The 112,252-nt window shown below is 66.7% G+C and carries 103 protein-coding genes, 1 tRNA gene, 2 rRNA genes and 10 pseudogenes (2 of these 116 only partly in view); 35 read left to right on the top strand and 81 right to left on the bottom strand.

Translation table 11 applies throughout. From position 1 onward, the window contains the following. From RSP45_RS14990 to RSP45_RS14950, 9 genes are all read right to left on the bottom strand, one after another. Positions 1–147: the 5' portion of a hypothetical protein gene (locus RSP45_RS14990; protein ID WP_303729859.1), read on the bottom strand. 309 nt of this gene lie to the left of the window's left edge; the window shows 147 of its 456 coding nt (coding positions 1–147); its start codon is at positions 145–147; its stop codon lies off the left edge, out of view. Between the two features lie 61 nt (positions 148–208). Then, entirely contained in the window at positions 209–1,957 is a 1,749-nt protein-coding gene (locus tag RSP45_RS14985; protein WP_415392537.1) for an alkaline phosphatase, read from the bottom strand. 332 nt (positions 1,958–2,289) lie between these two features. After that, positions 2,290–2,982 (bottom strand): phosphate regulon transcriptional regulator PhoB, encoded by a 693-nt coding sequence (gene phoB, locus RSP45_RS14980; RefSeq protein ID WP_415392536.1) that lies wholly within the window; start codon positions 2,980–2,982, stop codon positions 2,290–2,292. After that, a complete protein-coding gene (gene phoU / locus RSP45_RS14975) occupies positions 2,967–3,707 on the bottom strand; it encodes a phosphate signaling complex protein PhoU (RefSeq protein WP_415394086.1) in 741 nt (246 codons plus the stop codon). The genes phoB and phoU overlap by 16 nt, the downstream gene beginning before the upstream one ends. An 11-nt stretch (positions 3,708–3,718) precedes the next feature. Then, positions 3,719–4,516, bottom strand: a complete 798-nt coding sequence (gene pstB, locus RSP45_RS14970) for a phosphate ABC transporter ATP-binding protein PstB (RefSeq protein WP_415394085.1) — start codon at positions 4,514–4,516, stop codon at positions 3,719–3,721. Positions 4,517–4,527: 11 nt separating this feature from the next. Beyond that, positions 4,528–5,862 (bottom strand): phosphate ABC transporter permease PstA, encoded by a 1,335-nt coding sequence (gene pstA / locus RSP45_RS14965; RefSeq protein WP_415392535.1) that lies wholly within the window; start codon positions 5,860–5,862, stop codon positions 4,528–4,530. After that, entirely contained in the window at positions 5,859–7,043 is a 1,185-nt protein-coding gene (gene pstC, locus RSP45_RS14960; RefSeq protein ID WP_073063937.1) for a phosphate ABC transporter permease subunit PstC, read from the bottom strand. Before pstC ends, pstA begins: the two co-directional genes overlap by 4 nt. A gap of 70 nt (positions 7,044–7,113) precedes the next feature. Continuing rightward, entirely contained in the window at positions 7,114–8,136 is a 1,023-nt protein-coding gene (locus RSP45_RS14955) for a substrate-binding domain-containing protein (RefSeq protein ID WP_073063934.1), read from the bottom strand. A 134-nt stretch (positions 8,137–8,270) separates the two neighbouring features. Then, positions 8,271–9,296, bottom strand: a complete 1,026-nt coding sequence (locus tag RSP45_RS14950; protein WP_415392534.1) for a sensor histidine kinase — start codon at positions 9,294–9,296, stop codon at positions 8,271–8,273. A gap of 326 nt (positions 9,297–9,622) precedes the next feature. On the opposite strand from RSP45_RS14950, the gene RSP45_RS14945 reads away from it, so the two are divergent. From RSP45_RS14945 to RSP45_RS14935, 3 genes are read left to right on the top strand one after another with little or no spacing between them, the layout of a single operon-like run. Next, complete coding sequence (locus RSP45_RS14945; protein ID WP_073063925.1) at positions 9,623–9,823, top strand: DUF2892 domain-containing protein; 201 nt, start codon at positions 9,623–9,625, stop codon at positions 9,821–9,823. A 27-nt stretch (positions 9,824–9,850) separates the two neighbouring features. After that, positions 9,851–10,816, top strand: a complete 966-nt coding sequence (locus RSP45_RS14940) for an efflux RND transporter periplasmic adaptor subunit (RefSeq protein WP_415392533.1) — start codon at positions 9,851–9,853, stop codon at positions 10,814–10,816. Between the two features lies 1 nt (position 10,817). Then, positions 10,818–14,069, top strand: a complete 3,252-nt coding sequence (locus RSP45_RS14935) for an efflux RND transporter permease subunit (protein ID WP_415392532.1) — start codon at positions 10,818–10,820, stop codon at positions 14,067–14,069. 104 nt (positions 14,070–14,173) lie between these two features. Here the strand turns inward: RSP45_RS14935 and RSP45_RS14930 are convergent, their stop codons facing one another. The 32 genes from RSP45_RS14930 to RSP45_RS14775 all read right to left on the bottom strand — a co-directional run bounded on the left by RSP45_RS14930 (position 14,174) and on the right by RSP45_RS14775 (position 47,761). Then, positions 14,174–15,640, bottom strand: a complete 1,467-nt coding sequence (locus RSP45_RS14930; RefSeq protein WP_415392531.1) for a PLP-dependent aminotransferase family protein — start codon at positions 15,638–15,640, stop codon at positions 14,174–14,176. 62 nt (positions 15,641–15,702) lie between these two features. After that, the gene (tpa, locus tag RSP45_RS14925; RefSeq protein ID WP_415392530.1) at positions 15,703–17,082 is read right to left on the bottom strand and encodes a hypotaurine--pyruvate aminotransferase Tpa; all 1,380 of its coding nucleotides are present in this window, start codon (positions 17,080–17,082) and stop codon (positions 15,703–15,705) included. Positions 17,083–17,257: 175 nt separating this feature from the next. Then, positions 17,258–18,256: an AraD1 family protein gene (gene araD1 / locus RSP45_RS14920; protein WP_415392529.1), complete on the bottom strand. Its 999-nt coding sequence runs from the start codon at positions 18,254–18,256 to the stop codon at positions 17,258–17,260. Positions 18,257–18,286: 30 nt separating this feature from the next. After that, the gene (locus tag RSP45_RS14915) at positions 18,287–19,270 is read right to left on the bottom strand and encodes an NAD(P)H-quinone oxidoreductase (RefSeq protein WP_415392528.1); all 984 of its coding nucleotides are present in this window, start codon (positions 19,268–19,270) and stop codon (positions 18,287–18,289) included. Further along, positions 19,267–20,211, bottom strand: a complete 945-nt coding sequence (locus RSP45_RS14910; protein ID WP_415392527.1) for an MBL fold metallo-hydrolase — start codon at positions 20,209–20,211, stop codon at positions 19,267–19,269. Before RSP45_RS14910 ends, RSP45_RS14915 begins: the two co-directional genes overlap by 4 nt. Continuing rightward, positions 20,208–21,755, bottom strand: a complete 1,548-nt coding sequence (locus tag RSP45_RS14905) for a class I adenylate-forming enzyme family protein (protein WP_415392526.1) — start codon at positions 21,753–21,755, stop codon at positions 20,208–20,210. The genes RSP45_RS14910 and RSP45_RS14905 overlap by 4 nt, the downstream gene beginning before the upstream one ends. Beyond that, complete coding sequence (locus RSP45_RS14900; protein WP_415392525.1) at positions 21,755–22,945, bottom strand: NADH:flavin oxidoreductase/NADH oxidase; 1,191 nt, start codon at positions 22,943–22,945, stop codon at positions 21,755–21,757. The genes RSP45_RS14905 and RSP45_RS14900 overlap by 1 nt, the downstream gene beginning before the upstream one ends. Before the next feature lie 2 nt (positions 22,946–22,947). Further along, positions 22,948–24,318, bottom strand: a complete 1,371-nt coding sequence (locus RSP45_RS14895; protein WP_415392524.1) for an MmgE/PrpD family protein — start codon at positions 24,316–24,318, stop codon at positions 22,948–22,950. A gap of 27 nt (positions 24,319–24,345) precedes the next feature. Continuing rightward, positions 24,346–25,107: an aspartate/glutamate racemase family protein gene (locus RSP45_RS14890; RefSeq protein ID WP_415392523.1), complete on the bottom strand. Its 762-nt coding sequence runs from the start codon at positions 25,105–25,107 to the stop codon at positions 24,346–24,348. Between the two features lies 1 nt (position 25,108). Further along, positions 25,109–26,299, bottom strand: coding sequence for an NADH:flavin oxidoreductase/NADH oxidase (locus RSP45_RS14885; RefSeq protein WP_415392522.1), 1,191 nt, complete (start codon positions 26,297–26,299; stop codon positions 25,109–25,111). Between the two features lie 150 nt (positions 26,300–26,449). Further along, positions 26,450–27,481 (bottom strand): LacI family DNA-binding transcriptional regulator, encoded by a 1,032-nt coding sequence (locus RSP45_RS14880; protein ID WP_415392521.1) that lies wholly within the window; start codon positions 27,479–27,481, stop codon positions 26,450–26,452. 17 nt (positions 27,482–27,498) lie between these two features. Continuing rightward, positions 27,499–28,389, bottom strand: a complete 891-nt coding sequence (locus RSP45_RS14875) for an MBL fold metallo-hydrolase (protein ID WP_415392520.1) — start codon at positions 28,387–28,389, stop codon at positions 27,499–27,501. A 62-nt stretch (positions 28,390–28,451) separates the two neighbouring features. After that, on the bottom strand, positions 28,452–29,807 hold the full coding sequence (locus RSP45_RS14870; protein WP_415392519.1) for an MmgE/PrpD family protein: 1,356 nt from the start codon (positions 29,805–29,807) through the stop codon (positions 28,452–28,454). Positions 29,808–29,814: 7 nt separating this feature from the next. Beyond that, positions 29,815–30,993 (bottom strand): acyl-CoA dehydrogenase family protein, encoded by a 1,179-nt coding sequence (locus RSP45_RS14865; protein ID WP_415392518.1) that lies wholly within the window; start codon positions 30,991–30,993, stop codon positions 29,815–29,817. A 13-nt stretch (positions 30,994–31,006) separates the two neighbouring features. Next, entirely contained in the window at positions 31,007–31,930 is a 924-nt protein-coding gene (locus tag RSP45_RS14860; RefSeq protein WP_415392517.1) for a hydroxymethylglutaryl-CoA lyase, read from the bottom strand. 1 nt (position 31,931) lies between these two features. Beyond that, on the bottom strand, positions 31,932–32,726 hold the full coding sequence (locus RSP45_RS14855; protein ID WP_415392516.1) for an enoyl-CoA hydratase-related protein: 795 nt from the start codon (positions 32,724–32,726) through the stop codon (positions 31,932–31,934). Then, on the bottom strand, positions 32,723–33,859 hold the full coding sequence (locus tag RSP45_RS14850) for a CaiB/BaiF CoA transferase family protein (RefSeq protein ID WP_415392515.1): 1,137 nt from the start codon (positions 33,857–33,859) through the stop codon (positions 32,723–32,725). Before RSP45_RS14850 ends, RSP45_RS14855 begins: the two co-directional genes overlap by 4 nt. A gap of 31 nt (positions 33,860–33,890) precedes the next feature. Next, positions 33,891–34,583, bottom strand: coding sequence for an ABC transporter ATP-binding protein (locus RSP45_RS14845; protein WP_415392514.1), 693 nt, complete (start codon positions 34,581–34,583; stop codon positions 33,891–33,893). Continuing rightward, entirely contained in the window at positions 34,570–35,334 is a 765-nt protein-coding gene (locus RSP45_RS14840) for an ABC transporter ATP-binding protein (RefSeq protein WP_415392513.1), read from the bottom strand. The genes RSP45_RS14845 and RSP45_RS14840 overlap by 14 nt, the downstream gene beginning before the upstream one ends. Further along, positions 35,331–36,377, bottom strand: a complete 1,047-nt coding sequence (locus tag RSP45_RS14835; RefSeq protein ID WP_415392512.1) for a branched-chain amino acid ABC transporter permease — start codon at positions 36,375–36,377, stop codon at positions 35,331–35,333. Before RSP45_RS14835 ends, RSP45_RS14840 begins: the two co-directional genes overlap by 4 nt. Next, a complete protein-coding gene (locus tag RSP45_RS14830; RefSeq protein ID WP_415392511.1) occupies positions 36,374–37,240 on the bottom strand; it encodes a branched-chain amino acid ABC transporter permease in 867 nt (288 codons plus the stop codon). Before RSP45_RS14830 ends, RSP45_RS14835 begins: the two co-directional genes overlap by 4 nt. Before the next feature lie 17 nt (positions 37,241–37,257). Next, positions 37,258–38,433, bottom strand: coding sequence for an ABC transporter substrate-binding protein (locus tag RSP45_RS14825; protein ID WP_415392510.1), 1,176 nt, complete (start codon positions 38,431–38,433; stop codon positions 37,258–37,260). 576 nt (positions 38,434–39,009) lie between these two features. Continuing rightward, positions 39,010–39,234 carry a hypothetical protein gene (locus tag RSP45_RS14820; RefSeq protein ID WP_415394084.1) on the bottom strand — a complete coding sequence of 75 codons (225 nt, stop codon included), beginning with the start codon at positions 39,232–39,234 and terminating at the stop codon, positions 39,010–39,012. Between the two features lie 189 nt (positions 39,235–39,423). Then, complete coding sequence (locus RSP45_RS14815; RefSeq protein WP_415392509.1) at positions 39,424–40,416, bottom strand: ABC transporter substrate-binding protein; 993 nt, start codon at positions 40,414–40,416, stop codon at positions 39,424–39,426. A gap of 374 nt (positions 40,417–40,790) precedes the next feature. Beyond that, positions 40,791–41,099 carry a hypothetical protein gene (locus RSP45_RS14810; protein ID WP_415392508.1) on the bottom strand — a complete coding sequence of 103 codons (309 nt, stop codon included), beginning with the start codon at positions 41,097–41,099 and terminating at the stop codon, positions 40,791–40,793. Next, positions 41,096–42,613 carry an aldehyde dehydrogenase family protein gene (locus RSP45_RS14805; RefSeq protein ID WP_415392507.1) on the bottom strand — a complete coding sequence of 506 codons (1,518 nt, stop codon included), beginning with the start codon at positions 42,611–42,613 and terminating at the stop codon, positions 41,096–41,098. Before RSP45_RS14805 ends, RSP45_RS14810 begins: the two co-directional genes overlap by 4 nt. Before the next feature lie 258 nt (positions 42,614–42,871). Further along, positions 42,872–43,612: an aspartate/glutamate racemase family protein gene (locus tag RSP45_RS14800; RefSeq protein ID WP_415392506.1), complete on the bottom strand. Its 741-nt coding sequence runs from the start codon at positions 43,610–43,612 to the stop codon at positions 42,872–42,874. Next, positions 43,612–44,277 carry an amino acid ABC transporter permease gene (locus RSP45_RS14795; RefSeq protein ID WP_415392505.1) on the bottom strand — a complete coding sequence of 222 codons (666 nt, stop codon included), beginning with the start codon at positions 44,275–44,277 and terminating at the stop codon, positions 43,612–43,614. Before RSP45_RS14795 ends, RSP45_RS14800 begins: the two co-directional genes overlap by 1 nt. Before the next feature lie 12 nt (positions 44,278–44,289). Then, a complete protein-coding gene (locus RSP45_RS14790; protein WP_073063849.1) occupies positions 44,290–44,958 on the bottom strand; it encodes an amino acid ABC transporter permease in 669 nt (222 codons plus the stop codon). 9 nt (positions 44,959–44,967) lie between these two features. Then, complete coding sequence (locus tag RSP45_RS14785) at positions 44,968–45,738, bottom strand: amino acid ABC transporter ATP-binding protein (protein ID WP_415392504.1); 771 nt, start codon at positions 45,736–45,738, stop codon at positions 44,968–44,970. Positions 45,739–45,827: 89 nt separating this feature from the next. Further along, a complete protein-coding gene (locus tag RSP45_RS14780; protein WP_415392503.1) occupies positions 45,828–46,646 on the bottom strand; it encodes a substrate-binding periplasmic protein in 819 nt (272 codons plus the stop codon). Between the two features lie 188 nt (positions 46,647–46,834). Next, positions 46,835–47,761, bottom strand: a complete 927-nt coding sequence (locus RSP45_RS14775) for a LysR substrate-binding domain-containing protein (RefSeq protein ID WP_415392502.1) — start codon at positions 47,759–47,761, stop codon at positions 46,835–46,837. Between the two features lie 100 nt (positions 47,762–47,861). On the opposite strand from RSP45_RS14775, the gene RSP45_RS14770 reads away from it, so the two are divergent. From RSP45_RS14770 to RSP45_RS14750, 5 genes are all read left to right on the top strand, one after another. Then, complete coding sequence (locus RSP45_RS14770) at positions 47,862–49,190, top strand: NAD(P)/FAD-dependent oxidoreductase (RefSeq protein ID WP_415392501.1); 1,329 nt, start codon at positions 47,862–47,864, stop codon at positions 49,188–49,190. Then, entirely contained in the window at positions 49,187–50,368 is a 1,182-nt protein-coding gene (locus tag RSP45_RS14765; protein ID WP_415392500.1) for a pyridoxal phosphate-dependent aminotransferase, read from the top strand. The genes RSP45_RS14770 and RSP45_RS14765 overlap by 4 nt, the downstream gene beginning before the upstream one ends. A gap of 32 nt (positions 50,369–50,400) precedes the next feature. After that, positions 50,401–52,614 carry a thiamine pyrophosphate-dependent enzyme gene (locus tag RSP45_RS14760; protein ID WP_415392499.1) on the top strand — a complete coding sequence of 738 codons (2,214 nt, stop codon included), beginning with the start codon at positions 50,401–50,403 and terminating at the stop codon, positions 52,612–52,614. Further along, positions 52,611–53,639: an ACP S-malonyltransferase gene (locus RSP45_RS14755; protein WP_415392498.1), complete on the top strand. Its 1,029-nt coding sequence runs from the start codon at positions 52,611–52,613 to the stop codon at positions 53,637–53,639. Before RSP45_RS14760 ends, RSP45_RS14755 begins: the two co-directional genes overlap by 4 nt. Before the next feature lie 305 nt (positions 53,640–53,944). Next, entirely contained in the window at positions 53,945–54,385 is a 441-nt protein-coding gene (locus RSP45_RS14750) for a hypothetical protein (protein ID WP_415392497.1), read from the top strand. A gap of 528 nt (positions 54,386–54,913) precedes the next feature. Here RSP45_RS14750 and RSP45_RS14745 read toward each other — a convergent pair. Together RSP45_RS14745 and RSP45_RS14740 are read right to left on the bottom strand one after the other, a co-directional pair. Beyond that, a complete protein-coding gene (locus RSP45_RS14745; protein ID WP_415392496.1) occupies positions 54,914–55,714 on the bottom strand; it encodes an ABC transporter permease in 801 nt (266 codons plus the stop codon). Then, positions 55,711–56,337, bottom strand: coding sequence for an ATP-binding cassette domain-containing protein (locus RSP45_RS14740; protein ID WP_415392495.1), 627 nt, complete (start codon positions 56,335–56,337; stop codon positions 55,711–55,713). The genes RSP45_RS14745 and RSP45_RS14740 overlap by 4 nt, the downstream gene beginning before the upstream one ends. 94 nt (positions 56,338–56,431) lie before the next feature. Here RSP45_RS14740 and RSP45_RS14735 point away from each other — a divergent pair, with 94 nt between their 5' ends. Further along, the gene (locus RSP45_RS14735; protein ID WP_415392494.1) at positions 56,432–57,358 is read left to right on the top strand and encodes a MurR/RpiR family transcriptional regulator; all 927 of its coding nucleotides are present in this window, start codon (positions 56,432–56,434) and stop codon (positions 57,356–57,358) included. Between the two features lie 151 nt (positions 57,359–57,509). On the opposite strand, the gene RSP45_RS14730 is transcribed toward RSP45_RS14735, so the two are convergent. The 7 genes and pseudogenes from RSP45_RS14730 to RSP45_RS14700 form a co-directional block, all read right to left on the bottom strand. After that, the gene (locus RSP45_RS14730) at positions 57,510–57,905 is read right to left on the bottom strand and encodes a KUP/HAK/KT family potassium transporter (RefSeq protein WP_415394083.1); all 396 of its coding nucleotides are present in this window, start codon (positions 57,903–57,905) and stop codon (positions 57,510–57,512) included. Positions 57,906–58,052: 147 nt separating this feature from the next. Next, a pseudogene (locus RSP45_RS14725) lies at positions 58,053–59,458 on the bottom strand (KUP/HAK/KT family potassium transporter); the annotation flags it as partial. 196 nt (positions 59,459–59,654) lie between these two features. Then, positions 59,655–60,003 (bottom strand): annotated as a pseudogene (locus tag RSP45_RS14720) (head decoration protein). Positions 60,004–60,039: 36 nt separating this feature from the next. Further along, positions 60,040–61,345: pseudogene (locus RSP45_RS14715) on the bottom strand (S49 family peptidase). Next, a pseudogene (locus RSP45_RS14710) lies at positions 61,345–61,731 on the bottom strand (phage portal protein); the annotation flags it as partial. The pseudogenes RSP45_RS14710 and RSP45_RS14715, both read right to left, overlap by 1 nt. Further along, positions 61,692–62,063: pseudogene (locus RSP45_RS14705) on the bottom strand (phage terminase large subunit family protein); the annotation flags it as partial. The pseudogenes RSP45_RS14705 and RSP45_RS14710, both read right to left, overlap by 40 nt. Beyond that, a pseudogene (locus RSP45_RS14700) lies at positions 62,014–62,547 on the bottom strand (hypothetical protein); the annotation flags it as partial. The pseudogenes RSP45_RS14705 and RSP45_RS14700, both read right to left, overlap by 50 nt. 118 nt (positions 62,548–62,665) lie before the next feature. Here RSP45_RS14700 and RSP45_RS14695 point away from each other — a divergent pair. Both RSP45_RS14695 and RSP45_RS14690 read left to right on the top strand, forming a co-directional pair. Then, on the top strand, positions 62,666–62,899 hold the full coding sequence (locus RSP45_RS14695) for a hypothetical protein (RefSeq protein ID WP_415392493.1): 234 nt from the start codon (positions 62,666–62,668) through the stop codon (positions 62,897–62,899). Continuing rightward, the gene (locus RSP45_RS14690; protein WP_415392492.1) at positions 62,896–63,408 is read left to right on the top strand and encodes a DUF3489 domain-containing protein; all 513 of its coding nucleotides are present in this window, start codon (positions 62,896–62,898) and stop codon (positions 63,406–63,408) included. The genes RSP45_RS14695 and RSP45_RS14690 overlap by 4 nt, the downstream gene beginning before the upstream one ends. 381 nt (positions 63,409–63,789) lie before the next feature. Here RSP45_RS14690 and RSP45_RS14685 read toward each other — a convergent pair whose 3' ends face one another. After that, positions 63,790–64,689: an FRG domain-containing protein gene (locus tag RSP45_RS14685; RefSeq protein ID WP_415392491.1), complete on the bottom strand. Its 900-nt coding sequence runs from the start codon at positions 64,687–64,689 to the stop codon at positions 63,790–63,792. Between the two features lie 355 nt (positions 64,690–65,044). Here RSP45_RS14685 and RSP45_RS14680 point away from each other — a divergent pair, with 355 nt between their 5' ends. The 3 genes from RSP45_RS14680 (at position 65,045) to RSP45_RS14670 (ending at position 66,961) form a co-directional block, all read left to right on the top strand. After that, entirely contained in the window at positions 65,045–66,004 is a 960-nt protein-coding gene (locus tag RSP45_RS14680; protein ID WP_415392490.1) for a major capsid protein, read from the top strand. A gap of 18 nt (positions 66,005–66,022) precedes the next feature. Further along, complete coding sequence (locus RSP45_RS14675; protein WP_415392050.1) at positions 66,023–66,226, top strand: hypothetical protein; 204 nt, start codon at positions 66,023–66,025, stop codon at positions 66,224–66,226. Between the two features lie 108 nt (positions 66,227–66,334). Further along, complete coding sequence (locus RSP45_RS14670) at positions 66,335–66,961, top strand: DUF6441 family protein (RefSeq protein WP_415392489.1); 627 nt, start codon at positions 66,335–66,337, stop codon at positions 66,959–66,961. Positions 66,962–66,976: 15 nt separating this feature from the next. Here the strand turns inward: RSP45_RS14670 and RSP45_RS14665 are convergent, their stop codons facing one another. Both RSP45_RS14665 and RSP45_RS14660 read right to left on the bottom strand, forming a co-directional pair. Next, the gene (locus RSP45_RS14665; RefSeq protein ID WP_415392488.1) at positions 66,977–67,267 is read right to left on the bottom strand and encodes a type II toxin-antitoxin system RelE/ParE family toxin; all 291 of its coding nucleotides are present in this window, start codon (positions 67,265–67,267) and stop codon (positions 66,977–66,979) included. Next, positions 67,255–67,515 carry a CopG family ribbon-helix-helix protein gene (locus RSP45_RS14660; protein WP_415392487.1) on the bottom strand — a complete coding sequence of 87 codons (261 nt, stop codon included), beginning with the start codon at positions 67,513–67,515 and terminating at the stop codon, positions 67,255–67,257. Before RSP45_RS14660 ends, RSP45_RS14665 begins: the two co-directional genes overlap by 13 nt. Before the next feature lie 113 nt (positions 67,516–67,628). Between RSP45_RS14660 and RSP45_RS14655 the strand changes: the two are divergent. The 4 genes and pseudogenes from RSP45_RS14655 to RSP45_RS14640 all read left to right on the top strand — a co-directional run bounded on the left by RSP45_RS14655 (position 67,629) and on the right by RSP45_RS14640 (position 72,974). Next, positions 67,629–68,043, top strand: a pseudogene (locus tag RSP45_RS14655) (acyl-CoA transferase). Positions 68,044–68,069: 26 nt separating this feature from the next. Further along, positions 68,070–68,309, top strand: a pseudogene (locus RSP45_RS14650) (phage tail tube protein); the annotation flags it as partial. A gap of 42 nt (positions 68,310–68,351) precedes the next feature. Then, positions 68,352–72,217: pseudogene (locus RSP45_RS14645) on the top strand (baseplate multidomain protein megatron). Positions 72,218–72,230: 13 nt separating this feature from the next. Further along, positions 72,231–72,974 carry a DUF2793 domain-containing protein gene (locus RSP45_RS14640; protein ID WP_415392486.1) on the top strand — a complete coding sequence of 248 codons (744 nt, stop codon included), beginning with the start codon at positions 72,231–72,233 and terminating at the stop codon, positions 72,972–72,974. Here RSP45_RS14640 and RSP45_RS14635 read toward each other — a convergent pair. Further along, positions 72,947–73,171 carry a hypothetical protein gene (locus tag RSP45_RS14635; RefSeq protein ID WP_415392485.1) on the bottom strand — a complete coding sequence of 75 codons (225 nt, stop codon included), beginning with the start codon at positions 73,169–73,171 and terminating at the stop codon, positions 72,947–72,949. The two genes, RSP45_RS14640 and RSP45_RS14635, sit on opposite strands and share 28 nt — an antisense overlap. A 106-nt stretch (positions 73,172–73,277) precedes the next feature. Here RSP45_RS14635 and RSP45_RS14630 point away from each other — a divergent pair, with 106 nt between their 5' ends. The 4 genes from RSP45_RS14630 (at position 73,278) to RSP45_RS14615 (ending at position 75,341) form a co-directional block, all read left to right on the top strand. Next, positions 73,278–73,946 (top strand): YcbK family protein, encoded by a 669-nt coding sequence (locus tag RSP45_RS14630; protein WP_415392484.1) that lies wholly within the window; start codon positions 73,278–73,280, stop codon positions 73,944–73,946. Next, entirely contained in the window at positions 73,943–74,194 is a 252-nt protein-coding gene (locus RSP45_RS14625; protein ID WP_415392483.1) for a hypothetical protein, read from the top strand. Before RSP45_RS14630 ends, RSP45_RS14625 begins: the two co-directional genes overlap by 4 nt. A 19-nt stretch (positions 74,195–74,213) precedes the next feature. Continuing rightward, the gene (locus RSP45_RS14620; protein WP_415392482.1) at positions 74,214–74,345 is read left to right on the top strand and encodes a hypothetical protein; all 132 of its coding nucleotides are present in this window, start codon (positions 74,214–74,216) and stop codon (positions 74,343–74,345) included. Between the two features lie 435 nt (positions 74,346–74,780). Then, complete coding sequence (locus RSP45_RS14615; protein WP_415392481.1) at positions 74,781–75,341, top strand: metallophosphoesterase; 561 nt, start codon at positions 74,781–74,783, stop codon at positions 75,339–75,341. Between the two features lie 193 nt (positions 75,342–75,534). Here the strand turns inward: RSP45_RS14615 and RSP45_RS14610 are convergent, their stop codons facing one another. The 9 genes from RSP45_RS14610 to RSP45_RS14570 form a co-directional block, all read right to left on the bottom strand. After that, positions 75,535–75,936 carry a hypothetical protein gene (locus RSP45_RS14610; RefSeq protein ID WP_415392480.1) on the bottom strand — a complete coding sequence of 134 codons (402 nt, stop codon included), beginning with the start codon at positions 75,934–75,936 and terminating at the stop codon, positions 75,535–75,537. Continuing rightward, positions 75,890–76,153 (bottom strand): hypothetical protein, encoded by a 264-nt coding sequence (locus RSP45_RS14605; protein ID WP_415392479.1) that lies wholly within the window; start codon positions 76,151–76,153, stop codon positions 75,890–75,892. Before RSP45_RS14605 ends, RSP45_RS14610 begins: the two co-directional genes overlap by 47 nt. Positions 76,154–76,163: 10 nt before the next feature. Next, a complete protein-coding gene (locus RSP45_RS14600) occupies positions 76,164–76,940 on the bottom strand; it encodes a PD-(D/E)XK nuclease family protein (protein WP_415392478.1) in 777 nt (258 codons plus the stop codon). After that, positions 76,930–77,883, bottom strand: coding sequence for a helix-turn-helix transcriptional regulator (locus RSP45_RS14595; protein ID WP_415392477.1), 954 nt, complete (start codon positions 77,881–77,883; stop codon positions 76,930–76,932). Before RSP45_RS14595 ends, RSP45_RS14600 begins: the two co-directional genes overlap by 11 nt. A 52-nt stretch (positions 77,884–77,935) precedes the next feature. Next, on the bottom strand, positions 77,936–78,142 hold the full coding sequence (locus RSP45_RS14590; RefSeq protein WP_415392476.1) for a hypothetical protein: 207 nt from the start codon (positions 78,140–78,142) through the stop codon (positions 77,936–77,938). A 70-nt stretch (positions 78,143–78,212) separates the two neighbouring features. Continuing rightward, complete coding sequence (locus RSP45_RS14585; RefSeq protein WP_415392475.1) at positions 78,213–78,995, bottom strand: ATP-binding protein; 783 nt, start codon at positions 78,993–78,995, stop codon at positions 78,213–78,215. Further along, positions 78,922–79,947, bottom strand: a complete 1,026-nt coding sequence (locus tag RSP45_RS14580) for an AAA family ATPase (protein WP_415392474.1) — start codon at positions 79,945–79,947, stop codon at positions 78,922–78,924. Before RSP45_RS14580 ends, RSP45_RS14585 begins: the two co-directional genes overlap by 74 nt. Positions 79,948–80,029: 82 nt before the next feature. Continuing rightward, positions 80,030–80,347 (bottom strand): type II toxin-antitoxin system RelE/ParE family toxin, encoded by a 318-nt coding sequence (locus RSP45_RS14575; protein ID WP_415392473.1) that lies wholly within the window; start codon positions 80,345–80,347, stop codon positions 80,030–80,032. Next, positions 80,344–80,613 carry a hypothetical protein gene (locus RSP45_RS14570; protein WP_415392472.1) on the bottom strand — a complete coding sequence of 90 codons (270 nt, stop codon included), beginning with the start codon at positions 80,611–80,613 and terminating at the stop codon, positions 80,344–80,346. Before RSP45_RS14570 ends, RSP45_RS14575 begins: the two co-directional genes overlap by 4 nt. An 803-nt stretch (positions 80,614–81,416) precedes the next feature. On the opposite strand from RSP45_RS14570, the gene RSP45_RS14565 reads away from it, so the two are divergent. The 7 genes from RSP45_RS14565 (at position 81,417) to RSP45_RS14535 (ending at position 88,047) form a co-directional block, all read left to right on the top strand. Further along, complete coding sequence (locus tag RSP45_RS14565) at positions 81,417–81,977, top strand: TetR/AcrR family transcriptional regulator (RefSeq protein WP_243700319.1); 561 nt, start codon at positions 81,417–81,419, stop codon at positions 81,975–81,977. A gap of 3 nt (positions 81,978–81,980) precedes the next feature. Next, positions 81,981–83,126 (top strand): efflux RND transporter periplasmic adaptor subunit, encoded by a 1,146-nt coding sequence (locus tag RSP45_RS14560; RefSeq protein WP_072464028.1) that lies wholly within the window; start codon positions 81,981–81,983, stop codon positions 83,124–83,126. Next, positions 83,123–84,256, top strand: a complete 1,134-nt coding sequence (locus RSP45_RS14555) for an ABC transporter permease (protein ID WP_415392471.1) — start codon at positions 83,123–83,125, stop codon at positions 84,254–84,256. Before RSP45_RS14560 ends, RSP45_RS14555 begins: the two co-directional genes overlap by 4 nt. Positions 84,257–84,261: 5 nt before the next feature. Continuing rightward, positions 84,262–84,954: an ABC transporter ATP-binding protein gene (locus tag RSP45_RS14550; RefSeq protein ID WP_036760158.1), complete on the top strand. Its 693-nt coding sequence runs from the start codon at positions 84,262–84,264 to the stop codon at positions 84,952–84,954. A 131-nt stretch (positions 84,955–85,085) separates the two neighbouring features. Further along, positions 85,086–85,568: a cytochrome b gene (locus RSP45_RS14545; protein ID WP_036760157.1), complete on the top strand. Its 483-nt coding sequence runs from the start codon at positions 85,086–85,088 to the stop codon at positions 85,566–85,568. Positions 85,569–85,664: 96 nt separating this feature from the next. Continuing rightward, entirely contained in the window at positions 85,665–86,027 is a 363-nt protein-coding gene (locus tag RSP45_RS14540; RefSeq protein ID WP_415392470.1) for a hypothetical protein, read from the top strand. Positions 86,028–86,106: 79 nt separating this feature from the next. Beyond that, entirely contained in the window at positions 86,107–88,047 is a 1,941-nt protein-coding gene (locus tag RSP45_RS14535) for a heavy metal translocating P-type ATPase (RefSeq protein ID WP_036760170.1), read from the top strand. Between the two features lie 15 nt (positions 88,048–88,062). Here the strand turns inward: RSP45_RS14535 and RSP45_RS14530 are convergent, their stop codons facing one another. The 3 genes from RSP45_RS14530 to RSP45_RS14520 all read right to left on the bottom strand — a co-directional run bounded on the left by RSP45_RS14530 (position 88,063) and on the right by RSP45_RS14520 (position 90,984). Further along, positions 88,063–88,713 carry a DUF924 family protein gene (locus RSP45_RS14530; protein WP_208999482.1) on the bottom strand — a complete coding sequence of 217 codons (651 nt, stop codon included), beginning with the start codon at positions 88,711–88,713 and terminating at the stop codon, positions 88,063–88,065. A 68-nt stretch (positions 88,714–88,781) separates the two neighbouring features. Then, entirely contained in the window at positions 88,782–90,701 is a 1,920-nt protein-coding gene (locus tag RSP45_RS14525; RefSeq protein ID WP_415392469.1) for a heavy metal translocating P-type ATPase, read from the bottom strand. A gap of 64 nt (positions 90,702–90,765) precedes the next feature. Then, positions 90,766–90,984, bottom strand: coding sequence for a heavy-metal-associated domain-containing protein (locus tag RSP45_RS14520; RefSeq protein WP_028714023.1), 219 nt, complete (start codon positions 90,982–90,984; stop codon positions 90,766–90,768). A gap of 108 nt (positions 90,985–91,092) precedes the next feature. Between RSP45_RS14520 and RSP45_RS14515 the strand changes: the two genes are divergently transcribed. Next, complete coding sequence (locus tag RSP45_RS14515) at positions 91,093–91,998, top strand: LysR family transcriptional regulator (protein ID WP_036760152.1); 906 nt, start codon at positions 91,093–91,095, stop codon at positions 91,996–91,998. Between the two features lie 33 nt (positions 91,999–92,031). Here RSP45_RS14515 and RSP45_RS14510 read toward each other — a convergent pair whose 3' ends face one another. The 11 genes and pseudogenes from RSP45_RS14510 to RSP45_RS14460 all read right to left on the bottom strand — a co-directional run bounded on the left by RSP45_RS14510 (position 92,032) and on the right by RSP45_RS14460 (position 102,127). Further along, complete coding sequence (locus RSP45_RS14510; RefSeq protein WP_258551833.1) at positions 92,032–92,550, bottom strand: hypothetical protein; 519 nt, start codon at positions 92,548–92,550, stop codon at positions 92,032–92,034. Between the two features lie 97 nt (positions 92,551–92,647). Continuing rightward, positions 92,648–93,640: an FAD:protein FMN transferase gene (locus tag RSP45_RS14505; RefSeq protein ID WP_036760150.1), complete on the bottom strand. Its 993-nt coding sequence runs from the start codon at positions 93,638–93,640 to the stop codon at positions 92,648–92,650. Then, positions 93,621–95,129, bottom strand: a pseudogene (locus RSP45_RS14500) (flavodoxin domain-containing protein); the annotation flags it as partial. The pseudogene RSP45_RS14500 and the gene RSP45_RS14505, both read right to left, overlap by 20 nt. A 627-nt stretch (positions 95,130–95,756) precedes the next feature. Beyond that, complete coding sequence (locus RSP45_RS14495) at positions 95,757–96,131, bottom strand: hypothetical protein (RefSeq protein ID WP_415392468.1); 375 nt, start codon at positions 96,129–96,131, stop codon at positions 95,757–95,759. Between the two features lie 360 nt (positions 96,132–96,491). After that, on the bottom strand, positions 96,492–96,902 hold the full coding sequence (locus RSP45_RS14490) for a single-stranded DNA-binding protein (RefSeq protein ID WP_415392467.1): 411 nt from the start codon (positions 96,900–96,902) through the stop codon (positions 96,492–96,494). Between the two features lie 747 nt (positions 96,903–97,649). Further along, entirely contained in the window at positions 97,650–98,111 is a 462-nt protein-coding gene (locus tag RSP45_RS14485) for an acetyltransferase (protein WP_415392466.1), read from the bottom strand. Between the two features lie 295 nt (positions 98,112–98,406). Further along, the gene (locus RSP45_RS14480; RefSeq protein ID WP_415392465.1) at positions 98,407–98,697 is read right to left on the bottom strand and encodes a hypothetical protein; all 291 of its coding nucleotides are present in this window, start codon (positions 98,695–98,697) and stop codon (positions 98,407–98,409) included. A gap of 75 nt (positions 98,698–98,772) precedes the next feature. Further along, positions 98,773–99,450, bottom strand: a complete 678-nt coding sequence (locus tag RSP45_RS14475; RefSeq protein ID WP_415392464.1) for a DNA methyltransferase — start codon at positions 99,448–99,450, stop codon at positions 98,773–98,775. A 435-nt stretch (positions 99,451–99,885) separates the two neighbouring features. Continuing rightward, positions 99,886–100,302, bottom strand: coding sequence for a hypothetical protein (locus tag RSP45_RS14470; protein ID WP_415392463.1), 417 nt, complete (start codon positions 100,300–100,302; stop codon positions 99,886–99,888). Between the two features lie 369 nt (positions 100,303–100,671). Further along, positions 100,672–101,658 carry a serine hydrolase domain-containing protein gene (locus tag RSP45_RS14465; protein WP_415392462.1) on the bottom strand — a complete coding sequence of 329 codons (987 nt, stop codon included), beginning with the start codon at positions 101,656–101,658 and terminating at the stop codon, positions 100,672–100,674. A 73-nt stretch (positions 101,659–101,731) separates the two neighbouring features. Further along, on the bottom strand, positions 101,732–102,127 hold the full coding sequence (locus RSP45_RS14460) for a cupin domain-containing protein (protein ID WP_415392461.1): 396 nt from the start codon (positions 102,125–102,127) through the stop codon (positions 101,732–101,734). A gap of 165 nt (positions 102,128–102,292) precedes the next feature. On the opposite strand from RSP45_RS14460, the gene RSP45_RS14455 reads away from it, so the two are divergent. Continuing rightward, on the top strand, positions 102,293–103,300 hold the full coding sequence (locus RSP45_RS14455) for an AAA family ATPase (protein ID WP_415392460.1): 1,008 nt from the start codon (positions 102,293–102,295) through the stop codon (positions 103,298–103,300). Between the two features lie 3 nt (positions 103,301–103,303). Then, positions 103,304–105,853: a S8 family peptidase gene (locus RSP45_RS14450; RefSeq protein WP_415392459.1), complete on the top strand. Its 2,550-nt coding sequence runs from the start codon at positions 103,304–103,306 to the stop codon at positions 105,851–105,853. Between the two features lie 336 nt (positions 105,854–106,189). On the opposite strand, the gene RSP45_RS14445 is transcribed toward RSP45_RS14450, so the two are convergent. Beyond that, on the bottom strand, positions 106,190–106,945 hold the full coding sequence (locus RSP45_RS14445) for a hypothetical protein (protein ID WP_415392458.1): 756 nt from the start codon (positions 106,943–106,945) through the stop codon (positions 106,190–106,192). A gap of 174 nt (positions 106,946–107,119) precedes the next feature. Between RSP45_RS14445 and RSP45_RS14440 the strand changes: the two genes are divergently transcribed. The 3 genes from RSP45_RS14440 to RSP45_RS14430 all read left to right on the top strand — a co-directional run bounded on the left by RSP45_RS14440 (position 107,120) and on the right by RSP45_RS14430 (position 109,808). Next, on the top strand, positions 107,120–107,764 hold the full coding sequence (locus tag RSP45_RS14440; RefSeq protein WP_415392457.1) for a ceramidase domain-containing protein: 645 nt from the start codon (positions 107,120–107,122) through the stop codon (positions 107,762–107,764). A 120-nt stretch (positions 107,765–107,884) separates the two neighbouring features. After that, on the top strand, positions 107,885–108,130 hold the full coding sequence (locus tag RSP45_RS14435) for a hypothetical protein (protein ID WP_415392456.1): 246 nt from the start codon (positions 107,885–107,887) through the stop codon (positions 108,128–108,130). Between the two features lie 19 nt (positions 108,131–108,149). Next, the gene (locus RSP45_RS14430; protein WP_415394082.1) at positions 108,150–109,808 is read left to right on the top strand and encodes a recombinase family protein; all 1,659 of its coding nucleotides are present in this window, start codon (positions 108,150–108,152) and stop codon (positions 109,806–109,808) included. On the opposite strand, the gene RSP45_RS14425 is transcribed toward RSP45_RS14430, so the two are convergent. The 3 genes from RSP45_RS14425 to RSP45_RS14415 form a co-directional block, all read right to left on the bottom strand. After that, a tRNA-Met gene (locus tag RSP45_RS14425) sits at positions 109,765–109,841 on the bottom strand. The genes RSP45_RS14430 and RSP45_RS14425 overlap by 44 nt on opposite strands. Before the next feature lie 89 nt (positions 109,842–109,930). Then, positions 109,931–110,045, bottom strand: a 5S ribosomal RNA gene (gene rrf / locus RSP45_RS14420). A gap of 87 nt (positions 110,046–110,132) precedes the next feature. Next, positions 110,133–112,252 (bottom strand): 23S ribosomal RNA (locus RSP45_RS14415) (it continues 710 nt past the right edge of the window).

The following is a 112,252-nucleotide window of genomic DNA, read 5'->3' as shown; positions in this document are numbered from 1 at the left end:
GAACTCGAGCCCCAGCGCGCTGAACGAGCTGTAAAGCTCGGCAAAGGACAGATCGGGCGAGGCCGCGGCGGCGGGGCGCAGCGCGGGCAGCGACAGCGCGGCGGCCAGCAGCGGCAGGCAGGAACGGCGGGTCAGGTTCTGGGTCATCACGGGTATCGCTTTTCAGGTTGCGGCCGCCCGGACGCCCCGGGCAGCCGCGGTCAGGGGGTCATTTCTGGTCGGTGCCCAGGGCAAGCACGTCGGCCAGCACCTTGTAGACGTCGGACTGTTCCATGTAGCCCTTGAACGCCTCGGCCCCGGGGCCCGAGGCCTGCAGCACCACATCGTCCACCGCGTGCACGGCGGTGTCGTTGTCGCGCGGCAGGTTGCCGGTGCGCAGCACCGCGCCGGGCACGTCCTTGTAGGCCTCGTTCGCGACATAGCGACCGTCGCCGTCCTGGATCGCCGGGACGAAGGGACCGTCGAGCTTGGCGCCCCAGGTCTCGTAGTAATCCGGGAAGTTCGACGAGAAGATCGCCAGCGGCCGCTTGACCTCAAGGCTGTCGGGATAGCCGTCGCCATCGGCATCGACGTAATCGGGGAAGCCCGCGTCGTCGTAGACGGCAAGTTTTTCGCGCATGTCGTCGCCGGGCTTTTCGGTGTCGATGGTGCCGATCAGCGACAGCCCGTGGGTGTGGTCGCCGGTCAGCACGACCAGCGTGTCGGGGTTCCGGGCGGCGAAGTCGCGGGCCAAGGCGACGGTGTGGTCCAGCTCGATCGTGTCCAGCACCGCGCGTTCCCAGTCCATCGGGTGGGACATCTTGTCGACCGAGGCGGCCTCGACCATCAGGAAGAACCCGTCCTCGTTGCGCGACAGCTGGTCCAGCGCGGCGGCGGTCATCTCGACCAGCCCGGGCTGGTCGGGGAACTTGTCGACCGTGCCCTTGCCCAGCTGGTTGCGGTCCAGCCAGGTGTCCATGTTGCCGGTGTGGAACAGCCCCAGCAGCCGCCCGGCGTTGGTGCCCGCGGCCAGTTCCTCGCGCGTGGTGGCGATGGCATAGCCCGCATCGCGGAACAGCTGGATATAGTCCTTGTCGTCCTTGCGCTTGGAGCCGGGCACATCGGCGTTCAGGAAATAGGCCGAGCCGCCGCCCAGCATCACCTCGGGCAGCACCTCGTGGAACATGCCGGTGATCTCGGCCTTGTCGCCGCGCCGGCGGGTGTGGGCCACCACCGCCGCCGGGGTGGCGTCCTGCAGTTCCGAGTTCGAGACGATGCCGATCGCCTTGTTGGTGGTGCGGCGCAGCGCCTCGGCGATGGTCTCGACGCGGGGGTCGTCCAGGCTGTCGGGGGTGCGGTCGGCATAGACGCCCAGCGCGTTCACCCGGCTTTTGTGCCCGGTCATGTAGGCCGAGGCGGTGTTGGCGGAATCGGTGGCGATGGAATGCGTCGAGGAGGTGCCGATGAAGGCCATGTGGTCCAGATCGTCCATCGCCAGCCGGCCGTCGGCCTTGCCGCCGGTCATCCCCCGCGACATGATCCGGGCCGAGGTGCGATGCGCCACCGACAGCCCGTCGCCGATGATGAAGATGACGTTGCGGACGCGCGGCGCCTCGGCGGTGGCATAGACCTCCCACGTCGCGGATTTCGTCTCGTCCCCGGCCCTGACCTCGACGGTGTAGCGGCCCGGCTCGGCCAGCGACAGGTCGCGCAGGATCAGCGCCGATCCCAGGGCGGCGCCGTCGGCGTCCGTTTCCTCGGCAACGAACTCGGCCGGCTGGCCGAACACCTCGGCGTAGGGCTTGCCGTTCACCGTGACCGCAATGTCGGCTTCGCCATGGGCGGCGTCGAGCTCGACCTTGAAGTCGAACGGCGATTTCGCAAGGATCGTCGCCCGGTCCAGCGGATAGATCTCGGCCGCGCCGGCGGCGCCCGCCAGGATGGTGCTGGCCGCAAGGGCGGAAACGATAGTGCGCATATGGTCCTCATCGGAGTTTCGTGCAGGGCGGCTGGCCCTGCGGCACCGTCTAGCGGGGTTGTGTGACAGCGGCGGCACGGGGGCGTGACAGTTCGGTGAAATCGGCGCTTCCCGGGTGGCAGGGGCGGTCGGAGGGCGGCCAGCAGTTCGGGGAGCCACGGCTGATGGCGGCGGCGCCGATCCCTCGGCCCCGGGCGATGCTGACGCTGCTTTTGCGGCAGCGTGAGAGCTGGTGACAATTCGTCCCCGCCGCGCGCCGCAGAAACGAAACCGGGCGGCACCGGCGCTGGGACCGATGCCGCCCGGCAAGGGGGCGGTCAGGGGGTGCCGGTTCAGCCCAGCGCGTAGCCCGCGCCGCGGACGGTGCGCAGCAGGTCGTCGCCGCCGTGCTGGCACAGCGCCTTGCGCAGCCGGCCGACATGCACGTCGACGGTGCGCGATTCGACGTGGATGTCGCGGCCCCACACCCGGTCCAGCAGCCGTTCGCGGCTGAGCACCTGCCCCGGCTTTTCCATCAGCGTGGCCAGCAGGCGGAACTCGGTCGGGCTCAGCTCGACCTCGTGGCCGGCGCGGGTGACGCGGTGGGCCTCGGCGTCCAGCCGCAGGTCCCGGAACTCGAGCACGGCACCGGCCGCGGCCGGGTGCACCCGCCGCAGGTTGGCGCGGATGCGGGCCATCAGCTCGGCCAGGGAATAGGGCTTGCCGACGTAATCGTCGGCGCCGGTTTCCAGCCCGCGCACCCGGTCGGGCACGTCCAGCCGCGCCGACAGCATGATCACCGGGATCGCGCGGGTGTCGGGGTTGGACTTGAGCCGGCGGCAGACCTCGATCCCCGACAGGTTCGGCATCATCCAGTCCAGGATCACCAGGTCGGGCGGGTTTTCCGCGACCAGCAGCATCGCCTCTTCGCCGTCGCCGGCCTCGGCCACCTGATAGCCCTCGGCCGCGAGATTATAGGCGATCACGTCGCGCTGCGCCGGCTCGTCCTCGACCAGCAGGATCAGCGGCTTCACGGCGACTGCCATGCGCCCTCCTGCTTGTGGGCGTGGGCGGCCAGGGCGGTGTGGTCGGCCTTGGGGCGTTCGTCGTCGGGCAGGTTGCCGGTCACCAGATAGATCACCTGCTCGGCGATCGAGGTCGCATGGTCCCCCATCCGCTCGATGTTCTTGGCGATGAAATGCAGGTGCATGCAGGCGGTGATGTTGCGCGGGTCCTCCATCATGTGGGTCAGGAACTCGCGAAACAGGGTGTTGTACATCTGGTCGACGTCATGGTCGCCCAGCCGCACCCGCTCGGCCAGCGCCTCGTCGCGCTGGATGAAGGCGTCGAGCGCGTTCTTCATCTGCAACCGCACCGCGTCGCCCATGCGCCGGATCGACCCCGAGGCGCCGTCGATCGCCGGCATCTGCGCCAGCACGGTGGAACGCCGCGCCAGGTTCTTGGCATAGTCGCCGCAGCGTTCCAGCGCCGCCGCGATCTTCATCGTGGCCAGCACATAGCGCAGGTCCGACGCCGTGGGCGCGCGCAGCGCGATCAGCCGCGCGGTCTCGACGTCGATCTGCTCTTCCAGCGCGTCGATGGCCTTGTCGCCGCGGCGCACCGCCTCGGCCAGATCCTCGTCGCGGGTTTCCAGCGCGCGGATCGCGTCCACCACCGCGGCCTCGACCAGCCCGCCCATGCGCGCCAGCAGCGCCTCGATGGTTTCCAGGTCACGGTCGAAGGCCGTGACGATATGCTGTCGCCTGTCCATCATGCCCTCCGTCACCCGATCCGTCCGGTAATATAGTTCTCCGTGCGCGGATCGACAGGGTTGGTAAAGACCGTCTCGGTGTCGCCGTATTCCACCAGTTCGCCAAGGTGAAAGAAAGCCGTGTGCTGGCTGACCCGCGAGGCCTGCTGCATCGAGTGGGTGACGATCACCACCGAGAACTGGTCGGCAAGCTCATGGATCAGCTCCTCGATCTGCGCCGTTGCGATGGGGTCCAGCGCGGAACAGGGCTCGTCCATCAGCAGCAATTCGGGCGAGGTGGCGATGGCGCGGGCGATGCACAGCCGCTGCTGCTGCCCGCCCGACAGCCCGGTGCCCGACTCGTGCAGCCGGTCCTTGACGTCGTTCCACAGCGCCGCCCGGCGCAGGGATCTTTCCACCACCACGTCCAGATCGGCGCGCGAGGGCGCCAGCCCGTGGATGCGGGGGCCGTAGGCTACGTTGTCGTAAATGGATTTCGGGAACGGGTTCGGCTTCTGGAACACCATCCCCACCCGCGCCCGCAGCTGCACCGGATCGACGCGCGCGTCGTGGATATCCTCGCCGTCCAGCCGGATATCTCCCAGCACCCGGCAGCCGGGGATGGTGTCGTTCATCCGATTCAGGCAACGCAGAAAGGTGGACTTGCCGCAGCCCGACGGGCCGATGAAGGCCGTCACCGCCCGGTCGGCAATGTCGATATCGACGTCGCGCAGCGCGTGGGTGGTGCCGTAATAGACCTGCACCCCCCGCGCGCTGACCTTGCCGGCCGCCTCGGCCGCCACGGATTGCGCCATCCCCATGTCGTACATCAGAGTCTCCATCACCAGCGGCGCTCGAAGCGCCGGCGCAGCAGGATCGCCGCTGCATTCATCACCAGCAGGAACCCCAGCAGCACGATGATCGCGCCCCAGGCCCGCTCGACGAAGGCCGGGTCCGCGCGCTGGGTCCAGTTGTAGATCTGCGCCGGCAGCGCCGGGGCGGGGTCGAAGAAGCCTTCGGGCGGGGCGGCGGGAAACTCGCGCACGAATGCGACCATCCCGATCAGCAGTAAGGGCGCGGTCTCGCCCAGCGCCTGCGCCAGCCCGATGATGGCGCCGGTCAGGATGCCGGGGGCGGCCAGCGGCAGCACATGGTGGAACACCGCCTGCATCCGCGACGCCCCCAACCCCAGCGCCGCATCGCGGATCGAGGGCGGCACCGCCTTCAGCGCCGCGCGGGTGGCGATGATGATGGTGGGCAGGGTCATCAGCGTCAGCACCAGCCCGCCGACGATGGGGGCCGACTGCGGCAGCCCGGCAAAGTTGATGAAGATGGCCAGCCCCAGCACCCCGAACACGATCGAGGGCACCGCCGCCAGATTGGCGATGTTCACCTCGATCAGGTCGGTCCAGCGGTTCTTCGGCGCGAACTCTTCCAGATAGATCGAGGAGGCGACGCCCAGCGGAAGCGCCAGCCCCAGCACGATCAGCATCATATAGGCCGAGCCGAGGATCGCGACGCCCAGCCCCGCCGCCTCGGGGCGCAGGTCCGAGGCATCGGGGGCGGTCAGGAAACCGGGGTTGAAGTCGCGCGACATCATCCCCCGCGCCACCATCCGGTCCGCCAGCAAAAGCTGCTGCGGGGTGACGTTGCGGTCCAGCTGCGCGCTGTCCATGGTCACGCGGCCCTTCAGGTAGCCGTCGATGCGCCCATTCGCCAGCAGCGAGACCTCGACCGTGCTGCCCACCAGTTCGGGATCGGCCAGCACCTTGTTGCGCAGCTGCGCCGGAGCTTCTTTCGAGACCATCGCGGCGATTTCCGCATCGGTCAGTTCAACCGTGATGCCGGCTTCCGCAATCGCTTGCTTCAGCGCGGCGTCGATCACCTTGCCATAGCCGATGGTGGTGACCTTGCGCATCGCCGCCGGGTCGCGGGTCCCCGAGGGGTCCAGCGCGGACTCGGCCAGCATGACGGGGATGTGGATCTGGGTCTGCCAGAACGCCCCCAGCCCCGAGGACAGCACCGAGGACAGCAGCAGCAGCAGCGCCGCCACCCCCACCAGCACCGCGCCCATGCCATAGGCGCGGAACCGCGCCTCGGCCGCGCGGCGCCGCGCGGTGCGGGGGTCGCGGGCGAACAGCGATCCCGCCCCTGCGGTTACGGGGGTCATGCTCATTCGTATTGCTCCCGATAGCGGCGCACGATGGCCAGGGCCGCCACGTTCAGCCCCAGCGTGACAAGGAACAGCGTCAGCCCCAACGCGAATGCGACCAGCGTTTCCGGGGCGGCAAAGTCGTTGTCGCCGGTCAGCTGGCTGACGATCTTGACGGTGATGGTGGTCATCGCCTCGAACGGATTGAGGCTGAGCCGCGCGGCCGCCCCTGCCCCCAGCACCACGATCATGGTCTCGCCGATGGCGCGGCTTGCTGCCAGCAGCACCGCGCCGACGATGCCGGGCAGCGCCGCGGGCAGGATCACCTGCCGGATGGTTTCCGAACGCGTGGCCCCCAGCGCGAATGCCCCGTCGCGCAGCGACTGCGGCACCTGGCTGATGATGTCGTCCGACAGCGACGACACGAAGGGGATCAGCATGATCCCCATCACCAGCCCCGCCGTCATCACCGAGGACGCGCTGTTGCCCAGCCCCAGGGGCTGCGCCAGCCAGTCGCGCAGCAGCGGCCCGACGGTTATCAGCGCGAACAGCCCGTAGACGATGGTCGGGATCCCGGCGAGGATTTCCAGCGCCGGCTTGACCACCGCCCGCATCCGCCGCCCGGCGTATTCCGACATGTAGATCGCCGCGAACAGCCCCACCGGCACGGCGAATGCCAGCGCGATCAGGCTGATATACAGCGTCCCCCACAGCAGCGGCAGGATGCCCAGCTGCGAGCGTCCCTGGAACTGCGGCGCCCAGGTGGCCGAGAAGAAGAACTCGCGCCAGTCGTAAAGGGAAAAGAAATGCCGCGTCTCGAACAGCATCGACAGCACGATGCCCGCGGTGGTGGCGATGGCGATGGTCGAGGCGAGGATCAGCACCGCCATCATCCCGCGCTCGACCGCGTTGCGGGCGCGGAAATCGGGGGTGTTGCGGCGCAGCGCCCAGACCAGCGCCGCCAGCGCCAGGGCCAGCGCCGCGGCGGCGGCGAGCGGCCCGGCCTGCCCGGCCAGCAACAGCAGCAGATACAGCAGCAGCGCCGGGCCCAGCGTCAGCTGCACCGCCGCCCAGCCGTAATGCGCCGGCAGCGAATGCAGGGCGCGGTGGTCGCCCGCGGCCGCGGACAGCACCCGCGCGCGGCCAAGGACATAGGCAGCGCCGGCCAGCGCCAGCACCGCGGTGACAAGCCAGAATGGGGACACGGGGACCTCCGGTCGGCAGGGCTCGGCGATCCGGCATGACGCCGGATCGCCCTGGTTTCGGCCTTGGGGATCAGTCCAGCGTGGTCTCGTCCGCGACCACGGCCTGCGCTTTCGCCAGCTCGGGGTCGGGCACCAGCCCGTATTCGGCCAGCGGGCCGCCGGCACCGGCGATCTCGTCCGAGACGAACAGCTCGGCGTAGTCCTTCAGCCCGGGGATCACGCCGATATGGGCCTTCTTGACGTAGAAGAACAGCGGCCGCGACACCGGGTATTCGCCCGAGGCGATGGTCTCGGTCGAGGGCGTGACCCCGTTCATCGTGGCGACCTGCAGCTTGGAGGCGTTGTTTTCGTAGAAGGACAGGCCAAAGACGCCGATGCCTTCCTTGTTGCTGTCGATGCGCGACAGGGTCTCGGTATAGTCGCCGTCGATCTCGACCGCGCGGCCGTCGGTGCGCAGGGTGGTGCAGGTCTTGGCGGCGTCGTCGCCGACCAGCGCGGCCAGCGCCTCTTCGGCGCCGCTGTCCTTGCAGCCGCGCTCGATCACGTTCAGGTCGAAGACCTCGCGGGTGCCGTGCTTGGTGCCGGGGATGAAGGCCATGATCGGCTGCGCCGGCAGTTCCGGGTTCACCTGGTCCCAGCTGGTGGCGGGGTTCGCGACCAGCTTGCCGTCCACGATCACCTGCGCGGCCAGCGCCTTGTACCAGTCGGCCGGGGTAAAGGCGAAAGCGTTGCCGCCGATATCCGAGGCAAAGACGATGCCGTCATAGCCGAACTGCACCTCGATGATGTCGGTAACGCCGGCGGCCGCGCAGGCCTCGATCTCGCTGTCCTTGATGCGGCGCGAGGCGTTGGCAATGTCGACGGTGTTTTCGCCCACGCCTTCGCAGAACTTCTTGAGCCCCGCCGAGGAGCCGCCGGATTCGACGACCGGGGTCGGAAAGCCGGCGCTTTCGCCGAAGATCTCGGCGACGATGGTGGCATAGGGCAGCACGGTGGACGACCCCGCCACCTGCACCTGGTCGCGGGCGGCGGCAGCGCCGGCCGACACGGCCAGAATGGCAAGGATCGAGGCAGTCTGTCTGATGCAGGACATACGGTTTTCCTGTTCGTATCACGCACGACCGTCGGGGTGACGGTCGATGCGGGCAGGTCTACCGCCGGGGCGCAACGGTTTGACGACGGTTCTGTAACGGTTTGATGAAGATTGCAGCCGCAGCAAAAGCCGCGTCAGGCGGTCGGCAGGAACACCGAAACCGTGGTGCCGCGGCCGCGTTCGCTGGCGATGGCCAGCCGGCCGCGGTGGCGGTTGACGATATGCTTGACGATGGCCAGCCCCAGCCCGGTGCCGCCCTGCCCGCGCGAGCGCGAGCGGTCCACGCGATAGAACCGCTCGGTCAGCCGCGGCAGGTGCTGGGGCTCGATCCCCTCGCCCTGGTCGACCACGTCGATGCGCAGCATCTCCTCGGCCTGCTCGGGGTGGACCCTGACGGTGACCTGCCGGCCCAGCGTGTCGTATTTGACCGCATTCTCGATCAGGTTCTGCAGCACCTGCGTCAGCTGGTCGGCATCGGCGGGAATCGGGGGAAGGCCCGGGGTCGCCGCCAGTTCCAGCGCCACCCCGGCCGCCTCGGCCTGCGGGCGCAGGGTGTCGGTGACGGCGCGGGCCAGCTCGGCCACGTCCACTTGGGTGGTGGGGCGGCGGCGTTCCTCGGCCTCGGTCCGCGACAGCGACAGCAGGTCGCGCACCAGCCGCGCCATGCGCTGCGCCTCGTGCTGCATGGCGGTCAGGAAGCGTTCGCGCGCCGCCGGGTCGTCGCGGGCCGCGCCCTTGAGCGTGTCGATGATGCTGACCAGCGTGGTCAGCGGACTGCGCAGCTCGTGGCTGACATTGGCCACGAAATCGCGGCGGAAGGCGCCGATAAGTTCCTGTTCGGTCACGTCCTGAAAGGCGCAGAGCGCCTCGGGGCGGCCGGCGTTCGACAGCGGGGTGACGGTGACCAGCCAGGTGACGGTGGCCGAGGGGCCGATGACCTCGTAGGGCGCCTGCCCGGGGACGCCCTCGCGCAGCGCCGCGCCGATGGCGGCCAGCAGCGCGGGCTGGCGCAGGCCGATGGCGTAGTGCCGGCCGATCTGCCCCTCGCCCAGCAGCGCCCGGCCTGCGGCGTTGGCGGTGGTGATCTGTTCCCGCGCCCCGATCAGCACCATCGGCAGCGGCACGGCGGCGAGGATGTCGTCAAGCTGTCGTCCGTCCACCCTTGCCCCCTGCGGCCGCACCGCCCGAGCCTGCCCGCCCCGGCACCGTCGAGGGGATATCTATCCGCTGGACGCCGCCTTCGCCACCGGCGTCGTGGTTCGCGACGCTTGCGCGGCAGAGAGGGGCCGGGGCGGAGGCCTATCATTTCCACCCGAACCACCTGTCCAACCCGGACGACGCGCCGCACCGCCGGCAGGTCGAACCCGCCTGCCCCTTGCCCGCCGCGCGACCTGCACCCTGCGACATTGCGGGCAGATGATTGTTCCTTGTTTATACCTTCAAATATGCGCACATTGAAAAGTACCCTCAAGCAGGAGAATCGCTCATGACCCTTGAAAACGCCGTTCGCGCCTTTGCCGGCATCATGGTCCTGGTTTCGGTCGCGCTGACCGTCTGGGTGTCGCCGCATTTCGTCTGGCTGACGCTGTTCGTCGGCGCCAACCTGCTGCAATCGGCCTTTACCGGCATCTGTCCCGCGGCCAACATGCTGCGCAAGCTCGGCTTTCGGCCCGGGCACGCCGCCTGAACCACAGCCGAACGGAGGCCCGAAACCATGCGTTCGCTGCTGATCGCGGTCCTGGTCACCGCTGCCTCGGCCGTCAGTGCGGCCGAGACCCTGCTGCTTGCGCCACAAGACATCCCGCAGTGGAAGGCCGTCTATGGCCGGGTCGAGGCCCGCGACCTGGTGCCGGCGCGGGCGCGGATCGGCGGCACGGTGGTCGAGCTTTCGGTCAGCGAGGGCGACAGCGTGGCGGCGGGCACGCAGATCGCGCTGGTGCGCGACGACAAGATCAGCTTCCAGATCGCGGCGATCGACGCGCAGCTGCGCGCGCTTGGGGCGCAGCTGGACCGTGCGCAGGCGGAGCTGACCCGCGGGCGTTCGCTAGTCGAGCGCGGGGTGTCCACCGCGCAGCGGCTCGAGCAGCTGGAAACCGACGTCAGCGTGACGCAGAACCAGATCGCCGCGGCAAAGGCGCAGCGCGACGTCGCCCTGCAGCAGGCGGAAGAGGGCGAGGTGCTGGCCCCGGTCGACGGGCGGGTGCTGACCGTGCCCGTCACCCGCGACGCGGTGATCATGGGCGGCGAGCCGGTGGCGACCATCGCGGGCGGCGGCTTCTTCCTGCGCCTGGCCATTCCCGAACGCCACGCCCCCGACCTGCGCGAGGGAGCGGAATTGCAGATCACCTCGAACGGTGCGGTGATGCCGGGCCGGCTGGCCAAGCTTTACCCGCAGATCGAGAACGGGCGCGTCATCGCCGATGTCGAGGTCGAGGGGCTGGACGCCAGCTTCGTCGACGCCCGCGTGCTGGTGCGGGTGCCGGTGGGGGTGCGTCAGGCGCTGCTGGTGCCGCAGGCGGCGCTGAGCTCGCATTCCGGGCTGGATTTCGTGCGCATCCGCCAGGGCGATGCCGAGGTCGAGCGCGCGGTGGTGCCGGGCGAGGTGCTGGAGCTGGACGGCGCCGCCCTTGTCGAGATCCTGACCGGCCTGCACGCCGGCGATACCGTGCTGCTGCCCTGAGATGACTGCCAACGCCCCCCGCGACCGCGGCCCGCACGACGATGGACCCCGCGACGACGCCCCTCGCCTTGGCCTGGCGGGGCTGCTGACCCGCGCCTTCATCGCCTCGCCGCTGACGCCGCTGCTGCTGATCGCCTCGCTGGCCTTCGGGCTGATCGCGCTGATGGCGCTGCCGCGAGAGGAAGAGCCGCAGATCTCGGTGCCGATGATCGACATCCAGGTGCAGGCGCCGGGGCTCAAGGCCCCCGATGCGGTCAAGCTGATCACCGAGCCGCTGGAGCAGATCGTCAAGGGCATCGACGGGGTCGAGCACGTCTATTCCCAGACCCGGGACGACGGGGTGCTGGTCACCGCGCGCTTCCTGACCGGGACCTCGGCCGACACCGCGGTGCTGCGCGTCCACGACAAGCTGCGCGCCAACATGGACCGGATCCCGCTGGGCATCCCCGAACCGCTGATCGTCGGGCGCGGCATCGACGACGTGGCGATCGTGTCGCTGACCCTGGCCCCCGCGCCCGGCTCCGCCGGGCAGGTCACCGCCAACGACCTGACCCGCATCGCCCGGCAGTTGCAGACCGAGCTCACCAAGATCGAGGATGTCGGCCTGACCTATCTGGTCGGCGCCGTGGACGAGGCGATCCGCATCGCCCCCGACCCGGCGCGGCTGGCGCTGTACGGGCTGACCCTGCAGCAGCTGGCCGGCAAGGTTCAGGGCGCCAACCGCGCCTTTCCCACCGGCCATATCCGCGACGCCGGCCAGCAGATCATGCTTGTGGCCGGCGAAACCCTGGCCACGCCCGAGGCGATCGGGAACCTGCTGCTGACCACCCGCGACGGCCGCCCGGTTTACTTGCGCGACGTCGCCGACGTGACGCTGGCCACCGACACCGCCGACTCGATGGTGGCGACCGTCACCAACGGCGCGGACGGCCAGCCCCTGCGCGCGCCCGCGGTGACGCTGGCCGTCGCCAAGCGCGCCGGCTCGAACGCGGTGACGGTGGCGGAAACCATCCTGCACCGGGTCGATGAATTGCAGGGCCGGCTGATCCCCGCCGATATCACCGTCGAGGTCACCCGCGACTATGGCGAGACCGCCAACGAAAAAGCCAACGAGCTGCTGTTCCATCTGGCGCTTGCCACGGTGTCGATCATCGCGCTGGTCTGGCTGACCATCGGCTGGCACGAGGCGCTGGTGGTCGCGGTGGTGATCCCGGTCACCATCCTGCTGACGCTGTTTGCGTCCTGGATCATGGGCTACACGCTGAACCGGGTGTCGCTGTTCGCGCTGATCTTTTCCATCGGCATCCTGGTCGACGACGCCATCGTGGTGATCGAGAACATCGCCCGCCACTGGGCGATGAACGACGGCCGCCCCCGCGCAAGGGCCGCGATCGAGGCGGTGGCCGAGGTCGGCAACCCCACCATCGTCGCCACGCTGACCGTGGTGGCGGCGCTGCTGCCGATGCTGTTCGTGTCGGGGATGATGGGCCCCTATATGAGCCCGATCCCGGCCAATGCCTCGGCGGCGATGATCTTTTCGTTCTTCGTCGCGGTGATGGTCACGCCCTGGCTGATGATGAAGATCGCCGGGCGCGCGCCGATGACCGGCCACGCCGGCGCCGCACATGGCGGGGGCGCGCTGGGGCGCGCCTATGCCATGGTGGCGCGGCCGCTGCTGGCCAGCAAGGCGCGGGGCTGGCTGTTCCTGGCGCTGGTGCTGGCGCTGACCGCGGGGTCGCTGTCGCTGTTCTACACCCGCGACGTGACGGTCAAGCTGCTGCCCTTCGACAACAAGTCCGAACTGGCGGTGATGATCGACCTGCCCGAGGGCGCCTCGGTCGAGGATACCGACGCGGTGGCGCAAGAGGTCGCGGGCATCCTGCTGGGGATGGAGGAGGTGGTCTCGGTGCAGACCCATGCCGGCACCGCCGCGCCCTTCGATTTCAACGGGCTGGTGCGCCACAGCTTCCACCGCAGCCAGCCGCAGCTGGGCGACGTGGCGGTGAACCTGCGCCCCAAGGCCGAGCGTGACCGCGCCAGCCACGACATCGCGCTGGAGATCCGCGAGCGGCTGCGCGCCGCCACCATGCCCGCCGGCACCGTGCTGAAGGTGGTCGAGCCGCCGCCCGGCCCGCCGGTCATGGCGACCCTGCTGGCCGAGATCTACGGCCCCGACGCCGCCACGCGCCGCGACGTGGCAGCGCGGGTCGAGGATGCGTTCCGATCCGTCCCCTTCATCGTCGACATCGACAACTCCTACGGCACCGCGCCGCGCAAGCTGCGGGCGGTGATCTCGACCGACGAGCTGGAGTTCTTCCGCGTCGAGGAACGCGACGTGCTGGACACAATCGGGCTGCTGAACTCGGGCGCCTTGGTCGGCTATTCTCATCGCGGCGAGGGCCGCCCGCCGATCCCGATCCGCATCGAGCGCCCCCGCGCGCAGCGGGTGATGGACGAGGATTTCCTGACCACCCCCATCCCCGCCAACGTGCTGCCGGGCGACCGCGGCGTGGTCGAGCTGGGCGACGTGGTCGAGGTGGTCGAGGAACGCGCCTCGCTGCCGATCTTCCGCCGCAACGGCCGCGCGGCGGAAATGGTGACGGCAGAGCTCGCCGGCGATTTCGAGGCCCCGCTTTATGGGATGCTGGCCGTGCAGGACGCGCTGGAAGCGCAGGACTGGACCGACCTGCCCCGCCCCGTCATCAGCCTGCACGGCCAGCCCGCCGACGAATCCGCGCCGACGCTGCTGTGGGACGGCGAATGGGAGGTCACCTGGGTTACTTTCCGCGACATGGGCGCGGCCTTCATGGTGGCGCTGCTGGGCATCTATATCCTGGTGGTGGCGCAGTTCCGGTCGTTCAAGCTGCCGCTGGTGGTGCTGACTCCGGTGCCGCTGACCTTCATCGGGATCATGCTGGGGCACTGGCTGTTCGGGGCGCCGTTCTCGGCCACCTCGATGATCGGTTTCATTGCGCTGGCAGGGATCATCGTCAGGAACTCGATCCTGCTGGTGGATTTCATCCGCCACACCCAACGCGATGGCCGCCCGCTGACCGAGGTGCTGATCGAGGCCGGGGCCATCCGCTTCAAGCCGATCCTGCTGACCGGCATCGCGGCGATGATCGGCGCGGCGGTGATCCTGGCGGACCCGATCTTCCAGGGGCTGGCGATCTCGCTGCTGTTCGGGGTGGCCAGCTCGACGCTGCTGACGGTGCTGGTGATCCCGGTGATCTACCGGGTTCTGCGGGGGTAGCGGAGGGGCGCGGCCGCGTCTGGCAATGACGGACTCTGCCGGACGAACCGCAACCTTGAGCGGGGTCAGTACACCGCGCCCCGGGCCGGTCCCTCCGGCCCCGCTCAGCCGCCCAGGTCTCGCAGCGTTGCGCCGATGCGGCGGATGCCCTCGGGAATATGCTCCGAGGGGATCGACGAATAGGCGAGGCGGAAGAAGCCCTGCCCCGCGGCCGGCTGGTGGAAGAACGGCGCGCCGGGCTCGATCAGCACCTCGCGCTGCTTGAGCCGCGCGGCGAGTTCCGCGGAATCCACGCCCCCCGGCGCCGCCAGCCAGAAGCTGGACCCGCCCGTCGCCTCGGGCGAGGCCAGCCGCAGCCCCTCGGCCGCCATGGCGGCCAGCATCACCTCGCGCCGCCTGGCATAGGCGCGGCGCATCCGGTTCGCCTGCGCGTCGTAGTGCCCAAGCGACAGGAAATGCGCCAGCGTCCGCTGCATGTGGCCGGGCGGGTGGCGCAGCATCATGCCGCGCAGCGCCCGCGCCTCGGCGATGACGCGCGGGTCGGCCACCAGATAGCCCAGCCGCAGCCCCGGAAACACCGATTTCGAGAACGAGCCGACATAGATCACCGCCCCTGCCCGGTCGATGGCCTTGAGCGCGGGCGACGGCGCGCCGGCAAAGGACATCTCGAATTCGTAGTCGTCCTCGACCACGGCAAAGCCCTGCGCCTGCGCACGCGCCAGCAGCTGCTTGCGGCGCGCCAGCGGCATGGTGGAATTGGTCGGGCACTGGTGGCTGGCGGTGGTGAACACGACCGCGACCCCGGTCGGGATGGCGTCGGGCGGCAGGCCGCTGCCGTCGACGGGCACCGGCAGCACCCTTGCCCCCCGCGCCGCAAGGATCTCGCGCAGGCCGGGATAGCACGGGTCCTCGATGGCGCAGGCGGTACCGGCGCGCAGCAGCACCTGCGCCACCAGCCACAGCGCGTTCTGCGCGCCCATGGTCAGCAGGATCTCGTCGCGCCCGGCACTGATGCCGCGCCGGGGCAGGATCTGGCGGGCGATGTGGTCGACCAGCTCGGGGTCGTCGGCGTCGTAGAGATCGCCGGTGACGGCATCGAACTCTCTCCGTCCCAGCGTGCGCATGGCGCAGTCGCGCCAGGCGGCGTGGTCGACCAGCGTCGGGTCCGCCTGGCCGTAGACGAAGGGATAGGCAAAGCGACGCCAGTCGTGGTCGCGATCCCGGCGTTGCGCCCGCAGGAAGCGGCCGTCGATCCGCTGCCCCCAGTCGAAACCCGCCGCCGCCGGGGCCGGCGGTTCGGCCTCGAGCCGCCGCTCGACGGTGTCCGAGATGTAATGCCCCGAACGGTCCCGGCTGCTGAGGTAATCGGTCGAGACGAGCTCGGCGAACGCCTGCGCCACCGTCACCCGCGCCACCCCCAGATGCCTGGCCAGCGCGCGGGTCGAGGGCAGTTTTTCCCCCGGGCGGAACCGGCCGGCCGCCACCGCGGCGATGATCTGGCGCCGCAGCTGCACCTGCAGGGGCAGGCCGTCGGCGTGGTCCAGAAAGAAGGCGTCGGTGGGGATGGGCATCAGGGCGATCCGCGGCGGTGTCGGGGTCCATCAGTCCCCGGAATACCGCCGCGGATCAAGCGTCAGGCCGGCAGCCGCCCCAGCGCCGCGTCGATGGCGTCGGTGATGCGGTCGATGTCGTCGGGGGTGGCGATCAGCGCGGGCGACAGGCACAGCGTGTTGTTCAGCCCCGGCAGCGAGCGGTTGGTCGCCCCGATGATCACGCCCTGCGCCAGGCAGTCGGCCACCACCGCCTGCACGCGCTTTTCGTCCAGCGGCTCTTTCGTGGTGCGGTCGGCGACCAGCTCGGCCCCCAGGAACAGCCCCTTGCCGCGCACGTCGCCGATCACCTTGTGCTTGTCCATCAGCGCCTGGAGGTTGGCCAGGCAACGCTCGCCCATCGCCTCGGTATTGGCCAGCAGCCCCTCGTCCTCGATGATGCGCATGTTTTCCAGTGCCGCAGCCGGACCCGAGGTGCAGCCGCCAAAGGTCGAGATGTCGCGGAAATAGCTCATCGGGTCGGCGGGGTCGTCCTTGAACATCTCGAACACCCGCTCGGTGGTCACGGTGCAGGAAATCGCCGCGTAGCCCGAGGCCACCCCCTTGGCCAGGGTAACGAAATCCGGCTCGATCCCGTATTGCTGATAGCCGAACCAGCTGCCGGTGCGGCCCAGCCCGCAGACCACCTCGTCGATATGCAGCAGGATGTCGTATTTGCGGCAGATCTCCTGCACGCGCTGCCAGTAGCCCTCGGGCGGCACGATCACGCCGCCGCCGGCGGTGACCGGCTCCAGCACGATGGCGCCGACGGTATCGGGGCCTTCGCGCAGGATCACCTCTTCGATGGCATCCGCGGCGCGCTGGCCGTAATTCTCGACATCCCATTGCTTGCGGTATTCAAGGCAGTGCGGAACCATCACGAACCCGTCGGGATAGGGGCCGTATTGCTCGGCCCGCTGCGGCTGCCCCGAGGTGGCGAGCGTGCCGATGGTGGTGCCGTGATAGTCCCGCTCGCGGTAGAGGATCTTCCACTTCTTGCCGTTGTAGTGGCGATGCGCGATCTGGCGCACCATCTTGTAGGCTTTCTCGTTCGCCTCGGAGCCCGAGTTGGAATAATAGACCCGGGTCAGCCCCGGCATCCGTTCCACCAGCTTTTCGGCGAACAGCGCCGCGGGCACGTTGCCGGCGGCCCCGGCGTAATAGTTCAGCCGCAGCAGCTGGTCGCGCACCGCGTTGGCGATGCTTTCGCGGCCGTAGCCCACGTTCACCGTCCAGACGCCGCCCGAGACGGCATCGAGGTATTCCCTGCCCTTCGTATCCCAGAGCCGCATCCCCTTCCCCTCGACAAACACCCGCGGGTCCAAGGTTTCATAGGGTTTGTGCTGGCTGAGATGGTGCCAGACATGGGCGCGGTCGGCCTCGACCACATGCGACAGGTCGTTCTGGGAAAGGTCAAGGGACATGGCTGCGGTTCCGACGAATGAAAGGGGGGCCACCCTTGATTGCGCCGAAACCGGCCGGGAAGATAGAGCCAGATTGCCGGATGATATGGGGCCAGAATTGGGGCCGGCTTTCGGCATGACCGCGCCGGCGGGGCGCGGCCGCAAGCGTGGCCTCATTTCCGGCGCAAGGCCCGTGTCACAGCGCCCGCGGCGCGATCTCGGCTGCGTCCCGCGCCGGGGCGGTGGTGACGCTGTTGCGCAGGGCGACGCCGAAGCCGGGGGCCGAGATTTCGAAGACATCGCCCGGCAGCACCCTGACCCCATCGGCAAACGACAGCGTTGCCGTGCCGAAGAAATGCACATGCACGTCGCCGGGCTGGCGGAACAGCTCGTATTTGAAATGATGATGTTCCAGATTGGAAAGGCTGTGGGACATGTTGGCCTCTCCGGTCAGGAAGGGCTTTTCCCAGATCGGCCGGTCGTCGCGCAGGATCCGGCTGGTGCCGCGCACATCCGGCGGGCAGTCGCCCAGCCGGATTTCCGGGCCGAAACTGGCCGGGCGCAGCTTGGAATGGGCCAGCCACAGGTAGTTGCCGCGTTCGGTGACGTGATCCGAGAACTCGTTGGCCAGCGCGAACCCCAGCCGCCACGGCCGGCGGTCCGGGCCGACCACGTAGATGCCGGCCAGTTCCGGTTCTTCGCCCAGATCCTCGCCGAAGGCCGGCGACACCAGCGCCGCACCCGGCGCCGCCAGATTATGGCCGTTGCCCTTGTAGAACCATTCCGGCTGCACCCCCACCTCTCCGCCGGCGGGCTTGCCACCCTCGAGCCCCATGCGGAACATGCGCATCGAATCCGTCATGTCGGTTTCCTGCTGCAGCTTGCCATGCATCTCGGCCCGTGTGGCGGCCGAGCCCAGATGGGTCAGCCCGGTGCCGCTCAGATGCAGATGCGTCGGATCGGGATGGGTCAGCGGCGGCAGGTAGCGGTTGTCGCGGGCCAGCTCCTCGGGGTCGTGGGCGGCGCCTTGCGCAAGACCCTCGATCAGCGCGGCCAGCGGGATGTCCCGGGCGATCGCCTGCATCGCCAGCGCATAAAGGCTTTCGGCCTCGGGCAGTTCCCGGGCGGGTCCGCCGTCCTCGCGCAGCAGGACCCTGATCGTCCCCTCGGGGGTTCTCATTTGCGACAGCAACATGGTCGGTGGCCTTTCATATCCGTGCCGGGATCACATCCGCAGGACGATCTTGCCGAAATTATCGGCGGTTTCGAGAATGCGATGCGCCTCTGCCGCATCGCGGAAGGGCAGGACCGCGTGGATTTCCGGCGCGATGCGGCCGGCGACCAGTTCCGGCAGCCAGCGCTGGCGGAACCGCGCCACCACCGCAGCCTTTTCCGCCGCCGAATGCGGCCGCAGGGTAAAGCCGCGCAGCTGGATCATCCGGGTCAGCACCCGGGCAATATCCAGTTCCGCCGCGCCCTGGCTGAGCAGCCCGACAAAGGCCAGCCGCCCGCGCCAGCGCAGCAGGTCGATATGGCGCGCCAGATAGGCGGGGCCGACGAAATCCTCGATCACGTCGACGCCCTCGGGCCAGATTTCCCGCAGGGCCGTCGCAAAGTCGCCTTCGCGATAGTTCAGCACATGCGGCACGCCCATCGCCCGCAGCCGTGCCGCCTTGTCCTCGCGGCCGGTGGTGGTGGCGATCTCGGCCCCGACCGCCTGCGCCATGCGGATCGCGGTGCTGCCGACGGCCGAGCCGCCGGCGTGGATCAGCACCCGCTCGCCCGGGGCCAGGCGCGACAGTTCGAACAGGGTTTCATGGGCGGTGCAGAAGGTCTCGATGACCGCGGCCGCGCGGATATCGTCCCAGTCCGGCGGCACCGGGACGACGTGGCGATAATCGGCGCGGGCGAACTCGGCATAGCCGCCGCCCTCCAGCAGGGCCGCGACCCGCATGCCCACGGCGATGCCGCGGACCTCGGGGCCGGTCGCGACCACCTCGCCGCCGACCTCAACCCCCAGGACCGGGTTGACGCCGGGCGGCAGCGGATAGTTTCCCGCCCGCTGCATCGCGTCCAGCCGGTTCACGCCCACCGCGCCGACCCGGATCAGCACCTGAGCGGGGCCGGGCTGCGGGCGCGGCGCGGTCAGAAAGCGCAGCGCTTCCGGGCCCCCCGGCTGCGGGGAATGGCAGATCCACATCGTGTTCATCCTTGCTCCTTCGCGCAGGGCGGCTGCCAGACCGCGGGGTCGTGGCCGTGGTTGGGCGCGTGGAACCATTGTTCCTGAACGAAACGGAACGCGCCCTCGTGGCCCCTGCGGATCCGGGCAAAGCCGGGGAAATGGATATGCATCCCCGCGACCAGCAGATCCTGATCGACGCAAAGCTGCAGGATGCGCCGCCGGGACAGCGCCGCGGCGGCCGAGTCGCTGTCGAAGATCATCCCCACGCCGGGATCGCCCAGCTGGACCTCGGGGATATGGACGGTATCGCCCCAGACGATCATCGCCTCGCCGCGCGAGCGCAGGACATAGCAGCTGTGCCCCGGCGTGTGGCCGGTCGAGGGCAAGGCGGTGATTCCGGGCAGCACCTCGTGCCGCTCGGTGAAGGGGCGGGCCGAGCCATCGGCAAGCCAGGGGCCAAGCTGGATGCGGGCCGCGTCGAAATAGACCCGCTTCTGCCGCTCGGTGGCGCGGGCGCGGGCCGCGTCGTCGTACCAGTGGTCGATCTCGGCCCGGTGCAGGTGCAGGCGCGCATTCGGAAATAGTTTCCGCCCGCTTGCGGGATCGGTCAGCCCGCAGGAGTGGTCGGGGTGGACATGGGTCAGCAGGATATCCGTGACCGCCCCGGGTGCCACGCCCAGATGCGCCATGAGCTCGGGCAGCCGCCCGCAGGTCGGCCCCATGATCTCGCCCGAGCCGCAATCGACCAGGATCACCCGCGCCCCGTCGCGGATCAGGAAGCTGTTGATCGAGACCACCGGCGGGCAGACGCGGGTCTCGGCCTCAAGGAAGCGGCGCAGCTTGGCGTGGTCGGCGTCGCGCATGATTTCCAGCGTGTCATAGGCCATGTAGCCGTCGCAGATCGTGGTCACGAGGCAGTCCCCGACCAGGCGGTGATAGACGGCGGGAACCTGCTCGAACCCGGTCATTGCTCGGCTCCGGCATGGCGGGGACGCAGTTGCGGCCGCGGCTGTTCCACAAGCTGGTAATGCGCGCCGATCCAGCGGCGCAGCTGGGCGCGGGCGATCTTGCCGATGCTGTTGCGGGGCAGCTCGTCGATGGTGACGAACAGCCGGGGCCGCTTGTAGCCGGTCAGCTGCTTCAGCGCCGGTTCCAGGCGGTCCAGCCAGTCCGGGGGCGGGCTGGCGGCCACCAGCGTGACGATCTCGCCCCAGTAGTCCGACGGATAGCCCAGCACGATCAGCTCGGTTTCCGGCAGATACGGGGCCAGCACGCGTTCGACCTCGTCGGGCGAGACCTTGTAGCCGCCGGTCTTCATCATGTCCGACTGGCGCGAGACCAGAAACAGCCGCCCGCGCGCGTCGATGCGGCCAAGATCGCCGGTGTCGTGGTATTCGCCGGGCGCCAACATGCGCGCACCGTCCAGCGTCATGTAGCCCTGCGACAGATGCGGGCTGAGCAGGTGGATGCGGCCGGTCTCGCCCGGCGGCAGCGCGCCGCCCGCCTCGTCGCGGATGGCGATACGCACCCCGCTGGCCGGCCAGCCGACGCAAAGCCCCTCGCCCGCAGCCTCGCCCTCGGCATAGACCTCGGCCGTCTCGGCGGGATCGAGGACGGTGATCGGGTTGAAGATTTCGCTCTTGCCATAGGTGACTCGGATGATCGGGCCGAAGCAATCGACCGCGCGCCGGTAGATCAACGGCGTCAGCGGCGCGGTGCCGGTCAGGATCATGCGCAAGGGCCAGCGCCGGCCGGCATGTTCCGGCGCGGCTGCGGCGGCGGTCAGCTTTGCCAGCACGGTGGGCGGCGCAAAAACCTCGGTGATCGACCCCGAGGCCAGCAGCGGCAGCACCGTTTCGGGATCGACGCCGCTCAACAGATGCACGCTGGCCCCCTCGGCCAGAAAGGCAAAGGTCAGCAGCGAGCTGCCATGCGAAAACGGCGTCATCAGCAGGATGCGGTTCGCGCCGTCCGGCAGCAGCGGCAGCGCCGCGCGCAGCATCAGCGTGCCCGTCCAGCGCCCACGATGGCTGTGGATCGCCCCCTTGGCCGGGCCGGTGGTGCCGCTGGTGAAGACGATCCGCGACGGCGCGTCCGGTGCGACATCGGGCCAGCCCTGCGCGGTCAGGGCCCGCGGCGCGATGGCGCGTACGTCCAGCAGCCGCGCCGGGATGGCGGGCAAGGGGTCCGCCCCGTCGACCAGCGCAAGGCGGGCGGTGCTGCAGGCCATGACATGGGCCAGCTCGGCCTCGCTCAGCGCGGGGTTGGCCGGGACCTCGGTGGCCCCGGCCAATGCGACGGCATAGCTGGCCGCGGCGGCAAGGGCGGAATTATGAAACACCGTGGCGACGAAATCCCCCGGCCCGAACCCGAGGCGCCGCAACTCGTCCGCGATGCCTGCGGCCCGGTCGAGCACGTCGCCGATGCGGTGCTGGCCGTCCGCATCCACGATGCCGATCCGCGCGCCATAGCGTTCCCGCATGGGCGCGAGTTCCTCGCCCCAGTTCATCATCACGGCTCCTCCGGCGGGAAATGCTCGGGCCCGAGGGGGTCTTCCCCGGCCGCGGCCAGCGCCCGCGCCCATTTGTCCAGCCACCAGCCATAGGGTTCCGGCCAGTCGGCAAAGCCCGGATCGACCCCCATCTGCCAGGCGGCGTGGCGCGCCCAGAACGGATTGAACAGCATCTGGCGGCCGATGCAGATCAGGTCGGCCTTGCCCTCTTGCAGCAACCGCTCGGCATAGGCGGGGCTGCGGATCATTCCGACCGCCGCCGTCGGCATCCCGGTCTCGCACCGCAGCCGGTCGGACAGCGCGACCTGATAGCCCGGCCCGCGCGCAAGGTTGGAATTGGTGGCCCCCGCCCGCATGTTACCGCCCGAGGAACAGTCGATCAGATCGACCCCGGCCGCCCGCAACTCGCGCGCCAGCACGATGCTGTCGTCCTCGGTCCAGCCGCCGTCGATCCAGTCCGTCACCGACAGCCGGGCGAACAGCGGCATCGAATCCGGCATGATCCCGCGCAGCGCCCGCACCACCGTCAGCGGCAGGCGCATCCGGTTTTCCAGGCTGCCGCCCCAGCGGTCCTGGCGCTGGTTGGCCAGCGGCGACAGGAAGCTTTGCAACAGATAGCCATGCGCCAGATGCAGCTCGAGCAGGTCGAAGCCGGCCAGGATGGCACGGCGCGCCCCGGCGACAAAGGCGTCGATCACCCCCTCGATCTGCGCCTCGCTCATCGCGGCCGGGGTCAGCCAGCCCTCGGCCAGCGGCAGCGCCGAGGGGCCGATCGGGAACAGCCGCTCGTTTCCGGCGGCGAGATCGCGCTCGCCGATCGGGCCGTTCCCTTCGTGCGCACGCTGCTGGCCGCCCTTACGGCCGCCGTGGCTGATCTGGATGGCGGTTTTCGCGCCGTAGCGCTTCATCTCGCTGACCAGCCGGGCCATCGGCTCGATATGGCTGTCGGCCCAGAGCCCCGGATCGCCGTTCGAGACCCGCCCGGCCCGGGTGACGAAGGTCTGCTCCATGATGACCAGCCCGGCGCCGCCCATCGCCATGCGCTGGTAATGCGCGAACTGGAACGGGGTCAGCCGGCCGTCCTCGGCGCTGTAGGTGCCCATGGGCGACACCACGATGCGGTTCTTCAGGGTCACGCTGCGCACCGTCCAGGGGCGGAACAGCAGCGGGGTTTCGGCTCTGGCGATCATGTTCATGCCCAGAGCCCCCGGATCGCGGCCAGCGCCGCGCTGGCCGAAAGATCCCCGCCGCCCTCGGCAAACAACGTCTCGCCAAGCGCCCGGCCCGCCCCCGGGGCGGCGCCTGCCGCCGCCAGCCGCGCGTCAAAGACCGACAGCGCGCGGTCCCGGGTCAGGAAGATCAGCTCGCGCGGGACATCCGCGGTCACCGCCTCGCGGCGGCTGCCGTCCTTCATCACCAGCACCACCCGCGCATCCAGCGGGCCGATCGGGTCGTCCGGGATCACCGTGGTGCGCGCGACGAGGTTCAGGACCGCCGGATCGGCGCGCAGGCTGTTGCCCATCTCATAGGTGATGTCGCCCTGGGTCAGCATGGTCGCGACCGCAAAGGCGGTGCTGGCCTGGCATTGCACCAGCCGCTCGAACGGGCCCTTGTAGTTGGTGCCGGGATATTCGGTGAAGGGCTTCCACAGCGTGACCTCGATCGCCTCGATAGCACCGGGGTCGACGCCATCCCGGAAATGCTTCTGCGCCGCCATGGCCGCCGGCATATTGTCGCCCAGCGTGGCATAGGGCTTGCACAGGATTTCCAGCATGATCGCGGGGTCGGGCGGGCTTTCCCAGACATCGGGGCGGGCGTCCATCCCGGCCAGCGTGGCCAGAAAGCCCTTGGGCCCGTCCAGCGCCTCGGGGGCGCCCTGCACGCCGGCCTGCGCCAGCAGCGCCGCGATCAGCCCGCCTTGGGCGGCCCGGCCGTTCTGGACGCGCCATTCGTCGGCCCCGGCCCGCACCGGCTCAAGCGTGCCGCCGGTGGTCGAGGCGGCGATGGAAACAGCTGAGGCCGCCTGCGCCGGATCAAGCCCCAGCACCACCGCCGCCCCGGCAGCCGCGGCGATGGTGCCGAAACTGGGGCTGGTGCGAAAGCCGCGCGCGATCAGCCGGCGCGCCACCACCTCGTCGCGGCCCAGCCAGTTGATGACGCTGTAGCCGGCGATCAACCCGCGCAAGGCGGTTTCCAAGCTGGCGCCTTCGCGCTCGGCCAGTGCCAGTACCGCGGGCGGCACCAGCGAGCCGGGATGGGTCCAGGACGGCATGTCGGTATCGTCCTGGAAATGGGCGTGCGCCGCGACGCCATTGGCGAAGGCCGCCTCGGACGGCGACAGCCGCGCGCCCGAAATCCAGGCCCCGGCAGTATCGGGGCTGCCCTCGGGCAGCGGCCGGGACAGGGCCAGCGCCGCCCGCCCGGTCGGTTCGTCCCGGGCCGACACCGCAAGGCCGAGCGTATCGAGCAGGCACATCAGCGCCTTGTCGCGGACCGGCGGCGCGATCTCGCGCCCGGCGAAATCCCCCAGATACGCGCCAATCATGTTTCCGGCAGATGCCATGTTCGGGTTCCTCCTCCCCGCTTCGTTTCAGTTGCCGCCCCGGCTGTAGGCCCAGGCGCGGCTGACGGTGACCGACAGCCCGCGCCGCAGCCGCACAAGCCCCAGCGCCTGCACCCAGGCGGCGGCGAACACATCCAGCACGACCGCATCGTCGATCCTCGTCAGGCCGTGGGCGGCCAGGATTTCGGCCATGACCCCCTCGGCCGGCACGATCACCTCGGCGCCCTCGGCGATCAGTTCCCGGGCGCTGCGGATAAAGGCCGCAATCAGCGCCGAGGGCTCGTCGCGGGCGGCGATCAGCGCGTATTCGTCCATGCCCGGCACCAGCGAGGTGACAGCGCTGACTCGCGCCTCGAGATGATGCTTGGCCACCGACAGCCGGGTCATGTAGGCCACATTGGGCGCGTTCGAGATCAGCCCGATCCTTGTGCCCAGCGCGCAGCCGGTCAGCAGCGCCGCCTCGGTCAGCGACACCACGGGGATATCGACCGCCGTGCGCATCTCGCGCAGATAGGGTTCGCTGAACGAGCCCATGACGAAGGCGTCGTAGCCCTGGCGCTCGGCCTCGACCGCCTGCTCGACGATCGGGCCCAGGACGCGGTGGTAAAGATAGGCGTTGCCCAGCGCGTCGCTGGGGCTGAGCTTGCCATAGGTGCCCTCGGCTAGGCCGTGGACGTGTACCTCGGCATCCTTGCCCAGAAAGCGGGCGGCATGGTCTTCGATGCCGCGCTTGTAGGCCGCGATGCGGGTCAGTTCGTTGACGGACTGGTGCCAGATCCTGATGGTCATGTCAGGCCTCCGCGTTGGCGGCCCGAGGGAAGACCTCGGGACCCATGGGCGATTCACCATTGGCGGCCAGCGCCTTGGCCCATTTCTCCAGCCACCAGCCATATTGCGGCGTCCAGTCGGCAAAGCCCTGATTGACCCCCAGCGTTTCGGCCGCGTGATGCGCCCAGAACGGATCGAACAGCGCCTGCCGGGCGATGCAGATCAGATCCGCCTGCCCGGCCTGCAGGATGCGCTCGGCGAACTCCGGGGTGCGGATCATGCCGACCGCCGCGGTGGCCACGCCCGCCTCGGCGCGGATGCGGTCGGCAAAGGGCACCTGATAACCCGGGCCGCGGCCCAGGCTGGAATTGGTTGCACCGGTGCGCAGGTTGCCGCCCGACGAGCAGTCGATCAGGTCGATCCCGGCCTCTTGCAGCGCCCGCGCCAGCACGATGCTGTCGTCGATGGTCCAGCCGCCCTCGATCCAGTCGGTGGCCGAGATGCGGGCGAACAGCGGCATGGACGCGGGCACGACCTCGCGCACGGCGCGGACCACCTCCAGCGGAAAGCGCATCCGGTTTTCCAGGCTGCCGCCGTAGCCGTCCTGGCGCTGGTTCGCCAGCGGCGACAGGAAGTTCTGCAGCAGATAGCCATGCGCCATGTGGATCTCGATCAGGTCGAAGCCGGCAAGAACCGCCCGCCGCGCCGCCGCGACCCAGGCGTCGCGCAACCCGTCGAGCTGCCCGGCGGTGATTTCCTCGGGCATCTGCCAGCCCTCGCCCAGCGGCAGGGCCGAGGGCGCCAGCGGGGTCCAGATCTCTTCGCCGGCGGCCAGGTCGCGCTCGGTCAGCGGGCCGTTGCCGCGGAACGCCCGCTGCATCGCGCTTTTGCGGCCCCCGTGGTTCAGCTGGATGCCGATCCGGGCGCCGTAGGCTTTCACATGGCTGGCAAGGGCGCGCATCCCCTCGATCTGCCCGTCCTCCCACATGCCCAGATCGCCATTGGTGATCCGGCCGCGCCGGGTGATCGAGGTCTGCTCGACCATGACCAGCCCGGCGCCGCCCATGGCAAAACCGGGATAATGAGTGTGATGGAACGGCTGAAGCCGGCCGTTCTCGGCGCAATAGGTGCCCATGGGCGAGATGACGACACGATTTTTCAGCGTCACGCCGCGCAGGGTGAAAGGGGTGAAAAGTCTGATTTCGCTGGCCATTGCAACCTCTCCATTCAGCGCTGCGTCACCGCGAACGCAGATATCCGTTCCGGGCGACGCAGAGGCCGCCCGGTTCCGCCCGCCCCGCAGGGCGCCCGGCATGTGCAGATCTTGGCGTTACGCCGGGCTCAGCGGCCGCGGCGCTGCCCCTCAGTCCCGGCCTTCCGCCTGGCGCGGCGGCATGCAGGACCCCTGGGGGTCGAAACTCGTGGGTATGATGACACGGCGCGGCTCCTCCCTCTTGCCGTGGGTGATCAGGTCGAGCAGCAGCGACGCCGCCGTTGCCCCCACCTCGTTCTGGTCCCAGCCGATGACCCCGATCGGGGGCTGGTGCAGGTCGCTCAGGTCGTTGCGCCCCGATCCGACCACGGAAATATCGTCGGGAATCGTCAGGCCGCGGGTCCGGATGGCGCGCAGCACGCCCGACAGCATGTCGATGCCGCCGGCGATGATCGCGGTGGGCGGTTTCGACAGCCCCAGCAGCGAGGATGTGGCGCGATAGGCATGGTCGCGCAGAAAGCTTTCCGCCACGATCAGCGCGGGGTCCGCCTCGATGCCCATGTCGGCATGGGCCTGCAGGAACCCCCGCACGCGGGCGGCACCGGGGTGCAGCTGGCGCGGGCCGGTCAGGATGGCGATGCGGCGATGGCCCAGGCGCAGCAGGTGGCTGGTGGCCTTGCGGGTTCCGCCCTCGTGGTCGGCATAGACCGCCTCGCACCACGCCGGCTGGTCGCGGTCGATCATCACCAGCGGCACCGGCAGGTCGCGCAGGATCTCTTCGAACTCGCCCTCGATGGGGGTGTAGGGGCCCATCAGCACCCCGTCGACCTGGCCCGAGGAAAAACTGCGCAAAAGCTCGATCTCGCGCTGGCGGCGCCCTTCGGAATTGGCGATCAGCAGGGCGTAGCCCGCCTCCATGAACGCGTTCTGCGCCGTCGAGACGAAGCCGCCCAGCTGGGCGATGTTGATCTCGCGCAGGATGCACCCCACCGTGCGGCTGCGCCCCATCCGCATGGATTTCGCGGCAGCATTGGGCACGTAGCCCAGTTCCTCGATCGCGCTTTCGACGGCCTTGCGGATATGCGGGGTCACGTCCGTCGCCTCGTTGATCACCCGCGACACCGTGCCGATCGACACTTTCGCCAGTTTCGCGACCTCGCGGATGGTGGGGGTTCTTGCCATGTCCTGCTCTTTTCCGCTCAGATCTCGAAGGCCCATTGCTCGGTCGCGATGCGCCAGCCGTCGCCGTCGCGCATAAGCCATCCGAAGCCGGGAAAATGGATATGCATCCCGGCGACCAGCATGTCCTCGTCATGGATGCGCTGCAAAAGCGCGATCCGGTTGCGCGCCGCCAGGTCGGGATCGTGATCGAAGCTCATCGAGACGCCGGGCCGCGCCACCTGCACCTCGGGAACATGGGCGAGATCGCCCCAGACGATCATCTGCTGCCCCTGCGAACGGATCGCCCAAGTGGAATGGCCGGGCGTGTGGCCGGCGCATTCCACCAGGGTGACGCCCGGCAGCACCTCGTCGCCGTCCCCGGCCTCGTCCAGCAGCCCGGCGTCGCGATAGGGGCCGACCTGCGCGCGCGTCCAGTCGAAATAGCGCAGCCGCTTGCGTTCATCCGCCCGGTCGCGTTCCTCGTCGGAAAACCAATGCGCGATCTCCTTGCGGTTCACGATCAGCCGGGCATTGGGGAACAGGCGACGCCCGTCCCGCGTATCGGTCAGCCCGGCGGAATGGTCCGGGTGGCAATGGGTCAGCAGCACATGCTCGATGCTGGCCGGGTCGACCCCCGCGGCGGCAAGGTTTTCAAACAGCTTGCCGGCGGTGGGGCCGAAATTGTCCTGCGAGCCGGTGTCGATCAGCACCCGCCCCATCGGGCCACGCAGAAGAAAGCAATTGACCGAGATGCGCGGCGGCGAGATCCGGTGGTCGCGCGCCATCATCCGGTCCACCTCGTCGCGCGAGAATTCGCGGAAGATGTCGTAGCCCATCTCGACGAAGCCGTCGGACAAGGCGGTCACCAGCACCTCGCCGAAGCGACGATGGTAGACGCCGGGGATTTGTCGTGTCGGCAGGTCGTTCATCTTGGCCTTCGCATCTTGACTGCAGAGGGGTGCCCCGCCGTCCGAACGGCGGGGACGCGAAATCATATCAGTGCTATCTCACGCAAATCGCGGATATCTTCCAGCGTCCAGAGCCTGTCGAACAGCTGCCCCGCACGCGCCTGCGGCAGCTTGCGGCTGGCGCAATCCAGGAACTTGTCGCGGATCTCCGCGCGCTCCAGCGGCAACTGCCAGCTGCCGCGCGCGTGTGCGACCGGCTCGTAGCGCAGGACCCGGCCGTCGGTGGTATCGACCCAGACCAGATCGAAGGGCGCATTCGGCAGGTCGGCGCCGGCCTTGTCCTCGCTGGCGGTGACCTCGACCCGTTCCAGCAGCGCCTGGACATCGGGGCGCTGCACGAAGCGGTCGGTCAGCTCGTCCAGCCCCAGCCGGCGCTGCACGATGGCCCCCGCCATGGCGAACTCCATCGAGAACTTGGCCTCCAGCCCGGTCTGCGGGCGACTGTTGCGCAGCATCAACTTTTGCGTAGCGCCGGTGTGGACGTGGATCGTTTCAACCGTATCGGGTGCAAGATCGTGCTGCCGGACCAGGTCCAGCATCGCGTCAAGCGCGCGGTGGGTGGCGTAGCAGGTCGGATAGCGCTTGAGATTGACCCCGTATCTTTCGGCCAGAGAGACCTCTCCGATCCGAAACCCGGCCGGGTCCAGCTGCGGCGTCCCCGAGGGCGAAAAGGCGCGCAGGAACCCGGTGCGATGCTCGAACACATCGGCGCTGCCGGTATAGCCGGCGCTGGCCAGCCGCGCGGCATGGATGCCCGATTGCGCGGTGCGCCCGGCGTGCAGCGATTTCGTCATCGAGCCGAAGTTCGCCACCAGCCCCGCGGCCAGCGAGGCCGCGATCGCCAAGGCGTGGCGGGTCTGCCCGACATCCAGCCCCAGCAGCCTTGCCGCCGCCGCGGCGCAGGCCAGCGTCCCCATCACCGCGGTCGGGTGAAAGCCGCGGTCGTGCAGATGGCCGGGCTCGATCTCGTCCAGATGCGCCCAAAGCTCATAACCGGCCAGCCAGGCGGCCAGCGCCTCGGCGCCGGTCGAGTGCTGCTCGTGGCCCAGCGCCAGGATCGTCGGCACCAGCACGGTGCTGGGATGGCCGGCCAGCGCCACATCATCGAAATCCAGCACATGCCCGGCCACGCCGTTGATCAGCGCCGCGTCGCCGGCGCCGTAGAACCTGCCGTTGACGGCCGGGGCGGCCTCGTTGCTGCCCGGCATGGGCGTGGCGATCACCGCCGCCAGATCGACGGCGGGTTCGGCCGCGCCGGCCAGCATACAGCCGATGCAATCGACAAAGCCGATCCGCGCCGCGTGCCGGGCGGCCTCGGGCGCCGTGCCGGCATCGAAGCCGGTGACGAATTGCGCAGCCTTCAGGGTGATGCTGTCCATGGCCGCCTCAATAGGACCGCGGCAGGCCGAGGACGTGCTGCCCCACGTAAGCCAGCACCAGGTTGGTCGAGATCGGCGCGGTCTGGTAGATCCGGCATTCGCGCCATTTGCGCTCGATCCCGTATTCGCTGGCGTAGCCGAAGCCGCCAAAGGTCTGCAGCGCGGTATCGGCGGCCTTCCAGGTCGCCTCGGCGGCCAGATGCTTGGCCATGTTCGCCTCGGCCCCGCAGGGCTGGTGGGCGTCGAACAGGGCCGCCGCCTTGCGGGCCATCAGGTCGGCGGCCTCAAGCTCGACATGGGCGCGGGCGATGGGGAACTGCACCCCCTGGTTCGCGCCGATGGGCCGGCCGAACACCACCCGCTCGCCGGCGTATTCCACCGCGCGCTTGACCATGTAGCGCCCGTCGCCCACGCATTCCGAGGCGACCAGGATCCGCTCGGCGTTCATGCCGTCGAGGATGTAGCGAAAGCCCCTGCCCTCTTCACCCACCAGCGCCGAGGCGGGGACCCGCAGGTTCTCGATGAAGACCTCGGTGGTGTTGTGGTTCATCAGCGCCCGGATCGGGCGGATCTCGACGCCATTGCCCCGCGCCTCGCGCAGGTCGATCAGGAAAACCGAGATGCCGTCGGTCTTTTTCGCCACCTGGTCCAGCGGCGTGGTACGCGCCAGCAGCAGCATCAGGTCGGAATGGAGCGCGCGCGAGGTGAAGACCTTCTGGCCGTCGATCACGTAATGCTCGCCCTCGCGCACCGCGCGGGTCTTGAGTTGGGTGGTGTCGGAACCCGTAGTCGGTTCGGTCACGCCGAAGGCTTGCAGCCGCAGCGTGCCCGCGGCGATTTCCGGCAGGTATTTGCGCTTCTGTTCCTCGGTTCCGTGGCGCAGCAGCGTGCCCATGATATACATCTGCGCATGGGCGGGGCTGGCTTGACAGCCGCTGGCGTTGATCTCCTCAAGGACCACGGCCGCCGCCCGCAGGGGCAGGCCGGCGCCGCCATATTCCTCGGGGATCAGCGCCGCAAGGAACCCGCCTTCGGTCAGTTCCGCCACGAACTCGGTCGGATAGCCCGATTCTTCATCCAGCCGGGCCCAGTAGTCCAGCGGATAGCGGGCGCAGATGCGGCGGATCGAGTCGCGAAGTTCGGGATAGTCTTCGCCAAGGTCGAGGCTGACGGGGTCCTGGTTCATTCCTGCGGGTCTTTCATGCAACGGGCTGATAGGTCTTGGGCAATCCGGCGCGGGCGATGGCGCCGCTATAGCGCTCGTCGCCCAGCCAGCTTTCGACGTCGCGGCGCAGTTCCAGCAGGGCGCCGATGTCGATCCCGGTGGCAAAGCCCATGCTTTCCAGCATGAAGGCGGTGTCTTCGGTGTTGATGTTGCCGGTGGCGCCGGGGGCGAAGGGACAGCCCCCCAGACCGGCAAGCGAGCTGTCGAACGCCCGCACCCCGGTTTCCAGCGCGGCCGCGACATTGGCGAGACCAAGGCCCCGCGTGTCGTGGAAATGGCAGATCACCCGGCGGCCGGCGGCGATGTCGATGATCGGCGGCAGCATGTCGCGCACCTGCGCCGGATTGCCGTAGCCGACCGTATCCGCGACGATCAGCTCATCCGCGCCGCCCGCGACCACGATCCGGGCCACGTCAAGGACGCGCCCGGGATCGACCGCCCCCTGCAGCGTGCAGCCGAAGCTGGTCGCAAGCCCCACCCCCAGCACCATGCCGCGCCCGGCCGGCGTGTCCTTCAGCGCGGCGATGCGGTGGAACTCGGCGATGGCCTCGTCGGTGGTGCGCCGCACATTGGCAAGGCTGTGCGCCTCGGAAATCGACAGCACGAAATTGAGATGCCTTATCCCCCCCGCAAGGGCGTTTTCCGCGCCCTTCAGGTTCGGAACCAGCGCCGAGGCGACCACCCCGTGCAGTTCCGGGACGATCCGGGCCAGCTCTGCCGCATCGGCGAATTGCGGCACCACCCGGGGCGGCACGAAAGAGGTCAGCTCGATCTCGCGCAGCCCGGCATCGCGCAACCGGAACGCCCATTCGCGCTTGCGTTCGGTGGGAAGGAAGCTGGCCGCCATCTGGATGCCGTCGCGCAGGCCGACCTCGCGCAAAGTAACCCGCTCTGCCATCTCAGACCCCCCGGAACTGCGGCTTGCGCTTTTCGTTGAAGGCGCGGATGCCCTCCAGCCGGTCCTCGGTGCTGACCATGCGGTTGTAGCACTCGATCTCGAAGGCGAGCCCGTCGGCCAGCGACATCTGCATCCCGCGGCTGATCGACTGCTTGGCCTGCCGCACCGAGATCGGCGCATTGCCGGCGATGCGGCGCGCAATGGCCAGCGCCGCCTCCAGCAGTTCCGCCTGCGGCAGGACGCGGTTGACCAGCCCCCAGTCGCAGGCTTCGGCGGCCGTGAACGGCAGCCCGGTCAGGATCACCTCCTTGGCGCGCCGCTCGCCCATGGCGCGGGGCAGGTTCTGGGTACCCCCGGCGCCCGGCATGATCCCCAGCGTGACCTCGGTCAGCGCAAAGCGGGCGTTGTCCGCGGCATAGGCGAAATCCAGCGCCGCCGCGATCTCGCAGCCGCCGCCATAGGCCGCGCCGTTGATCGCGCCGATCACCGGGATCGGGCAGGCGATGATGGCGCGCAGCATACGCTCGAACATGGCGTGCTGGCGCAGCCATTGCGCATCGCTCATGCCGTTGCGCTCTTTCAGGTCGCCGCCGGCGCAGAATGTCTTGTCGCCGGCCCCAGTCACCACGATGGCGCGCACCCCGTCGCTGTCCAGCTGAAAGCGCTCGAACAGGTCCATCAGCTCTTCGCCCATGCGGGTGTTCATCGCATTGGCAGCCGCGGGCCGGTTCAGCGTCAACAGCAGAACATGGTCGTCGACGCGTTCGACCAGAAGGGTTTCATATGCGTGTGTCATTGCAATTCCTGCCGGATTGTCTGGTCCTGCGCGCCAAGCCGCGGCGCCACCCCGCCCGAGGACGGGCGATGGTCGTCGATGGAAAAGGGCAGCCCCACCCAACGGTGACCGCCCGCCGGGGTCAGGATGCCGACCGCCTCGGTCTGGGGATGGGTCCAGACCTGATCGACGCGCAGAAGCGGGCAGTTCGGCACCTGCGCGGCGTCAAGCAGCGCCGCGACCTCGGCCACGCGCAGCCGCCCGATCGCCGCCTCGATCTGCGGGATCAGCTCGTCGCGCAGCATCACCCGGCCGCGGTTCTGCCGGAAACGCTCATCCGCGCCCAGCCCGGCAAGGCCGGGGATCGCTTCGCACAGGCGGGCGAACAGCCGGTCGTTGCCGGCGGCGATCATCACCTGGCCATCGGCGGCCTCGAACGCCTGATAGGGCACGATCTCGGCCAGCCCCGAGCCATGCGGCTTGCGCACCTCGCCCGAGACGGCATGGGCGGCCAGCGGGATGGTCATCCAGGCCAGCCCCGTCTCGAAAAGCGAGGTCGCGACATGCGCCCCCTGCCCGGTCTTCTGCCGCTCGACCAGCGCGGCGAGCAGGCCGATTACCGTCCACATCCCCGAGCCCATGTCGACCAGCGACACCCCGACCCGCACCGGCGGCCGGTCCGCCTCGCCGGTCACCGACATGATCCCGGACGAGGCCTGCGCCAGCGGATCGTAGCCCGGCTTGGCCGCCAGCGGCCCCGACTTGCCGAACGCGCCGATGTCGCACCAGATCAGCTCGGGGTGCTCTGCCCGCACTTCCGCCACGTCGATGCCGAACTTGCCCAGCAGTCCGGGGCGCAGGTTCTGGATCACCGCATCCGCCCGGGCGATCAGCCGGCGCAGCAGCCCAAGCTGCTCGGGGTCCGAGAAATCCAGCGTGACGCTTTCCTTGCCGCGGTTGAGGGCGTGGAAGGCGGTGGCGTCGTCGTCCAGGAAGGGCGGGCCCCAGCCGCGGGCGTAATCGCCCGTCTCCGGGTTCTCGACCTTGATCACCCTGGCCCCCAGCTCGGCCAGGATCAGCCCGGCATAGGGGCCGGCCACCGAGTGTCCCAGTTCCAGAATGGTCAGACCGGCGAGCGGTGCGGTATTTGTCAAAACATCGTCTCCTTTGCGGGGCGGGCGGGGATCAGAGGTATTCCTCTGCCAGCGCCGCCCCCCTGATCTCTGACGTCAGCCCCGAGCGGCGGATCTGCCCCGAGCGCATGACATGTCCGTAATGGGCGATCTTCAGCGCCGGCCGGGCCATCTGCTCGGTCATCAGCACCGCGATCCCCTCGTCCTGCATCTGCCGCACGGCGGCCGAGATCTGCTGGATCCAGACCGGCGCCAGCCCCAGGAACGGCTCGTCGAGCAGCAGAAGCCGGGGCACGCCGCCCATGGCGCGGGCGATGGCGACCAGCTGCTGCTGGCCCCCGCTCAGCTCTCCGGCCGGCTGCGACTGGCGTTCGCCCAGAAAGCGGAAGCTGGCGACCATCCGGTCCCAGCGGGCCGCCTGTTCGCGCGCCGACAGCCGCGCGGCCCCGGCCAGCACATTGTCCTTGACCGACATCGAGGCGAAGACCCGCCGGCCCTCGGGGGAATAGCCGATTCCCGCCCTGGCCCGGGCATCGCTGGACATGGCGGAGACGTCGCGCCCGTCAAAGCGGATGCGACCGCGGGAATGGCGCACCAGCCCGATTACCGAATTGATCAGGCTGGACTTGCCGGCCCCGTTCGCGCCGATCAGCAGCACGGTCTGGCCCGCCTCGACCTGCAGCGTCACCCCGTCGACCGCCCGGGTGCCGCCATAGGCGACATGAAGATCCTCAATGCTCAGCATCGCCGTCCTCCTCGTCGCCGCCGCCCAGATAGGCGTCGATCACGTCCTTGCGGTTCAGCACCTCGTCCGGAGGGCCGGTGGCGATCAACCTGCCGCCGTCCAGCACGATGACCTCGGGGCACAGGCGGCGGATCAGCTCCATGTCGTGTTCGACCAGCAGCACGCCGCAGCCGAACTCGCGCTGCGCGAAACCGACATAGGCGTCGATGTTGCTGCGCTCGGATTTCTCGAGCCCCGCCGCCGGCTCGTCCAGCAGCAGGATCCGGGGCTGCGTCGCCAGCGCCATGGTCAGCCCCAGCATCTTTTGCAGCCCGTAGGGCAGCACCTCGGCGTGGCGGTCCCAGTTCTCGACCAGGCCGAACTGCTCCAGCAGCGGCGCCAGCCGCTCCAGCACTGACAGATCCCTGCGGGCAAAGCGCACGGCCGAGCGCAGGTTGTCGCTGACGCTATGGCCGCTGAAGGTGGCGGTCTGCTGAAAGCTGCGCACCAGACCGCGGCCGGCATTGTCATAGACCGGGCGGCCGTCGATCCGGGTCTCGCCCAGCCGCACCTGCCCCGAGCTGGCGGCCAGCCGGCCCGAGATGATGTTGATCATCGTGGTCTTGCCGGCGCCGTTGGGCCCGATCACCCCCAGAAGCCCGCCGGGCTGCAGGGTGAAGCTGACATCGTGAAAGACCTTCAGCCCGCCGAAGGACTTGGACATCCGCTCGGCGTAAAGCGCCTCGGCCGGAAGCTGGGGAACCGCGGTCATCGGATATCCCCCTTCGGCGCCTTGCGGGCGGGGCCATTCCCCACCCAGCGGCTTCCCCTGGCGCGCAGCGACCCGATCAGCGTCGTCACGGTGCCGATCACGCCGCCGCGGGCCAGCAGGGTCACGACGATGATCAGCAGCCCGAACAGCCCCGGCGACAGCTCGCCGCGCAGCGCGAAGTAGTCGGTGGCCGAGACCAGCAGGATCGCCCCGACCAGCGTGCCCAGGATCGAGCCCTTGCCGCCCACGATCGTGTAGGTGATGTAGTTGACCGAGGACATGGGCGCGAAAGAGGTCGGATGCGCCGTCATCAGCATGTTGACCAGCGCAAACCCCGCAAGCCCGGACACCCCCGCCGCGACCGCGAACGCCATGGCCTTGTATTTCCAGCAGGCCAGCCCCAGGCTTTCGGCCAGGACGTCGTTCTTTTCGATGGCCGCGAATTCGTAGCGGAACCGCCGCGTGAAGATGGCGGTGACGAGAAAGCCGGCAAAGGCCAGCCCGGTCGTGGTCAGCAGCACATGCGAATTGTCCCACAGCTCGAAGCCGAAGAAGCGGACCGCAGGCATCCCCACCAGACCGTTCGAGCCGCCGGTCAGCGGCGCCGCCTCGAACAGCAGCAGCTGCACGATCTCGGTGAGGACAAAGGTGACCAGCACGAAATAGACGCCCTTGAGCCGCAGGATCAGCCAGCCCAGCGGAACCGCGCAAAGCGCCGGCACCAGAAAGGCCGCCAGCCCCAGCACGACCACATCCGTCACCCCCAGCCGCAGCGACAGGACCGCCACCGTATAGCCGCCGATCGCCATGAACGAGGGGACGGCAAAGCTCATCAGGTCCAGCCGCAGCATGATGTAGACCCCCAGCGCGGCCGTGGCGGCGATCAGGATCAGATTGGCCTGGGACAGGGCCTGCGGGTTGGTGGTCAGCGCCGGGATGGCAAAGGCCAGCAGAACCAGCCCCAGCGTGATCCATTCATGGCTGCCGAAGAACGGCGCCTTCTGTTTCAGATAGCCCGAAATCGTTGCTGCGGCGGTGGTCATGCGCGACGGACCTCCTTGCCCAGCAGGCCCTGCGGCCGGATCACCAGGATGATCAGCACCAGGACGAACAGCGTCAGCGCCCCCTTGGAGCCGCCCAGATAGACGGCGGCATAGGCTTCCACGAGGCCGACGATAAAGGCGGCGACGGTGGCCCCGGTCACGCTGCCAAGGCCGCCCAGGATCACCGTCAGGAACGAGAACGCCAGCACCGGGTCGCCGACATGCGGCGCCAGCGCCAGGATCGGGGTCACCAGCGCCCCGGTCAGCCCGGCAAGCCCGGTCGCCAGCGCGAAGGCAAAGGGGAACAGCACTTTCGTCCGCATCCCCAGCGCGCTGGCCACCGCGCGATCCTCGGCCATGGCGCGCATGGCGCGGCCGAGATTGGTGCGGTAGACCAGCCAGTAGACCAAGACGATTGCAGCAAGGCAGACCCCCAGCACGACCATGTTCGCGTAAGGGAAATAGACGCCGCCCGCCCGCCAGACCCCCGCGATGGGGAAAGAGAACTCGGGTGATTCAGCCCCGAAGATCATCAGGATCGCGGTGGCCATGACAAGGTAGAACCCCATCGTGACCATCAGCGTGGCCTGGTGATCCTCGATCACGCGCTCGAGGATCAGCGTCTCGAACAGCCATCCCAGCGCCGCGGTGCTGCCCACCGCGATCAGCAGCGCCACCGGGTAGGACAGGCCTAGCATGGCGGTGCAGTAATAGGCGACATAGCCGCCCATCACGTAAAAGCCGCCATGCGCGAAGTTCACCACCCCGAGGATGCCGAAGATCAGCGTGAACCCAAGCGCGAGCAGGGTGTATTGAGACCCCAGGCTGATGCCGATCAGCCCCGTTGCAATGAAGCCTTCCATGGTTCCTCCCGGATCCGTCAGCCTTCGCTGACAGCTTCAGCGCGGATGAAATCCTTTTGCTCGCCGCCCTGGATCACGCCGATGGCAAAGGGATAGGACAGCTCCTGGTTGATCCCGAAGAAGCTCTCGCCGATCCAGTGACCGGCGCCGATATGCTCGTCATCAACCGGCAGCGCGCGCATCGCCTCGGCGATCTTTTCGGAATCGTCCACGGTCTGCGCCGCCTGCACCGCCTTGATCATCATCCGCGCCGCATAGACCCAGCGGAAGAAGTCGCTGTTTTCCGGGCGCGGCCCGCCCATCAGCTCGACATGCTTCTGTTCCAGCGCGCGCAGGTTGTCGTCCATGGCGACCGGCTCGAACCACAGGAAGTCCTGCAGCACGTTCAGCCCGCCGGCCACGCGGCCGATTTCCTCGGTCCCCGGCCCGCCCAGCCGGAAGATCGGCCCGGTGAACCCGGCCTGGCGCAATTGCTTGACGATGATGCCCGCGTCCCCCGCCGGCGACGAGGCCAGATCGACCGCGCCGGGATCGGCCGCCAGCAGGCGGGTGACGATCGGCGCGAAATTGGTGGTTCCCCGCTGGTAATATTCCTCGACCGCGGTGACGCCCTTTTCCGTGAAGATCTGCGCATTCACGCTGGCGATATCGGTGCCGCCCTGATCGTTCGGCGCGACGATGGCCACCTTGTCGAAGTCGTAGAGCTCAAGCCCCTTGTCGATGATCGGCGCCGCCCAGCCCGACGGACCGGGCCCGATGTGGAACACGTTGGGCCATTGCGGGCCGATGGCGTCCTTGGCGAAGCTGTTGACCATCGCCACCATGCGGTTGCGGTTGGCCACCGGCTTCATCCCGGTCACCTCGGGCGATCCGACGGCACCGACCACCACCTTGATGCCTTCGGCCGCCAGCGCGTTCATGGCCGAGGCCGCGCCCTCGGCGGTATATTTGGAATCGATGACCACCGGGGTGACGGTGCAGGGCGTGCCGTCGATGACCAGCCGCTCCTCCGCCATCGTTTCCTTGGCAACGAACTCGAGCGCGCCGCGCAGGGCCAGGCCCCACTGGGCAGCCGGCCCCGACAGAACCGCCGGAGAGCCGATCTTCAGTTCGCAGGCGAAAGCCGTTCCCCCGAACACCAGCGATGCAAGCAGAGTGCCGCCCAAAAGGCGACCAAATCCCGAAGCCATCATCCATCCTCCCCAGTTGGTGGCTTGGCGGCCCGCAACCGCGATCCTTGGGGCACCCCTCCTCCGAAGCGCCCATGACTGCCGCCACGCCGGAGCTTATGGCGGGCAAAACCGGCTTGTCAATAAAACGTTTCATTGAAGGTTGGGATGGGTGACAGTGATGGCAGACCGTTGGAGACTGGAAAGAATATTAATTATATTCAATGTATTATAAGGTATATCTAGATGAGATCCCCAACGGGATCCCTTTCCGCGGCCTGAACTACAAGCGTTTCCTATGCGCGAGAGCCATCATTTATGAACCGTTATTCCGACATCAAGCGTAGCCGTCCTACCAGCTACATCCTGGGTGATTCCCCTGCCCCGCCCCCGCGCCAGAGACGAAAAAGGCGCTTCCGGTCGTGAAGCTCGACTGCATCCCGACACGCCCGGCAAGCGCGACAGCACCTCCGCGTGCAGCGTTCACAGTCATCCAGATCACCGCTCTCGATGCACGCCCGCCCATCCGCACCGCCTCATGCCAAGCACCCACGCCCGGCGCAGCATCCCGGCGTCGGCCCTGCCCCGAAGGGCCGCATTTCACCGCCGCTCGCTCCGCTTGAGCACCTCGACCACGCGGTCGGCCATGCGGGCGCAGCAGGCGCCCTCGAAGGGGAAGACCGTGTCGAAGCCGCCGCGCCGGCGGGTTTCCGGGGTGGCGCGCAGGTGGCGGCGGGCGCGGTACAGGCGGGTGCGCACGGTGATCGGGTTCAGCCCCGGATCGCGGGCGACGGCAGGCACGGGCAGCCCCTCGGCCTCGCGCATCAGGAACACCAGGCGCAGCTCGGCCGGCAGGCCGGCCGGCGTCTCTTCCAGCAGCTCGCGGACCTCGTGGCGGCCGGCGCCGGTCTCGGCTTGTCCGACGCCCCCGGCCGTGGCCCGGCTCAGGCGCGACTGCGGCCGTTGGAACGCAAAACGCGGCGGGAAAGGACCCGCCGCGTGGTGGGGCAGCGCCTATTGCGCCTGCGCAAAGGCCGCCGCGGCGGCTTCGGCGCTGGCGGTCATCCCGTCGATGCCGCCGGTCATCAGATACCAGACCTTGCTGTCCAGATGGATCACCCGACCTTCCTGCCACGCGCTGGTCGCCGTCACCCGTTCGTCCGCGGCCAGGCGGTCGGCCAGCGGCGCGACCTCGGTATTGCCCACGGCGGCGTTGCGGTCGATGGTGAAGATCCAGTCGGGGTCGGCGGCCAGCGCGGCCTCGAGCGCTTCCTGCTGGCGCTGCCGGGCGGCCGCGGCCTCGGGGGTGCCGGGCTCGGGGCGGGGGCCGGGGGCGGCCTCGGACGGGCCGATCGCGGGCTCGATCCCGGTCAGGTCGTAGACCCCGCCGAAGCGAGAGCCCGGGGGCTGCGCGCTGAACCCCTCTCCGGCGCCGAACAGCAGCAGGCCGGTCCCGGCCTTGCCGCCCAGCTCGTGGGTCCGGGCGATGGTTTCCCTGAAGGCGGCGATGCGGGCGGCCGCCGCATCCTCGGCGCCAAGCAGCCTGCCGAGGTTTTCGGTGCTGGCGATCACGTTCGACACCATGTCGCCGTTGCCGGCGCTGAGGTCGATCGTGGGCGCGATCGCGGCCATCTGCTCGAACTGGGCGGCAGAGCGCCCGCCGACGACGATCAGGTCGGGGGCCAGGGCTTTCAGCGCCGCGGCATCGGGTTCGAAGAGGGTCCCGGCCGGGGCATGGCGGTCCTCGGCAAAGCCCATCAGATGCGCGGGGAAGTTCGCCGGCCCGTCGGCAGATTTCGGCACCGCGACCACCAGATCGGATTTGCCAAGCGCGTTGACGATATCCAGCGTCGGCAGGTCGAAGACCGCGATCTTCTGCGGCGCGGCCGGCAGCACCGTTTCCCCTTGGGCATGGGGAATGCGGACTTCCTGCGCCAGTGCAGGGGCGCCCCCGAGGGTGAGGGCAAGGGCGACCGCCAGCGGCAGGCCAGGGATGATTTTCTTCACGGACAGTCCTCCGAGGTCCCGGCAGGGGGCTCCGGCCCCGTCCGAGGCGCAGGAAACCTGCCAAGCGATTGTTTTTCCCGATGGGTGGCGGAGAGGGATCCCGGCTGCCTGCTGCCGGCTTAGGCCATAAGCCCATGTCGGACAAGGGAACATTCCCGCAAGGGGGTAGCGAGAGCTGTGCGGCTTGTCACCGAGGGCACCGGAGGGCAGCGCGGGACGTCGCGCGAGAGCGTCGCCGGCCGAAAGTTGCGCCGGTGCAGTCCACATGAGCCCGACGAGCGCGTCTCCACCGAGAAGAGCCTGCGACGCACGAAGGCGACGGCGTCGCAGCCGGTGATGCCCAGCGACCGGCTTGCCCTTGAGGTTGTACGCCGTCAGCAGCGGCGTGCCGGGATCAGGTTCAGCAAATAGAGGTCGAGCCCGTCGAGCCCGAGTGTGGCGCAGAGCCGCACGTCGTCGGCCACGTCCTGCGGGGTCTGCCCGGGCAGGCCGTAGATCAGGTCGATGACGATCGCGCCGCGGTCGAGCGCGACCAGGTCGCGCAGGAAGCGATCCACCCCGGCCCGTGTCGCGTCGCGCCCGAGCGGCTTGCGGATCGCGTCGGAAAGGCTCTGCGCCCCGAGCCAGCGAGGCCCGCACAAGCGCCAAGGCGCGGGCGGCAAAGGCCGCCCGCAGCCGGTCATTCGATGTCGAACACGACGCCCTGCGCCAGCGGCAGCTGGGTGGAATAGTTGATCGTGTTGGTCTGGCGGCGCATGTAGCCCTTCCACGCGTCCGAGCCGCTTTCGCGCCCGCCGCCGGTCTCTTTCTCGCCCCCGAACGCCCCGCCGATCTCGGCGCCCGAGGTGCCGATATTGACATTGGCGATACCGCAATCCGAGCCGGCCGCCGAGACGAAGGTTTCCGCCTCGCGCAGGTCCAGCGTGAAGATCGACGAGGAAAGCCCCGCGCCGACCGCGTTATGCAGGCGGATCGCCTCGGCCAGATCGCTGTATTTCATCACATAGAGTATCGGGGCGAAGGTTTCCTCCAGCACCGGGCCGGTCTGCTCGGGCATCTCGACCAAGGCGGGACGGGCGTAGAAGGCGGTATCCGGCCCGACCGAAACGCGCTCGCCGCCATGGACGGTGCCGCCGGCCGCCTTTGCAGCCTGCAGCGCGTCCTGCATCGCCTGAAAGGCCTGGCCGTCCACCAGCGGGCCGACCAGCGCGCCGCTGTCCAGCGGATTGCCGATGCTGACCGAGCCGTAGGCCCTGATCAGCCGCGGCACCAGCGCATCATAGACGGAGTCGTGGACGAACAGGCGGCGCAGCGTCGTGCAGCGCTGGCCTGCCGTGCCCATGGCGCCAAAGGCGATCGCGCGCAGGGCCATGTCGAGATCGGCCGAGGGGCAGACGATGCCGGCATTGTTGCCGCCCAGCTCCAGGATCGAGCGACCGAAGCGCTCGGCCACCTTGGGCCCGACGATCCGGCCCATGCGGGTCGAACCGGTCGCCGAGATCAGCGGCACGTCGTGGCTGGCGACCAGCGCCTCGCCGATGTCGGGGCCGCCGATCAGCACCTGGCTGAGGCCCTTAGGCGCGTCGCCGAAACGGGCCAGCGCGCGGTCGAAGATGGCCTGGGTGGCCAGCGCCGTCAGCGGCGTCTTTTCCGAGGGCTTCCAGACGACCGCATTACCGCAGACCAGCGCCAGCGCGGCGTTCCACGACCAGACCGCGACCGGGAAGTTGAAGGCCGAGATCACGCCCACGACGCCCAGCGGGTGCCACGTCTCCATCATCCGGTGGCCGGGGCGTTCCGAGGCGATGGTCAGGCCGTAAAGCTGTCGCGACAGGCCGACGGCGAAATCGCAGATGTCGATCATCTCCTGCACCTCGCCCAGCCCCTCGGACGGGATCTTGCCCGCCTCGATGGACACGAGCCGGCCCAGATCGTCCTTGGCGGCGCGCAGCTCCTCGCCCAGCAGGCGGACCAGCTCGCCCCGGCGCGGGGCGGGGACGGTGCGCCACGCCTCAAAGGCGGCGCGGGCGCTGGCGATGGCCTGCCGCGTATCCTCGGCGCTGTGGGGCTTCAGCCGGGCAACCTCCTCGCCGGTGACCGGCGAAAAGCTGGCCAGGGTGCCGCCGGTATAGGCATCGCTTTCAACGCCAAGGCGGGTCAGCAAGTCGGTCGTGCGGGCGGCGATGGATTGCGACATGGGTTCTTCCTCTTCTGTCATCCGTATTTCACCACGCCGGGCCCGGCGGGTGCGATCTGTGCAAGCAGGCTGCGCAAGCGGCGCTGCGGCGCCCCGGCCCCGACCGGGGATGATGTCGGCGCTCATGCTCGCGCGGCTCCTTCGTGTGTATGACACCGTGGATAGCATGGGCGATCCGGGGCGGCCTGCGATGATTGGGGCTGACCTCATGCCAGCCGGGAATGACGGCGCCCGGGGCGAGCACCCGGAAAACCGGCGCTACATCGCACCCTGATAGCGGCGGGTGACGCAGGCGCGTTCGACATGATGGATCATGCTGTTGAAATCGAAGACCGGCCGGCCGGTGACGGCCTGGACCGCCTGTGCATAGGGCGGCAGGTCCGAGCATTCCAACAGGACCGCCCCGATCTCGGGATGGCGCGCGACCAGATCGGCGGCGACGGCGCTGACCTCGGCTTCGATCCGCGTGCTGTCGAGCGTGCCCTTTTCCTCGAGGATGGCGCTGCGGAACTCTGGCTGCTCTTCCATCCCGGCGACATGCAGCGGGATGCCGGGGCCGACACCGCAGGCGGCAAAATGCGCCGGCGTCAGGCGCGAGGCGTTGGCGGTGATGACGCCGACCGGGCGGCCGGTGATCCGGGCGATGAACGGAATCTGCAGCAGGGGCGACAGAAAGACCGGGACCTCGACCGCCGCCGCAACCTCGCGCTGAAACAGCGCCATGAAACCGCAGGCGCCGGTGATCGCCTTGACGCCTTCGGCCTGCAGTTTCCGCGCGCCCTCGACGAAGGGCGTCACCAGCGCCGGGTCGGCCTGATTGAGCAGCCGGTCGATCGACGCGCCCTCGACCCGGTGATAGCGCACCGGAAAGGGATAGGTGGTGGCGTTGCCGACATTGCCGGGAACCCAGGGATAGGCGGCGTCCAGGATTAGGATCCCGATGCTTTCGCCATACCATGACTGGGATTTGCGACCGATCTGGAACATCATCGAGCCCATCAGATGGCAAAGCGTTTCAGGATGCGCTTTTCAAGCCATGTCACCAGCCGGGTCATCGGGAAGGCGACGACGAAATAGATCAGCGCGACGGCGGTGAAGACCTCGACCGGGCGGCCGGTGCGGTTCGAGATGGTGGTGCCGATGAACATCAGCTCCATCATGCCGATGGCCGACACCAGCGAGCTTTCCTTGAAGATGCCGATGCCGTTCGACAGCAGCACCGGGACCGAGCGCAGCGTGGCCTGCGGCAGCACGATCCGGGTGGCGCGCGTCCACGGGGACAGGCCAAGCGCATGACAGGCGTCGTATTGCTCGCGCCCGATGGATTTCATGCCGGCCCGGAACGTCTCGGACATGATCGCGCCGCCGTAAAGCGTCAGGCACAGCACGGCGGCGGTAAAGTTCGACAGGTCGGTGCCCAGAAAGATCGGCATGCAGTAGAAGATCCAGAAGATCTGGATCAGCACCGGCGTGCCGCGAAAGAACTCGACATAGACGGCGGCGATCCAGCGCACCGGCGCGATGGATGAATTGCGCAGCAGCGCCAGCACAAAGCCCCAAACGATGCCAAGGGCAAAGGCGATCAGCGTCAGGCGCAGGGTCATGCCCAGCCCCATCAGCAGGGCATCCTGATAGCGGGCCAGGAACGAGAAATCGATGGTCATGGCAAGGCTTCCTCAGGCCCGTGCGGCGTCAAGCCGCTGTTCGACCCACGCAGCGACCCGCGACACCGGGAAGGAAATGGCGAAATAGATCAGCGCGACGGCGGTATAGGTCTCGATCGGGCGATAGCTCTGGGTGGCGACCTGCCGGCCCATGTACATCAGGTCGCTGAGCGCCACGATCGCCACCAACGCGGATTGCTGGAACAACGTGATGCCGTTGGTGATCAAGACCGGCAGCGCGGCGCGGAAGGCATGGGGAAACACCACATAGCGGACCCGCTGCAGCGGTGAAAACCCCAACGCCACACCCGCATCCAGCTGTTCGCGCGGCACCGCCTGGATGGCGGCGCGGTAAGCCTCGGCGTTGAAACAGGCAAGGTTGATGCCCAGCGCCAGAATGCCCATCGGCAGCGGCGCCAGATAGATCCCGAACAGGATCGGCACGCAGTAGAAGAACCACAGGATCTGGACCAGAACCGGGGTGCAGCGGAACAGCTCGATCATCAGGGCAAAGGGCGCCCGCAGCAGCCAGTATTTCGAAAGCACCAGCAGCGCGATCACGAAGCCCAGCGTCAGCGCGATGATATTCGCGATCACGGTCAGCTGCACCGTGACCTTCAGCCCCTCCATCAGGACCGGCCAGGCCTGGAGGATGTAATGAAACTGGAACTCATACTCCATCGCCGCGCCTCATGTCTTGATATGGAAGACGCGCTCGATGAATTCGCGCGTGCGCGGGTTCACCGGATCGCCCAGCACCTGCTCGGGCGGGCCATCCTCGACCACGACGCCGCCGGCGCAGAAGATGACGCGGCTGGCGATGTTCTTTGCAAACCACATGTCATGGGTGACCAGCATCATCGGCATCTGCTGTTCGGCCAGTTCCAGCATCACCGCCTCGACCTCGGCCACCAGCTCGGGGTCCAGCGCCGATGTCACCTCGTCGAACAGCATCAGCCGCGGGTCCAGCATCAGCGCCCGCGCGATGGCCACCCGCTGCTTCTGGCCGCCGGAAAGCTGGCTGGGATAGCTTTGCGCCTTGCTTTCCAGCCCCAGCCTCGTGAGAAGCTGCATCCCCTTGTCCAGCGCCGCCGGTTTCGACATGCCGCGCGTCTTGATCGCGGCCAGCGTCAGGTTGCTGATGATCGTCAGATGCGGGAACAGCGTGTAGTGCTGGAACACCATCCCCACCTGCTTGCGCAGGGTGCTGTCGATCCGGGTCTTGCCCGATTGCTCGTGCCCGGTGATGTAGCGCTTGCCCAGAAGGTCGATTTCTCCGCGGCGGATATCCTCCAGCCCCATCATGATGCGCAGAAGGGTCGATTTCCCGCCGCCCGAGGGGCCGATCACGACCAGCCGGTCGCCGGGTCGCATCTCAAGGTCGATGCCCGACAGGACCTGAAGCGTCCCGTAATTCTTGTGAACGCCGCGCATCTCGACGAGGGGCTGAATCTCGGTCATTCATCGCTCCGGTAAAGCCGGGCCATCGTCCCGCAGGCAAAAAGCCGCGGAACGACAAGGCCCTGATCATGTTGCAGGAAACCAGGCGGTTACTGGTTCTCGTCGATGATCTGCTGGACGGCGGCTTGCAGCATTGCGTCGATCCGGCCGGTTGCGCGCAGCTCTTCCAGGAAGAAGTTCAGCGACTGCAGATCCTGGTAGGACATCGAGCGATTGACGCCCATGGCCATCCCCTGCCGGGACAGGGCGGGCTCGGGGATGATATGCGTGGCCCAGTCCTCGTTCGAGGCGACATAGACGGTGTTGGAATCCACCGGATCGGCCAGCACATCGCCGCGCCCCGACATCAGCGCCAGCCGCGCCTCGTCCCCCGACGGCAGGCGCAGGATCTCGGCATTCTTGGCCGCGTCCGTCACCGCGCGGTCCATGTAGGTGCCCGAGGTCACGATGACCGTCACCCCGTCCACGTCGAAATCGGCAAAGCTGGCCGGGGTGGCCGGGATCTTGTTGTTGCCCTGGCGATAGGCCAGCGAGATCTGGTCGGGGATCGCGGCATCCGAGAACCCCACCGCCAGCGCGCGCTGCGGCGTCTGGTTCAGTGCCAGTGCCAGATCCCAGCGGTTGGCCTGAAGCCCGGCGACGATATTGTCCCAGGTGGTGTCCACGAAATCGGCCCGCACGCCCAGCACGTCTTCGGCATACATCCGGCACAGATCGGCAAACAGGCCCGAATATTCGCCCGTCAGCGGATCGAAGCTGACGAAGGGCGGATAGACGGCGGCCCCGCAGCGCAGCACGCCCGATTGCTGGACATTGGCCCAGCTGGCGGCTCCGTCCTGGGCAACTGCGGGCGTGGCAAGACTTGCGGCAAGCAGCAGCCCGCCAATCAGGTTCGTGGTTTTCGACATAGTCCTCTCCCTCGTCGCAATACGACGCCCCGTGGAAATCCGGGGCTTTTTGTTTACCGTCCTCCAGCGCCCCGGCTGGCGGGGCTACGGTCTGTCGTTGAAAGCGAGAGTGAGGCAGAACCAGCCCTGCTGAAAATCAAGGAATCGGTCTGAACTCATGTCGGAATGGAATGATTGCCCGTGGCGCTTCAGGGGCGTTCCGCGGCCATTTCTTCCGTCAGCCAGTCGCGGAACAGGACCAGCGGATGATGCGTGCCGCGATCCTCGGGCCAGCACAGGTGATAGGCATCGACGCTTTCCAGGGCCAGGGGCAGCGCCTCGACGATGCGGCCCTCGCGCAGCTCGTCCCCGAACATGAACCGGGGCAGCAGGGCGACGCCCAGTCCCGCCGCCGCCGCCTCGAACAGCGTGGTGAACTGGTCGAACAGCATTCCGTGAACGGCCTGGTCATCCACCCCGTAATGGCGCAGCCAGCGTTCCCATGCATCCGGTCTTGTGGTCAGATGCAGCAGCGGCGCCTGTCGGATGTCGGCGGGCTCGCGGAACCGGAAACGCTCTATCAGTTGCGGCGCGCAGACCGGCAGGATGATCTCGTTGCGCAGCGCCACCATCTGGACGCCGGTCCATTGCGGGGGGCCGAAATAGATGGCGGCGTCGATGATATCCTGATTGAAGTCGAACTTTGCCGGCCGGCTGAGGACGTTCAGCATCACCTCGGGGTGGCGCGCGACGAACCGGGGCAGCCGCGGCGTCAACCAGCGCGCCCCGAATGTGGGCGGCACGCCCAGCGTCAAAGAGCCGCCGGACGGATTGGCCCGCAGGTTCAGCGACGCGTTCGAGATCTTGGTCAGCGCCTCGCGGATTTCGCGCGCATACACCATGCCGCCCAGCGTCAGGCGGATCTTCTGCTTTTCACGCACGAACAGCTCGACACCCAGCTGCCCTTCCAGCGCCTTGATCTGTCGCGAAACCGCCGACTGCGTCAGCGACAATTCATCGGCCGCGCGGGTGATCGAGCCGGTTCTGGCGGCAGCCTCGAACGCCGCCAGCAGCGGTAATGACGGAAGGAACCTTCGGGCAGAGAAGATGGCTATGACTCCACGGTATGATGTCATGCAAAACGCTTGCTAGCGTAAGCCCCTCCGGGCCCTGAATAAAGATGCAAAACACCGGGCCGGCACGCACCGCCCGGCCATTCAGGACAAAACGGGAGGGATGATGCTCAACGATCCGCGCTCGCACGGTCTGTGGGGAAAAACCGCACCGGCCCCGCCGCCGACCCGCGCGCTTGAAGGCGAGGTGATGACCGATGTGGCGATCATCGGCGGCGGCTATACCGGCCTTTCCACCGCGCTGCATCTGGGCGAACGCGGCATCGGCTGCATCGTCGTCGAGGCCGAGCAGATCGGCTTTGGCGGCTCGGGCCGCAATGTCGGGCTGGTCAATGCCGGCATGTGGGTGATGCCAGAGGAATTGATCGCCACGCTGGGGGCGGATCATGGCAGCCGGCTGCTGGACCTGCTGGGCAACGGGCCGGCGCAGGTCTGGGACATCACCCGCCGCTACGACATTGATTGCGAGGCTACGCCGGTCGGAACGCTGCATGCCGGTGTCGGACGCAAGGGGTTTGGCGAACTGGCCGAACGCGCCCGGCAATGGCAGAAACGCGGCGCCCCGGTCGAGCTTCTGGGCAAGGCCGAGGCCGCCAGGATGCTGGGCACCCATGCGTTCGAGGGCGCGCTTCTGGACCGCCGGGCGGGCACCATCCAGCCTCTGGCCTATGCGCGCGGGCTGGCGCAGGCCGCCATCGGCAAGGGCGCGGCAGTCCATACCGACACGCCGGCCCTTGCGCTGGAACGCAGCGGCAACGGCTGGCTGGTGCGCACCCCGAAAGGCGCCATCCGGGCGGGCCGGGTGGTGGTGGCAACCGACATGTACACCCGCTTCGTGATGGCGGAAATCGCCCGCCAGCAGGTCGTCCTGCCCTATTTCAACATGGCGACGACGCCCCTGCCCGAGGATGTGGCGAAAACCATCGTGCCAGGCCGCCAGGGCGTCTGGGACACCAAGGAGGTGTTGCTGTCCTATCGCTTCGACCGGATGAACCGGCTGATCTTCGGCTCGGTCGGGGCGCTGAAGAACGGCGGCGCGGCCGTGCATCGGGCCTGGGCAAGGACCGCGCTGCGCCGGCTTTATCCGCAGATCGGCCCGGTCGATTTCGAACAGGAATGGTTCGGCAACATCGGCATGACCTCGGACAACCTGCCGCGCTTTCATCGGCTGGATGACGGGGTTTTCGCCTTTTGCGGCTATAACGGGCGCGGCATCGCGCCGGGCACGGTCTTTGGCCAGTGCATGGCCGCCCTGCTGGCCGGCGAGATCGCCGAATCCGATCTGCCCTTGCCCGTCACCCGCCCGGCCCCGGCCGCCTGGCGCGGGTTGCAGCAGCTCTTTTACGAAACCGGCGCGCAGGCGGTCCATCTGGCCGAGGCCGGCCGCAATACCTTCCTGAAATCCGCTTCGTTCCCCAAAGGTGCCCCATGACCGGCTTTATCCGCGCGCCCCGGATCGCCAATCTCGAAATCTCGGAAATCGTCCAGCTGACCGAGAAGGCGGCGGTGCTGAAGGCGCAGGGCCATGACATCGTTGCCCTGTCGACCGGAGAACCGGATTTCCCGACGCCCCCGCATGTGATCGACGCCGCACACCGGGCGGCGCTGGCGGGCAAGACCCGCTATCCGGCCACCTTGGGAACGGCCGAACTGCGCGCCGCCATCGCCGCCGCCAACGGCGTTTCCCCGGCCGAGGTGATCGTCTCGACCGGTGCCAAGCAGGTGCTGGCGAATGCGATGCTGGCCAGCCTTGCCGATGGCGACGAGGTGATCATCCCGGCCCCCTACTGGACCAGCTATTCCGACATCGTAGCGCTGGCAGGGGGCAGGCCGGTGGTGCTGCCCTGCCCGATGGCGCGGGGGTTCAAGCTGACGCCCGAGGCGCTGGAGGCCGCGATCACTCCCCGCACCCGCTGGCTGATGCTGAACTCGCCCTCGAACCCCTCGGGCGCGATCTATTCGGCGGCCGAGATCCGCGCATTGGCCGAGGTGCTGGCGCGACATGAGCAGGTCTGGGTGCTGTCGGACGAGATCTATGAGCACCTGAGCTATGTCCCTTTCACGCGCTTCCGCGACGCCGCGCCGGAACTGGCCGACCGCACGCTGGTGGTGAACGGGGTGTCCAAGGCCTATTCGATGACCGGCTGGCGGATCGGCTGGGGCGTCGGGCCGGCGGCGCTGATCAAGGCGATGGGCGCGGTGCAGGGGCAGATCACCTCGGGCGCCTCGTCGGTTTCGCAGGCGGCGGCGCTGGCAGCGCTGACCGGCGATCAGGCGCTGCTGGATACGCGACGGGACGCGATGCGGGCGCGGCGCGATCGCGTGGTGTCGGGGCTGAATGCGATACCGGGCGTCGCCTGCCCCGAACCCGAGGGCGCATTCTACGCCTTTCCCGACCTGTCGGAGGCCATCGCGCAAGGCGGTTTCGGGTCGGACGCGGCGCTCTGCGCCTGGCTTCTGGATCAGGCCGGCGTCGCCATCGTGCCGGGCCGCGCCTTCGGCCTGCCGGGGCACGCGCGCCTGTCCTTTGCCTATGCCGAGCGGGATCTCGAAGAGGGTCTGGGCCGCATTCACGCGGCGCTGGACGTGCGACTGGGCGTCACGGCCTGAAGCCGGCACATCAGGGAAGAAAAGGAAACGGGATGGGCCGTTCGGTCATCGTGCATGAAAACTTCCTGCGGCGGGTCGCCGCCGGCGATCTGCCGGCGGGGCGCGCGCCTTCGGGACCGCTGCCCCCGGCTTTAGCGGTGTCGCTGTATCGGTCCGGCTGCCTGACGCGGCATCTCGACCGCACCAGCCGGGCAATGCAGGCGGCGGGCACGGGGTTCTATACCATCGGCTCGTCGGGGCATGAGGGGCTGGCGGCGGTGGCAGCGGCGCTGCGGCCGACCGACATGGCCTTCCTGCATTATCGCGACGCCGCATTTCAGATCCAGCGTGCCGAACAGGTGCCGGGCCAGACCATCGCCTGGGACATGCTGCTGTCCTTTGCCTCGTCCTCGGACGATCCGATCTCGGGCGGGCGGCACAAGGTGCTGGGATCAAGGGCGCTATTCATCCCGCCGCAGACGTCGACCATTGCCAGCCATCTGCCCAAGGCGGTGGGCGCGGCCTATGCCATCGGCGCGGCGAAACGCCACCGGCCGGAACATGCGATCCTGCCTGACGACGCCATCGTCTATTGCAGCTTCGGTGACGCCTCGGCCAACCATTCGACCGCACAGGGCGCCTTCAATGCCGCGCAATGGACTGCGTTCCAGTCGATCCCGATGCCGCTGCTGTTCTGCTGCGAGGACAACGGTATCGGCATCTCGACCAAGACCCCGCGGGGCTGGATCGCCGCCACCTTCGCGAACCGTGAGGGGCTGAAATATTTCGCCTGCGACGGGCGGGACATCTACGAAACCTATGCCACGGCGCTGGCCGCGGCCGATTATGTCCGCCGGCGCCGCAAGCCCGCCTTCCTGCATGTCCGCACCATCCGCCTGTACGGCCATGCCGGCGCCGACATGCCGACGACCTATCTGCCCAAGGCCGAGGTCGAGGCCGAAGAGGCGCAGGATCCGCTGCTGCATTCGGTGCGGCTGTTGTCGCAGGCGGGCGCGCTGACCCCACCCGCGGCGCTGGAAATCTATCGGGACACCGCCGACCGCGTGACGCGGGTGGCCGCCGCCGCCGTCAAGCGCCCGCGCCTGCGCGATGCGGCGGGGGTGATGGCCAGCATCGTCCCGCCCGCACGCGCCTGCCGCCCGACCAACGGCCCCACCACGGCGGCCCGCGCGGCCGCCTTTGGCGGCGACCTGAGGGCGATGGAGGAACCGCAGATCATGTCGCGCCTGATCAACTGGGCGCTGACCGACCTGATGCTGACCCACCCGGAGATCGTGATGATGGGCGAGGATGTCGGCCGCAAGGGCGGGGTCTATGGCGTGACCCAGAAGCTGATCCAGCGCTTTGGCCCCGACCGGATGATCGACACGCTGCTGGACGAACAGTCCATCCTGGGCCTTGCCATCGGCATGGCGCAGAACGGTTTCATGCCGATGCCGGAAATCCAGTTCCTCGCCTATCTGCACAATGCCGAGGACCAGATCCGGGGCGAGGCGGCGACGCTGTCCTTCTTTTCCAACGGCCAATACACCAACCCGATGGTGCTGCGCATCGCCGGGCTGGGTTACCAGAAGGGGTTCGGCGGGCATTTCCACAACGACAACTCGGTGGCGGTGCTGCGCGACATTCCCGGCGTGATCCTGGCAGTGCCGTCGGACGGCGCCGATGCGGCGCGGATGCTGCGCGAATGTGTGCGGCTGGCCCGCGAAGAGCAGCGCGTGGTGGTGTTTCTGGAACCCATCGCGCTTTACCCGATGCGCGACCTGCACGAGGACAAGGACGGGCTGTGGATGCGCCGCTATCCCGACCCGTCCGAGGTCATCGCGCTTGGCGAGGTCGGCGTGACCGGCACCGGCGAGGATCTGGCGATCGTGACCTTCGGCAACGGCGTCTATCTGGCGAACCGCGCCCTCTCGCGGATCGCGGCTGCCGGGATCAGGGCGCGGATCGTCGATCTGCGCTGGCTGTCGCCCCTGCCCAAGGAGGGGCTGACCCGCGCCGTCGCCGGCTGCCGCAATATCCTGATCGTGGACGAAACCCGACATTCCGGCGGCGTGTCCGAGGCGCTGATGGCGCATTTCCACGAAGCCTCGCAGGCGCAGCTGGCGCGCATCACCGCCGAGGACAGTTTCATCGCGACTGGCCCGGCCTATGCCGCAACCATGCCTTCGGCCGAGGGCATCGCCGAGGCGGCGATCTCGCTGGCGGGCAAGGTCGCCAAGAACCGGGCAAGAGGAAAAGCATGAAAACCGCAGTGGTGATCTGCCCCGGCCGGGGCACCTACAATACGGCCGAGCTGGGCTATCTGCGGCGGCATTTTCCCGACCCGCGCCTGCTTTCCGCCTTTGACGACGAGCGTGCGGCGCGGGGGCAGGAAACGCTGACCGCATTGGATAGCGCCCGGAAATTCGTCATGTCGCACCATACGAAAGGCGACAATGCCTCGGGGCTGATCTTCGCCGCCTCGCTGGGCGATTTCATGGCAATCAGCCGCGAGAAGGTCGAGGTCGTCGCCGTCACCGGCAACTCGATGGGCTGGTACAGCGCGCTCGCCTGCGCCGGTGCGACCACGCCCGAGGACGGGTTTCGCATCGCCAATACCATGGGCACGCTGATGCAGCAGGCGATGATCGGCGGCCAGTTGATCCACCCCTGGGTGGACGAGGACTGGCGCCCCGACCCCGCCCGCCGGGCCGAGCTGCTGGCGCTGATCGCCACCATCGCCGGCCGCCCCGATCACCGGCTGTTCCTGTCGATCGATCTGGGCGGAATGCTGGTCATCGCGGGCAATGCCGCCGGGCTGAAGGCATTCGAGGCCGCCGTGACGCCGGTTCAGGGCCGCTTCCCGATGCGGCTGGGTAATCACGCCGCCTTCCATACGCCGCTGCAAGAGCCGGTGGCCGAGCAGGGCCGCGCCGCCCTGCCCGTCTCGCTGTTTTGCCAGCCGGCGTTGCCGCTGATCGACGGGCGCGGCGCGATCTGGTGGCCCGGCGCCACCGACCCCGAGTCGCTGCGCGCCTATACGCTGGGCCATCAGGTCGTCGAGCCCTACGACTTCACCCACGCCGTCGCCGTGGCGGCGCGCGAATTCGCGCCCGACCTGTTCATCGTCACCGGCCCCGGCACGACACTTGGCGGCGCGGTGGCGCAAAGCCTGATCCTGGCAGATTGGGCGGACCTGCCCGACAAGGCGAGCTTCCAATCCCGCCAGAAGGCCGCCCCCCTGCTCATCTCGATGGGTATGCCGGATCAGCGCCCGCTGATCATGTGAGGAGGAGCTGTGCATGGCAACGGGGCAGCAGGGAACGGCGGGCCCTTGTGCAGTTCTGCGAAGAACTTAGCGGCCTCGGCTGATGCCGGGGATGACGCGGGTCGCCGCTCCCCCTCGAACCGGGCGCGCGATCATCGTTCTGGCGCCTCTGCAGTTTTCGCGCCCCTGAGCTTCCGTCTCGCAGTCCCATTGCCGGCCGGGTAGCATCCGGATTGTCGCGGCGGCGGCCTCCGGCTATCGGTTCCCCTACCGGCTTCCAGCAAGCGGCCGCCCCCGGTCAGCAATTACCCAGCGGACTGAAACGAATGAGGCTCACGGCGCTTTCCCTTGTCATTTCGGCACTGGCCCTGACGGCGTGCAGATCCGAGCCGGTGGACCTTGGCCTGATGTGCGGCGACGATGCCGAAGCGACGGTTCGCGAGGCCAGTGCCATCGTCTATGGGGCCGAGATCCCGGCCCCGCAGGTCCGGGACGCGCATCCTCTGGCCGAGGCCGATCTGCTGGGGCTCGACATCGGCGATGCCGATCGGCTGGGGCTTCTGGCCTCGGATGCGGGCGGCGGGCTGTATCATCGGCGCTGCTCGAATGAGCTGCTCTGTACCGCTGACGATGCGCGCAAGACGCTGGCCGCCTGTGCCGACAAGGCGGGCTGCAAGATCGTCGGGGCGGTCAGGCTTGGCAGCTTCCATCCGCTCTATCTGGCGGACACCGAGGGCGGGCATGTCTGTGCCCCGAGGTGGCAGTAAGACCCGGATATTCAGGTTTCCGCTGCGTGACAAATGATGACTGCACCGACGAGGCCAGCGTCCGCCGTGCAGTGAGCGGCGGAAATGTCAGGGCCCGGAGGGCTGCGCCGCGGGCTCGGGCGGGCCGCACCACGCCCGCAGGGACATGATCGCGGCACAACCTGCGAGCAATCTCGATCAAAACTGTCGAGCGCTGCTGTCGCATTGGTCCGCGCGGCAGAAGCGTTACACAGGCTGCAGCAAGACAGCCAGCCACCCAGACGGCAGCCAGCGTCCCGCCACCTACCCCGACGCGTCAGCCATCCAGCACTCTGGTGGCCAGGCAGTCATCTCCCCAGACCGCTCCGTGACTCGAACTTTGGACGGCTGGGCAGTGCCGGTGGTCGCCATCCCATGCCTTTCTCCGCTCCAGGCAGCCATACCCTTAGGCGTTCCGCAGCAACCGTGATGTGCAGCCAGTGCACCGGCACTCTGATCCCGCATCCGCCTGTCGACGGGCTGTCACGCTACGCAGCTGCCCTGGCGCGGTCAGCCCCTTTCTTCCAGCCGGTCGAGGCGCAGACGGTGCCGCTTGTCGGTGACCGACGCGAGGCAGAGCTGCGTCGCCAGGATCACGCCAAGCGCCCCCGCCCCGGCCAGAAGCAGCATCAGCAGGATCTGGTATCGGGCGGCATCCAGGGGATCCATGCCGCCCAGAATCTGCCCGGTCATGATGCCCGGCAGCGTGATGATGCCTGCGCCCGCCATCTGGTTGATGACCGGGATCAGGCCGTTATGGGCGGCCGACAGGCGGAGTTCGCGCAGGGCGAGATGGCTGTCGGCGCCCAGGGACAGCCGGGCCTCTGTCGCGCGCCGCTCGCGCTGGATGCTGCCAAGCATCGTGTTCAGCGCCAGGCTGGTGCTGTTCATCACCGTGCCCAGGATGATGCCGACCAGGGGGATCGTGTGCCGGGGGTCAAGCCAGGTTGCCTCGCGCAGCGCCGTCGCCAGCGCCATGCCGGTCACGAAGATCGTAGCAGTCACTACCGGCAGCCCGCCAAGGCCGAAACGAAGCCAGCCGCGCAGCTGGCGCTTCTGCCGGGACTGAACTTCCCAGGTTGCAGCCAGGATCATGACCGCAGCAAAGCCCAGCGTGACCAGAGGCGACGACAGCGCGAAGATGTAGCGCAGCAGCAGCCCGACCAGCACCAGCTGCGCGACCATCCGCAAGACCGCGATGGCCATCGCCCGGTGAAACCCCAGCGACAGCAGCAGCGAAAGCCCCGAGGCGATCAGCAGGCTGAGGGCCGCCAGCAGCAGGTCGAATGCGGAGAGGGTGATCGGCGTCACGAAACGACCTCGGCCAGCCCGCAGTCCGACAGCGCGTAGTGCCGATCTGCGATGCGGGCGACCTGCTCGGGATCATGCGATACCACCAGCAACCCCATACCATCCTGCTTCGCCCGGGCCAGAACCCTTTCCACCATCAGCGTCGCAGCAGGGTCGAGGGCAGAGGTCGGCTCATCCAGCAGAAGGAAATGCGGCTGCAGGATCAAGGCCCTGATGAGGGCCAGACGTTGCCGCTCGCCGCTGGAAACCTCGTCGGGCGCCGCGTCCATGAGCTTGTCGGGAAGGGCGAGATCGGGAAACAGCCGCCGCGCCGGTGCCTCGTCCGACATGTGCAGCGCAACGCGAGAGGCCCACCACCCGGAATCTGCCGGCACATAGACCACCAGCCGGCGCCAGTGGTTGGCGGGAACTTCCTCTCGCACCAGCTTACCGATCCGTGCGGTGCCGGATCCCGGGTCCAGGTCCGCGATCAGCCGCAGCAGCCGGCTCTTGCCGCTGCCTGAAGGTCCGGTCAGCACGACGCACTCTCCGGGCGCGACCGTCAGGCTGCAGCGCGGAAATCCCTCGCCCCTGGACAGGTTCTCGACGATCAGCGGGGCCGTCGGCGCGGCAGTTGCAGACACTGGGTTTCCTGGTCGGACAAGGGATGGCATCTGCCCATATGCTCCGGTATGGTAGCGAACGCTACATCCGCCGGGTGGGAGACGCAAGCCGACCATGACCAAGACGCGCAGGAGTGGCCCGGCGCCAGCACGGGATCTCTTCACACAGCGCCATGCGCGCTGCCGTGATCGCCTGTCGCCGGCCTTCAAGAGGGTCGCGGACTATATCGCAGCCAACCCGATCGAGACCCTGACCCTTTCGGCGCTCGATCTGGGGCGCGCGACCGGAACCTCGGACGCGACCGTCGTGCGCGCCGTCCAGGCGCTCGGGTTCGACGGGCTGCACGATCTGCGAAGCGAGCTTGCCTCCGCCTACAGGGAAAGAAGCGCCCCGGCCGACAATCTGGCCCGGACCTGGGCCGAGGTCGGCGAGGATACCGAGGCCGCGATGGACAGGGTGATCGCCTCGCTCAGCGATGCCCTGGCGGCGCTGCGCGATGGCCCGGTGCGCCGCGCCATGCCGGATGCGCTGAAGATCCTGCATGTCGCTGAAAGGATTGCTGTCTTCGGCGTCGGCCCCACCGCACATATCGCCGCATATTTCGCCGCCCGATTGCGTCGCAAGGGGCGGCGGCAGCTTGTCCTCGACCAGATGGGAACGGCCCTTGCCGACCAGCTGCTGGAACTGGAGCGTGGCGATGCGCTGGTGATGCTGGCCTATGGCAAACCCTACCCCGAGGCCGAGGCCGAGGCAACCATCTTCGAGGCCCGCCGCCTGCAGATCCCGGTCATTCTGCTGACAGACGCCCCGGACGAAAAACCGGCGCGATCCGCAACTGTGGTCCTGCCCGTCCCCCGGGGCCGCAGCGGGCAGGTGGCGCTGCACAGCGCCACCGTGGCCTGCCTCGAGATGCTGCTGCTGGGGCTGGCGACCACGGATCGGGAGACCGCCGCCACCGCCCTGGCGGAACTGGAGCGTCTGCGGGAAACGACCGGCCCCGCCCGACGCGCGGCGCGGACGGAATCCGATACGGAAGAATGAGCACGCAGGGAGCGGTTTTCGGACCTGTCCCATCTGCTGTGAACGCGGCGGGCCAAGCTCTGGTCGGAATAGCCACAAGCCAGCGCGATCTGCGCCGCCCGGCCGTCGTTTGCGGCAGGTCGGCTTCGGCCCCACCATAATCCAGCCCCTGTCAGATATTGATCTGTTGGCCCAATTCGACGACCCGGTTCGATGGCAGTCGATAAAAATTGGTGGGCTCGGAGGCCGAGCGGTACATTCCCGCATAAAGCCGCGAGGCCCAGAGGGGCATCAGCCGCGCCTTGCCCACCCGCAGCGTGCGGCGGTTGAGGAAATAGGACGTGGACATCACGTCGAATCTAAGCCCCTGCGCCTTGGCCCCCGCCAGCGCCTTGGGGACATTCGGCTGCTCCATATAGCCAAAGCGCAGCCAGACCCTCCAGAACCGGGGAGCGAGTTGTTCGACCCGGATGCGGCGGTCCTCGGGGACGCGGGGCGTGGTCGCGGCCTCGACCGTCACGACGAAGTTGCGCTCGTGCAGGACGCGATTGTGCTTGAGATTGTGCATCAGCGCCGGAGGGGCGATCGTCGAATCCGCGGTCAGGAATACCGCCGTGCCCGGCACCACGGTCGGCGGGCTGTCGGTCAATTGCTCGACCAGGAAATCCAGCGCCACGCTTTCCGCCGACAGCTTGCGCTGCAAAAGCAGCGTGCCCCGCATCCAGACCAGCATGAAGGTCACCACCACGGCCGCGAACATCAGCGGGACATAGCCGCCATCCACCACCTTCATCAGGTTGGCTAAAAAAACACCAGCTCGATGGCCAGGACCGGCAGCATGATCCCCAGCACGGCAAGCCAGTTCCATTTCCAAGCATAGCGGAACACGATGACCGCCAGGATCGAGGTGATCACCATGTCCCCGGTCACCGCGATGCCATAGGCGCTGGCAAGCCGCTCGGACGAGCCGAAGGCCAGGACCAGCGCGCAGACCCCGGTCATCAGGATCAGGTTGACGCGCGGCAGATAGACCTGCCCCTGCTGGGTGTCGGAGGTGTGCTGGATTTCCAGCCGCGGCAGCAGCCCAAGTTGCACCGCCTGCTGGGACACGGAAAACGCCCCCGAAATCACCGACTGGCTGGCGATCACCGTGGCCGCCGTCGCCAGCACCACCAGCGGCAGGGTGAACGCCGCGGGCGCCAGCAGAAAGAACGGATTGTCGGCATTTTCCGGGTGGGACAGCACCATCGCCCCCTGTCCCATATAGCTGAGCGTCAGGGCCGGAAACACGATGGCCAGCCAGGAAATGCGCACGGGCCCGCGCCCGAAATGGCCCATGTCGGCGTATAGCGCCTCGGCTCCGGTCACTGCGAGGAAGACGGAACCCATCACCGGCAGCACATCCAGGCCGTTCCGGGCAATGAAGCCGGTGGCATAAAGCGGATTCAGCGCCTGCAGGATGCGGGAATCGTCCAGCAGATGCATGGCCCCAAGAACACCGAGGGTCAGAAACCAGATCAGCATCACCGGGCCGAAAAACCGGGACACCGCCTCGGTTCCTGTCCGCTGCACCCAGAACAGCGCCACCACGATGATCAGCGTGACCGGCACCACCCAGTTGCCGAACCCGGGCAGGACAAGGGTCATGCCCTCGACCGCCGACAGCACCGACATCGCCGGGGTGATCATCGAGTCGCCGAAGAACAGCGACACCCCCACGATCCCCACAAGATACAGCCACCAGGCCCGGCGGTGCAGCGCCCCCTGGGCCTTGGCGACCAGCGACAGGGTGCCGCCCTCGCCGTTGTTGTCGGCACGCAGGATCAGGACGACATATTTCAGCGTGACGATCAGCACCACGGTCCAGAACAGCAGCGACACGATGCCGATCACCGCGGTTTCCGCCATGTGGTGTTCATGCGCATGCCGCAGCGATTCCCGAAGCGCATAGAGCGGCGAGGTCCCGATGTCGCCATACACCACCCCCAGGGTTGAAAGGATCAGCCCCGGGGTCGGGGAGGCCTGGATCTCGGCATGATCGCCTGACACGGCATCGGGATCGGGCCGATCAGCGGAGTCGGGCGTCCGGTCGCCGCCGCTGCTGGCAACAGGCTCGGTCATGATCTGTGCCCCCCTTTAGGGCAGGACGGCTGTTAACGCGCCCGCCACGCGCCGGCAGGATTGAGAATGCCGGTCTGGCGGAAAGGTTCCGTGTCACGTCCTTTGGACTTGCCATGCAGGTGAGGCGATCTTGCCGCTTCTTGACGGCTTTCGAAACCTGGCCGACCCCGAGAGGCGGGACGGCACGCAAAGGACGCTAAACCTGACCATCGCAGATTATTCGACAAAACCCTTCATCGACGCTGGCGTCGAAGACGAGGCCGGCGCGGGGAGACGATGGCCGGACCACGGGCGACGATGATGCCGCAGGCGTCGGCCAGCGTGGCGTCGACAGGATAGAGCAGTACCGCAGCTGCGGTCTCCGTGCCGTCCGAGCCGGTGGCGGCCGAGAGCATATACTTCCCGTTGGCGGTGATCTTTCCCGGCACCGCGCCGACCGGGTAGTCGGTGCCGGCGAGCAGGGTCACCACCTCGCGGCAATAGTTCGGGTTGAGCTCATATTTGAGGACATCGCCCATGCCGGGCGGTTGCGTCAGGACGGCCATGGTTCGGTCTCGGGTTGTGGGGATGGGGGGCGGCGATCAGCGCGCGGCGGCCGACTTCTTCGCCGCCGCCACGATGGGGCTTTCCTTCGCCCCGGTCGCCGGGGTGGTGGCGATGATGCCGGCGGCATCGCTGCGGGCGGCGAGGTCGGCAGGACCCTCGCCCGCAGGGCTTCGGGCTTAATGCCCCGCGTCAGGGCATCGGCGGCGTCGATGGCCACGCCGAGCCGGGCGGCCTGCGCGCAGACCTGCGCCACTTCCGCCGCCTCGGCACGGATGGCTTCGGGTGAGGGTGCCGCTTCCGCCTGTGGCGGTGCGGCCGCCGGGGTCGGGATCGGTTTCGGCGCCGGGTTCGCGGCAGGCTCCGGCGTCGGTTCGGCATGGTCTTCGGGAGTAGTGGTCATCAGAAAACCCTTTCCTCTTGGGCTGGATGTGCCGCGGGGTGCGGCGGCGAAGGCGCGGAAGGCGGTGACGGGATCGGCGACCTCATCGGCGAGACCGGCGAAGACCGCCGCCTCTCCGCGGAAGACGGCGGCTTCGGTGCCCAGCGCCTGCAGCGTGTCGAGGCGCTGGCCCCGGCCTTCAGCAACGGTTCTGGCGAAGAGCTGGCGCAGATCCTCGAGCTCGTCAGCGATCCGGGCGCGCACAGACTCGGGCAGCGGCTGGTAGGGGTTCGCATCAACCTTGCGCGCCCCGGCATGGATCAGGGTGACGGCAATGCCCTGTCTGTCGAGCGGCCCCGCTCATGTCGCTGTGCATGGCCACCACGCCGATGCTGCCCACCGCGCCGGTGCGGGGCAGGATGATGCGGTCGGCCTGGGAGGCCAGCGCATAGCCGGCAGACAAGGCGTGATCGGCAACGAAGGCCTGCACGGGTTTGACCTGACGCGCGGCGCGGATGCGGTCTGCCAGATCGAAGGCGCCGGCCACCTCGCCACCGAAGCTGTCGATGTCGAGGGCGATGCCGCGAATGGCGGGGTCGGCGAGCGCCGCCTGCAGCTGCGCCGCGATGTCCTCATAGGAGGTCAGCCCCGAGGATTGCCCGATCCAGGCGCCGCGATGCACCAGCGTGCCGGCGATCTCGATCACCACGATGCCGTCGACGACGGCGAGGGGCTGGCTGCCGCCCTGCGCCTGGCGGCGGGTGAGAGTGTCGCCGAACAGCGAAGACCGCGCGGGCAGGGTGACTGCGCCTTGATCCCCAGCTGCCAACTCCAGCCCTTGGAAGGTGATGTCCTTCCCGGTGATCCGGGGGCCGAGACCCATGACGAAGGCCAGCGCCTTGGCGGGATCGACTATCAGTGGCGTGTTGAAGAACGCGCTGGGCGATCTGGCTGTGGTGCATCATCCCTCCTCCGGAAGCCGGGGTTTCCGGTCCTTGTCCTCATCGTCCCGATTGTCATTGTCCTGTGCGTCGGCCTGCTGGTCCTCGGTGTCGCTGGTCCCAGAGCCGCTCCCCGCCGCCTGCGCCGGTGATCCCGGCCGCCGGAAGTCGAGCCCCAGTTCGGCCTCGCGTTTGCGTTCCGCGGCGATTTCCCGGTCGACCTGTTCGGCATGAAAGCCGCGTTCGGCGATGGCCTGGCTGCGAGATTTGAGCCCGGCCTCGATCTGCAGGATCTCCGCCGATGCATCCTTGGCGGGGTCGATCCAGTCCCATTTGGTCGGCAGCCAGTCGCAGGCGAGGGATGCGCGCCGATCCCGCCCATGGCCGGGCAGGTCGCGCCGACCTGCGCGGCTTTCATGAAGCTGATCCGCTGCGCCGGATGGCTGGGCGACAGCGCATCCATGATGCCGCGCAGATAGGGGGTGCGGGCGGTGCGATACCGCCCCGGATCGGCTGCGGCGCGCGAACTGAGCCGGCGATGCGCATCGGCCCATTCCGACACCGTCAGGTCCGGATCGGGGCGCATCCCATTGCGCCAGACCCGCAGGATGTCCTCGGCCCCGTCAAAGCCGAGGTCGAGATCGGCGGTCAGGTCGTCGCTGGTCAGGTGGTGGCCTGTCTCCCCGCCACCCGAGGGAAACCCGGAGATCGGCGAGGGCGTCGAGTTGCGCTCTGACATGGGTTTCCAGCACCCTCTGCAGGATCGCCGCCTCGATCGTCACCGGTTCGCCGGATTGCTGTTCCACCTCCGCCGCCACTTCGGCCGCCATCACGGCCGCCACCCGGGCCGGCCAGGTCACCCCAGACACCGCGCTCCTGCCGCGCGAGACGGAACACCAGCGTTTCCGCCCGGGCGCGGTCAACCAGCGCGCCCTTCTTCTTCTGGATCGCCAGCTGGCGTTCCTGCGCCTGATAGACCGTCAGCGCGGTGCGGGCTTTCGATAGGACGAACTGTCGGCGGGTCCGGAAAACCCGGAATCTCCGCCGGTGCTGCGGCGCTGCTGGTCGGGGTCGGTCATTTGCGCCCGGCGCACATCAGACGCGGCAGCATTGATCGAGCCGTCGCCATAAACCACCAGCCGCCCGTTCTTGCGCGCCTTCTGCACCCCGCCACGCGACAGGCCCGAATGGGCCGCATATTCCCGTTCGCTCATTCCCTCCATGGTGCCGTCAGATCCGACCAAGCCAATGATATTAATGACTATTCAGTTGATTACACTTCGCGGTAGAGCGATTCTGATGGTACGGAAAAGATGCAACTCATCGAAAGGACGCCCGCCCATGACCCGCGCCGAAAGAGCCGAACGCAACCGCGACGCCGCCGTTAGCGCCTTCATCACGAAGAAAGCCGAAATCGACGCCATGCTCGCGCGCCTCGCCGCCCTCAGCGCCGACCATTTCAACGCCAGCCCCGAGGAGGTGAACTGGGGCGATGTCGGCACGCTCGAGCATTACGCCAACCTGCTGCGCCAGATCACCGATGCCGCCTTCCACGAAAGCGAGTATACAGAATGACCGCCCTCACCAAAACCCAGCGCCTGATCCTCTCCCGTGCCACGACCCGCGCCGGGACTCTTGCCCTGCCGCTGCCCAACGGGCTGGCCGGCGCTGCTGCCAAGATGGCCGTCGGTCGGATGCTTTCCCATGGCTGGCTCAAGGAGGTCGAGGCCAACCTGCGCCGGGGTCAACCGCTCTGGCGCGAGACCGGCGATGGCCATGGCACCACGCTGATCGCCACCGAGGCCGGTCTCGAGGCCATCGGCATCGAGCCGGATGCGGCCAGCGCCCCCCGGATCGCCGACACCGTGAAATCCGTCGCCATCCGCGCCGGCACCAAGCAGGCGCAGATCATCGCCATGCTGCAGCGCCCCGAGGGCGCGGCCGTCGCCGAGATCGTCGAGGCGACCTCGTGGCTGGCGCATACGGTTCGTGGCTCGATCTCGGGCGCGTTGAAAAAGAAGCTGGGATTGCCCATCAATACGGAAAAGGTTGAGGGCAGGGGGACGGTTTGTCGGGCGAGGTGACGTTGCGGAGAGCCCTTAGCAGACAGTCGAAGTTAATTTTCTCTACGCACAGCATTCGCCTCGAATACCGTTAGATGTGCGCCCACAAATCGTCTGCGCTACTAGAAAAATCTTTGATCCTAAGCTAGCTTATACTTCTTGGCGATATCGCTCGCTGCCTTCTCGATCCCCGGATATATTGTGCTTGCCTTGATGTTGAGCTTGGCAAGCTGAGCAAGTATCCCTGCCTTGTTTCGAATTCTTATACGAGATACCTTGATGCTGCTATGCCCGGTTTCAGGGAGAATTGCGTCCTTGCTAAAGAGCAGAAACGCGCCGGACTGTGAAATCATCCGCTCATGTGTATGGCACGCTCGTACGAATAGGATTTTCTGCAGATCCTCAGGAATAATGCGGCCCTCGAAATAGGGGCTTCTCTCCCTTAATGAAATGAAGTAGCTTCTTGACAATTGGATCTTCGTTGAAGGTGACCCCGTCCAGACTCAGGTCCATCGCGTTCTTCTCTTCCTCCTTCATCAGGCAGAGGTTAGATATGCAACTTACGCGGTCAGAGTCCGAATGGAGCACCTCATTGCTGGGCGAGCGGAGAATGATTACCTCACCGTCTATTTTGTTCCCCTCGGCATCCGTCTTGGCCGAGGAGCAGGCGAAATAAAGCGCCACAAGTGGGTTGGAGCTGACGTCGAGAAGACGGGTCGGAAGCCCGAAATGCTGCATTCGCACCAACCTGTCAAGCATTGATCGATCATTAGCAAACTGCGCGTCCTGGACGCTCAGCAGTTCACGAACCATAATCTCTTCTTTTGGAAAGTGCTTGTAGCTTCCAGCCTTATTTCGACGGAGCAACGGGGGTACAAGCAGATAAGAAGAATCCGAATGCCCACGGTAAAATATCTCTTCGCCGGGGTTCTCCTCTAGCGCAAGTACGTTTGCCAAGAATGATTGCAGCGTATCCACAGCATCGACCGGCATTTGGGTTGGCACTGGCGGAGCCGAAATCGCCGAGATGCCATTTATGTTTGGTGGGTAGGGGAGAAATTTGGATAAAATAATGCTCAGGTCAGCCGCTTTGATTGCCCAGTGGGTGCGGTGCAATTCAAAAGCGTCCATCCTGTATGCCTTACGGAAGTCCTTCCGGTCCTCAACAGGCACCCGTCCGAAATCATGCGAAAGTTCAAAAGTGTAGTGGATCTCACCCGCGACTACAGATGACTGCAAAATCTTACCGAGGCGGATGCGAAAGACTTCGTTCTTGTCATCATCACGATAGATCTCACTCATGAAGATAGTGGGAAAGCTCGACTAGTAAGATAGAGTTTCGGCCGTAATTGGTTCAAAACTCGTCACGATCTAGGGATCCGTGTATCCAAGGAATACGCGACAGCGGAAAAGTATCGTTGCGCAACTCCCCGATCGGAACGCCCCAAACTGAATTAGTCCCTGCCATGATTAAACTGAACATGCTCGCCACACTCTGCTCCGGAAATGATTCAGCCGTTCACTGGTGTTACTGCGACTACGGGCCGCCATCCGCCACCACGGTGCTGCGTCTGCAGTCCTCTGTCCAGCGTGAACGGCAGAAAGGTCCGCAAGGCAGTCACTCGCCGAACTCCGCTTGAGCGTCAATTCGTGGCGATTGTGGCCTTCCGTCCCGTCGCCAGTTCCCACCGCCGCACCGCGACGTCGCAATAAGATCGGCCTGTTCCGTTTCGAAGGCGTCAGCCAGCGCTCGGTCATCATCGAGCAATATGAGGGCACCCTCAGCCTGCTGCCCTCGGTCCCGCTCGGCGGTCCTGCGACCATCGGCACGCGCGAAGGCCGGTCCATGCGGTCCTTCGCCCTGCCATGGATCCCGCATGACGATGTCATCCTACCGGCCGATATCCAGGGGGGTCCGGCGCTGGGGGTCTCGGACGCCGCCGATCCACTGGTCGGCGTGATGAGCCGCAAGCTGATACTGATGCGCCGCAAGCATGCCCAGACCCGCGAATATATGGAGATGAACGCGCTCCGAGGCATCGTGAAGGACGGCGCCGGCACCACGCTTTACAACTACTTCACCGAATTCGGCCTGACCCAGATCTCGGTGGATTTCCTGCTCGGCACCGCCGGCACCAATGTTCAGGGAAAGGTGCGCGAAGTGCTGCGCGCCATCGAGGACAACCTTCTGGGTGAGGCGCTGGTCAGCCGCGAGTTCTTCGACAAGCTGATCAGCCGTGCCAAGGTGGAAGAAGCCTACAAGTTCTACGCTGCCACCGGCGCCCAGCCGCTGCGCGAGGACATGCGCCGCAACTTCCCCTTCGCCGGCATCCTGTTCGAGGAATATGCCGGTGCGGTGACGCTCTCCACCGGCGCGGCGGAACGGCTGGTCCCCGCCAACGAAGGCATCGCCTTCCCCTTGGGCACCATGGACACCTTCACCACCTATGGCGGCCCGGCGAACCTGCTGGAGGCGGCGAACACCATCGGCCTGCCACTTTATGCCCGCCAGCATCTCGACGAGAAGGGCCGCTGGATCGACCTGATGACCGAAGCCTCGATCCTGCCGGTCAACAAGCGCCCCCGGCTCGCCGTCCGCCTGCATACGTCGAACTGACGCCACGCGGAAATCGTCATGTCCGTCTTCGTCGCCGCCATGGACCGTATCTTCGCGCATGCCGCTATGGCGGTCCCCGTGCTCTGGATCTCGGCCACCAGTTCGGAGGAACGGAGGGTCCGCATCATCCGCCGCGCCCCGGATCGCATCACCGATTTCGGTGCCGGGCGCTTCGTCAGCGACACCATGGTGGTGGGATGTGCGCGTCGCCGACCTGCCTGATCCCCGTCCGGGCGATCTGATCGTCATCGGCACGGGCAGCCATGTCATCCAGGGAGAGCCAATCCGCGACCGGGAACGGCTGATCTGGACCTTGGACCTGCGACCGGCATGAAGCTGAAGCTCGAGATCACCGATATCGCCAGGCTAATGCAGGCGGAGATCGCTGCCGGGGAAAAGGCTGTATCCGTCGCGATCAAAGATGCCGGCACCGGCTTGAAATCCGCCTGGCGCGCGCAGATCACCGGCGCAAGCCTCGGGCAGCGACTTGCGCGCACCATCCGCTCCGAGACCTATCCGAAAGCGAGGCCCAGCTTGAACGCCGCCGCGCTGGTCTGGTCGAAGGCCCCGGTGATCATCTCCGCGCATGACACCGGCCCGCTGATCCGGTCCCGGGGCGGGCTGTGGCTGGTGATCCCGACCGAAGCGGCCGGCAAGGGCCGGGGCGGCAAGCGCCCAACCCCGCGGGAATGGGAAGCCAGGACCGGGCTGACACTGCGCTTCATCCCACGCCGCAACGGCCCCAGCCTGCTGGTTGCCGAGGGGCGGCTGAACACCAAGGGCCGGGCGGTGGCATCACGGTCGAAAACCGGGCGCGGGCTGACCAGCGTGCCGATCTTTCTCATGATCAGACAGGTACGCCTGCGCAAGCGGCTCGATCTGGCGAGGGACGCCGAGCGGGCAGTGAATGGTCTGCCGGGGCGGATCGTGGCGGGGTGGGTGGATGGAAAGGCCTGACCGTCCTTTACCTCGTCAATAACCCGCCTCGCGCTGATGGCGCACGGCCAATACCACCGCCGTTTCGCCATCAAACCGGTAGAGAGAAACGTAACCGCTGTCGCCGAAGGGGATAAGCCATTCGCGGAATTCAGGCTCCATGTCCTCGACCGGCCGGCCAGCGCCCGGTTGATCGCGCAGGATGTTCATGCCCTCGCGGATGGATTTGGCCGCACGGCGGGCGGCATCAGGGTTCTTGTCGGCAAGGAAGCGGTAAAGCCGCTCAACATCCCGCAGGGCTGCGGGCGACCAGATCAGTTGTGGCATTCAGGAGCTGCCGCCTCTTCGCCGGCTTCCAGCCTCGCAAGCCAGGCATCGGCCTCATCATGAGTGACGTGCTTGCCGGTCGCCTGATACTCTTCCCACGCATGAAGCCCCGCCTGACGAAACGCCTCACGCTTCTCTTCACGCTCGACAAACTGCGATACGGCCTCGCGCAGCATCCAGTGGGTGGAGCGGTCCTTCGCATCCGCCAGCCGCTTGAGGCGGTCGCGGGTATCCTGATCGAGCTTCACGGCAACGGGACGGACGGCATTCATCGGGGCGGCTCCGAGTGAGTATTCACAGGTATTACCTTTAGCATATCCGTGATGCCCGCAGAAGTCACAATCAAGCCAAGGCCCGCAAAATGCCCACCACCCGTGAAACTGTCCTCGCCGCGCTGCATACGCGGCTGCAGCCACTTGCCGCCACTGTCCTGCGTGACGAAGCGCTGCCCGAGCGAATCCCGCCTTCGGGGCTGATCATCCTGCGCGATGGCGAGCCGGGCGAGCCGGAGATGACGTTGTCGCCGCTGCGCTACCATTACCAGCACCGGGCCGAGTTGGAGGTGATCGTTCAGGCCGGAACCGGCCGGGCCAGCACCTTTGACGCACTGATCGCCGCCATTGGCGCGGCGCTGGCGGCTGACCAGACACTGGGTGGGCTCTGCGACTAGGTCGAGCCGGAGGCCCCGGCCACGGTCGATCTGCCCGTCGAGGGCGCTGAAGGCGGCGGTGATCACCGTCGTGTTACACTACGCCACCACCGGCCCCCTGGCCTGACTCCCCACATTAACAAGAGGTTCCCCATGGCACGCGCACAAAGCGCGCGATCGCAACTCGCGGCTGCGTTCGAGACTGTCTATGGCACGGCCCCGGCCGGCGGCTTCACCCGCATGCCCTTCGCGGCATCCACGCTCAGCGCCGAACAGCCCCTGCTCAGTTCGGAACTGCTGGGCTATGGCCGCGATCCGCTGGCTCCAATCAAGGATGCGATCACCGCGGATGGCGATCTGACCATCCCCATCGACGCCGAAGCGTTCCTGTTTCCGCGCCCGGCACCTGCCCCGCGCAAGAAGAAGTCCTGATCCATGGCAACAATCGTTCTCGGCGCAGTCGGCACCGCCATCGGCGGCGGCTTCGGTGGTGCTGTCCTCGGGCTTTCCGGCGCGGCCATCGGCGGCATGATCGGGTCCGGCATCGGCTCGATGGTGGATAGCTGGATCGTTTCGTCGCTGCTGCCCGGCCAGCGCATCGAGGGCGCGCGCATGGACAGCCTGCGCCTGACCTCGGCTACCGAGGGTGTGGTGATCCCGCGCCTCTATGGCCGCATGCGGATCGGCGGCAACATCATCTGGGCGACCGATTTCCGCGAAGAAACCAACACCCACCGGCAGGGCGGCGGCAAGGGCGGCGGCCCGAAAGTCACCACCACCGAATATCTCTATTACGCCAGCTTTGCGGTCGCGCTGTGCGAGGGGCCGATCACCGGCATCGGGCGCATCTGGGCGGATGGTGAAGTGGTGGACCTCAGCGATGCCACCTGGCGCTGGTATTCGGGCAGCGAGACGCAGGCTGCGGATCCGTTCATTGCGGCGAAGATGGGCGCGGCCAATACACCCGCCTATCGTGGCACCGCCTATGTCGTGTTCGAGGAACTGGCGCTGACGCGCTTCGGCAACCGCCTGCCGCAGTTCACCTTCGAGGTGTTCCGCCCGCTTGATGATGCAGACACCGCCGAGGGTCTCGTGCCCGCCGTCACCATCATCCCGGCCTCGGGCGAATTCGCCTATGCGACCGAAATCGTGCGCAAGGGCGGCGATGGCGAAAGCGATGCGGAAAACGTCAACGCCATGGCGCAGACCGCCGACATGGCTGCTTCCCTCGACCGGCTGGAAGCGATGGTGCCCTCGGTCGAGAGCGCCTCGCTGGTAGTCTCGTGGTTCGGTGATGATCTGCGCGCAGGGAACTGCACGATCCGGCCCAAGGTCGAGATGGCCGAGAAAGTCACGACGCCCGCATGGATCGTCAACGGCGTGAACCGCGCCAATGCGCTGGTGGTCAGCCAGGACGATCAGGGGCGGCCGGTCTATGGCGGCACCCCCGCCGACTGGTCGGTGATACAGGCGATCCGCGACATGAAGGCACGCGGGCTGCGCGTCACCTTTTATCCGTTCCTGATGATGGACGTGCCGGCCGGCAACATGCTGCCCGATCCGTGGTCGGACAATGCGGCGAGCATCGGCCAGCCGGTGCTGCCGTGGCGAGGCCGGATCACCTGCTCGCCCGCGGCCGGTTTCGCCGGGACGGTGGACAAGACCGGCACCGCCGCCGCGCAGGTCAGCGCCTTTTTCGGCAATGCACAGCCATCGGATTTCACAGTCAGCGGCACAACGGTCACCTGGACCGGGCCAGCGGGCGATTGGGGTTTCCGGCGCATGATCCTGCATTACGCCCACCTCTGCGCGGCGGCGGGTGGCGTGGACGCCTTCCTGATCGGCTCCGAGATGCGCGAACTGACGCAGATCAGGTCCGGGGCCTCCGTCTATCCAGCCGTGACCCAGCTTCGGAACCTCGCCGCCGCCGTGCGGTCGGTCCTCGGGCCAGGCACAAAAGATCAGCTATGCCGCCGACTGGTCGGAGTATTTCGGGCATCACCCTCAGGATGGCAGCGGCGACGTGTTCTTCCACCTTGATCCGCTCTGGGCGGATGCGAATGTGGATTTCGTCGGCATCGACAATTACATGCCGCTCAGCGACTGGCGCGACGGCTGGGATCATGCGGACGCGCAGCAATGACCCTCGATCTATGACCGAGCCTATCTGCAATCGAACATCGCGGGCGGCGAAGGATTCGACTGGTTCTATGCCAGCGAGGGCGACCGGATCAGCCAGACCCGCACCCCGATCGAGGACGGCGCGGCCGGCAAGCCCTGGGTGCCGCGCGTGGTGGGCAAGCCCGCACCATAACCGCCCCGGCGGCAGCGAGGCCGGATCGCCGACCGCATGGGTGCCGCAGTCAAAGCCAATCTGGTTCACCGAACTTGGCTGCCCTGCGGTTGATCGAGGCCCGAACCAGCCCAACGTGTTCTATGACCCGAAATCATCCGAGTCGTTCTTCCCGTATTTCTCGCGTGGCTGGCGTGACGACGCGATCCAGCGGGCCTATCTGGAAGCCACCTATCTGTTCTGGCCCGATCCAGCCAATAACCCGGAATCCACCGGATATGCCGGGCACATGGTCAATGTCGACGAATGCGCCGCCTGGACATGGGATGCGCGGCCCTATCCGTTTTTCCCCGAACTGTCGCACCTCTGGGCCGATGGCGAAAACTGGCGGCTGGGGCATTGGCTGACCGGGCGGCTGGGCGCGGTGTCGCTGGCGGCGCTGGTGCGGCACCTCTGCCGGCGGGTCGGGCTACAGGATGCGTGGATTGATGTGTCGGGCCTCACCGGCGCGGTGGATGGCTATGTGATCTCGGCGCTGGAATCGCCCCGCACCTCGATCACCATGCTGGCCCGGCATTTCGGTTTCGATGCGGTCGAGAGCGAAGGGCAGCGCGCCGGCCGTCACCATCGCGCCCGACGACATGGTTTCGGCCGGCGCGGGCGATGTGATGGACCTGACGCGCGGGCAGGAAACCGAACTGCCGCAGGCGCTAAAATGGCAGGTCGCCCGCGCCGACGAGGATTATGACGGGATCACGGTCGAATCCCGCCGCATCACCGTCGATGCCAGCCGGGTCTCATCGGACAGTTTCCCGATGGCGGTACCACCCGAGGAAGCGGATCGGCGCTGCCGCCGGGCGCTGATGGAGGCATGGGTGGGGCGCGAGACCGGATCCTTCCGGCTGCCGCCCTCCATGCTGGCGCTGGACCCCGCCGATGTGATCCTGCTCGATCATGACGGCCGGCTGGCGGAAATGCGCATCCTGACCGGACCGCGCCGCCTATGATCTGCCGCCGGGCAGCCCGCGCGCGGCGCATCTGGCCCGACCGGTGGTATTCGGTGCGCCGCTCGCCCTGATCATGGACCTGCCGCAACTGCGCGAGGATCCGCGCCGCACCACCCGCTGGTCGGGCCTATGCCCGACCGTGGCCCGGCCTGATGGCCGCCTATCGCAGCCCCGAGGATTCGGGGTTTGAATTGCTGACCACCTTCAGCAGCCGGGCGGGCATCGGGGCGCTGGTTGCGGATCTCTATGCCGGGCCGACCTCGCGCTTCGATCATGGCAACTCGGTCTATCTGGAACTGCTGACCGGGACGCTGGAAAGCGTGACCGACCTGCGCCTGTTCGGCGGCGAGAACGCGCTTGCCATCGAGCAGCCGGGCGGGGCCTGGGAGATCCTGCAATTCGGCGCAGCGGAACTGCTGGCCCCCGGCCGCTACCGCCTGTCGCGGCTGCTGCGCGGCCAGCGGGGCACCGAGGCCGACATGGCCCCCATGGTTCCAGCCGGGGCGCGGGTGGTGGTGCTGGATGCCACGCTGGCCCCGCTGCCGGTCAATGAGGCTGATCTGGGCCTGCCGTGGAACTGGCGCATCGGCCCGGCGGTGCGGCCGGTCAGTGACGACAGCTATACCGCCCTGCCCTTCACCCCGCGCGGGGTCGGGCTGCGGCCGTTCTCGGCGGTCCATATCGAACAGCCATGGCGCAGATCGCGCGGCCCCGGTGATCTGACGATCCGCTGGGTGCGCCGCGACAGGTCGCTTGCGGCCGACAATTGGAACGCGGTCGAGGTGCCCATGAGCGAGGCGTGGCAGGTCGATATCCTCGACGGTGCAACCGTCAAGAGAACCTTGACGGTTGGCACCACCAGCGTGGTTTACACCACCGCGCAGCAGGTCACCGATTGGGGCGCGCCGCTCGGCCCTGGCGCATCGCTCAATATCCGCATTGCCCAAATCGGGCAGGCGTTCGGCGCGGGCGCGGCCCCCGTCACCACCCTCTGGTTCTGATCAGGAGTCACGCATGACCGAGACAACGGCGCACCTCGCGCTGCCCTTCATCATGGCCGCACAGGCGCAGAAGCATGTCACCCATAACGAGGCGCTGCGCCTGCTCGACGGCATCGTGCAGCTTGCGGTTCTAGACCGCGACTTGACAACGCCACCCGCCAGCCCCGCCGAGGGCGATCGCTATATCCCGGCCACCGGCGCAACCGGCGCATGGGCCGGATGGGACGGCAGCGTGGCCTATTGGATCGACGGGGCGTGGATGCGGATCCTGCCCGCCCCCGGCTGGCTGGCGTGGATCGAAGCCGAGGCGCAGCTGGTGGTCTGGACCGGCGGCAGCTGGTTGCCGGTGATCGATGCCATGGGCTTCATCGCGCAAGCCGCCGCCGTGGCCGTGGCGCGGGAAGCAAACGGTGCCAGCACCGGCATGGCGGTGCGGGAGGAAACCCTGACCGGGCTTTCCGGGGCTTCGGTCGACAGCAACATCGCGATCCCGAACCGCGCCATCGTGCTAGGGGTCTCCACACGCACCATCACCGCGGTGATGGGCGCCAGTTCCTATGATTGCGGCATCGCCGGCGAGGTCTCGAAGTTCGGCGGCTCGCTCGGCGTGGCTGTCGGCAGCAGCAATATCGGCGTCATCGGTCCGACCGCCTTCTATGCCGACACGCCGGTGCGGCTCACGGCCAATGGTGGCGGTTTCACCGGCGGATCGGTGCGCATCGCCATCCATTACCTGACCTGCGGGGCACCCGCCTGATGGACACGATCCGCGAATGGTGGGCCGCGATCATGGCGGCGACCGGGCTGGGCGTCTGGCTGATCCGGCTCGAGGGGGCCAGCAAGACGGCGCTGCGCGAAGTCGAACGGCTGGAAAAACAGCTCGATACCGACCGCAAGGCCATCTTCGAGGCCCGCCGTGAACAGAACGAGATGCTGCGCGAGATGCGCCGACATCAAGCGCCTGCTGGAACGCAGCGGACCCGCACGAGACTGACCGAGGCCCAACCCGATCACCCCCCCCACCCCGCCATCGCGCGGGTTTTTTCATTTGGAGATCCCGATGACTTCCTATCAGCATTGGCGCAATGTTCCGGCGAAGGAATGGCACTGGCCGAACTTCTCGCCGGCCGAAATCGCCTGTCGCGGCACCGGCAAGCTGCGCGTAAACGCGGATGCCCTCGACCGGCTGCAGGAGCTGCGCGTGACCTTGGGCAAACCCCTGATCGTGAACTCGGCCTATCGCAGCCCCGAACACAACAAGCGCTTCGGCGGGGCCAAGGCATCGAAACACCTCGACGGCACCGCCTTCGACATCTCGATGGCGAACCACGATCCCGTCGCATTCATCGCGGCGGCGCGGCGGGTCGGGTTCATGGGCATCGGCACCTATCCCCGCTCCAACTTCGTCCATATCGATACCGGCCCGACGCGGAACTGGGGCGAGCCCTTCCCGCCGCGGGCCAGTTCCTTCGCCACAGATATCCCGCTCGCCCGCGAGTACTTGGCCGAGAGTCGCACCTTCAAGGCCAGCGGTGCTGCCGGTGTCGGCACCCTCGGCGCGGCGGGCGTCGAGGTCGCCCAGCAGGCGCTGGCCGAGGCACAGGGCGCAATCCAGCTGTTGAGCCCGTATCTCGACAGCCTGCGCTGGCTGTTTGTCGCCCTCGCGCTTGGCGGGATCGCGGTAACGATCTACGCCCGGCTGGACGACTGGAAACGGGGGCAGCGATGATCGCCGTTCTCTGGACTGCCCTTGGCGCGGCAGGGCGGCGGGTGCTGCCCTGGCTCACCCTCGCCGCCGCGATCCTCCTCTTCATCCTCGGCGCGCGCCGCAGCGGCGAAAGAGCCGGGCGCGCGGCCGAGCGACTGGAAAACCTCGAAAGGACGAACGATGCGCACCGCCGGATGCTGGAAGCCGGGGCGGATCGCCCTCGGGATCGTGATGATCTTCTTGACCGGCTGCGCGAGGGTCGCTTCTGACCACGCCGCCTGCCCGCCCGTGGTCGCATATCCCGCCGCGTTCCAGCACCGCGCGGCGGCAGAGGTCGAGGCACTGCCGACCGGATCGGCGCTCGAGACCATGCTGGCCGATTATCACGTCATGCGGCGGCAGGCACGAGCGTGCAGGTGAAGGCCGGGCCGGGCATCGGCTGGCGGGAAGCACTGAGCGCCTCGACCGCAGCGGCACGCCCGGCCCGGTTCACCGGTTTCACGGTTTCAAAAGCGGCAGGGAATCACTGCGCGGGGATGATCGCATGAGATGCCCGATCTGTCGCGCGCGGAAATGGGCACAGTTGTGCACCGAAGCGGAGGACGCATGGCATGGCGGAGCTCGGCAATGCCGGTGTGCGGTAGCGCAAAAGGTCCTGTCGGGATCCCAATCGGCTATCCCACACTTTGTGCCCCATCGCGTATCTTGCGTTGGGCATTTAGCTGCCAGCAGCTCTCCCTCATGCCGTCCGGACACGCGGCATAGCCGCTTCGCCGTTCGGGTTGTTGCGTCTGACCTTGGCATGCCGATGCCACAGGGGCATGGTTGCGGCGTTCCCTGCCCCAAGGATGACGCATGGCCCATTTCTTCACTGCCGACAGCCACTTCGCGGATGATTCGGTGAGGCGCTTTTTCCACCGCCCTTTCACCTCGGTTGAGGCAATGGATGCTGCGATGATTGCCCGCGCCGGGGTTGTCGAGGCCGATGACGATCTGTGGATCATCGGCGATTTCGCCGCCTGCGAGACCGAGGCCGGGCGCAGGACCGCGCAAGCGGCATTCGCCGCGCTGCCGGGGCGGAAGCATCTGGTGCGCGGCAACCACGATCTCGACTGGCTGGTGCAGACGCTGCCATGGGCCTCGGTTCATGATCTGGTCGAGATCGGCATCGGAGAGCGCCGCTTCGTCTTGTGCCACTATCCGCTGCTCACATGGAATGGCGCCCGGTCCGGCGCGGTCCAGCTTTTCGGTCATGTCCACAGTCGCTGGCGCGGTGCCGAGGGTCAGGTCAATGTCGGCGTCGATCAGTGGGATTTCACCCCCGTCAGCCCCGATCAGGCGGAACTGGAGGTCATGTTGCTGCCGCCCTCGCGCTTGCATGAGATGGCGGAGGGAGTCGGGGCAGCCGTTGAATGATCGGAGTTTGCCGACGGCCGTGATGGGAATGGGTGGCAGCCCAAATGTTCAGCTGCCATCCGTGCTCAAGTTCCGCGCACTAGCCCCTGACGAATACCGTGGAGCATATACCTCTCGCTAGCGATCACCCAACCCTCCATTTATCGGAAAGCAGGAGAGCGCGCAGGTAAACCAGACTTGGACGCGAGTACAGCTATGCGGCTGCATGCTCAACCGCATCCTTAATACGATCAAGAATTTCGCGTGAACTGACAATGCGATCAAGCGCGTCCCCCAAGGGCGCAACTGCGCGTGACAGATCATCGTCTGCGAAACCCCTTGCGATTAGGTCACGATCAAGATCAATCAACAGCTTTAAAGAAAACTTCTCGACATCGAAATAAAACCCAGCATCAAGAAGTTTCTGCAAATCATCCTCGATGGCACTCGCTAATTTCTTCAGGTTCTTCTTCCCGGAAACTGTATTCGTCGCAATGGAAAGATGAACTTTCCTTCCTCCGACACCGGAAAAATGCGCCAGCCAAGTTTGCGATTCGAGCTCATCAAATTCAAGATAGCAATAAAGGTGATATTCCCCCCCCAACAGGCTCGCCATCCGCCCGCCACTCAAGTGGGGCCAGCCAAGGTTCATCGCCGAACTCCGAGCCAAATTCACTTTCCCAACGCAGCTCATCATTTTTCTTTCTCAGCACATCACACGCCGCCTCAAAAAGTGCCGCATCCATCTTGGTTGATGCAAAATTAACTGCGCTCTCAAGCTGCTCGATATTCCTGGCGATCACTTCCGCCGCTTTGCTTTCAGCTTCGTCCACGATATTCTCCTTAGTGTTGTGCGACATGATCGCCAAATTGGGCTATCACATGATGAGCGAGGCTTTTCACGTCGACTTTGCACGCCATTGCCTGTTTAGCAGCAGCAGATACATCGCCCCAAGATGATAACCTCACATCAGAAGTTGCGACCGAAAACGGCGCCAAGAGGATCAGTAGCGGGAACTTTCTTGCATGCCTCGCACGCGCCTCCAATGCCGACGCATAGCGTTCTAGCTGCAGATACCCCAACCCAGCTTTTATCTTGATTTCGATGCCTATTAAATACCGCGTTGTCTCAATCACAAGATCGACACGATCGGACAAGTCCCCAAGCGGATTAACTTCGGTAAAGACACTATAGCCGTTACACAATTCCCAATGCCAATCCACACCCCTGTCAATACGACCGAGATAGAATGCCAGGAAATCGCGCGATACCCCACCTCCGAATTCGGTTCGCCACAATCCGGCAAGGGCACCCGCCGTCCTGACCTCGTTATACTTCAATCCAGCAATCGTCCAAATGTTCAACCGACCCCCTATCAATTTCACTGCCTCAAGCGGAAACCGAACGGCATCAAATAAATGAAGAAGATCAGTATGTGCTGGAGAAGGGGGATTGGACACGGCTTGGTCAGAAGGGATAGTTGGAAGTTCTTCGAAGAACTGCACCAACCTCTCCGCGAAATTTTGTGTCGGAGGTGTCACCTTCGTAGCGTCCGCAAGCGCCGCAAAAAGCGCAGCGAGTTCTCCGCTTTTCAGATTGCGAAGTGTTTCAGCCAACATTTCCCCCAATGTCTCCTATTTTTACCTCCACGCTATCCCCCCAGCGCATCAGATACCATTCCATCTCCTGCTGCCCGCCGGCATGAAAACGCACCAGCAGAGAACCGTCAACCAGGCGCTCCAACTCTTGCTTCGGATGGAATACATATGTCGCCGCCTCGTCGGCGACTTCGGGCAAAAACCGCCATTCCACGTCTTGCGGCTCCTCGCGCCAGATGCCGAAGCTTTCGGCCAGCCAATCCTGCAGGTCGAAGTCCTCGGGGCGCTCGAAAACCTCATCCTCCAGGTCGATCCGCTCGAACCCGGCAAGCGCGAACAGGCGCAGGTCGTCCTGGTATTCGCTCCAAGCCAGCAGGTATTGCCGCCCCTCGCCGAACAGCATGGCAATGGGCCCGAGGCGCGTATTGCGCGAGAGCTTGCCAGAGCCTCGGGCGCGGTGGTCGGCGGAGATCATCACCCCGGCCAGGATGGCCTCGCGCAGCCTGCGCAGGATTTCGGGTTCGATGCGTTCGCGCGGGCCGGGACGGAAGGCGACGCCATCGGCCATCAACTGCGCCTCGAGATCGGCGGCGACGCGACGACGGCGATCCTCACGGAACATCGCCTGAACCTTGGACAGCAGACGTTCCAGCGCCTCTGCCGTGTCGATGTCGCCCTCGCGCCGCGCGATGCTGGCAGCGCGGTGTCCGGCTGTCAGTTCGTCGATGGTCGTTTCCACCATCTTGCCCAGGGTACCGGGTGGAAAGCGCCAGTATTTCTGGCCGTTGAGGCCGGGACGCTCCTCGAGTTGAGGATAGGCGCGCAGCACGGCATCGCGCATCCGCTCTGCCGTGCGCCGGGACACGCCGAAAGCCAGTTCGATGTCGGCGATCGACACACCTTCGGCCGAGCCCTGCATCATCACGGCCAGCCGCAGTAGATCTTCCTGACGGGAATAGCGCATGCTGCCTCCTTAGCCTCCGGGCGCGACTCTCGCCTTCGCAGGGCGCCCCCGGTCAACGACCAAAGCCGATGGGACGCGCTGCACCCTCTTTCGCCTCGGATTCGCGACGCAGTTCGGCGAGGATATTGGACGCCTCATTTTGACCGAGCGCGCGCATCCTGCGGGCGACATTGGCGAAGTCGCCCGGAGCCAGCCGGTCCAGCGCCGCAGCCTCGGCCGGGACCGGCGCCACGAAATGCACGGCCCAGGCGAGCGGCACCTGATCGGGACGCAGCCAGTCGAACCGGATGCGGAAGGTGAAGCGCCGCTGCGTGGCCGGGTCGAGCTTTTCAGCCTGATTGGTGGTGCAGACGAAGGGGAGCGGGATGGCTCTCCAACCAGGTCAGCATCTCATTGACCTGGCTCACCTCCCATTGATGCCCGGCATTGCGCCGATCGGCCAGCATACTGTCGGCCTCGTCGAAGATCAGCAGCGCGCCCTCGGCCTGGGCATCGGCGAAGGCGCGGGCGATGGCCTTCTCAGTGCCGCCGACCCACATCGACAGCAGGTCCGAGGCGCGCTTCTCGATCACCGGCAGGCCCAGTTGCCGCGCGAGGTGACGCGCCCACGCGCTCTTGCCCGTCCCCGCCGGGCCGTCGAGGCAGAAGGACAACCGCGGCGGTTCCGTGGTGGCACGAAGGCGCGCTTCTAGCAGGGACAGGCTGGCATCGGTGTTGGCCAGTGCCGGATCCCACGGGGCCTCGGAATGGTAACGCGGCGGAGGCGCGACACCACCATTGGTCAGCTTGGCCGACGCCCCGAGGACATGCTCGAAGGTCTTAACACCGCCGCCGCAGGTCCGCACGACCCGCATCGCGTCGGCCACTAGCGCGGGGGGCTGATCGTGGGCCTCGGCCAAGGCCGTCATCGCCACTGCATCCTCGGTCGGCACATGCCGATCCGCGAGGGGTTGCCAGATCCGCTTGCGGATGCATCCCGCAGGAGGGCGCATTTCGGCCGAAAATGTTATCCTGCGCAGAAAGGCCGGGTCGCAGGCTTCAATGGAATTGGTCGTCCAGAGGGTCGGGACTGGATTGGTTTCCAGCAGCCGATTGGCAAAGACCTTGGACATCCGTTCCTGACGGAAGAACAGTGAGGCCTGGCCACCCGAACAGGTCTTCCATCTCATCAAGCAGCAGCACGGTATCGCGACGCGCCGCCAGCATCCTGCCCGCGATTCCCAGTTCGGCCAGTCGCTCGCCCCGCGACGGTTCCTCGCCGCTACTGTCAGCTTCGCCGACCGCGCGCAGGCTGGCGCCCAGTTCACGGGCCAGAACCTTGCAGAACTCGGTCTTGCCGGTCCCCGGCGGCCCGTAGAGCAGGATGTTCACCCCGGGCGCACCCTGTTCCAGCGCGTTCCGCAGGAGCTTGCGCATGATGTCCGCGCTGTCGCCCATCCCCGTGAAGTCGCTCCATTCCGCTTCGGGCGATGGGGCGGGCGGAAACAGCAGCGCGACGAGTTCCTCGATGTCACTGATGTCGGCCATCAGCGCACTCGTAAGGCGATCCGATACCATGAAGGGAATGGTCTGGCGCGACCAATTGCGCCCGTCACTCTGCAGCAGACCCGAGGTCCGCAGGCGGGCATCCGGCCGAAGCGTATCCCGACCGGTCGTGTGCTCGGCATCCGAGAATTGGGCGATCAGGAACGGCAAGGTCACGTCCCGCGTCTGCAGTGCCTGGTCGACCACATGCTCGAACATGTCGAAGCTTTGATAGCTGGCGAAGAACTCGAGGATCCTCGCTTCCGCATCGGACAGGCCGAAGTGCTTCCCGATGCGCGCCGCATTGATCCTGATGAGATTTTCCTCGTGCGCGTCGTGCCCCACACGCTGTTCCTCCAGCAACCCCCGCACCCTTCCCCACCATGCGGCACCCGGCCGGGTCCGCGGCCGCTCAGGGCATTCGACATCGGTCAGGTATTCGATCCAGCCCGGCACCTCCCTGGCAACCTTGCTGTCGGGGCCGAAGCGATCGGCGAGGGCCGCGACGAGTTCGAGCGCGACATGTCTTTCCGTGGTCATCTGTTCCCTCCGTTGGTGAAGAGAAGATAACCAGCGCTTACGTCAGAGTCGGACGTACATCACGAGAGCGACATCCCCAAGGCTACCGGCTGCGCGCGCTGCTGCGCATGGCCCAATCCGCGCCGCCATAGGTGACAGTGTAGATCAGCACCTCTCGTGCATCATCATCAACCAGGAACGCGATGACGGCTTTCCGGCCTGCCGGGATGGCACGCAGGCCAGGAGCGATTTCATCTCGGAGGCTGCCCTTGTGGGGCGTAGCCTTCAGCGTGGCGATGGCCGCCTCGATCTCGGCCAGCTTTCGCGCCGCCGCGTCGGGCCCGGCATAGTCCGATATCCACTGCGCGATGGCGTCGAGGTCGCGCGCCACGAGCGGATGGAACCGGATGCGGTAGTTCACGCGCCGCGAGCCGCCGCAATAGTACGCCGGGCAGTGGCAAAAACGTCATCCTGGTCAAGGAACGCCTCCCGCGGTGTTTCCATGCGGGCACGGATTTCCTGCGCAAGGGCCGTGAGGGCCACGTCGCGCTCCTGTTCATCCTGCATCATCTGTTCCAGCGCCGCCGCGACTGCCGCGCTCTGGGTCGCGAAGACGCCCTGCCGAACTTTTTCCGAAAGGAACTGGTGGTGGCGATCGGTGAAGCTGAGGGTGGTTTTGACGGTCATCCGCGCCTCCGTGGTATGACTGAGTCATATATTAGATCAGAGCGATGGCTTCAACCGTGGCAGATGCGGCGCAGTTGTTGAACCCGTCAAAATACAAAAAGTCCCCCTGGGTTTCAGGGGGACATGTACGAGCTCCAAGTATGACTTGGTAATCTACTGCGTTGGGCCGCTCGTTTCAAGACTGCTTGGGCAGAGTCCCGGCGCAGGTCAACCTTGCCCACCGCCGTTGAATGTCGGCGACCGCGGGCGACTGCGGTTTTTCTGTTTTGGTGTTGATGTGGCGTTGATGTAAACTGCGCATGCAGAAAGCTCCGCGGGAATGCGGCGCGTAGGCGTTTGATAACGCGGTAGATTTTGGTTGCGGGGGCAGGATCTAATCTTCACTTGCGCCCCGAGCAAGTAAAGATGGTTGCGGGGACCGGCGTCGATCATAACTTGCAATCGACGCCAGCAAAGATGGTTGCGGGAGCGCGCAACCATCTTTATCGGCGCTCCCCCGCACCAAACGTAATCCTCCTAATAAAACAACTTGAACCAGATGGTTCTGCACTTTTCAGAGCTGCGGCTTAGCTTTCGTTAGACGAACTTACGTGTTGTCTTCCGTATTCGCCGCGTCGGGGGCAGAGATAGGCCGGCCTCCCTCTTGCCCACCTAGTTCCCGGTGTCGCGGCAATCAATGCATGCAGAAAATGATGCCCAGTGATTGACGCATCGCATGAGGCTGCCTAAATATGTTTGTGACTACTCACTAACTAACGGAGTGCCCCGTGCGAAAGTCAGCGGAGCTTCGCAAGGCCGAGATCGTGGCCACCGTGCTCGACCTGGCCGACCGGATCGGGCCGGACCGGGTGACGACGGGGGCGGTCGCGTCGCAGATCGGCGTCACGCAGGCCGCGCTGTTCCGGCACTTCCCGACCAAGGCGGCACTCTGGCAGGCCGTTGCCGAGCATGTGGCCGAGGGGCTGGCAACGGCGTGGGAGGATGCATTGCGCCTCGGAGACACCCCGATCGTCAGGTTGCGTGCACTGATTTCCGCACAGTTCGCGCAGATCGCTGCCACCCCTGCCCTTCCCATGCTGCTGTTTTCGCGCGAACTGAACGTCACCAACGCAAAGCTGCGCGCCACCTTTCACGGCAGGCTCACGACCTTCCACGGCCTTCTGGCGATGGAGGTCGGGGCCGGCCAGAACATCGGCGCGTTGCGCGGCGACATCGCCGCAAACGATGCGGCGGCGCTACTGACGTCGCTCGTGCAGGGCGTGGCGATCCGCTGGGCGCTCGGCGCCCGCGATTTCGACTTGCGAGCCGAGGGGCTGCGCCTGTTCGACGCACAGTGCCGGCTTTTGGCTGCGGAAGGAGAATAGACGATGCGGCGCATTTGGCTGTCGGGTCTTCTTCTGGCGGCGGCTGTCGCTGCCGGCTTTCTGTTCTTCACCGAACGCCCGCTGACGGTGGTGGTCGTTCAGCCCGAACATGATGTGGACCTTCGCATCTACGGGCTCGGCACCGTCGAGGCGCGGATACTCAGCCGTGTCGGCTTCGAGGTGGGCGCTGCCTTGACCTCGCTGGCCGCCGATGCCGGGGACAGCGTGGCCAAGGGGCAGGAACTGGCCGTCCTTCACTCCGCCGAGCAGGAAGCGCGCGTTGCCCGCGCGGACGCAGCGGTGACGGCCAATGAGGCCAATCTTGCCAAGGCCACCGCAGCCGTGGTGCGCGCCCGTGCCGTTCTGGCCGAGCGCGAAGCGGCGAACCGCCGTCAGCAAGGGTTGGTACAGCGTGATATCGCGTCGGTCCAACGCGCCGAGGAAGCGCAACGCGACGAGGATGTGGCCCGCGCCGATCTGGCCGTGGCCGAGGCTGATGTGGCAGTGATCCGGGCACAGAGCCTTGACGCGGCTGCCGCACTGCGGCAGGAGGAAGCCGTTCTCACCCATCACCGGCTGCTTGCGCCCTATGACGCACTGATCGTCGCGCGCCATGCCGAGCCGGGCACAGTGGTGAAGGCCGGCGATGCGATCTTCACCCTGATCGACCCGGCCACCATCTGGATCCAGGCGTACGTCGACGAAGAACGTGCCGGCCAGCTTGTCCGGGGCCAGCCGGGCACGATCCGGCTGCGATCGCAGCCTTCGGCCGAATTCCATGGCACCATCGCCCGCATCGGCATCGAAAGCGACCGGGTGAACGAAGAACGCCGCGTCTGGCTGACCTGCGCCGACTGCCCCGCCGAGATGTTTCTTGGCGAACAGGCCGAAGTGCGCATCCTGACCGGCACACGAACGACCGCGCTGATGGTGCCCGAGGTCGCGATCACCGGCTTCGACGGCCATCGCGGCACGGTCTGGACGGTGCGAGACGGCCGTCTCGCGCGGGTGGAGTTGACCCTCGGCGTCCGCGATGATCGCGGTCGCGTCGAGGTCACGGGCGGACTGCCCGAGGGAGCCGCCATCGTCGCCCATCCGCCCAAGGGCGCGGCCGAGGGTCGGCGCGCCCGCGGCAGTGAGGCGCCATGAACCTCGCGCTCAAGGACATCCGCCATGGCCTGTTCCGGTTCGTGCTGACCTGTTTCGGGTTGGGGCTGCTGATGACGGTCGTGCTGGCGATGATCGGTATCTATAACGGCCTCGTCTCGGACGCGCTGGCGGTGGTAAAGGCACCGGCCGCAGATGTCTGGGTGGTGGAGGCCGGTACCAAGGGACCGTTCGCGGAAGCCTCCAGCATCCCCGCCGACACGCGCGACGCGGTGGCGCGGATGCCCGGCGTGGCCGAGGCCGGCGCGGTCAACTATCAGAACCTCGAGGCGCCGCATGGCGGGCGCACCCTGCGGCTCTATGTTGTCGGCTACGAGCCGGGTCGCCCGGGCGGGCCGCGGGCAATCGCCGAGGGGCGCGGCATTGGCGCCGGTCATTTCGAACTGGTGGCCGACCACAAGACCGGCCTGCTGCCCGGCGAGACGATCCGGCTCGGGCGCAACCGCTTTACCGTGGTCGGCCTGGTCGAAGGGGCGATGAACTCGGGCGGGGATCCGGCGGTCTATGTGACGCTGGCCGACGCGATGGCGCTGCAAACTGAACTCGACCCCGCCGCCCAGCGGGTGCAGGCCGCGCGCGGGGCTGTCTCCGTCAAGTCCGCATCGGTCGCCGCCATACTTGCCCGCATATCGCCGGGCGCCGATGTCGATTTGCTGACCGCGACCGTGCGCCAATGGAAGCACCTCGCCGCCATGACCCAGGCCGAACAGGAGGAACTGCTGCTGGCCTCGGTGGTCGACAAGGCGCGCCGCCAGATCGGGCTGTTCCTCGGCATCCTTCTCTCCGTCAGCGCCGTGGTGATCGCGCTGATCATCTACACCATGACCATGGAGAAGCTGAAGCAGATCGCCACGCTGAAGCTGATCGGCGCGCCCGACCGCACCATCATCGCGCTGATCGTGCAGCAGGCGCTGATCCTCGGCGCCTCGGGCTGGGGGATCGGCCTGATGCTGATCCTTGCGGTGAAGGACTATTTTCCCCGTCGCGTGGTGCTGGAGCCGTTCAACGTCATGGTCCTTGCCGGCATCATCGCCGCCGTCTGCCTTCTATCCTCGGCGCTCGGCGTGCGGGCGGCGATGAAGGTCGACCCGGCCACAGCGCTCGGGAGCTGACCGACATGGCGCTCGGCGACATCCTCATCGAGGTCTCGAACGTGGCCAAGCATTTCGGCGAGGGCGAAACCCGCGTCGATGCCCTGCGCGCGGTCGATCTGACCGTGCGGGCCGGCGAGGTGATCGCGCTGCTCGGTCCGTCCGGTTCGGGCAAGACGACGCTGCTCAACATCATTGGCTGCATCCTCGCCCCATCGGCGGGACGGGTGGTGCTGGACGGCGAGCCGGTCTTCGACGGCAAATGGCTACGGCGCGACCTGAGGCGTCTCAGGCTCGACAAGATCGGCTTCATCTTCCAGAGTCACAACCTGCTGCCCTTCCTGACGGCGCAGGAGAATGTCGCGGTCGTGCTCGATCTTACCGGTCTGCCCGCCGAGGAAGGCCGGACGCGGGCGCGTGAACTGCTGGACTATCTGGAGGTCGGCCATCGCGCGATGGTCAAGCCGGCGCTGCTGTCGGGTGGCGAAGCGCAGCGCGTGGCGATTGCCCGCGCGCTGGCCAACCGCCCCCGCATCATCCTTGCCGACGAACCCACTGCCGCGCTCGACGGCGCGCGCGCCGGGCTGGTGATGGACCTCATGCGCAAGCTCGCGGCCGAGCAGGAAGCCTGCATCGTGACCGTCACCCATGACGAGAAGATCTTCGACCGCTTCGACCGCCTGATCCACCTGCGCGACGGCCATCTGGTTAGCGCGTGATGGTCAGGAGTCAGGAGGCAGACATGACCCAAGCCCTCACACGCCGATCCTCGCCACCGTCATGCCTGCGGCGGATCGGATGTCGCACGACAGTGGCCGATACCACGCGACCTTGAAAAGGTGTAACCAAGATGCAACCGACATCCTATTCCAGAGCCCAGATCATCCTGCACTGGACGATTGCGGCCCTCGTCTTTTTCCAGATCCTCATGCATGACGGCATCGTCAAGGTATGGGACGGGCGGATGGACGGCATGCTGCCGAACCAGCCGACGATCAATCCTCATGCCGTTGCCGGCGCGCTGATCCTCGTTCTCGTTCTGTGGCGGCTGGTGCTGCGCCGCCGGCGCGGCGTTCCGGGCCTGCCGGAAGGCGAGCACCCGGCCCTGAAAGTTCTGGCCACGGGCATGCATGCGGCTCTCAACCTCCTGCTGATCCTGATGGCGCTTTCCGGCATGGCGGCGTGGATTTCCGGCGTCGAGGCGATCGGCGAAGCCCATTCCATCGCGCGGCTGGCGCTGGTTCCGCTGGTCCTCCTGCATATCCTCGCCGCACTTTACCATCATTTCTGGCTCAAGACCGATGTGCTGCGGCGCATGTTTGGCCGGGCCTGAGGCGGGGTCCGTTCCGCGCGCCGCAACCCGCAACCCATGGCAGGCCGGGCCACGCCCGCCCGGCCGCTCCCCAAACCCCGAACTCCGGAGGCAGACATGACGAGAAGACCGCGCAGCCAGACCGTTGCCGCCGCCGTCGCGGTGATCTTCGGCCTGCTGACCATCGTTTCGGGCGGCAGGGCGCTGTTCGGCGGCGTCGATATGGGCGCAGTGGTGCCATTCGTGCTGTGGTTCAACTTCGTCGCGGGATTTGCCTATGTCCTGGCCGGGATCGGCCTGTTGCGCGGCGCAGGGTGGGCGCCGCTGCTGTCGCTGGCCATCGCCACGGCCACGGTGGCCGTCTTCGCCGCCTTCCTGTGGCATGTCGGTGCCGGCGGCGCATGGGAGGCACGCACCATGGGCGCGATGATCCTGCGCAGCGCCATCTGGATAGCCATCGCGGCCTTTGCATTTCGGTGACATAAGCCATCCGATTGATCCACTCACCCAGCCAGCGATGGCGGCTGCCAGCCGCGACCTCGCCAGCCAGGAACCTGACATGAAGCGATTTCCAACTATTGACCTGTCACTGACCCTTTCGCTCGTCACCGTGCTCGGCATGGCAATGGCGGCGGCCGGCAGGTGGCTGCCAAGCGGAGCTTTCGACGCTCTGGAGCTGCCGGGACTGGTGCTGGTCTATCTGGCTGGCGGCCTGCCCACCGGCTGGCGCGCGCTGTCGGAACTGTGGCGCGCGCGCGTGCTTGACATCGACCTGTTGATGATCGTCGCGGCAATCGCCGCCGCAATCGTCGGCGCCCCGTTCGAGGGTGCGGTGCTGCTGACGCTGTTCAGCATCTCGACCACGCTGGAGGAACGCGCGCTTGGCCGGGCCCGCCGCGCCATCGAGGCCTTGATGGCGCTGCGCCCCGAGACCGCCTTGCGCAAGACCGCGGGCGGCGATGTCGAGGAAGTTCCCGCCGAGGTGCTGACCGTCGGCGATGTAGTGGTGCTGCGCCCCGGCGCCCGGGTGCCCAGTGATGGCGTGGTCGTCACCGGGCGCGGCGGCATCGACGAGGCCAATATCACCGGCGAATCCATGCCCGTGTCGAAAGAGGCCGGTGCGCAGGTGTTCGAGGCCACGATCAACCTCGACGGCGTGCTGGAGGTCGAGGTCACGCGCAGCGTCAGCGACAGCACCATCGCCCGCATGATCCGTCTGGTGACCGAGGCACAGGCCGCCCGCGCGCCCTCCGAACGGTTCAGCGAATGGTTCGGCCAGCGCTACACGGTCGCGGTGCTGGCGGGTGCGGTGATCGCCTTTGCCACGTTCTGGTGGCTGGGCGGCGACTGGGAACTGGCGCTTTACCGCGCCGCCACGCTGCTGGTCGCCGCCAGCCCCTGCGCCATCGTCATTTCCGTCCCCGCCGCGATCCTGTCGGCCCTTTCGGCGGCGGCGCGGGGCGGTGTTCTGTTTAAGGGCGGCGGCGCGCTGGAGACGCTGGCCGAGGTCGATATCTTCGCCTTCGACAAGACCGGCACCCTGACCACCGGCCGCGCCGAGGTGACGGAAATCGTCGCGCTGGATGGCGACGAGGCCGGGTTCCTGTCGCTGCTGGCGGGGCTGGAGGCGCATTCCGAGCATCATATCGCGGCCGCGATCCGCCGTGAGGTCGCCAGCCGCGGGCTTGATCCGGCGCAGGTGGCCGATGTGAACGCCCGGCCAGGCATCGGCATCGAAGGGTCCGATGCACTTGGCCCGATTTGGGCGGGCAATGCCTATCTTGCCGAGGACATGAAGGCCGCAACGGATCACCCCGCGTTGCAGCCGCTGGCGGATGGCACCAATACGGTCGTCTATCTGGGTCGCGGCGCCACCGTGCTGGGCGCCGTCAGCGTGGCGGATGAGGCACGGGCCAGTTCCGCCGGGGCGATCGCGGCCCTGCGCGACAGTGGTGTCCGCCGCATCGTCATGATGACCGGGGATCGCAGGCCGGTGGCGCTGCGCATCGGCGCTAGCCTTGGGCTGGAACCGGACGAGATCCATGCCGGGATGCTGCCGCAGGACAAGGTGCGTGAAGTCGGCGAACTGGCCGCAACCGGCCGCATCGCCTTTGTCGGCGATGGCGTGAACGACGCCGCGGCGCTGGCCCGCGCCGATGTCGGCATCGCCATGGGCGCGGCCGGGTCCGAGGTGGCGCTTCAGGCCGCCGATGTGGCGCTGCTGTCCGAGGATATGGAGCGGCTTGCGGACGCGCACCGCCTGTCGCGCCGAACGTCAAGGGTGATCCGGCAGAACCTGACCTTCGCCATCGGCGCCATGGTGGTTCTGGTCATCGGCGGGCTGTTCTTCGATCTGCCGTTGCCGCTGGTGGTGATTGGTCATGAAGGCGGCACCGTGCTGGTGGTGCTGAACGGGCTGCGGTTGCTGTCGGACCCGATCCGCCGGCTGAAGGCGTCTGTTGCCGGACAGGCGCTGACGGGTGTCGCGCAGCCCACCTGACCCGTGGGGATGCGCTCACCCCCGAAAGGCGCGCAGATGCGGAAACGCGCCCTTTTCCAGATATGCTTCCTCCTCGGGCGTCGATCTGCGACCAAGGATGGCGTTGCGGTGCGGGTGGCGGCCAAAGCTGGCGATGATGCGGCGCACCTGCCCCGCTTGATCGACGAGCGAGGCATAGAGCGGCCGCAACGGCGTCGGCGCACGGGCGGCAATGTCACGGCGCAGGGCGGTCAGCCGATCAATGCGGGCCAGATGGTCCGACCCCTCTGCATGGCCCAGGGGCTGGGTGAAAGCGATCTGGAACCACGGCAGGCCAAGTGCCGCCCAGTCTCCTTTTTCCAACCCTTCCAGCGCCTGCGCCAGGGCCGCCGGGTCTTGCGCCCAGGCCCGCTTGCTGCCCCGCCACAGCGAGCGCGGGAACTGGTCCAGCACCACGATCAGCGCCAGCCGGCCCCTGGGCGTCCCGGCCCAATGATCCAGCGCCCTCGCCGCGCCGCGTTCGGTCAGCGGGCCAAAGCGCGCCGCAATCGCACCGTCCGCGCCGCCATGCATCCGCCAGCGCCACAGCTCGGCATGGCGGTCAGGGTCGATATCCAGCGCGCGGCCCTCGGGGAACCAGAAATCCAGAACCTCGCCGATCTGTCTGGCATCATTGCTATCGGTCATGTCATCCCCCATGAAAACGCCCCCGCGCCATGGACACGGGAGCGGAATTGTCGACGAGGCACAAGCGCCTAGGCGGTCGCGGGCACCGCTGCCTGCGCAGGCCGGCGTCCGCCGGGACCGCGCGGGACGCGCAGCAGGCGCATGGCGTTGGCGATCACCACCAGCACCGAAAGCTGGTGGATCAGCATGCCCTCGGCCATATGCACATCGCCGCTGAACACGCCAAACAGCAGCCCGGCCACGGTCAGCAGCGCAATGACGAGGTTCTGGCGCATATTGCTCAGCGTCGCGCGGGAAATCGCCATCGCCTCGGGCAGTTTCTCCAGATCGTCGGCCATCAGCGCAATGTCGGCGGTCTCGATCGCCACGTCCGAGCCCGCGGCCCCCATGGCGATCGAGGTATCAGCGGCAGCCAGCGCTGGGGCGTCGTTAATGCCGTCGCCGATCATGGCGACATGGCGGCCCTCGGCCTGAAAGCGGCGGATCAGGTCAAGCTTGTCCTCGGGCAGCAGCCCGGCATGAACCTCGTCGATGCCGATTTCCGCAGCGATGGCGTGGGCGGCCTGCGGCTGGTCGCCGGTCAGCATGGCGATGCGCCCGACCCCGATGTCGCGCAGCCGGGCAATTGCGCCCTTGGCCGAGGGGCGGGGCTGGTCGGACAGGCCAAAGATGCCCGCGATGCGCCCGTCCAGCGCCACGATGATCGGCGTGCGCCCGCGCCCCAAAACCCCGGACAGCGCGGTCTCGGCCTCGGGGTCGAACGCGATGCCCAGCCTGTCGAACAGCCGCCGGTTGCCGGCCGCGACCTGCCGGCCCGCGTGGTTCACCACAAGGCCCATGCCGGCCACTTCCTCGACCGCTTCCGGCGCGGGAATGTCACCCTCGGCACGACCAGCGGCCACGACGGGCCGACCCAAGGGGTGATCCGAGCCGGATTCGGCGATGGCGGTCCAGTGCAGCAACTCGGCGCGGTCCATACCCGCCAGCGGCAGCACCTCGACCAGACTCGGGCGGCCCTCGGTGAGCGTCCCGGTCTTGTCCAGCGCCAGCATGTCGATGCGGCCCGCGCTTTCCAGATGCTGCCCGCCCTTGATCAGGATCCCCGACCGCGCCGCCCGCCCGATACCGGCGACGATGGAGACCGGCGTCGAGATCACCAGCGCGCCGGGGCAGGCCACGACCAGCAGCGTCAGCGCGAGGCGAATGTCCTGCGTCACCGCCCAGGCACCCAGCGCCAGCACCATGATGCCGGGCGTATACCATTGCGCGAAACGCTCGATCATGCGCTGGTTGGGGGCGCGTTCCTCCTGCGCCTCTTCGACGCGGCGGATGATCCGGGCCAGCGTGGTATCGGCGCCGATGCCGGTGGCGCGGATGCGCAGCACGCCATTTTCCGCGATGGTGCCGGCATGGACGTGGGATCCGGGGGCTTTCTCGGCCGGGATCGGCTCGCCGGTGATGGCGGCCTCGGACACGGCGGCGTTGCCGTCGATCACCTCGCCATCGACGGGGATGCGGTTTCCGGCGCGCACCAGCACGACCTCATTCGGCTGGACAGCACTGGCGGCGATCTCGACCGGCTGGCCGTCGCGGATCACGGTGGCGATCTCGGGCGCGGCCTTCAGCAGATCGGCCAGCGCGCCACGGGTCTGGCGGAGCGTCCGCGCCTCAAGCCAGGCGCCGAAGCTGAACAGGAACGTAACGGCGGCGGATTCCCAATATTCGCCGATGAACAGCGCGCCGATAGCCGCAACGGTCACCAGCAGTTCAATCGAGAAATGGCGAATGCGCAACGCGTGGAACGCCCGCCAGGCGATGTCAGAGCCGGCGACAAAGGCCGCCGCCAGCATGGATGCCGCCCAGAGCCCACGCAGGCCGAACCCGTAAAGGGCGATCAGGCCCAGCACGATCAGGCTGCCGCTGATGATGGTCAGCCACTTCCTGCGGCTGGCCGGCTGGCGAAGGATTGTCAGGATAGGGGTCAACATGCGGGGCCTCATGATGTGAAGGCCCGGCCGCGCGGGCAGGCACGGCCGGACTGGAAGGGATCGGTCAGAATGCGGCGGGGCGGGCCTCGTAGCCGGTGGATTTCACCACCGAGACAAGGGCCTCGACCGGGGCGGATGCGGGGTCATGCTCGACCTCGATGCGGCCGGTGTTGAAATGCACCTTGGCGGCGGTCACGCCGGGAGTTGCCGCCAGCGCCTTTTCGATCTTGGTGACGCAGGAGGGGCAGGAAAATTCGTCGCTGCGCAGGATGGTCTTGGTCATGGCTGGTTCCTTTCATGTCGCCGTCCGGTGGGGCGGTCATTGCTTGTGACCTCAAGATATGCTGTTCTTTCAGGATCAGGAGTGGCAATTTCGACAAGGGATCATTGCATGAATGCACAGGCGCAGGATTGGGACGATCTGCGGTTGTTTCTGGCCGTGGCGCGGGCGGGGTCGCTTTCAGGAGCGGCGCGCAGCCTTGGCGTTACCCATTCCACCGTCTTTCGCCGCATCGGCGCGTTCGAGGCGCGGTTGCGGGTGCGGCTGTTCGACCGGCTGCCCGGCGGCTATGCTCTGACCCAGGCTGGCGAGGAGATGCGCGATTCCGTCATCCGCATCGAGGAAGAAATCACCGCGCTGGCGCTGAAGGTTACCGGACAGGACCAGCGGCCCACTGGGACGATCCGCATCACCACGACCGACCTGCTGGCGGTGGGTGTGCTGCCCCGCCATGTCGCCGCCTTCCGCGCCGAATGGCCCGAGATCGAGATCGAGGTGGTGGTGGCGGATAGGGTGCTGGACCTGACCCGGCGCGAGGCGGACGTGGCCCTGCGCATCGGCAATCCGGGACAGGAGACGCTGATCGGGCGGCGGGTCGGGCGGTTGGCCTTTGCCGCCTATACCGCGGCGGACCGGCCGCTGGGCGATCCTGCCGAGGGTGACTGGATCGGATACGGCTCTGCGCATGGCCCGCTCAGCCGCAATCTGGCCCGCTGGTGGCCGGATGCGCGACAGGTTTACCGGACAAACTCGATCATCGCCGCCCATGCCGGTGCGAAGGCGGGGATCGGACTCGCTGCCTTGCCTTGCGTGATCGCTGATTGCGACCCCAGCCTGATCCGCGCCGCCGCGCTGCCCGAGGACTTCATGCTGGACCTGTGGTTGCTGATTCACGAGGATCTGCGCCAGACCGCGCGCATCCGCCTGTTTCTGGACTTCATGGCGACGGCCCTGACGGCCGATGCCGACCTGCTGGAGGGGCGCTGCCCGTGCAAGACAAGGCCGGCGCAGGCGTGACGCCCGCGCCGGCCCATGCCTGCGCCCATGGCGTCAGTCGATCATCTGCCAGCCCGGATGCTCGAAATGCTCGCCATAGGCGTTCAACGCCTGAACGATCGTCACCGCGCCAGTCTCGACCTCGCCGGCCTCCAATGCCGAGATGCCGGTCATCACCTCACCAAGGACGATATGGAACTGCTCGTCTACCTCGGGTTCCAGCACACAGTTCTCGACCATGAAATCAACCTGCTTCTGGACATCGGCAGCGACCCCATTCGCGGCATCGGCAGGCAGGGTGCCGTTGTGGATCGCGTCCAGGTTCGCGGCCATGGTTCCGTGAATCGCGGTCATGCCGGTGATCATGTTCTGATCGCCCTGCCATTTGGCGCCATCGTTCAGCGTGATCTCGATAGCCCCCGCGCCATGGCTGTCATGATCATGGGATTGCGCGGCGGCAATGCCAGCTGACCCAAGCGCGAGGGCGAGAGCGACAGCGACGGTGGTGAAAGATTTTACAGTCCGCATAGTGATCTCCTGTATCTGCCAAGTGGTTCTGGCCGCGGCGGGCATCGACAGACGCCGCCGGGCTTGGGATAGACATAGGCTGTCCGTTTTCGCACGAGAATTGACGAAACCTGCAAAGACCTATTGCACGAATGGACAGACTTCAGGCACGAACCAGACCCTCTCGGCCTGCCGCCGATACCATCGGGCTGTCGAACAGCGCCCCGACGGCATGGGGCCGGATGCCGTCTGCCTCGCGCATCAGAAACAGCGCATCGAGGGAAAGGTGTGCGGCGAGTTCGCCGCCAGCCTGCGGACCCAGCACCATCAGCGCGGTTGCCCAGGCATCAGCCTCGGCACAGCTGCCCGTGACGACCGTGACCGAGGCCGGCGACGACCGCAGCGGGCCGCCCGTCGCCGGGTCCATCGTATGCGACAGGCGCTGGCCCTGAACGGTGACATGATGCCGGTAATCGCCCGAGGTGGCGACGGCGGCATCTTGCAGCATCAGGACCGAATGGGGCGCGCGGCGTTCGGGATCGGGCGCCTCGACGGCGACGGTCCAGGGCATGCCGTCGGGCCGCAGCCCGGAGGCTCGCATCTCGCCGTCGATGCCAACAAGGAACCCGGTGATGCCGAAGCCCCGTAACATTTCGGCCAACCTGTCGACGCCGTAGCCCTTGGCGATGCCGTTCAGGTCGAGCGTGATGGGTGCATGTTTCCTGACCAACCCGGCCGCGCGGTCGATCTCCAGCACCTCATGCGCGGGCGGGCGCGTGGTTACCATGGCCCAGCGGATGGCTTCAGCGCTGGCTTCCTCGGGGCCAAAACCCCAGGCGCGCACCGCATCGCCCATGCCGATATCGAACGCACCGCCCGATGCCGCACAGATCCGCAGCCCGAGGTTCAGCACCTCGGCCAAGCCGGCAGGAACGGCCACCCAGGCGCCAGTGGGCGCCCGGTTCAGGCGCATCAGGTCGCTGTCGGGTTGCCATGTCGACATTGCGGCATCAACCTCCGCCACGGTCGCTTGCAGGGCAGCCTGCACCGGGGCGGGGTCCAGCCCGGCATCGGCGTGGAAACGCGCCGACCAGCGAGTGCCCATGGTCGGGCCGTTCAGCGCGTGGCGGCCCGGGTCAGTAGATATCTTCGGCATAGCGCCCCTCCGCTTTCAGCGCGAGCGGGGTAAGACCCGTCGGCGCGAGGATGTCGGTCAGCGCCTCGGCCACGCCCGAGGCCATGTCGCGCCCGCCGCAGACCATGATGCGCGCGCCTTCGTGTACCAGCCGGATCAGTTCAGCGCTCTCGGCCCGCAGCGCGTCCTGGACATGGCGCGGCTTTGCCCCGCGCGAGTTCGCGGTGGTCAATCGCGCCAGACGGCCATCGACCTGCCAGCCGGCCAGATCGTCGCGATACAGGAAATCGCTGTCGGGGTGGCGCATCCCGGAGGCCAGATGGATGGGCCGCTTGCGGCTGTTGCCCCGGATGAAGCCCGCAAGCGGGCCGATGCCGGTGCCGGCGCCGATCAGGATCAGCGGCGAGCGTCCTGCTGCGGCATGGAAAGCCGGATTGTGCCGGACGAAGGCGCGGATCGCCTGGCCCGGCTTCAGCGCCAGAAGCTGACCCGAGCAGAGGCCGCCGGGATGCTTGCGCACCACGATCTCGACGAACCCGTCGCGCCGTCCGGAGGCCAGCGAGTAGAAGCGCGGCAGATCCGCACCCTCGGGCAGAACGCCGAGGAGATCACCGGCCTGAAACCGGCCAAACCCCCGACCTGTCAGCCGTTGCAAAAACGTCGCCTCGGGTAGGGCAAAGCGCAGGATCGTGGTCGGCGCCTGCACCTCCGCCCCGTAATCACGGCGCGAGATCAGGGTGAGCCGCCCCGTCACGGGCGGGGTTGGCACATGTTCGAGCGTAAGCTCGATCCCCAGCGCCGCCCCCAGGGCGCGGCCCCAGCGGGCGAAATCCTGCGGCGACTGGCGATCGACCGTGTCGAAGGGCATCAATTGCGCCCAGCCTTTGGCAGCAGCCCGACTCCCGACTTCATCGGCGAACGCGCAGAACGCGGGAAAGCTGCGATCGCCGAAACCAAGCACGACAAGCGGGGCCTCAGGGACAGATTCCAGCGCCGCGAGGCGTTCAATGAACCCCTTCGCCGTGGCGGGAGCCTGTCCCTCGCCCCAGGTGGCGGCGAGAATGACGAACCGTTCGGCCTGCGGATAGCGCGCCGGCTCGAAACCGGACATTGGCGCGACATGAACATGCTGGCCCGCCGTGGTCAGCGCATGTTGGAGCGTCGCAGCGAAACCCCAGGTGCTGCCGCCGTCCGAGCCCACCAGCAAGATGGTCGCAGCGCCGTTTGCAGGATGATTGCCACGGAGACGCGGCCTTGACCGCCGCCCCGCGAACCAGAGCACAAGACCACTCACCCCCATTGCCGGCACGCCGAGCGCCAGCACACCCAGCACGAGGCCGAGAGATGCGGCCCCCTGCCCGGTATGCAGCATGTAGATGGTTTCAGATATCTGTTCCCACATCGTCAGCTCGGCCCAGGCCAGAAGCTCACCCGTCCCCTGATCGAGATAGCCGGTGCCGCGATCCGTCTTCAGAGTGAAGGCGTCCGTGGCGTCGCCAGGATAGGGAAAGAATGTCGCGGTATGCATCGGGCCTGTCTCCGGGTTCGGGGGCCGATTTGTCCAACCCCTTCCGCTGACCCGACCCCGCGTTGCGGGGAGCATGGCGGCGGTCGGTGACGACCACCCGCGCGCCTTACGAATAGTCTAGCAAAAACAAGGCCTTGACGCAAGCGAATTGTGAATTTTATCCATTATTTTCAGCCTGTTAGCGGGGATTCTGCTTTCTTCCGCAGCCGCCGAAACGCACACGGGTGTCCACCCCGTTCGCCGGTGGACACCCACTCCCTTCGTCTCCGAAGCAAAATGCGCCGTTCCCGCCCACGCGCCGATGATCATGCGATGCCCATCGGTGGCGCTGTTGCGCTGCCCGTTCCCCAGCCTTCTTTCCCAAGCCTCTGTTTTCCCTGTTCAGGGAGAAGGATGGGTCTGGGGAAGGAAGGAGGGAACCGTCTCCTTCCCCAGGGGGAGGATGTTTGAAGGAGGGGGCTTTCAGCCCCTTCCTTCATGGGGGTGAGCGCGAGAGGGGCGGCGGCACGCCCCCCTTTCGTCAGCGCCGGCGGCCGGTCGATCCGGCCGGCGGCGCTTCTCCTGGCAGCGGCGGGAACGGAAGGCGGCCGGGGCCGCCTTCCGTGGGTCTCAGTCGGTGTCGGGTCCCCAGAGCGGATTGCGCGCCGGATCCTCGGCGAAGCGGGCCGTGCCGTCGAGGTCGCGGATGACGGCATCGACGGCGCACCAGCCGATATGGGTGCGGCCCTGGGCGGCGAGGATGCCGACCGCCGTGGGATCGGCCTCGATCGCGCGGATGGCTGCGATCAGGTCGTCCTCGGGCGCGAGGTTCTCGATGGCGATCACGTCGCCGTCCTCGTCGTAGCCGCCGTGCAGATATTGCGGCGCCTCGGCCTGGCGCTGCAACGCGAGGTCGGCTTCGCGGATCAGCCGGAAGGCGCGCTGGCGGTCGCGCCAGTAGGCCGGGCTGCCGGGGTCGATGGGGCTGTGCGTGCGGGTGGTCATGGCGTGTCTCCTTTCGGTCTCTGACGGGAGGAGGCAGCACCGTCGCCGCAAGGTGTCGGGGATCGCGAAGCGACCGCCCTCGGGCGGCGAGTGGGGGAACCGATTTTCTGGCGACGCCCATCGGGCGGCGGCGGAAAATTGGGGGGACCGCTCGTCCTCGACTCCGCAGCGGCAGGTGCAAACCTCCGGACGACAGAGACCGAAAGGAGACATTTCTGACCGGGGAGGCCCGGAGGGGTGACCCCGCCGGAGGCTTCCCGACCGGTCGATCCGGACGGGGAAGCCTTCTCTTGCCGGCGCGATCCGCAGCGGACATGGGAAAACCCGGCGGCTGGAACCGCCGGGCCTCCGGCCTCCCGCTCAGGAGGGGATGTCGTCTTCGTCGATGAACCGGCCCTCCTCCTCGTCGTCGGTCTCGGACTGCGGCGCCCGGCTCAGGAAATCCACCGTCTCGGCGACGATCTCGCAGCCGTAGCGGTCCTGGCCTTCCGCATCCTGCCATTTCGTGTAGTGGATGCGGCCGCGCACCAGGACCTTCGTGCCGGACTCGCAATATTGCCGGATGGTCCGGCCCAGGCCGTCGAAGGCGACGACGCGGTGCCATTCCGCGTCCTCGACCCGATAGCCCTTCTCGTCCCGCACGACGCGGCCTTCCGAATAGCGCGGGCGCGAGGTGACCAGCTTGAAGCGGGTGATATCGGTGCCGGTGCGGGTGGTGCGGGTTTCAGGGGCCTGGCGGACGGTACCGGCGAGGATGACGATGTTCTGCATTGTCTGTCTCCGTTGCTTCACCGGAGGGACCATTCCCTCCGACGAGACCCGGCCAAGTCCGTCGGGAGGCACCTGCAACTGACGCCCCTGGGCGGCAGCTTGCCCGCAAGGCTTCGGAGTGGGGCGGGCAGCCGCGCCCCGCGCGGCAACACGGTCCGGAGCCTTGGGGGTTGTTGGTGAAAACCGCACGGAGTTAGGGGCTCGGACAGGCGGAGGGATTGGTTCGTCCGGGGGGCATGACGGGGACAGATCGCAGAACGGCGGCGTCCTTGCCGGTGCCGTCCTGTCGGCAAAGCCCCTGGGACCGGCACCACCCGCGGCGGTGCCGCTTCGCTTCCCCTGGCTGGTCAGCCTTGCGTCCGCCGCCGGAAGGTCGGGGTCGTTCGGGGCGGGAAGGATCGGGCTGTCGGGCCGGGGGCGCGGAATGGCATGGCTGCCGTTGCCTCGGCTCTGGGTTGGACCGTTCGGCACTATTGCGAGTCCGGCAGGAAGTCGGTCGCATCGCGGCGGGCATTCATGGCACGAAATGGCAGGATGCGGACGGCAGGGACCGGTATGGCAGCGGGATCATTGCAGATGTGGGATTGCCGTGCCGGGTGCGGCGGGCCGGGACCAACGAAGACGAGGGCCGTTTCATTGGCGATGACATCCCCTCCTGAACGGGAAGTCCGAGAGCCCGGCGGTTCCAGCCGCCGGGTTGTCCCGTGGGTGGGGCAGATCGCGGGCGCCCGCAGCGGCCCAATCGCGCTACGGGATGATCTGCCGCCAGGCCGGCGGCCGATAGCGAAGATGGATCAGCGGATAGGGTCTTCCTTGCCCGTCGCAGGGCGAGCGGCCGGTGCGCTCGAAGCCGATACGCTCATAGAACCCGAGCGCTTCGGGGTTCTGTTCGTTCACATCGGTCGTCAGGCCCGGATGATCGGCGAGCGCGGCACGGATGAGCGCGGTTCCCATGCCTCGGCCATGATGATCCGGATCGATGAAAAGGGCCTCCAGATGGCCTTCGTGCAAAAACATGAAGCCCAGCGGATTGTCGGTGCGATCGACGGCGAGCGACAGGCGCACCCGCGGGAGGAAGATCGAAAGCTCGTCCTCGATCGCGGCGCGGTCATGCGGCGCGAGAAAGTCATGGGTGGCATCGACAGCCCTGCGCCAGATGTCCATGACCCGGGCCGTATCCTGATCGGTGGAGGTGCGAATCTCGAACATGCCCGTGCTTACCAGCACCGGAATCCATGCGCTACAGGGGCCGCACCTCGTACCGCCTCCGGCATGATCCGGCCGGGCTCCGATATCCGGCGTCTCCGCCCGACCGGATCATGCCGCGCCGTTCGTGCCTGTCGCGTCAGCTATATGCGCATCCGCCAATTTCTGCGCCCTGCCTTCGCGAGCCGGGCCATGCCCGGCGAGCGCGATTTTTTCGGTGCCGCTCGTGGACCCCGCGCGCGACGGCCGCCGATCCGATGGCCCGGCGGCCGTGAGGTTTGGGGCTGTGGCGTCTTGCCTACGGGCGCAGCGGGCGCCAAGGTTCATCTGCCCCGGCGGGGCGCCAGGTCAAGCGGCGGCAGCGGAACGTGGCCCAGGCATAAAGCAGCGGCTCCATGCCGTGCCACCAGTCGGCTTCTATGTCGCCGCAACGGCCTTCGAACAGCAGCCTGCCGCGCGCGGTGTAAAGCCGGAACTCCACCGGCAGCGCGTCGCCATCTTCCGGCTTGCCGCGTGCGGGAACGCCGTCGGCGTCCTCGCCGAGTCCGATGCAACCGCCGTGATGGTCCTTCGTGACAATCCAACGCATGTCGCAATCCTTTCATTGAAGCTGTGGGGGTGTGGCGCCCGCCGCGTGGACGGGCGCTTGGGTCGCAGGACTGGCCTATGCCGCCGCCTTCCGGTCCCGCTCTTGCAGGGCCGCCATCCGCCGGCCGGCGGTCTGGTAATGCGCCACGTCCAGCTCTACGCCGAGCCAGTCGCGGCCCAGCAGATGCGCCGCCGCCAGCGTGGAACCGCTGCCAGTGAACGGGTCCAGAACCAGATCGCCGGGCTGGGTGAACGCCCCGATCAGTCTGCGCAGCGCCGCCACCGGCTTTTGCGTCGGGTGCAGTTTGTTCCCGGTATAGGGGAAGTCCAGCACGTCGGACACCGGACGGGCGGGAAGCGCGGGATCGCCCTTCGCCAGCAGATAGGCCTGTTCGTGCTCGTAGCGCAGGAAACGGGCCGAGGAGGCGTAACGCTTGCGGAACACCAGATGCCCGACGATGCGGAAGCCCGCCGCCTTCCACGCTTCAACGAACAGATCGACTTTGTTCCAGCCGTAGAAACTGACGCAGAAACCGCCCTGCTTCAGGACCCGGTGCATCTGGGCGAAGGCCGGGCGCAGCCAGTGGGCGTTGTCGTCATTGGCGACGGTGCGGCCCTGCCGGTCGCGGAACCGGGTCACATAGGGCGGATCGGTGAGGATGAAATCCACCGAGCCGGTGTTGAAAGCCTGCATCGCCTCGATGCAATCGGCATTGATGACGAGGTTGCGGGGGGTGGTTGCTTTGCCGGTCATGTCTCTGTCCTTTCGGGTTCGGGGCGGACGGCCTTTGCCCTGATCCGCCGATGGGCCGCGCCTCGCCGGTCTGACTTCGGGAAACGCATGTTTCCCCCAAGGCAGAGCGGAGAGGGCGCAGCCCGACCCGCGGCCGCATGGCTGGCGGTCATGGGTCGGGGCGCAGGGGTGGGGCGGCCCGCAGCCGCAGGCGAGGACACGGCCCTGCGCCCCGACGACGCCCTCGGGCGGCGCCTGCCCTTTGACGGCCAGACAGGCGGATGCGTGGCGGACAAATCCTTGAGACAGGAAAACCGTCGGGTCAGGGGTGAGCCGGGCAAGGCCCGGTCGAAGCCCCAGCCCGGCTTCTGGGCAGACGCGATCCGCGCCGGCGCGCGGATCACAATGCCTCAATGCGACAGGACAGGGAGCTGCTGGCGGGAATGACCGTCAATATCAGGCTTGTGGCGCCAGTTCTCCGAAGCCATTCAGGTTCATCAGCGCGGCGATGCCGGTGACCAGCCCGGCGATGCCGCAGAGCAGTTTCAGCGCGATGACGGAGTCGATGGCGCCATGGGTGACGCCATGGACGACGGCATATCCGGCGATCATCGCCGGAATCACGAAGACGGCCCGCGCCAGCAGGCAGAGAATCGGGTTCTTCGCCTTGAACAGCACCAGAAGCACCATGCCAACCGACAGCAGCGCTGCGGTAACTGCGGCGAAGGCCGAGAGCAGGAACCCCGTCTCCGTCGCGTGAATGAGACGGAATGTCTCGACCGCGACCATCACCGGCAGAGCCCATATGGCCAGATACCAGGCGATCACACAAAGCGCGGCGGCGAGCATGATGGCGAGCAGGATCAGCGTCATGGAAGCCTCCAGACCGAAGGGTTCAGGGATCGTTCACGACAGGCTGCCAGATGATGATACGCTCCGCCTGCGACCAGGGTTCACTACGCCGTTGCTGCGAAAAACAGCATTCCCAACACCCGCCGATGGGTCAAGCGCACAGGCGAAGAGCAGCGAAGACTATGCGGTTCTCTGCCGGAAATGGCCAATGGCCTGCGACAAGCCGCCGGATGCCCGCAGGCACGATGAATCTTCCACCGGAGCACCCGTCACGGACGTTTCCGTCAGTCCTGGCAGTTGCCGAGGTCGCGTCCCCGGTTCTTCCAGATCAAGCCCTTCGCGGTGCCTCGCGACAGCCTCACCTCAAGCGCTTCCCTCGCCAACCGTCGGTCAGGCCGCCGCAAGCAGCGGCCCTTCGAGCAGGTCCATCAGACGCCCGAAATGCCCGTCCGACCGGGCAGGCGCATTCGGGTCCGAGGTGATGGCGACAGCCAGATCGCGTTCGGGATGCGCGGCGATGATCTGGCCGCCATAGCCGCGGGCGATGATGAAGCCGCTATCGCTCAGGAACCAGCCATAGCCGTAATCCAGCCCCGAATAGGGTGACCGGGTATGGGGCCGGACCGAGGCCCGCACCCAGTCAGCCGGAATGACCTGCCGGCCCTCGAACCGTCCGCCGTCCCGCATGAGAACGGCGATGCGCAGCATGGCGCGCGGCGTCAGTGCCATCTCGTTGCCACCAAAATAGAAGCCCTGCGGATCGCGGGTCCAGGCGGGGATCTCGATGTCCAGAGGGCGGCCAAGAACCGCGCGCGCCTGTTCAAGCAGGCTCTCGCCCGTCGTGACCGCAAGGGCCGCGCCGAGGATATGGGTGATGCCGGTGGAATAGATCATGCGGGTGCCCGGCCTGGCGACCATCGGCCGCCGCAGGGCAAAGGCGACCCAATTGCCGGAATTGACCCAGGCGCCGTAATTGCCGCCCGAGGTCCCCTCAAGGCCGGCGCGCAGGGTCACCAGATCCTCGATGGTCAGGTCCGCAACGCCGGGGGTCGCGTCCGATGGAATGATCGAGGGCGCGACCGCACCCAGCGTCGCATCCACGGATGCGATCGCCCCACGCGCGATCGCGCTGCCGGCAAGCAGCGCGACGATGCTTTTCGAACAGGACTTGATATTCGCGACGCTGTCGAGGCCGGGGCCGCGAAAGGCCTGCGCGAGGACGATATCCTCGCCGCGTTGCACCATGATCGCATGAAGCTGAGGCAGATCCTTGGCGAGTGAACCTATCTCGCTTGCGGCCTGAGCGGCCGCCCGGCCGACGAGCGGGGCGGCCAGTGCGGTCAGAAGAGCGGTCGAAAAGGCCCGTCGGCTCAGCATCGGCAATCGGCCCTCGCGTTTACTGTGCGGGTCTCCACCTTCGCACATGTATGGCCTGCGTCAATCGGACCCATCACCCACTGTAATCCTGATCCGAGACCTTCTCCATCCAGGTGACGGCCGATCCGTCGATGGCTTCCTGGATGGCGATATGGCTCATGGCGGTGTCGGGGGCGGCGCCGTGCCAGTGCTTCTCGCCGGCCGGGAACCAGACCACGTCGCCCTGGCGGATCTCCTCGACCGGGCCGCCCTCGCGCTGCACCCGGCCGCGGCCGAAGGTGACGATCAGGGTCTGGCCGGCGGGATGCGTGTGCCACGCGGTGCGCGCGCCGGGCTCGAAGGTGACATGGGCGCCGGCGGCGCGGCCCGGCGCCTCGGCCGCGAACAGCGGGTCGATGCGGACGGTGCCAGTGAACCAGTCGGCCGGGCCGGCGGTCGAGGGCGTGGCGCCCGCGCGGGCGATCTTCATCTGCGGATCCTTTCAACTGGCCATGGTGGAGATGTCCATGACGAAGCGATACTTTACGGCGCCCTTCAGCATCTGGGCATATTATGTCCTCTCCGAGCTCGTCTGCGCGATTGGCAACCTTCCATGTTTCACCTATTCTCCGTATCGGAGGTCGCGCGGAGCATAATGTCGAACACAAAGCAAATTTTGTCGATGCTGCGCAGCCGCGCGGAAGGCGATGAGGACCAGTTCCTGGCTATCGCCTTACAGGTCGCGGCTGGCGAGGCTCGACAGGGCCACCGGACGAGCGCGGAGCAGATCCGCGCCGCCGTGGAGGCTTTGCGCCAGTCGAGACGTGACCGACCGACCGTCCATGTCGCGCTTGCACGCCCCCGTGGCGAACTCGAGGGGCTGCTCGATCTTCGAGAACCGACGCTTCGCCTCTCCGATGTCGTGCTCTCCAAACGGCTACGCGACCGCCTGGACCGGGTCGTCCTGCAACAAGAACGAAGAACCTGGCTCCGCGAGGGAAATCGGCTTCCTTCGCGTCGGCTTCTCTTCGCCGGCCCGCCCGGTTCGGGCAAAACGATGACGGCGGAAGCGCTGGCCGGTCAGTTGCGGCTGCCATTCCTCGTCGTCCGCCTCGAAGCTCTGATCACGCGATATATGGGTGAAACTTCGGCCAAGCTTCGCCTCGTCTTCGACGAGACCATCCGCCGCCGCGGAGTGTATCTGTTCGACGAGTTCGACGCGATCGGCGGCCGACGCGCAGCCACGAACGATGTGGGCGAGATGCGTCGGGTACTCAACAGCTTCCTGCAGTTCATGGAAGAGCCTGCATCCACCGACAGCCTGATCCTCGCTGCGACCAACCATGCCGAGCTGCTGGATCCGGCACTCCAGAGGCGGTTCGATGAGGTGTTGCGCTTCGAGATGCCCTCCGCGGACGAAATCCGGGAGGTGATCGGCAGCCACCTCAGGCCGATGAAGTATCCCCGGATAGCATGGAAGCGCGTCGTTGCCGCTGCCGGAGGGCTTAGCCAGGCGGAACTGGCGCGGGCTGCCGACGAGGCCGCAAAAGCGGCGCTCCTGTCGGAAAGCGACAGCGTGACGACCGACGATCTCCTTCAGCAGATCAATGCACGCCAAGAAATGCGTGAGGTTTTCGCTTCCAATCCTGAAGACGAGCGCTGACACTTGCCTGATTATGATCGCGGTCACATTGACATTACTTCTCTTCTGACTGACCGGACCTACACAGCCCATCAGCCAAACATCCAGCGGGTCTATGCACGGAACCGCGATCAGCATGGCGCCCGGCTGAGCGCTGGCCTCGCAGCCTCATTACAGGCGGCCGACGACCGTCGTCCCCCGCGTGAACAGCTCCCAGAGGGCATCGAGCCCTCTCAGGGCGCGTTTATCACGGTAGAGCTACATCCTAAGGCCCCGAAGGATTTTGACGTTGCACGCGCCAGAGAGGGGACGCGGCAGAGTGCCGAACTGGTCCGGGACGACGGCGAAGACCGTACGCTGGTTCTCTACGTCCCCGACGAAGAAGCGCGTAACAAGCTCACCCACGCGATCAATCAATACTGGTCGGGGAAACTGACAGAGACGGATAAGCCGCCTCTGGCATTGCGCATGGAGCCGATCGAAAAATTCCAGCCGGCACGGTTGGAAGACCTCTGGCGCGAGGTTCCCGCAACCTTGCCTGGAACCGGTTCTCCGCCGTCCTGGTGGGCGCTCTGGTGCTGGGAAGACTTCGTCGACGATGTTTGCGACCTGGCGCGTGCTCTTGGGATGCAGATCGCACCGGACGATCGGTGGAGCAAGTTTCCCGATGTCGTCATCGTGCCCGTCCACGCAACACGCGAACAGATCCAGTTGATCCTGGATATCGGTGCGCCGGGTCTCGCCGAACTTGGTCACGCCACCGATGATCCGGCTGTCCTCGTCGATCTGCCCCGCCGCGATCAGGACGGTCTCGTCGAGGATCTTGCCGGCCGCATCATCTGGCCAGGCGCCGATGTTCCTGCGGTTTGCGTCCTCGACACAGGCGTAAATCGCGCACATCCGCTGATTGAGCCCGCACTGTCGCCAGCCGAGACCCAAGCGATTGACCCGAGATGGGGTGTGGATGATCACCATCGCCCCGGACATGGCACGGCTATGGCCGGGCTGGCGTTGCACGGGGACCTGACCGGCATATTAGCGGACAGTTCCACGCCAGAACTGCGACATCGGCTTGAGAGCGTGAAGGTTCTGCCTCCCGACGCGATGGCCCAGAATGGTCCTGCGAACTACGGTGCGATCATTCAGCAAGCCGTTGCCCTCGCCGAAACCAGCAATCCTGATCGGGAACGCGTCATCTGTTCGGCGGTCACGAACGACGGTCGTGTAGGAGACAGACCTACGCGCTGGAGCGCGGCTATAGACAGGCTTGCCGCAGGTGCGGATGCCGCCGAAGCCGAAGAACCCCCACGTCGCCTTTTCATCCAGGCCATCGGGAATGTCGCGCATTCTCCCGATTGGAGCTCGATTGCGGATGCCGACCTTCACCCAGGCGAAGATCCCTCGCAAGCATGGAACGCGCTTGGCGTCGGCGGCGTCACATTCAAAGACGCCATAGAGCCGAGGGATCAGGCCGAGTGGTCGGCATGTGCCGATGTTGGCGATCTGAGCCCTTACAGCCGCACCTCCTGCGCCTGGCCAGACGGGACTCTGCCGATCAAGCCCGAGATCGTATTCGAAGCTGGAAACCGGGCGAAGAATGGTGCTCAGGATCAGGTCACCGATGCGATGCCTTCCTTGTCAGTTGTGTCCACCGGCAAGGGCGGTGCCGGAGACGCGCTCATGCCATTTTACGCGACCAGCGCGGCGACGGCGCAAGCTTCTCGCATGGCCGCGCGGATCATGGCCGAGCATCCAGACTACTGGCCGGAAACCGTGCGTGCGCTTATGGTTCATAGCGCGCGTTGGACACCAAACATGTTAGCCGAGATCGAAGCGGCACAGGGCATGACAGGCCGGAAGGCGCTGCGGCGTCGGTTTGGCTACGGATTACCCGACCTCCCACGCGCTCTGGCCTCGGCTTCGAACGACCTCGCTCTTGTCGCACAGGCCGATATCCAGCCCTATGACCGGCCCGGGCGAACCAGACGCAACCAGCCCACCGGCCCCATCGGCTATGGAAAGGCCCATTATTACGATCTGCCTTGGCCTACCGAGGTTCTCGAAGAACTCGAGAACAGCCCCGTCAAACTCAAGGTGACACTTTCCTATTTCGTCGAACCCTATCCGTTGGCCGGCTCGATGCTTGATCCGGCCCGTTATCGATCATTCGGCCTTCGTTTCGACCTCAAGCGTAAACGTGAAACCGAATCGATATTTCAACGACGCAGGAACGCGGCGATGGGCACTCGGCCGGGGAGCGATGAAGCCGACGAGGGATGGCTTTTCGGAGAAAGGGCGGTTGCCGCCGGCTCGCTTCATATGGACATCTGGTCCGGCACAGCCGTAGAGTTGGCCTCGCGCAATCAGCTATGCATTTATCCTGTCATGGGATGGTGGCGAGATCGCGCAAGCCTGCATCGCTATCTCGACAAGGCTCGCTACGCCCTCGTCGTTACCCTGGAGGCACCGGAGGTTCGGATTGATCTGCAAGCGAAAGTCGCTGCAACAGCCAAAGTGATGATCGAGGCGCGGACCGCCGTCGACGTCAAAATCGGCGAAGGCGGCACAAGCTGACCGTTCAGTCTGCCTAGCGGTTGTAGTGAAGATTAGCAGGCAAAAGGTTACGTATTGTAGGGAAGTAAGGAATGTCGAAAGTTAAGGTCGGAAATTCACAACAGCCGACAGCTACCAAACTTGCCTCATTCCCTCCACCGAAGCCGAAAGGATAATATTGTGACTGACAAGAAGAAACCTGAGACAACCGGACAGCAAGTGGAACGACAGCTGGGGGTTCGGATAAACGATAACGACTCGGACAGGGTATTGGGTTCCGTCCAGCGCACGGCGGAATTGAGGCCCGTAGAAACCAAGCCCAAACCCAAAGAGTGAAACGTCAGATGCAAAAAATCATCAAGTCGGAGCAGCCGGTGTCGCAGAAGCCGAGTTCTTCGCCTCCGCCGAAGCCGAAAGGATAGGCTCCTTCCTCTGAAAGGCTTCCTGATAGCGCTTCCCTGCCTTGAGAGACGCGGCATCATGAAGGCTGATCCTGACCTCCGCTATCTCAGAGGCTGGAATAAAGGTCATGTCATAACCCCAATCAGGCCTTGCCGAGTCGAACACCTCCCGGGTTTCCCACTCCGTTTTTTCGCGCGGCATGATGTCGGTTACGTACATTCCTACCGAGCCATCCTCCCCCAGAAGACATGTTCCGAGAGGCGCATTAGAAAAATCCGCCAAATTGAATGTCATAACGCGATCACCGTTCTTTTTGCGAACTACGAGCCGCTGCGGGCTGCGGCTTCTGTGCAGCATGGACTCCCAAGCTGTCGTGCATCTGTCGGACGCCGAAACCCCCATAGTCCGCAAAACTTCGAACGTCTCATCCGCAAGCCATTTCCGCCAGGCACAAGCAGCGCCAATCGCGGATGTGATCGCAACAACGAAAGCCGCAACCGTTCGAAGGGCGCCAGCATCTTCAGTCGCGATTATAGCAATAATTGACTTGGCAATAAAGCTGAACACTAAGGTGATAAAAACAACGTCCAGAGGCCCATGTTTCGTGTCTTTCCCCGTATATGCTATCCTGTAGCCGAGATAGCCGCTGGCAAGTGCAGCGAGTGTGCCCAAGGGAAGATCGAGAAGATACTGCGCATTTTCAGGTGGCATGTGGAACCCCGTTTTTCTTCATATTGCCAGGTCGCCCCTGCAAACATAGGGTGCATCTGGTTCGACCCCGAAAAATCTCGGCATTTCGAGACTATTCTTGCAACCTGAGTGGTGGGGACGGTTCACCCAGATGCTGCGATCTTACCAGAAGTTGACGACTGTGGGGTCATTCCGATGAACTGGCTTGCCCCTGTCGACGCCTATTGCGAACGGACCGGCCCCGACTACTGGTCCGAGCCGATCAATGCGCTGACCAACCTGGCCTTCCTGATCGCCGCCCTGGTCCTGTGGCCGCGGCTGAGGGGGCCGGGCATGGCGATGGGCCGGGTGCTGGCGGCGGCGCTGTTCGTGATCGGCATCGGCTCCTGGCTGTTCCACACCCATGCCAACCGGCTGACCGGGCTGATGGATGTGCTGCCCATCGTCGCCTTCATCCTGTTCTATGTCTTCGCCGCCACCCGCGACTATTTCGGAGCGCGTCCCTGGATCGCCGCCCTGGTGACGGTCGGCTTCATTCCCTATGCCGCCGCTACGGTGCCGCTGTTTTCGATGATCCCCGGCCTCGGCTCCTCGTCCAGCTATGCGCCGGTGCCATTGCTGATCCTGATCTATGCGGTGCTGCTGCGCAGACGCCTGCCGGACACGGCGCGCGGCCTCGCCATCGGCGCCGGGATCCTGATCGTCTCGCTGACCTTCCGCACGCTCGACCAGCCTCTGTGCGATGCCCTGCCCTTCGGCACGCATTTTCTGTGGCATGTCCTCAATGCGGTGATGCTGGGCTGGATGATCGAGGTCTGGCGCCGGCATCGGTTGCGCTGATCCCGGATTCCGGCAAGTCATTGCACGACGCTGGAGCGCGCTGCTCTACGCCACCCTGCCCTGCCGCATCCTCCTCAGCACCATTCGCCACCGATTATTCCATAGCGATTTCCATTGCTTATGCTGATTTCGGCGCCGATGCTGGCGATTATGTCCTTGCCAGCTTCCCGAACCCAGGCCACGATGACGCGGAGCGAACGCGAGGCGCTGCTCGACGCCCTGCTGCTCGGCGAGCCGGAACTCGGCTTCACGCCCCGCGGCAATCCCGACCCGCGCCTCGTCAGACTGGTGCGCCTGCTGGGCAGGCAGGCCGCCAGGGACAATTTCGAGGCGCAGAAAAAGACCAGGGAACCCGGCGCCTCCTGATCCGACAGGGAGAGCCGCCATGAAGGTTGCCGTCTACGCCCGCTATTCCTCCGACCAGCAGCGCGATGCGTCCATCGCCGACCAGTTCCGCATGTGCCGGCTGCGCGCCGAGAAGGAGGGCTGGACGGTGGTCGAGGAATATTCCGACCATTCCATCTCCGGCGCCAGCATGATCCAACGCCCCGGCATCCAGGCGCTGGTCGTGGATTCGACGCGCGGCCGCTTCGACCTGGTGCTTGCCGAGGCGCTGGACCGGATCAGCCGCGACCAGGAGGATATCGCCGGCATCTACAAGCGCATGCGCTATGCCGATGTGAAGATGTTCACGCTCTCCGAGGGCGAGATCAGCGAGCTGCATGTCGGGCTGAAGGGCACGATGAACGCGCTGTTCCTCAAGGACCTGGCCGACAAGACCCGGCGCGGCCAGCGCGGCCGCGTCGAGGCCGGTAAATCCGGCGGCGGCAATTCCTACGGCTACGACGTGGTCAAGAAGTTCGATGGTGATGGCGAGCCGATCCGCGGCGACCGGATGATCAACGCGGTGCAGGCCGAGGTGGTGCGCCGGATCTTCCGCGACTACGCGGCCGGCAAATCGGCCAAGGCCATCGCCGTCGCCCTGAACAGGGACGGCATCCCCGCCCCCTCGGGCGGCGACTGGGGCTTCAGCACCATCAACGGCAACCCGCGGCGCGGCAACGGCATCCTCAACAACGAGATGTATGTCGGCAGGCTCGTCTGGAACCGGCAACGCTTCGTCAAGGATCCCGATACCGGCAAGCGCCAGGCCCGGCTCAATCCGGAAGAGGACTGGGTCATTCAGGAGGTGCCGGAACTGCGCATCCTCGACGACGGCCTCTGGAGCGCCGTGAAGGCACGGCAGAAGGGCAATACCGCTGCCCGCGACGCGCGCGGCGTCGCCGATGTCCGCACGGTGAATCATCGCCGCCGCCCCAAATACCTGTTCTCGGGACTGACGAAGTGCGCCTGTTGCGGCGGCGGCTATTCGGCGATCTCGAAGGACCTGATCGGCTGCTCGACGGCGCGCAACAAGGGCACCTGCGATAACCGGATGAACATCCGTCGCGACGAGCTGGAGGCGCGGGTATTGAACGCGCTGCGCACCCGCCTTGTCGATCCCGATCTCTTCGCCGAGTTCTGCGACGCCTATACGAGGGAGACCAACCGGCTGCGCATGGAAAGCGGCGCCGGCATCGACAAGGCCGAGGCCGAGCTGAAGCGGATCGCCCGCGAGGAGGAGAAGCTGATGGATCTCTACATGCGGGACGCCATCTCGATCGAGGCGGTGAAGGAGCGCGGCGACAAGCTGCGCGCCCGCAAGGTGGAACTGCAGGACTTCCTCGCCAATGCCGACGAGCCCCCGCCCCTGCTGCATCCCTCGATGGCGCTGCAATACCGGGCACGGGTCCAGCAGCTCTACGAGACGCTGCAAGGCGACGACGAGGCTCAGCGCATCGAGGCGGCGGAGATCATCCGCTCGCTGATCGACCGGATCGTGCTGACGCCGGGAGAGGACCGGATCGAGATCGACGTCCAAGGCGATCTGGCCGGAATCCTTACGCTTTCCGCGCAACGCAAAAACCCCGCCGGAGAGCGGGGTGGATCGCAAGTAAAGATGGTTGCGGGGGCAGGATTTGAACCTGCGGCCTTCAGGTTATGAGCCTGACGAGCTACCGGGCTGCTCTACCCCGCGACTGTTGCTGCGTTTGTGCAGCGGTCCCCGCTGGATCTGGGCTGCGGGGGTGTGGTCATCGTTTCAGAGAGACTTGCGTTTCTTTCCAGGTCTGGCGGTGACCTACTCTCCCACGTCTTGAGACGCAGTACCATTGGCGCGACGGCGCTTAACGGCCGAGTTCGGGATGGGATCGGGTGTTTCGCTCGTGCTATGGCCACCAGACCGGGGAAGAAACGCTCAGCGTTGCCCCTTTCGGGGCAGGTGTTGTCCAAGGATGCTTTGGAGAAGACGGACTGTCTTCTTCCGGATCAAATCAAGCCAATCGAGCCATTAGTACCAGTCAGCTGAACGCATTGCTGCGCTTACACCTCTGGCCTATCGACGTGGTGGTCTTCCACGGCTCTCAAGGGATACCTTGTTTTGAGGGGGGCTTCACGCTTAGATGCCTTCAGCGTTTATCCTGTCCGTTCATAGCTACCCTGCTGTGCCGTTGGCACGACAACAGGTCCACCAGTGGAACGTTCACCCCGGTCCTCTCGTACTAGGGGCAACTCCTCTCAAGTATCCTACACCCACGGCAGATAGGGACCGAACTGTCTCACGACGTTCTAAACCCAGCTCACGTACCTCTTTAAACGGCGAACAGCCGTACCCTTGGGACCTGCTCCAGCCCCAGGATGAGATGAGCCGACATCGAGGTGCCAAACGATGCCGTCGATATGGACTCTTGGGCATCATCAGCCTGTTATCCCCAGCGTACCTTTTATCCGTTGAGCGATGGCCCTTCCACTCGGGACCACCGGATCACTATGGCCGTCTTTCGACTCTGCTCGACTTGTCAGTCTTGCAGTCAGGCTGGCTTCTGCCATTGCACTCAACGAGCGATTTCCGACCGCTCTGAGCCAACCTTCGCGCGCCTCCGTTACTCTTTGGGAGGCGACCGCCCCAGTCAAACTACCCACCACGCAGGGTCCCGGATCCGGATAACGGACCGCGGTTAGACATCAAGAGTGCGAAGGGTGGTATCTCAAGGGAGGCTCCGCCGGAACTGGCGTCCCGGTTTCAAAGCCTACCACCTATCCTGCACATCACAATCCTGATGCCAGTGCGAAGCTATAGTAAAGGTGCATGGGGTCTTTCCGTCTAACCGCGGGAAGTGTGCATCTTCACACACAGTTCAATTTCGCTGAGTCCACGTTTGAGACAGCGGGGAGATCGTTACGCCATTCGTGCAGGTCGGAACTTACCCGACAAGGAATTTCGCTACCTTAGGACCGTTATAGTTACGGCCGCCGTTTACCGGGGCTTCAATTCAGGGCTTGCACCCCTCCTTTTAACCTTCCGGCACCGGGCAGGCGTCAGACTGTATACGTCGCCTTGCGGCTTCGCACAGCCCTGTGTTTTAAGTAAACAGTCGCCACCCCCTGGTTTGTGCCCCCGGCCACCGCTTGCGCGACAACCGGGCCTCCTTCTCGCGAACTTACGGAGGTATTTTGCCGAGTTCCTTAAACGTGGTTCTCTCAAGCGCCTTGGTATTCTCTACCAGTCCACCTGTGTCGGTTTCGGGTACGGTCTCATGGAGGGCTATTTCCAGGGACCCCGCAGCTGCCCGATCAATCCGTTAAGATCGAACAACCCTGAGGATCCGTCACCATCTCCTGGCCCAGGAATATTAACCTGGTTCCCATCGACTACGCCTTTCGGCCTCGCCTTAGGGGCCGGCTTACCCTGCTCAGATTAGCTTTAAGCAGGAACCCTTGGACTTTCGGCGACAGGGTCTCTCACCCTGTTTGTCGCTACTCATGTCAACATTCTCGCTTCTGATCACTCCACCGGATGCCTTACAGCCCGGCTTCACAGTCAGAACATTGCCTCCGCAGCATCTTGCGATGCTGAAGAGGCAGCGTTCCATATCACAGAACGCTCCGCTACCGCGCACATACGTGCACCCAAAGCTTCGGCTCGTGGCTTGAGCCCCGTTACATCTTCGCCGCAGGATCTCTTGTCTAGACCAGTGAGCTGTTACGCTATCTTTAAAGGATGGCTGCTTCTAAGCCAACCTCCTGGTTGTTTTGGAAATCCCACATGCTTTCCCACTTAGCCACGAATTGGGGGCCTTAGCTGTTGGTCAGGGTTGTTTCCCTCTCCACGACGGACGTTAGCACCCGCCGTGTGTCTGCCGATCAGTTCTTCCCGGTATTCGGAGTTTGCTTAGACTCAGTAAGGCTGTGGGCCCCCATCATCCATGCAGTGCTCTACCCCCGGGAGAATACAATCGACGCGCTACCTAAATAGCTTTCGCGGAGAACCAGCTATCTCCAGATTTGATTGGCCTTTCACCCCTAGCCACACGTCATCCGGACCCTTTTCAACGGGTGTCGGTTCGGCCCTCCAGTTGGTGTTACCCAACCTTCAGCCTGCACATGGCT

It is taken from the genome of Paracoccus sp. SJTW-4 (assembly GCF_047716885.1).
GTDB classification, from domain to species: domain Bacteria; phylum Pseudomonadota; class Alphaproteobacteria; order Rhodobacterales; family Rhodobacteraceae; genus Paracoccus; species Paracoccus solventivorans.
The sequence above is the reverse complement of the archived record's forward strand: the minus strand, read 5'-3'. Positions and strand labels throughout refer to the sequence as shown.

Excerpts from the sequence above, each read along its gene's own strand:
- pstB (WP_415394085.1), bottom strand. The coding sequence starts at position 4,516 with ATGTACGACATGGGGATGGCGCAATCCGTGGCGGCCGAGGCGGCCGGC.
- RSP45_RS14830 (WP_415392511.1), bottom strand. The coding sequence starts at position 37,240 with ATGGAAGGCTTCATTGCAACGGGGCTGATCGGCATCAGCCTGGGGTCT.
- RSP45_RS14505 (WP_036760150.1), bottom strand. The coding sequence starts at position 93,640 with ATGCCGAAGATATCTACTGACCCGGGCCGCCACGCGCTGAACGGCCCG.
- RSP45_RS14480 (WP_415392465.1), bottom strand. The coding sequence starts at position 98,697 with ATGCGTTGGATTGTCACGAAGGACCATCACGGCGGTTGCATCGGACTC.
- RSP45_RS14515 (WP_036760152.1), top strand. The coding sequence starts at position 91,093 with ATGAATGCACAGGCGCAGGATTGGGACGATCTGCGGTTGTTTCTGGCC.
- RSP45_RS14545 (WP_036760157.1), top strand. The coding sequence starts at position 85,086 with ATGCAACCGACATCCTATTCCAGAGCCCAGATCATCCTGCACTGGACG.
- RSP45_RS14475 (WP_415392464.1), bottom strand. The coding sequence starts at position 99,450 with ATGACCGGCAAAGCAACCACCCCCCGCAACCTCGTCATCAATGCCGAT.
- RSP45_RS14885 (WP_415392522.1), bottom strand. The coding sequence starts at position 26,299 with ATGGCCAGCGAAATCAGACTTTTCACCCCTTTCACCCTGCGCGGCGTG.
- RSP45_RS14440 (WP_415392457.1), top strand. The coding sequence starts at position 107,120 with ATGAACTGGCTTGCCCCTGTCGACGCCTATTGCGAACGGACCGGCCCC.
- RSP45_RS14510 (WP_258551833.1), bottom strand. The coding sequence starts at position 92,550 with ATGCCCGCCGCGGCCAGAACCACTTGGCAGATACAGGAGATCACTATG.
- RSP45_RS14755 (WP_415392498.1), top strand. The coding sequence starts at position 52,611 with ATGAAAACCGCAGTGGTGATCTGCCCCGGCCGGGGCACCTACAATACG.
- RSP45_RS14780 (WP_415392503.1), bottom strand. The coding sequence starts at position 46,646 with ATGTCGAAAACCACGAACCTGATTGGCGGGCTGCTGCTTGCCGCAAGT.
- RSP45_RS14790 (WP_073063849.1), bottom strand. The coding sequence starts at position 44,958 with ATGGAGTATGAGTTCCAGTTTCATTACATCCTCCAGGCCTGGCCGGTC.
- RSP45_RS14900 (WP_415392525.1), bottom strand. The coding sequence starts at position 22,945 with ATGATCGCCAGAGCCGAAACCCCGCTGCTGTTCCGCCCCTGGACGGTG.
- RSP45_RS14805 (WP_415392507.1), bottom strand. The coding sequence starts at position 42,613 with ATGTCGCAATCCATCGCCGCCCGCACGACCGACTTGCTGACCCGCCTT.
- RSP45_RS14825 (WP_415392510.1), bottom strand. The coding sequence starts at position 38,433 with ATGATGGCTTCGGGATTTGGTCGCCTTTTGGGCGGCACTCTGCTTGCA.
- RSP45_RS14910 (WP_415392527.1), bottom strand. The coding sequence starts at position 20,211 with ATGACCGGGTTCGAGCAGGTTCCCGCCGTCTATCACCGCCTGGTCGGG.
- RSP45_RS14690 (WP_415392492.1), top strand. The coding sequence starts at position 62,896 with ATGACCGCCCTCACCAAAACCCAGCGCCTGATCCTCTCCCGTGCCACG.
- araD1 (WP_415392529.1), bottom strand. The coding sequence starts at position 18,256 with ATGTTGCTGTCGCAAATGAGAACCCCCGAGGGGACGATCAGGGTCCTG.
- RSP45_RS14460 (WP_415392461.1), bottom strand. The coding sequence starts at position 102,127 with ATGAAGATCGCCCGCGCGGGCGCCACGCCCTCGACCGCCGGCCCGGCC.
- RSP45_RS14860 (WP_415392517.1), bottom strand. The coding sequence starts at position 31,930 with ATGGCAGAGCGGGTTACTTTGCGCGAGGTCGGCCTGCGCGACGGCATC.
- RSP45_RS14890 (WP_415392523.1), bottom strand. The coding sequence starts at position 25,107 with ATGACCATCAGGATCTGGCACCAGTCCGTCAACGAACTGACCCGCATC.
- RSP45_RS14535 (WP_036760170.1), top strand. The coding sequence starts at position 86,107 with ATGAAGCGATTTCCAACTATTGACCTGTCACTGACCCTTTCGCTCGTC.
- RSP45_RS14865 (WP_415392518.1), bottom strand. The coding sequence starts at position 30,993 with ATGAACCAGGACCCCGTCAGCCTCGACCTTGGCGAAGACTATCCCGAA.
- tpa (WP_415392530.1), bottom strand. The coding sequence starts at position 17,082 with ATGTCCCTTGACCTTTCCCAGAACGACCTGTCGCATGTGGTCGAGGCC.
- RSP45_RS14810 (WP_415392508.1), bottom strand. The coding sequence starts at position 41,099 with ATGACCGGCTGCGGGCGGCCTTTGCCGCCCGCGCCTTGGCGCTTGTGC.
- RSP45_RS14490 (WP_415392467.1), bottom strand. The coding sequence starts at position 96,902 with ATGCAGAACATCGTCATCCTCGCCGGTACCGTCCGCCAGGCCCCTGAA.
- RSP45_RS14635 (WP_415392485.1), bottom strand. The coding sequence starts at position 73,171 with ATGTCGGCGCATCTCGCGCAGCATCTCGTTCTGTTCACGGCGGGCCTC.
- RSP45_RS14485 (WP_415392466.1), bottom strand. The coding sequence starts at position 98,111 with ATGTTCGAGATTCGCACCTCCACCGATCAGGATACGGCCCGGGTCATG.
- RSP45_RS14695 (WP_415392493.1), top strand. The coding sequence starts at position 62,666 with ATGACCCGCGCCGAAAGAGCCGAACGCAACCGCGACGCCGCCGTTAGC.
- RSP45_RS14870 (WP_415392519.1), bottom strand. The coding sequence starts at position 29,807 with ATGGACAGCATCACCCTGAAGGCTGCGCAATTCGTCACCGGCTTCGAT.
- RSP45_RS14600 (WP_415392478.1), bottom strand. The coding sequence starts at position 76,940 with ATGTTGGCTGAAACACTTCGCAATCTGAAAAGCGGAGAACTCGCTGCG.
- RSP45_RS14840 (WP_415392513.1), bottom strand. The coding sequence starts at position 35,334 with ATGACCGCGGTTCCCCAGCTTCCGGCCGAGGCGCTTTACGCCGAGCGG.
- RSP45_RS14785 (WP_415392504.1), bottom strand. The coding sequence starts at position 45,738 with ATGACCGAGATTCAGCCCCTCGTCGAGATGCGCGGCGTTCACAAGAAT.
- RSP45_RS14585 (WP_415392475.1), bottom strand. The coding sequence starts at position 78,995 with ATGTCCAAGGTCTTTGCCAATCGGCTGCTGGAAACCAATCCAGTCCCG.
- pstA (WP_415392535.1), bottom strand. The coding sequence starts at position 5,862 with ATGAGCATGACCCCCGTAACCGCAGGGGCGGGATCGCTGTTCGCCCGC.
- RSP45_RS14905 (WP_415392526.1), bottom strand. The coding sequence starts at position 21,755 with ATGATGAACTGGGGCGAGGAACTCGCGCCCATGCGGGAACGCTATGGC.
- phoU (WP_415394086.1), bottom strand. The coding sequence starts at position 3,707 with ATGGACAGGCGACAGCATATCGTCACGGCCTTCGACCGTGACCTGGAA.
- RSP45_RS14615 (WP_415392481.1), top strand. The coding sequence starts at position 74,781 with ATGGCCCATTTCTTCACTGCCGACAGCCACTTCGCGGATGATTCGGTG.
- RSP45_RS14455 (WP_415392460.1), top strand. The coding sequence starts at position 102,293 with ATGTCGAACACAAAGCAAATTTTGTCGATGCTGCGCAGCCGCGCGGAA.
- RSP45_RS14730 (WP_415394083.1), bottom strand. The coding sequence starts at position 57,905 with ATGCACAATCTCAAGCACAATCGCGTCCTGCACGAGCGCAACTTCGTC.
- RSP45_RS14640 (WP_415392486.1), top strand. The coding sequence starts at position 72,231 with ATGACCGAGACAACGGCGCACCTCGCGCTGCCCTTCATCATGGCCGCA.
- RSP45_RS14985 (WP_415392537.1), bottom strand. The coding sequence starts at position 1,957 with ATGCGCACTATCGTTTCCGCCCTTGCGGCCAGCACCATCCTGGCGGGC.
- RSP45_RS14610 (WP_415392480.1), bottom strand. The coding sequence starts at position 75,936 with ATGGCGAGCCTGTTGGGGGGGGAATATCACCTTTATTGCTATCTTGAA.
- RSP45_RS14525 (WP_415392469.1), bottom strand. The coding sequence starts at position 90,701 with ATGTTGACCCCTATCCTGACAATCCTTCGCCAGCCGGCCAGCCGCAGG.
- RSP45_RS14465 (WP_415392462.1), bottom strand. The coding sequence starts at position 101,658 with ATGCTGAGCCGACGGGCCTTTTCGACCGCTCTTCTGACCGCACTGGCC.
- RSP45_RS14835 (WP_415392512.1), bottom strand. The coding sequence starts at position 36,377 with ATGACCACCGCCGCAGCAACGATTTCGGGCTATCTGAAACAGAAGGCG.
- RSP45_RS14555 (WP_415392471.1), top strand. The coding sequence starts at position 83,123 with ATGAACCTCGCGCTCAAGGACATCCGCCATGGCCTGTTCCGGTTCGTG.
- RSP45_RS14735 (WP_415392494.1), top strand. The coding sequence starts at position 56,432 with ATGACCAAGACGCGCAGGAGTGGCCCGGCGCCAGCACGGGATCTCTTC.
- RSP45_RS14595 (WP_415392477.1), bottom strand. The coding sequence starts at position 77,883 with ATGCGCTATTCCCGTCAGGAAGATCTACTGCGGCTGGCCGTGATGATG.
- RSP45_RS14875 (WP_415392520.1), bottom strand. The coding sequence starts at position 28,389 with ATGAACGACCTGCCGACACGACAAATCCCCGGCGTCTACCATCGTCGC.
- RSP45_RS14495 (WP_415392468.1), bottom strand. The coding sequence starts at position 96,131 with ATGACCACCCGCACGCACAGCCCCATCGACCCCGGCAGCCCGGCCTAC.
- RSP45_RS14435 (WP_415392456.1), top strand. The coding sequence starts at position 107,885 with ATGCTGATTTCGGCGCCGATGCTGGCGATTATGTCCTTGCCAGCTTCC.
- RSP45_RS14945 (WP_073063925.1), top strand. The coding sequence starts at position 9,623 with ATGACCCTTGAAAACGCCGTTCGCGCCTTTGCCGGCATCATGGTCCTG.
- RSP45_RS14765 (WP_415392500.1), top strand. The coding sequence starts at position 49,187 with ATGACCGGCTTTATCCGCGCGCCCCGGATCGCCAATCTCGAAATCTCG.
- RSP45_RS14580 (WP_415392474.1), bottom strand. The coding sequence starts at position 79,947 with ATGACCACGGAAAGACATGTCGCGCTCGAACTCGTCGCGGCCCTCGCC.
- RSP45_RS14540 (WP_415392470.1), top strand. The coding sequence starts at position 85,665 with ATGACGAGAAGACCGCGCAGCCAGACCGTTGCCGCCGCCGTCGCGGTG.
- RSP45_RS14820 (WP_415394084.1), bottom strand. The coding sequence starts at position 39,234 with ATGCGCGAGGCCGAGGGGCTGCCCGTGCCTGCCGTCGCCCGCGATCCG.
- RSP45_RS14570 (WP_415392472.1), bottom strand. The coding sequence starts at position 80,613 with ATGACCGTCAAAACCACCCTCAGCTTCACCGATCGCCACCACCAGTTC.
- RSP45_RS14935 (WP_415392532.1), top strand. The coding sequence starts at position 10,818 with ATGACTGCCAACGCCCCCCGCGACCGCGGCCCGCACGACGATGGACCC.
- RSP45_RS14625 (WP_415392483.1), top strand. The coding sequence starts at position 73,943 with ATGATCGCCGTTCTCTGGACTGCCCTTGGCGCGGCAGGGCGGCGGGTG.
- RSP45_RS14880 (WP_415392521.1), bottom strand. The coding sequence starts at position 27,481 with ATGGCAAGAACCCCCACCATCCGCGAGGTCGCGAAACTGGCGAAAGTG.
- RSP45_RS14760 (WP_415392499.1), top strand. The coding sequence starts at position 50,401 with ATGGGCCGTTCGGTCATCGTGCATGAAAACTTCCTGCGGCGGGTCGCC.
- RSP45_RS14800 (WP_415392506.1), bottom strand. The coding sequence starts at position 43,612 with ATGGGCTCGATGATGTTCCAGATCGGTCGCAAATCCCAGTCATGGTAT.
- RSP45_RS14670 (WP_415392489.1), top strand. The coding sequence starts at position 66,335 with ATGAAGCTGAAGCTCGAGATCACCGATATCGCCAGGCTAATGCAGGCG.
- RSP45_RS14930 (WP_415392531.1), bottom strand. The coding sequence starts at position 15,640 with ATGCCCATCCCCACCGACGCCTTCTTTCTGGACCACGCCGACGGCCTG.
- RSP45_RS14520 (WP_028714023.1), bottom strand. The coding sequence starts at position 90,984 with ATGACCAAGACCATCCTGCGCAGCGACGAATTTTCCTGCCCCTCCTGC.
- RSP45_RS14795 (WP_415392505.1), bottom strand. The coding sequence starts at position 44,277 with ATGACCATCGATTTCTCGTTCCTGGCCCGCTATCAGGATGCCCTGCTG.
- phoB (WP_415392536.1), bottom strand. The coding sequence starts at position 2,982 with ATGGCAGTCGCCGTGAAGCCGCTGATCCTGCTGGTCGAGGACGAGCCG.
- RSP45_RS14675 (WP_415392050.1), top strand. The coding sequence starts at position 66,023 with ATGTCCGTCTTCGTCGCCGCCATGGACCGTATCTTCGCGCATGCCGCT.
- RSP45_RS14445 (WP_415392458.1), bottom strand. The coding sequence starts at position 106,945 with ATGCCACCTGAAAATGCGCAGTATCTTCTCGATCTTCCCTTGGGCACA.
- RSP45_RS14685 (WP_415392491.1), bottom strand. The coding sequence starts at position 64,689 with ATGAGTGAGATCTATCGTGATGATGACAAGAACGAAGTCTTTCGCATC.
- RSP45_RS14665 (WP_415392488.1), bottom strand. The coding sequence starts at position 67,267 with ATGCCACAACTGATCTGGTCGCCCGCAGCCCTGCGGGATGTTGAGCGG.
- RSP45_RS14775 (WP_415392502.1), bottom strand. The coding sequence starts at position 47,761 with ATGACATCATACCGTGGAGTCATAGCCATCTTCTCTGCCCGAAGGTTC.
- RSP45_RS14630 (WP_415392484.1), top strand. The coding sequence starts at position 73,278 with ATGACTTCCTATCAGCATTGGCGCAATGTTCCGGCGAAGGAATGGCAC.
- RSP45_RS14430 (WP_415394082.1), top strand. The coding sequence starts at position 108,150 with ATGAAGGTTGCCGTCTACGCCCGCTATTCCTCCGACCAGCAGCGCGAT.
- RSP45_RS14550 (WP_036760158.1), top strand. The coding sequence starts at position 84,262 with ATGGCGCTCGGCGACATCCTCATCGAGGTCTCGAACGTGGCCAAGCAT.
- RSP45_RS14470 (WP_415392463.1), bottom strand. The coding sequence starts at position 100,302 with ATGACGCTGATCCTGCTCGCCATCATGCTCGCCGCCGCGCTTTGTGTG.
- RSP45_RS14855 (WP_415392516.1), bottom strand. The coding sequence starts at position 32,726 with ATGACACACGCATATGAAACCCTTCTGGTCGAACGCGTCGACGACCAT.
- RSP45_RS14560 (WP_072464028.1), top strand. The coding sequence starts at position 81,981 with ATGCGGCGCATTTGGCTGTCGGGTCTTCTTCTGGCGGCGGCTGTCGCT.
- RSP45_RS14770 (WP_415392501.1), top strand. The coding sequence starts at position 47,862 with ATGATGCTCAACGATCCGCGCTCGCACGGTCTGTGGGGAAAAACCGCA.
- RSP45_RS14940 (WP_415392533.1), top strand. The coding sequence starts at position 9,851 with ATGCGTTCGCTGCTGATCGCGGTCCTGGTCACCGCTGCCTCGGCCGTC.
- RSP45_RS14915 (WP_415392528.1), bottom strand. The coding sequence starts at position 19,270 with ATGAACACGATGTGGATCTGCCATTCCCCGCAGCCGGGGGGCCCGGAA.
- RSP45_RS14530 (WP_208999482.1), bottom strand. The coding sequence starts at position 88,713 with ATGACCGATAGCAATGATGCCAGACAGATCGGCGAGGTTCTGGATTTC.
- RSP45_RS14955 (WP_073063934.1), bottom strand. The coding sequence starts at position 8,136 with ATGTCCTGCATCAGACAGACTGCCTCGATCCTTGCCATTCTGGCCGTG.
- RSP45_RS14895 (WP_415392524.1), bottom strand. The coding sequence starts at position 24,318 with ATGGCATCTGCCGGAAACATGATTGGCGCGTATCTGGGGGATTTCGCC.
- RSP45_RS14845 (WP_415392514.1), bottom strand. The coding sequence starts at position 34,583 with ATGCTGAGCATTGAGGATCTTCATGTCGCCTATGGCGGCACCCGGGCG.
- RSP45_RS14750 (WP_415392497.1), top strand. The coding sequence starts at position 53,945 with ATGAGGCTCACGGCGCTTTCCCTTGTCATTTCGGCACTGGCCCTGACG.